General features: G+C 62.0%; 95 protein-coding genes and 4 pseudogenes (2 of these 99 cut by a window edge). 56 read left to right on the top strand and 43 right to left on the bottom strand.

The genetic code is table 11. The features are described 5' to 3' along the window. On the bottom strand, positions 1-1,151 hold the 5' end (the start) of the coding sequence (hpnN, locus tag DXT59_RS30360) for a hopanoid transporter HpnN (RefSeq protein WP_116142208.1). It extends 1,486 nt beyond the left edge of the window; the window shows 1,151 of its 2,637 coding nt (coding positions 1-1,151); its start codon is at positions 1,149-1,151; the stop codon falls past the left edge of the window. Between the two features lie 175 nt (positions 1,152-1,326). Between hpnN and DXT59_RS30355 the strand changes: the two genes are divergently transcribed. Beyond that, positions 1,327-1,923: an MlaC/ttg2D family ABC transporter substrate-binding protein gene (locus DXT59_RS30355; protein WP_116142206.1), complete on the top strand. Its 597-nt coding sequence runs from the start codon at positions 1,327-1,329 to the stop codon at positions 1,921-1,923. Positions 1,924-1,937: 14 nt separating this feature from the next. On the opposite strand, the gene DXT59_RS30350 is transcribed toward DXT59_RS30355, so the two are convergent. Then, entirely contained in the window at positions 1,938-2,579 is a 642-nt protein-coding gene (locus DXT59_RS30350; RefSeq protein ID WP_116142204.1) for a response regulator, read from the bottom strand. Further along, positions 2,576-4,015 (bottom strand): cache domain-containing protein, encoded by a 1,440-nt coding sequence (locus DXT59_RS30345; protein WP_116142202.1) that lies wholly within the window; start codon positions 4,013-4,015, stop codon positions 2,576-2,578. The genes DXT59_RS30350 and DXT59_RS30345 overlap by 4 nt, the downstream gene beginning before the upstream one ends. Positions 4,016-4,250: 235 nt before the next feature. On the opposite strand from DXT59_RS30345, the gene DXT59_RS30340 reads away from it, so the two are divergent. Together DXT59_RS30340 and DXT59_RS30335 are read left to right on the top strand one after the other, a co-directional pair. Further along, positions 4,251-6,329 carry a carbon starvation CstA family protein gene (locus DXT59_RS30340; RefSeq protein ID WP_116142324.1) on the top strand — a complete coding sequence of 693 codons (2,079 nt, stop codon included), beginning with the start codon at positions 4,251-4,253 and terminating at the stop codon, positions 6,327-6,329. A gap of 14 nt (positions 6,330-6,343) precedes the next feature. Then, on the top strand, positions 6,344-6,547 hold the full coding sequence (locus DXT59_RS30335) for a YbdD/YjiX family protein (protein WP_116142200.1): 204 nt from the start codon (positions 6,344-6,346) through the stop codon (positions 6,545-6,547). A gap of 145 nt (positions 6,548-6,692) precedes the next feature. On the opposite strand, the gene hpnH is transcribed toward DXT59_RS30335, so the two are convergent. Together hpnH and ispH are read right to left on the bottom strand one after the other, a co-directional pair. Then, positions 6,693-7,844, bottom strand: coding sequence for an adenosyl-hopene transferase HpnH (gene hpnH / locus DXT59_RS30330; protein ID WP_116142198.1), 1,152 nt, complete (start codon positions 7,842-7,844; stop codon positions 6,693-6,695). 10 nt (positions 7,845-7,854) lie between these two features. Beyond that, positions 7,855-8,799 (bottom strand): 4-hydroxy-3-methylbut-2-enyl diphosphate reductase, encoded by a 945-nt coding sequence (gene ispH / locus DXT59_RS30325; protein WP_116142196.1) that lies wholly within the window; start codon positions 8,797-8,799, stop codon positions 7,855-7,857. Between the two features lie 427 nt (positions 8,800-9,226). Here ispH and DXT59_RS30320 point away from each other — a divergent pair, with 427 nt between their 5' ends. Further along, the gene (locus DXT59_RS30320) at positions 9,227-10,408 is read left to right on the top strand and encodes a glycosyltransferase (RefSeq protein ID WP_162878313.1); all 1,182 of its coding nucleotides are present in this window, start codon (positions 9,227-9,229) and stop codon (positions 10,406-10,408) included. A gap of 10 nt (positions 10,409-10,418) precedes the next feature. On the opposite strand, the gene DXT59_RS30315 is transcribed toward DXT59_RS30320, so the two are convergent. From DXT59_RS30315 to DXT59_RS30305, 3 genes are all read right to left on the bottom strand, one after another. After that, positions 10,419-10,928, bottom strand: a complete 510-nt coding sequence (locus DXT59_RS30315; protein WP_116142194.1) for a hypothetical protein — start codon at positions 10,926-10,928, stop codon at positions 10,419-10,421. A gap of 113 nt (positions 10,929-11,041) precedes the next feature. Next, on the bottom strand, positions 11,042-12,052 hold the full coding sequence (hpnA, locus tag DXT59_RS30310; RefSeq protein ID WP_116142192.1) for a hopanoid-associated sugar epimerase: 1,011 nt from the start codon (positions 12,050-12,052) through the stop codon (positions 11,042-11,044). A gap of 64 nt (positions 12,053-12,116) precedes the next feature. Then, positions 12,117-15,110 carry a sensor domain-containing protein gene (locus tag DXT59_RS30305; protein ID WP_162878312.1) on the bottom strand — a complete coding sequence of 998 codons (2,994 nt, stop codon included), beginning with the start codon at positions 15,108-15,110 and terminating at the stop codon, positions 12,117-12,119. A gap of 335 nt (positions 15,111-15,445) precedes the next feature. Here DXT59_RS30305 and DXT59_RS30300 point away from each other — a divergent pair, with 335 nt between their 5' ends. Continuing rightward, the gene (locus DXT59_RS30300; protein ID WP_116142187.1) at positions 15,446-15,742 is read left to right on the top strand and encodes an acylphosphatase; all 297 of its coding nucleotides are present in this window, start codon (positions 15,446-15,448) and stop codon (positions 15,740-15,742) included. Between the two features lie 73 nt (positions 15,743-15,815). Further along, the gene (gene rarD / locus DXT59_RS30295) at positions 15,816-16,715 is read left to right on the top strand and encodes an EamA family transporter RarD (RefSeq protein ID WP_116142185.1); all 900 of its coding nucleotides are present in this window, start codon (positions 15,816-15,818) and stop codon (positions 16,713-16,715) included. Between the two features lie 9 nt (positions 16,716-16,724). On the opposite strand, the gene DXT59_RS30290 is transcribed toward rarD, so the two are convergent. Beyond that, on the bottom strand, positions 16,725-17,264 hold the full coding sequence (locus tag DXT59_RS30290; RefSeq protein WP_116142183.1) for an Mpo1 family 2-hydroxy fatty acid dioxygenase: 540 nt from the start codon (positions 17,262-17,264) through the stop codon (positions 16,725-16,727). Positions 17,265-17,605: 341 nt separating this feature from the next. Here DXT59_RS30290 and DXT59_RS30280 point away from each other — a divergent pair, with 341 nt between their 5' ends. The 4 genes from DXT59_RS30280 to DXT59_RS30265 are packed head-to-tail and all read left to right on the top strand — an operon-like array spanning position 17,606 to position 23,687. Continuing rightward, on the top strand, positions 17,606-18,817 hold the full coding sequence (locus tag DXT59_RS30280; protein WP_116142179.1) for an aminotransferase class I/II-fold pyridoxal phosphate-dependent enzyme: 1,212 nt from the start codon (positions 17,606-17,608) through the stop codon (positions 18,815-18,817). After that, positions 18,810-20,054, top strand: coding sequence for an MFS transporter (locus tag DXT59_RS30275; RefSeq protein ID WP_240324744.1), 1,245 nt, complete (start codon positions 18,810-18,812; stop codon positions 20,052-20,054). The genes DXT59_RS30280 and DXT59_RS30275 overlap by 8 nt, the downstream gene beginning before the upstream one ends. Positions 20,055-20,113: 59 nt before the next feature. Then, positions 20,114-21,718, top strand: a complete 1,605-nt coding sequence (locus tag DXT59_RS30270; RefSeq protein WP_116142177.1) for a carboxyl transferase domain-containing protein — start codon at positions 20,114-20,116, stop codon at positions 21,716-21,718. A 4-nt stretch (positions 21,719-21,722) separates the two neighbouring features. Then, a complete protein-coding gene (locus tag DXT59_RS30265) occupies positions 21,723-23,687 on the top strand; it encodes an acetyl/propionyl/methylcrotonyl-CoA carboxylase subunit alpha (RefSeq protein ID WP_116142175.1) in 1,965 nt (654 codons plus the stop codon). A 6-nt stretch (positions 23,688-23,693) separates the two neighbouring features. On the opposite strand, the gene DXT59_RS30260 is transcribed toward DXT59_RS30265, so the two are convergent. The 4 genes from DXT59_RS30260 to DXT59_RS30245 all read right to left on the bottom strand — a co-directional run bounded on the left by DXT59_RS30260 (position 23,694) and on the right by DXT59_RS30245 (position 29,427). Next, on the bottom strand, positions 23,694-25,274 hold the full coding sequence (locus DXT59_RS30260; protein WP_240324756.1) for an ABC transporter substrate-binding protein: 1,581 nt from the start codon (positions 25,272-25,274) through the stop codon (positions 23,694-23,696). An 84-nt stretch (positions 25,275-25,358) separates the two neighbouring features. Continuing rightward, complete coding sequence (locus DXT59_RS30255; RefSeq protein WP_162878311.1) at positions 25,359-28,037, bottom strand: TonB-dependent receptor; 2,679 nt, start codon at positions 28,035-28,037, stop codon at positions 25,359-25,361. Positions 28,038-28,418: 381 nt separating this feature from the next. Then, positions 28,419-28,625: a hypothetical protein gene (locus tag DXT59_RS30250; RefSeq protein WP_116142319.1), complete on the bottom strand. Its 207-nt coding sequence runs from the start codon at positions 28,623-28,625 to the stop codon at positions 28,419-28,421. A gap of 52 nt (positions 28,626-28,677) precedes the next feature. Further along, entirely contained in the window at positions 28,678-29,427 is a 750-nt protein-coding gene (locus DXT59_RS30245) for a DNA/RNA non-specific endonuclease (RefSeq protein ID WP_116142168.1), read from the bottom strand. Positions 29,428-30,018: 591 nt separating this feature from the next. On the opposite strand from DXT59_RS30245, the gene DXT59_RS30240 reads away from it, so the two are divergent. The 15 genes from DXT59_RS30240 to DXT59_RS30170 all read left to right on the top strand — a co-directional run bounded on the left by DXT59_RS30240 (position 30,019) and on the right by DXT59_RS30170 (position 50,164). After that, on the top strand, positions 30,019-30,594 hold the full coding sequence (locus DXT59_RS30240; RefSeq protein WP_116142166.1) for a helix-turn-helix domain-containing protein: 576 nt from the start codon (positions 30,019-30,021) through the stop codon (positions 30,592-30,594). Between the two features lie 364 nt (positions 30,595-30,958). Further along, positions 30,959-33,685: a TonB-dependent receptor gene (locus DXT59_RS30235; protein WP_116142164.1), complete on the top strand. Its 2,727-nt coding sequence runs from the start codon at positions 30,959-30,961 to the stop codon at positions 33,683-33,685. A gap of 220 nt (positions 33,686-33,905) precedes the next feature. Continuing rightward, complete coding sequence (locus DXT59_RS30230) at positions 33,906-34,604, top strand: energy transducer TonB (protein WP_116142162.1); 699 nt, start codon at positions 33,906-33,908, stop codon at positions 34,602-34,604. Between the two features lie 93 nt (positions 34,605-34,697). Further along, complete coding sequence (locus DXT59_RS30225; RefSeq protein ID WP_116142160.1) at positions 34,698-35,603, top strand: MotA/TolQ/ExbB proton channel family protein; 906 nt, start codon at positions 34,698-34,700, stop codon at positions 35,601-35,603. A 28-nt stretch (positions 35,604-35,631) separates the two neighbouring features. Next, positions 35,632-36,054 carry an ExbD/TolR family protein gene (locus tag DXT59_RS30220; RefSeq protein WP_116142157.1) on the top strand — a complete coding sequence of 141 codons (423 nt, stop codon included), beginning with the start codon at positions 35,632-35,634 and terminating at the stop codon, positions 36,052-36,054. A gap of 62 nt (positions 36,055-36,116) precedes the next feature. Continuing rightward, positions 36,117-36,548, top strand: coding sequence for an ExbD/TolR family protein (locus DXT59_RS30215; protein WP_116142154.1), 432 nt, complete (start codon positions 36,117-36,119; stop codon positions 36,546-36,548). A gap of 10 nt (positions 36,549-36,558) precedes the next feature. Beyond that, on the top strand, positions 36,559-37,761 hold the full coding sequence (locus DXT59_RS30210; protein WP_116142152.1) for a tetratricopeptide repeat protein: 1,203 nt from the start codon (positions 36,559-36,561) through the stop codon (positions 37,759-37,761). A gap of 135 nt (positions 37,762-37,896) precedes the next feature. Beyond that, a complete protein-coding gene (locus DXT59_RS30205; protein WP_240324743.1) occupies positions 37,897-39,744 on the top strand; it encodes an extracellular solute-binding protein in 1,848 nt (615 codons plus the stop codon). A 24-nt stretch (positions 39,745-39,768) separates the two neighbouring features. Beyond that, entirely contained in the window at positions 39,769-40,824 is a 1,056-nt protein-coding gene (locus DXT59_RS30200; protein ID WP_116142148.1) for a microcin C ABC transporter permease YejB, read from the top strand. Next, complete coding sequence (locus DXT59_RS30195; RefSeq protein WP_116142146.1) at positions 40,778-41,887, top strand: ABC transporter permease; 1,110 nt, start codon at positions 40,778-40,780, stop codon at positions 41,885-41,887. Before DXT59_RS30200 ends, DXT59_RS30195 begins: the two co-directional genes overlap by 47 nt. Next, a complete protein-coding gene (locus DXT59_RS30190) occupies positions 41,887-43,524 on the top strand; it encodes an ABC transporter ATP-binding protein (protein WP_116142144.1) in 1,638 nt (545 codons plus the stop codon). The genes DXT59_RS30195 and DXT59_RS30190 overlap by 1 nt, the downstream gene beginning before the upstream one ends. Continuing rightward, on the top strand, positions 43,521-44,957 hold the full coding sequence (locus DXT59_RS30185; protein ID WP_116142142.1) for a TldD/PmbA family protein: 1,437 nt from the start codon (positions 43,521-43,523) through the stop codon (positions 44,955-44,957). The genes DXT59_RS30190 and DXT59_RS30185 overlap by 4 nt, the downstream gene beginning before the upstream one ends. Then, complete coding sequence (locus DXT59_RS30180) at positions 44,954-46,291, top strand: TldD/PmbA family protein (protein ID WP_116142139.1); 1,338 nt, start codon at positions 44,954-44,956, stop codon at positions 46,289-46,291. Before DXT59_RS30185 ends, DXT59_RS30180 begins: the two co-directional genes overlap by 4 nt. Positions 46,292-46,388: 97 nt before the next feature. Next, positions 46,389-49,553, top strand: coding sequence for a multidrug efflux RND transporter permease subunit (locus DXT59_RS30175; protein ID WP_116142136.1), 3,165 nt, complete (start codon positions 46,389-46,391; stop codon positions 49,551-49,553). Positions 49,554-49,561: 8 nt separating this feature from the next. Further along, a complete protein-coding gene (locus tag DXT59_RS30170; RefSeq protein WP_116142317.1) occupies positions 49,562-50,164 on the top strand; it encodes a helix-turn-helix domain-containing protein in 603 nt (200 codons plus the stop codon). A 43-nt stretch (positions 50,165-50,207) separates the two neighbouring features. Here DXT59_RS30170 and DXT59_RS30165 read toward each other — a convergent pair whose 3' ends face one another. From DXT59_RS30165 to DXT59_RS30155, 3 genes are all read right to left on the bottom strand, one after another. Beyond that, a complete protein-coding gene (locus tag DXT59_RS30165; protein ID WP_116142134.1) occupies positions 50,208-53,927 on the bottom strand; it encodes a CheR family methyltransferase in 3,720 nt (1,239 codons plus the stop codon). A 199-nt stretch (positions 53,928-54,126) separates the two neighbouring features. Beyond that, positions 54,127-54,336 carry a hypothetical protein gene (locus tag DXT59_RS30160; RefSeq protein ID WP_116142132.1) on the bottom strand — a complete coding sequence of 70 codons (210 nt, stop codon included), beginning with the start codon at positions 54,334-54,336 and terminating at the stop codon, positions 54,127-54,129. A 20-nt stretch (positions 54,337-54,356) separates the two neighbouring features. Then, positions 54,357-54,587, bottom strand: a complete 231-nt coding sequence (locus DXT59_RS30155) for a hypothetical protein (protein ID WP_162878310.1) — start codon at positions 54,585-54,587, stop codon at positions 54,357-54,359. A gap of 276 nt (positions 54,588-54,863) precedes the next feature. Between DXT59_RS30155 and DXT59_RS30150 the strand changes: the two genes are divergently transcribed. The 7 genes from DXT59_RS30150 (at position 54,864) to DXT59_RS30120 (ending at position 62,749) form a co-directional block, all read left to right on the top strand. Beyond that, the gene (locus tag DXT59_RS30150) at positions 54,864-56,327 is read left to right on the top strand and encodes an efflux transporter outer membrane subunit (RefSeq protein WP_116142128.1); all 1,464 of its coding nucleotides are present in this window, start codon (positions 54,864-54,866) and stop codon (positions 56,325-56,327) included. 57 nt (positions 56,328-56,384) lie between these two features. Continuing rightward, positions 56,385-57,641 carry an efflux RND transporter periplasmic adaptor subunit gene (locus DXT59_RS30145; protein ID WP_116142127.1) on the top strand — a complete coding sequence of 419 codons (1,257 nt, stop codon included), beginning with the start codon at positions 56,385-56,387 and terminating at the stop codon, positions 57,639-57,641. Between the two features lie 66 nt (positions 57,642-57,707). Next, on the top strand, positions 57,708-58,403 hold the full coding sequence (locus tag DXT59_RS30140) for an ABC transporter ATP-binding protein (protein WP_116142125.1): 696 nt from the start codon (positions 57,708-57,710) through the stop codon (positions 58,401-58,403). Between the two features lie 4 nt (positions 58,404-58,407). After that, entirely contained in the window at positions 58,408-59,553 is a 1,146-nt protein-coding gene (locus DXT59_RS30135; RefSeq protein WP_116142123.1) for an ABC transporter permease, read from the top strand. After that, positions 59,550-60,728, top strand: coding sequence for an ABC transporter permease (locus tag DXT59_RS30130; protein ID WP_116142121.1), 1,179 nt, complete (start codon positions 59,550-59,552; stop codon positions 60,726-60,728). Before DXT59_RS30135 ends, DXT59_RS30130 begins: the two co-directional genes overlap by 4 nt. Before the next feature lie 175 nt (positions 60,729-60,903). Continuing rightward, entirely contained in the window at positions 60,904-62,010 is a 1,107-nt protein-coding gene (locus DXT59_RS30125) for a sensor histidine kinase (protein ID WP_116142119.1), read from the top strand. A gap of 7 nt (positions 62,011-62,017) precedes the next feature. After that, entirely contained in the window at positions 62,018-62,749 is a 732-nt protein-coding gene (locus DXT59_RS30120; RefSeq protein WP_116142117.1) for a LytR/AlgR family response regulator transcription factor, read from the top strand. Between the two features lie 15 nt (positions 62,750-62,764). On the opposite strand, the gene DXT59_RS30115 is transcribed toward DXT59_RS30120, so the two are convergent. The 13 genes and pseudogenes from DXT59_RS30115 to DXT59_RS30050 form a co-directional block, all read right to left on the bottom strand. Next, positions 62,765-64,402, bottom strand: a complete 1,638-nt coding sequence (locus DXT59_RS30115) for an AMP-binding protein (protein ID WP_116142115.1) — start codon at positions 64,400-64,402, stop codon at positions 62,765-62,767. Between the two features lie 13 nt (positions 64,403-64,415). Then, positions 64,416-64,811, bottom strand: coding sequence for a RidA family protein (locus tag DXT59_RS30110; RefSeq protein WP_116142113.1), 396 nt, complete (start codon positions 64,809-64,811; stop codon positions 64,416-64,418). Next, complete coding sequence (locus tag DXT59_RS30105; RefSeq protein WP_116142111.1) at positions 64,808-65,281, bottom strand: acyl-CoA thioesterase; 474 nt, start codon at positions 65,279-65,281, stop codon at positions 64,808-64,810. Before DXT59_RS30105 ends, DXT59_RS30110 begins: the two co-directional genes overlap by 4 nt. Further along, positions 65,278-66,510, bottom strand: coding sequence for an acyl-CoA dehydrogenase family protein (locus DXT59_RS30100; RefSeq protein ID WP_116142109.1), 1,233 nt, complete (start codon positions 66,508-66,510; stop codon positions 65,278-65,280). The genes DXT59_RS30105 and DXT59_RS30100 overlap by 4 nt, the downstream gene beginning before the upstream one ends. 2 nt (positions 66,511-66,512) lie before the next feature. Further along, entirely contained in the window at positions 66,513-67,370 is an 858-nt protein-coding gene (locus DXT59_RS30095; RefSeq protein ID WP_116142107.1) for an enoyl-CoA hydratase family protein, read from the bottom strand. A gap of 68 nt (positions 67,371-67,438) precedes the next feature. Further along, complete coding sequence (locus DXT59_RS30090; RefSeq protein ID WP_240324742.1) at positions 67,439-67,972, bottom strand: MarR family winged helix-turn-helix transcriptional regulator; 534 nt, start codon at positions 67,970-67,972, stop codon at positions 67,439-67,441. Next, entirely contained in the window at positions 67,969-68,754 is a 786-nt protein-coding gene (locus DXT59_RS30085; protein WP_116142105.1) for an SDR family NAD(P)-dependent oxidoreductase, read from the bottom strand. Before DXT59_RS30085 ends, DXT59_RS30090 begins: the two co-directional genes overlap by 4 nt. Then, positions 68,751-71,087 carry a bifunctional salicylyl-CoA 5-hydroxylase/oxidoreductase gene (locus DXT59_RS30080; protein WP_116142103.1) on the bottom strand — a complete coding sequence of 779 codons (2,337 nt, stop codon included), beginning with the start codon at positions 71,085-71,087 and terminating at the stop codon, positions 68,751-68,753. The genes DXT59_RS30085 and DXT59_RS30080 overlap by 4 nt, the downstream gene beginning before the upstream one ends. 148 nt (positions 71,088-71,235) lie before the next feature. Beyond that, positions 71,236-71,679 (bottom strand): annotated as a pseudogene (locus DXT59_RS30075) (PDDEXK nuclease domain-containing protein); the annotation flags it as partial. Positions 71,680-71,964: 285 nt separating this feature from the next. Further along, positions 71,965-72,732 carry an OmpW/AlkL family protein gene (locus tag DXT59_RS30065; RefSeq protein WP_240324741.1) on the bottom strand — a complete coding sequence of 256 codons (768 nt, stop codon included), beginning with the start codon at positions 72,730-72,732 and terminating at the stop codon, positions 71,965-71,967. A 209-nt stretch (positions 72,733-72,941) separates the two neighbouring features. Further along, positions 72,942-73,799: an SDR family NAD(P)-dependent oxidoreductase gene (locus tag DXT59_RS30060; RefSeq protein ID WP_116142312.1), complete on the bottom strand. Its 858-nt coding sequence runs from the start codon at positions 73,797-73,799 to the stop codon at positions 72,942-72,944. A gap of 123 nt (positions 73,800-73,922) precedes the next feature. Continuing rightward, positions 73,923-74,792 carry an SDR family NAD(P)-dependent oxidoreductase gene (locus DXT59_RS30055; protein ID WP_116142101.1) on the bottom strand — a complete coding sequence of 290 codons (870 nt, stop codon included), beginning with the start codon at positions 74,790-74,792 and terminating at the stop codon, positions 73,923-73,925. Beyond that, positions 74,779-75,699 carry an alpha/beta hydrolase gene (locus DXT59_RS30050; RefSeq protein WP_116142099.1) on the bottom strand — a complete coding sequence of 307 codons (921 nt, stop codon included), beginning with the start codon at positions 75,697-75,699 and terminating at the stop codon, positions 74,779-74,781. The genes DXT59_RS30055 and DXT59_RS30050 overlap by 14 nt, the downstream gene beginning before the upstream one ends. A gap of 93 nt (positions 75,700-75,792) precedes the next feature. Between DXT59_RS30050 and DXT59_RS30045 the strand changes: the two genes are divergently transcribed. Next, positions 75,793-76,404, top strand: coding sequence for a TetR/AcrR family transcriptional regulator (locus DXT59_RS30045; RefSeq protein WP_116142097.1), 612 nt, complete (start codon positions 75,793-75,795; stop codon positions 76,402-76,404). Positions 76,405-76,515: 111 nt separating this feature from the next. On the opposite strand, the gene DXT59_RS30040 is transcribed toward DXT59_RS30045, so the two are convergent. Then, positions 76,516-76,677, bottom strand: a complete 162-nt coding sequence (locus DXT59_RS30040) for a DUF1328 domain-containing protein (RefSeq protein WP_116142095.1) — start codon at positions 76,675-76,677, stop codon at positions 76,516-76,518. Positions 76,678-76,891: 214 nt separating this feature from the next. Between DXT59_RS30040 and DXT59_RS30035 the strand changes: the two genes are divergently transcribed. After that, positions 76,892-78,796, top strand: coding sequence for an AAA family ATPase (locus DXT59_RS30035; protein WP_116142093.1), 1,905 nt, complete (start codon positions 76,892-76,894; stop codon positions 78,794-78,796). 85 nt (positions 78,797-78,881) lie between these two features. Here DXT59_RS30035 and DXT59_RS30030 read toward each other — a convergent pair whose 3' ends face one another. From DXT59_RS30030 to DXT59_RS31655, 3 genes are read right to left on the bottom strand one after another with little or no spacing between them, the layout of a single operon-like run. Beyond that, the gene (locus DXT59_RS30030) at positions 78,882-79,367 is read right to left on the bottom strand and encodes a hypothetical protein (protein WP_205417498.1); all 486 of its coding nucleotides are present in this window, start codon (positions 79,365-79,367) and stop codon (positions 78,882-78,884) included. 49 nt (positions 79,368-79,416) lie between these two features. Continuing rightward, entirely contained in the window at positions 79,417-79,791 is a 375-nt protein-coding gene (locus DXT59_RS30025) for a GNAT family N-acetyltransferase (protein ID WP_116142089.1), read from the bottom strand. After that, positions 79,788-80,180, bottom strand: a complete 393-nt coding sequence (locus DXT59_RS31655; RefSeq protein WP_420823444.1) for a DUF3592 domain-containing protein — start codon at positions 80,178-80,180, stop codon at positions 79,788-79,790. The genes DXT59_RS30025 and DXT59_RS31655 overlap by 4 nt, the downstream gene beginning before the upstream one ends. Before the next feature lie 159 nt (positions 80,181-80,339). On the opposite strand from DXT59_RS31655, the gene DXT59_RS30015 reads away from it, so the two are divergent. Next, entirely contained in the window at positions 80,340-81,854 is a 1,515-nt protein-coding gene (locus DXT59_RS30015) for an ATPase domain-containing protein (RefSeq protein ID WP_338065209.1), read from the top strand. A gap of 64 nt (positions 81,855-81,918) precedes the next feature. Here DXT59_RS30015 and DXT59_RS31415 read toward each other — a convergent pair whose 3' ends face one another. Further along, the gene (locus DXT59_RS31415) at positions 81,919-82,245 is read right to left on the bottom strand and encodes a hypothetical protein (RefSeq protein ID WP_240324757.1); all 327 of its coding nucleotides are present in this window, start codon (positions 82,243-82,245) and stop codon (positions 81,919-81,921) included. Between DXT59_RS31415 and DXT59_RS31410 the strand changes: the two are divergent. After that, positions 82,201-82,650: pseudogene (locus DXT59_RS31410) on the top strand (PAS domain-containing protein); the annotation flags it as partial. The gene DXT59_RS31415 and the pseudogene DXT59_RS31410 overlap by 45 nt on opposite strands. A gap of 84 nt (positions 82,651-82,734) precedes the next feature. Then, positions 82,735-83,895, top strand: a complete 1,161-nt coding sequence (locus DXT59_RS31405; RefSeq protein WP_240324755.1) for an ATP-binding protein — start codon at positions 82,735-82,737, stop codon at positions 83,893-83,895. Positions 83,896-83,927: 32 nt separating this feature from the next. Here DXT59_RS31405 and DXT59_RS30005 read toward each other — a convergent pair whose 3' ends face one another. Together DXT59_RS30005 and DXT59_RS30000 are read right to left on the bottom strand one after the other, a co-directional pair. Next, positions 83,928-84,491, bottom strand: coding sequence for a hypothetical protein (locus tag DXT59_RS30005; RefSeq protein ID WP_116142085.1), 564 nt, complete (start codon positions 84,489-84,491; stop codon positions 83,928-83,930). Between the two features lie 230 nt (positions 84,492-84,721). Beyond that, positions 84,722-85,639 carry a LysR family transcriptional regulator gene (locus DXT59_RS30000; RefSeq protein WP_116142083.1) on the bottom strand — a complete coding sequence of 306 codons (918 nt, stop codon included), beginning with the start codon at positions 85,637-85,639 and terminating at the stop codon, positions 84,722-84,724. A gap of 141 nt (positions 85,640-85,780) precedes the next feature. Between DXT59_RS30000 and DXT59_RS29995 the strand changes: the two genes are divergently transcribed. Continuing rightward, positions 85,781-86,179 carry a RidA family protein gene (locus DXT59_RS29995; RefSeq protein ID WP_116142308.1) on the top strand — a complete coding sequence of 133 codons (399 nt, stop codon included), beginning with the start codon at positions 85,781-85,783 and terminating at the stop codon, positions 86,177-86,179. Between the two features lie 102 nt (positions 86,180-86,281). Here the strand turns inward: DXT59_RS29995 and DXT59_RS31400 are convergent. Continuing rightward, positions 86,282-86,443, bottom strand: a pseudogene (locus DXT59_RS31400) (gfo/Idh/MocA family oxidoreductase); the annotation flags it as partial. A 176-nt stretch (positions 86,444-86,619) separates the two neighbouring features. On the opposite strand from DXT59_RS31400, the gene DXT59_RS29990 reads away from it, so the two are divergent. From DXT59_RS29990 to DXT59_RS29975, 4 genes are read left to right on the top strand one after another with little or no spacing between them, the layout of a single operon-like run. Next, complete coding sequence (locus DXT59_RS29990) at positions 86,620-87,483, top strand: fumarylacetoacetate hydrolase family protein (protein ID WP_116142081.1); 864 nt, start codon at positions 86,620-86,622, stop codon at positions 87,481-87,483. Next, positions 87,480-88,232 carry an SDR family NAD(P)-dependent oxidoreductase gene (locus tag DXT59_RS29985; protein WP_116142079.1) on the top strand — a complete coding sequence of 251 codons (753 nt, stop codon included), beginning with the start codon at positions 87,480-87,482 and terminating at the stop codon, positions 88,230-88,232. The genes DXT59_RS29990 and DXT59_RS29985 overlap by 4 nt, the downstream gene beginning before the upstream one ends. A gap of 23 nt (positions 88,233-88,255) precedes the next feature. Continuing rightward, positions 88,256-89,434, top strand: a complete 1,179-nt coding sequence (gene rhmD, locus DXT59_RS29980) for an L-rhamnonate dehydratase (RefSeq protein ID WP_116142077.1) — start codon at positions 88,256-88,258, stop codon at positions 89,432-89,434. Between the two features lie 23 nt (positions 89,435-89,457). Further along, a complete protein-coding gene (locus DXT59_RS29975; RefSeq protein ID WP_116142075.1) occupies positions 89,458-90,240 on the top strand; it encodes an L-rhamnose 1-dehydrogenase Lra1 in 783 nt (260 codons plus the stop codon). Here the strand turns inward: DXT59_RS29975 and DXT59_RS29970 are convergent. Then, a complete protein-coding gene (locus DXT59_RS29970) occupies positions 90,234-91,199 on the bottom strand; it encodes a LysR family transcriptional regulator (protein WP_116142307.1) in 966 nt (321 codons plus the stop codon). The two genes, DXT59_RS29975 and DXT59_RS29970, sit on opposite strands and share 7 nt — an antisense overlap. Positions 91,200-91,369: 170 nt before the next feature. Here DXT59_RS29970 and DXT59_RS29965 point away from each other — a divergent pair, with 170 nt between their 5' ends. The 6 genes from DXT59_RS29965 (at position 91,370) to DXT59_RS29940 (ending at position 99,671) form a co-directional block, all read left to right on the top strand. Then, positions 91,370-92,278, top strand: a complete 909-nt coding sequence (locus tag DXT59_RS29965; RefSeq protein ID WP_116142305.1) for an amidohydrolase family protein — start codon at positions 91,370-91,372, stop codon at positions 92,276-92,278. Between the two features lie 74 nt (positions 92,279-92,352). Further along, a complete protein-coding gene (locus tag DXT59_RS29960) occupies positions 92,353-93,861 on the top strand; it encodes a sugar ABC transporter ATP-binding protein (RefSeq protein WP_116142073.1) in 1,509 nt (502 codons plus the stop codon). 17 nt (positions 93,862-93,878) lie between these two features. Beyond that, positions 93,879-94,901, top strand: a complete 1,023-nt coding sequence (locus DXT59_RS29955) for an ABC transporter permease (RefSeq protein ID WP_240324740.1) — start codon at positions 93,879-93,881, stop codon at positions 94,899-94,901. Next, a complete protein-coding gene (locus tag DXT59_RS29950) occupies positions 94,894-95,901 on the top strand; it encodes an ABC transporter permease (protein WP_116142069.1) in 1,008 nt (335 codons plus the stop codon). Before DXT59_RS29955 ends, DXT59_RS29950 begins: the two co-directional genes overlap by 8 nt. Before the next feature lie 88 nt (positions 95,902-95,989). Beyond that, positions 95,990-96,997 (top strand): rhamnose ABC transporter substrate-binding protein, encoded by a 1,008-nt coding sequence (gene rhaS, locus DXT59_RS29945; protein WP_116142067.1) that lies wholly within the window; start codon positions 95,990-95,992, stop codon positions 96,995-96,997. A 94-nt stretch (positions 96,998-97,091) separates the two neighbouring features. Further along, the gene (locus tag DXT59_RS29940; RefSeq protein ID WP_116142065.1) at positions 97,092-99,671 is read left to right on the top strand and encodes an alpha-L-rhamnosidase-related protein; all 2,580 of its coding nucleotides are present in this window, start codon (positions 97,092-97,094) and stop codon (positions 99,669-99,671) included. Positions 99,672-99,889: 218 nt separating this feature from the next. On the opposite strand, the gene DXT59_RS29935 is transcribed toward DXT59_RS29940, so the two are convergent. Then, positions 99,890-100,876: a helix-turn-helix domain-containing protein gene (locus DXT59_RS29935; protein WP_116142063.1), complete on the bottom strand. Its 987-nt coding sequence runs from the start codon at positions 100,874-100,876 to the stop codon at positions 99,890-99,892. Positions 100,877-101,203: 327 nt separating this feature from the next. Here DXT59_RS29935 and DXT59_RS29930 point away from each other — a divergent pair, with 327 nt between their 5' ends. Both DXT59_RS29930 and DXT59_RS29925 read left to right on the top strand, forming a co-directional pair. Then, a complete protein-coding gene (locus DXT59_RS29930; RefSeq protein ID WP_116142061.1) occupies positions 101,204-102,013 on the top strand; it encodes an SDR family NAD(P)-dependent oxidoreductase in 810 nt (269 codons plus the stop codon). A 112-nt stretch (positions 102,014-102,125) separates the two neighbouring features. Continuing rightward, positions 102,126-103,664: an amino acid permease gene (locus DXT59_RS29925; protein WP_116142059.1), complete on the top strand. Its 1,539-nt coding sequence runs from the start codon at positions 102,126-102,128 to the stop codon at positions 103,662-103,664. A gap of 101 nt (positions 103,665-103,765) precedes the next feature. Here the strand turns inward: DXT59_RS29925 and DXT59_RS31490 are convergent, their stop codons facing one another. After that, positions 103,766-105,343, bottom strand: coding sequence for a methyl-accepting chemotaxis protein (locus DXT59_RS31490; RefSeq protein WP_116142057.1), 1,578 nt, complete (start codon positions 105,341-105,343; stop codon positions 103,766-103,768). Between the two features lie 252 nt (positions 105,344-105,595). On the opposite strand from DXT59_RS31490, the pseudogene DXT59_RS29915 reads away from it, so the two are divergent. Both DXT59_RS29915 and DXT59_RS29910 read left to right on the top strand, forming a co-directional pair. Then, positions 105,596-105,868: pseudogene (locus DXT59_RS29915) on the top strand (GNAT family N-acetyltransferase); the annotation flags it as partial. A gap of 144 nt (positions 105,869-106,012) precedes the next feature. Further along, the gene (locus tag DXT59_RS29910) at positions 106,013-107,554 is read left to right on the top strand and encodes a Fic family protein (RefSeq protein ID WP_116142053.1); all 1,542 of its coding nucleotides are present in this window, start codon (positions 106,013-106,015) and stop codon (positions 107,552-107,554) included. 920 nt (positions 107,555-108,474) lie between these two features. Here the strand turns inward: DXT59_RS29910 and DXT59_RS29905 are convergent. Then, positions 108,475-109,854 (bottom strand): FAD-containing oxidoreductase, encoded by a 1,380-nt coding sequence (locus DXT59_RS29905; RefSeq protein WP_116142303.1) that lies wholly within the window; start codon positions 109,852-109,854, stop codon positions 108,475-108,477. 287 nt (positions 109,855-110,141) lie between these two features. Between DXT59_RS29905 and DXT59_RS31650 the strand changes: the two genes are divergently transcribed. Both DXT59_RS31650 and DXT59_RS29900 read left to right on the top strand, forming a co-directional pair. Next, entirely contained in the window at positions 110,142-110,336 is a 195-nt protein-coding gene (locus DXT59_RS31650) for a hypothetical protein (protein WP_420823440.1), read from the top strand. Then, on the top strand, positions 110,336-111,325 hold the full coding sequence (locus tag DXT59_RS29900; RefSeq protein WP_420823439.1) for a PDDEXK nuclease domain-containing protein: 990 nt from the start codon (positions 110,336-110,338) through the stop codon (positions 111,323-111,325). The genes DXT59_RS31650 and DXT59_RS29900 overlap by 1 nt, the downstream gene beginning before the upstream one ends. A gap of 113 nt (positions 111,326-111,438) precedes the next feature. On the opposite strand, the gene DXT59_RS29895 is transcribed toward DXT59_RS29900, so the two are convergent. Then, entirely contained in the window at positions 111,439-112,755 is a 1,317-nt protein-coding gene (locus tag DXT59_RS29895; RefSeq protein WP_240324739.1) for a DEAD/DEAH box helicase, read from the bottom strand. 252 nt (positions 112,756-113,007) lie between these two features. Here DXT59_RS29895 and DXT59_RS29890 point away from each other — a divergent pair, with 252 nt between their 5' ends. Both DXT59_RS29890 and DXT59_RS29885 read left to right on the top strand, forming a co-directional pair. Further along, positions 113,008-113,298 (top strand): helix-turn-helix domain-containing protein, encoded by a 291-nt coding sequence (locus DXT59_RS29890; protein ID WP_116142051.1) that lies wholly within the window; start codon positions 113,008-113,010, stop codon positions 113,296-113,298. After that, positions 113,295-114,596, top strand: a complete 1,302-nt coding sequence (locus tag DXT59_RS29885) for a type II toxin-antitoxin system HipA family toxin (RefSeq protein ID WP_116142049.1) — start codon at positions 113,295-113,297, stop codon at positions 114,594-114,596. Before DXT59_RS29890 ends, DXT59_RS29885 begins: the two co-directional genes overlap by 4 nt. An 18-nt stretch (positions 114,597-114,614) precedes the next feature. On the opposite strand, the gene DXT59_RS29880 is transcribed toward DXT59_RS29885, so the two are convergent. Next, positions 114,615-115,343 carry the 3' portion of a LysR family transcriptional regulator gene (locus tag DXT59_RS29880; protein WP_116142047.1) on the bottom strand. 123 nt of this gene lie beyond the right edge of the window, so the window shows 729 of its 852 coding nt (coding positions 124-852); the start codon falls outside the window, past its right edge — the gene reads right to left on this strand; the stop codon is at positions 114,615-114,617.

Genomic DNA, 115,343 nt, shown 5'->3' with positions numbered 1-115,343 from the left:
GCGGCGGCGGCGAGCGTCAACGGCATCCCCATCGAATGGGCGGCGCCCACCAGGGCGTGGTCGAGCCGCGGGTCGCGATGGCGCTCTTCCCGGTATTTGACGCCGTATTGGATCGCGAAATCGGCGCCGAGCCCGATGAACAGCACCATGAACGCGACCGAAATCATGTTCAGCGAGCCGACGATCAGGAGCCCCAGCGCAGCGGTGATCGGCAGGCCGACGGCCAGCGTGACGAGCACCGCGAGGATCATGCGTTTCGAGCGCAGCGCCAGCCAGAGGATCGCCAGCACGACGATCAGCGTGGCGATTCCGTTCACGACGGCGCCGTCTTGGACCGAGGCGAATTCCTCATCGGCGAGCGGCTGCTCGCCGGTCAAGCGCACGACGGCGCCGAAGCGCTTTTGCAGGTCGAGCTCGCGGGCCACTGCGCGGATCGTGTCGGACGCCTGCGCGCCGGCTTGCAGCGCGGCGTAGTTGACGACGGGCTGGACGGTGACGAAAGCGTGCGCCGGTTGGCGCGCAGCGTCGGTATCGACGAGCGCCCGCCAAGAAAACGCCGCCGGCTTGCCGGCCAGCACCGCATCGACCGTATCGGCCGCGTGCGTCAGCAGGTTCGCCATCGCGGGCAATTTCACTTGGCCGGACTGCAACGGCAGGCCTAGCATCGTCGAGAGCGTGGTGGCGAGCCCGGTGACACTCGGATCGTGAGCGAGCGTATTGATGAGCGGACGCGCTTGGGTGAGCTGCGCGGTCGTGCTGCCGACGTTTTCCGTCGACAAGAAGAGCATGCCGTCGTGCTCGAACAGCGGCCCGCCGGCGGGCTGCGAAACGGCGCCTATTCGCCCGCGGTGCGCGGGGCTCGATAGCGCGGCGGCCAGGGCATCGGCGGCGGCATCGGCCATTTCGGGGGCGCCCGCTTCGACGACGGCCAGGATCGTTTCATCGCGTTGTGGAAAGGAGCGATCCATCGCATCGCCGAGTGCCGACCACTGCGGATCGCTCTCGATGAGCTTGCTGACGTCGGTATTGATCTTGAAATGCCGTACCGTGTAGACGCCGCTCGCCGCGGCCAGCACGAGGGCCAGCGCGACGATGAGGACCGGTCTGCGCACGGACCAGGCGACGAGTCGGACGATAAGGGGCGTCAGCATGTATTGGGCGGCAGCGGGGCTAGAAAGGCAAAACGCCTAAGTATACCGGCGGACGGGGGCGAGCCGCCGTTCGGCGCGCAACCGCCGCGGAACCGTGGGCCCGCGGTTTGCGTCGAAACGGGAGCCGGCCGGCATCGGTATACTTCCGGCAGTTCTCAACTGACCTCGAGATTCCATGAAACGTCATTTCTTCGCATTTTTTACCGCGGCGCTGATGAGCGCCGCCGCCTGGGCCCAAACGGCGCCCGTCGACGTCGTGAAAGAAGCGGTCGTCGGCACCGTCGATGCGATGAAGCAGGACAGCGCTGCGCGCGGCGGCGACATGGCGAAGATTGCGCAAATCGTGCAGACGCACTTTTTGCCGGCTACGAATTTCGACCGCACGGCCCGCATCGCCGTGGGCGACGCCTGGAAGCAAGCGACTCCCGCACAGCAGCAAGAGTTGACTAAGCAATTTAAAGTCCTGATGACGCGCACCTACGCGGCGTCGCTCGCGCAATTGGGCACGCAGGACGCGCGCTTCGCGTTCAAGCCGGAGCAAGCGTCGGCCAACGACGCGCTCGTGATGTCGACCGTCACGACGCCGGGCGATAGCCAGCAGGTGGGCTATCGGCTAGGCAAGGTCGGCAACGACTGGAAAATCTACGACATCGACATGTCGGGCGCTTGGCTCATCCAGGTCTATCAAAATCAGTTCAAGGCCCAACTGAGCCAGGGCGGTATCGACGGACTCATCAAATTCCTGGCGGCCCATAACGCGCGTGCGGAGTGACGCCGAGGCGCCGGTCAGCGCCGGCGCCGCTCCACGGCGAACTTGATCAGTTCGGCCTGACCTTCTATCTCGAGTTTGCGTTTGACGTTCAGACGGTGCGTCTCCACGGTTCGCACCGAGAGCCCGTAGCGCTCGGCGATCTGCTTGCTCGACAGCCCTTCCGCGAGCGCGTCGAGGATTTCGCTTTCACGCGGCGTCAAACGTTCCGCCGGCGTTTGCAGGGCGCTCGCACGAATCATGCGGCTGGCGATACCGGCGCTGAAGTAGGTGCGGTTGCCGAGCACCGCCGCGATCGCGTGAACGATTTCGGTCGCCGGAGAATCCTTCAGCACGTAACCGCTCGCGCCCGCTCGTACCGCCTGCATGACGTATTCGATATTGTCGTGCATCGATAACATGAGCACACGCACGGCCGGAAAGCGTTCGTGAAACACCCCGGCCAGTGCGATGCCGTTCATGCCGGTCATCCCTACGTCCATCAACGCGAGGTCGGGCGAAAGCCGCTCGGCCAATGCGAGCGCTTCCTCGGCGTTGCCGGCTTCTCCCGCTACCACTAGGCCGGGGACACCCTCCAAGCGCAAGCGCAAACCGTCGCGCACGAGCGGATGGTCGTCGACGAGGATGATGTTGGCGGAGCGGGGCGGCAAGGCGTTCATAGCGGACGATCGGGTTGTGCGAGTGGCGCGGCTTCGGCCAAGCGCGGCGAAACGGGATGCGGCAGCGGCACCGTCGCCTTGACGGTGGTCCGGCCGGGCTGTGAGACGATCTCTAGGGTACCGGCGAGCGCATCGAGCCGTTCGCGCATGTTACGCAAGCCGATGCCGTTGCGCGCGTCGGCTTGCGTGCGTTCGACGTCGAAACCTTGCCCGTCGTCGACGATCGCAAGCGTCACCGCCGTTGCGCTGACGGCGAAAGCGAGTGTCGCATGCGAGGCTTGCGCGTGCCGCACGATGTTCGTCAACGCTTCCTGCGCGATTCTGAACAACGCGGTGTTGACCGTGGCGGGCAGTGCGGCCTGCCGCGAAGCGGCATCGGTCTCGACTCGCAGCTCGATGCCGGTCTCCTCGCCCAGTTCTCGCGTCAGTTGCTCCAGGGCGGCGGCCAGGCCCAAATCGTCGAGCATCGACGGGCGCAAGGCGTGCGAGATGCGCCTCACTTCGCGTAGGGCGTGCGATAGACGCGCCAAGGCGGTACCGAGGGCCGCCTCGGCGCTCGGCACGCGTGCTTGTCCATCACCCGCGCGCTCGAGCCGAGCGAGCGCCGATTCGAGCAGCAGTTTCACCGATACCATCATCTGACTGATGCCGTCGTGCAATTCGCGTGAGAGCCGCGCGCGTTCGTGCTCCTGCGATTCGACCACCTGCTGCGCGAGCCGCTTGAGTTTTGCATCGGCGCTGCGATGTTCGGATACGTTCAGGAACAGGGCGCACGCGGTAATGACGCCGAAGGCCATGAGCGCGATGGCGCCGATCCACGTCATCGTGCGCGCGATATTGGCCGACGCGCTGGCGTCGATGCCGGCCAGCGTTTCCTTGACGCCGTCGAGATAAATACCCGTGCCGATCATCCAGCCCCAGCGCGGGAGCGGCACGACGTAGCCGAGCTTCGCCTCCAGCCGGTTCGTCGACGGCCGGTGCCAAACGTAGCGCACATAGCCGCCGCCTTTACGGGCTTCGGCGATCAACTGCTGAATCGTGAGCGAGCCGTTAGGGTCTCTAAGCGACCACCAATTGTGTCCGACTAAATCGGGCTCGCGCGGATGCATCAGCGAGTTGCCCTGCAGGTCGTAGACGAAGAAATAGCCGTCGGGACCGAAATCCATGCGCTGCAAGACGGCCAGCGCGGCTTGCCGATGCGCGGCCTCCTCGCGCGCGCTGCCGCCGGCCTCGTAGAGCGGCGCGATGGCGCTCGTCGCCAGTTCGACGTAATGCTTCAGTTCCGCTTGTTTGCTCGACAGATAGGCGCTTTCGACCGTTTGGCGCTGCGCGCCGGCCAGCGCGGCCGCCTGCAAGCGCACGCCGATGCCGATGCCCGCGATCGCCACGAGAAATGGGACGATCGCCAGCAAGAAGATCTTGGTCCTGATTTTCATCGCCGGTAAGGATGAGCGAAACACCTGATGGCGGGCAACCAGGCACCGTCGTTACGGACTCCTACGTAGTCCTACGTAGCGGCGGTACGTAGTTGTTCGCTTGTGAGGGGATAGGCGAGGCTCAATACTACACGGCCATGAGCGGGCGGCGTCTAGAGACGTTCGACATTTCGCTCGGCGCCGGCCGCCCGGCCGGAATTTCTCAGAACAATGATTAGGAGACTCCATGAATCCGATGAATCGGCTCGCCCGGTTTTCGCTCTGGATCGTGCTCGCGCTAGCGGGCGCGTACTCGTTCGGCACCATCGCCCTCGCACACGGAGAACGCGTCAGCGCGTTATGGATCGTCATCGCCGCGGTCTGCGTCTATTTGATCGCCTACCGGTTCTATAGCCGATTCGTGGCCGAGCGGGTGCTGCAACTCGATCCCAATCGGATGACGCCCGCCGTGCGGCACAACGACGGGCTCGACTACGTCCCCACGAACCGGTTCGTGCTGTTCGGCCATCACTTCGCCGCGATTGCCGGGGCGGGGCCGCTCGTCGGCCCGGTGCTCGCCGCGCAAATGGGCTACATGCCGGGCATGCTGTGGATTCTCGCGGGCGTCGTCTTTGCCGGCGCCGTCCAGGACTTCGTCGTCTTGTTTCTTTCGACACGGCGCGACGGCCGCTCGCTCGGCGATCTCGTGAAGATGGAACTCGGGCCCGTGCCCGGCATGATCGCGCTGTTCGGCGCATTTTTGATCATGGTCATCATCCTGGCCGTGCTTGCGCTCATCGTCGTCAAAGCGCTGACGAATTCGCCGTGGGGCACCTTCACCGTCGCGGCGACGATTCCGATCGCGCTGCTGATGGGTATCTATACGCGTTTCATTCGCCCGGGACGCATCGGCGAAGTGTCGATCATCGGCTTCGTGCTGCTGATGGCATCGATCGCCGCGGGTCAATACGTGCACGACACGCCGGCGCTTGCCGCCTGCTTCACCTTCAGCGGCGTGCAACTGACGTGGATTTTGATCGGCTACGGCTTTGTCGCTTCCGTGCTCCCGGTTTGGCTGCTGCTCGCGCCGCGCGACTACTTGTCGACGTTCTTGAAGGTCGGCACCATCGTCGGTCTTGCGCTCGGCATTCTGATCGTCGCGCCCGAATTGAAGATGCCCGCGCTGACCAAGTTCGTCGACGGAACAGGCCCGGTGTGGTCGGGCAATCTGTTCCCGTTCTTGTTCATCACGATCGCGTGCGGTTCCGTATCGGGTTTCCATGCGCTGATCGCTTCCGGTACCACGCCGAAGCTGCTCGCCAATGAAGGCGACGCGCGCTTCATCGGCTACGGCGCGATGCTCATGGAGTCGTTCGTGGCCATCATGGCGCTCGTCGCGGCCTGTGTCATCGAGCCCGGCATCTACTTCGCGATGAACGCGCCCGCGGCGCTGCTCGGCACGACGCCCGATGCCGTCGCCCACACGATCTCGCAATGGGGCTTCGTGCTCACGCCCGACATGCTGACCGAGACGGCGAGAGCCGTCGGCGAAAGCACGATCGTCGGACGCGCGGGCGGCGCGCCGACGCTGGCCGTCGGCATGGCGCAGATCCTGCATCGCGTGATCGGCGGACCCGCGATGATGGCGTTCTGGTATCACTTCGCGATCTTGTTCGAGGCGCTGTTCATCTTGACCGCCGTCGATGCCGGCACGCGTGCGGGACGCTTCATGCTGCAAGACTTGCTCGGGGCGTTCCATCCCGCGCTCAAGCGCACGGAGTCGTTGGCCGCCAACCTCATCGCGACGGCGCTATGCGTGGCCGCATGGGGCTACTTCCTGTACCAAGGCGTGGTCGATCCGCTCGGCGGCGTCAATACGTTGTGGCCGCTGTTCGGCGTGTCCAATCAGATGCTCGCGGCGATCGCCCTCGTGCTAGCCACCGTCGTCTTGTTCAAGATGAAGCGCGAACGCTATGCGTGGGTCACGATCGTCCCGACGCTGTGGCTGCTCGTCTGCACGCTGACGGCCGGCTGGCAAAAGATTTTCTCGGCCAACCCGAAAGTCGGCTTTCTCGCGCACGCGGCGAAACTCGGCGATGCGGCCGATGCGGGCAAAGTCTTGGCGCCGGCAAAATCGATCGCGCAGATGCATCGCGTCATGTTCAACGACTACGTCGACGCGGTCTTGACGGGACTGTTCGTGGCGGTCGTGGTGAGCATGGTGGTCTATGGCATCGCGGCGATCGTGCGTGCGCGCGCCGCGGCTAAGCCCAGTTCGTCGGAGACGCCGTTCGAGGCGGTCCCGGCCGCGCGCGCGGGTGTCGCCGCGCGCTGAAACGGGGCATCGCGATGTTCTCGAATCTAAGCGAACTGCGCAGCGCGGGCCGCTACCTCGGGCAGGCCTTGCGGCTCATGGTCGGCTTGCCCGATTACGATGCCTATGTCGCGCATATGCGCGAGACGCATCCCGACCGGGCCCCGATGAGCTACGAGGCGTTTTTCAGGGAACGGCAAAACGCTCGGTATGGCTCCGGCGCGGGCAAGTGTTGTTGACGAGTTGAGTCATCGAGTCGCCGCACGGTGCGTGTGGCGAAGCGCAAAAGCAAAGCGGCGCGGTCCTTTTGGGGACCGCGCCGCTTTTAGTGGGCGACGCGCAAAACGCCGCGCCCGTTAGCCGTTAGCGTTGCCGTTCGTGCCGTCAGTGCGCCGCAGCCGTGCGCGAGGACTTCGAATTGGCCGCGACCTTGATTTCCTCGAGCTTGATTTCGACGTGGCGCGAGAAGACGTATTCGGCCGGACGTTGCTTGTCGAGCGGAATGTCCTTCGCGAACGCGCCTTCGAGCTTCGGACCGCGCAAGCTCACGCCGAGCGCCTTGAGCGGGTGCGCGACGGTATCCATCACGGCCGTCGCCTCGAAGCCGCTGTGGACCATGCAGTCGGCGCACTTTTCGTAGTTGCCGGTACCGTACTTGTCCCAGTCGGTCTCTTCCATCAGTTCCTTGAACGTCTTGGCATAACCTTCGCCGACGAGGTAGCACGGACGCTGCCAGCCGAACACGGTACGTGCCGGGTTGCCCCACGGCGTGCAGTGATAGGTCTGGTTGCCGGCGAGGAAGTCGAGGAACATCGCCGATTGGCTGAACGACCAGTTCTTGCCGCGATTGCCGCGCTTGAAGATTTCGCGGAACAACTGCTTGGTCTTGTCGCGGTTCAGGAAGTGCTGCTGATCGGGGGCGCGCTCATAGGCGTAGCCGGGCGAGACGGTGATGCCGTCCACGCCCATCGGGCCGAGCGTGTCGAAGAACGCGGCGACGCGTTCGGGCTGAGCGTCGTTGAACAGCGTGCAGTTGATGTTCACGCGGAAACCGCGGCGCTTGGCTTCGCGGATCGCGGCCACGGCCTTCTCGTAGACGCCTTCTTGCGACACCGAGTGATCGTGCATCGCTTGGTCGCCGTCGAGGTGAACCGACCAGACGAAGTACGGGCTCGGCTCGTAGTCGTCCATTTTCTTTTCCATCAGCAGCGCGTTCGTGCACAGATAGACGAACTTTTTGCGCGCGATGATGCCCTTCACGATCGTGGGCATTTCCTTGTGCAGCAGCGGCTCGCCGCCCGCGATCGAGACGACGGGCGCGCCGCACTCGTCCACGGCGCCGAGGCACTCTTCGACCGATAGCCGCTGGTTCAGGATGGGATCCGGATAATCGATCTTCCCGCAGCCGTTGCAAGCGAGGTTGCAGCGGAACAGCGGCTCGAGCATCAGCGCGAGCGGGTAGCGTTTGTTACCGCTGAAATGCTGGCGCGCAATGTAAGCACCAACGCGAACTTTTTGCAAAAGCGGGATCGACACAGCAACCTCCTTAAACTTGGCGCGCGGCGACGGGCTCGGTGAGCTTCGCCGGCAGCTTGAATTCGACTTTCTCTTCGCGGCCGGTCATGGTCGTGACTTCGACTGGACCGAGCGCGCGCAGCGCGTCAATGACGTGTTCGACCATTTCCTCGGGGGCCGATGCGCCGGCCGTGATGCCGACCGCTTTGGCATCGGCGAACCATTCCGGCTTGATTTCCGAGCCGTCCGCCACGAGGTAGCTCGGCACGCCCGTTTCCGCGCCGATTTCACGCAGACGGTTCGAGTTCGAGCTGTTCGTCGCGCCGACGACGAGCAATACGTCCACTTGCTCGCTCAATTCGCGCACCGCGGCTTGCCGGTTTTGCGTGGCATAGCAAATGTCGCGCGTATCGGGCCCGACGATGTTGCTGAAGCGCCGCATTAGCGCTTCGATAATGCCGCGCGTGTCGTCCACGGACAGCGTGGTTTGCGTGACGTACGCGAGCGGCGTGTCCAACGGCAAGTCGAGCGTGGCCACTTCGGCCTCGCTCTGCACCAGCAGGACCTTGCCCGGGATCTGACCGATCGTGCCTTCCACCTCGGGATGCCCGGCATGACCGATCAAAATCAACGTGCGGCCGGCCGCCACGTATTGGCGGCCCTGCACGTGCACTTTCGTCACGAGCGGACACGTGGCGTCCAGCACGTCGAGGCCGCGCGCCTCGGCATCGCGTTCGACGCTTTGCGCAACCCCATGCGCGCTGAAGATGGCGACCGCGCCGTGCGGCACCTCATCGAGTTCTTCGACGAAACGCGCACCCTTGCTGCGCAGGTTTTCGACGACGTGCCGGTTGTGCACGATTTCGTGACGCACGTACACGGGCGCACCGTGCCGTTGCAGTGCGCGATCGACAATCTCGATCGCGCGGACGACGCCCGCACAAAAGCCGCGGGGTTGAGCAAGGATGACTCGCATGTTATGGCGAACTCCGACCGAATCGGGGTATCGAACCGCCGGCGATTAGCGGCGTGATCGCCCAGACTCCAACTATTTTTAGAAAGCGGGCGTAATAGCCGGCAAACCAACCCAAACGCGCATTCTAACGCTATCGGGCCGGGAACGCTCCCAAGCGGGTAATCGGGCGTTGCAAGAATGTCAGGGCGCCCTCGCAATGCGTGTGCCGCATGATGCCCGGCGTCCCGCTAAACTAACGGACTTCGCGAGATCGGTTGCGGTTTTATCGCATCCAATCTTTCAAATTCTTTTCATTTTTGGCCGGCTCGATGCCTTTCGCTCATCGTTCGTACCGTTTTCCGGGTTGCGCGGCGCCAGACGCCGCCGCCGTCCCGCTCTTGCCTTCGCACGCACCCCGTTGCGTGGCCGCCACGCTTCGGGGGCGCGTATGACCGCCATCCTGTTTGGTTTGTCGTTGCTCTCGCTCGTCATCTGGTGCGTCCTGCTCTTCGCCCGCGGCGGATTCTGGCGCACGCGCTGCGCTCCGCCGGTACCGAAAGAGCGCACCGATGCGATCGATCCATGGCCGGCCGTAGTGGCCGTGGTACCGGCGCGCAACGAGGCGGACGTCATCGGTCCGGCCGTGACGTCTTTGCTGGAGCAAGACTACGCGGGCGCATTCCATGTGATCGTCGTGGACGACCATAGCACCGACGGCACCGCCGATCGCGCCCGTGCCGCCGCGGCCGCGGCGGGCCGCGCCGAGCGCTTGACGGTGATTCAGGCCGAACCCCTGCCCTCGGGTTGGTCGGGCAAGGTCTGGGCGCAGTCGCAAGGCGTGGCGGCGGTAGCCGCGCGCGGATTGCCCGCCGATTATCTGCTGTTGACCGATGCCGATATCGGTCATCCCGCCGACGCCCTCACGCAACTGGTGGCCCAGGCCTCGAGCGAGCGCCGCGATCTCGTCTCGCTGATGGTGCGCCTGCGCTGCGATTCAATTTGGGAAAAGGCGCTGATTCCGGCGTTCGTCTTCTTCTTCGCCAAGCTCTATCCGTTCGCGTGGGTCAACGACCCGCGCAACAAGACGGCGGCCGCGGCCGGCGGCTGCATGCTCGTCAAGCGCGGTGCGCTCGAAGAGGCGGGCGGCATGGAGTCGATTCGCGCGGCACTGATCGACGATTGCTCGCTGGCGGCGCGCATCAAGCATCGCGGCCAGGGCGGCCATCCGATCCGGCTCGACGTGGCGGCCCGCAGCCGTTCGCTGCGCCCGTACGACGGTCCGGGCGAGATCTGGAACATGATTGCGCGCACGGCCTTCACGCAACTGCGCTATTCGCCGTGGCTGCTGGTCGGCACGCTGATCGGCATGACCGTGATTTACCTCGCGCCGCCCGTCGTCGCGCTCGCACTCGGCGCGAAGGGCTGGCCGGCTTGGCTCGCCTGGGGCGCGATGTGCTGCGCGTATGCGCCGATGCTGCGTTATTACGGCCGCTCGCCGCTCTGGGCACCCGCGTTGCCGCTCGTCGCGCTGTTTTATGTCGGCGCGACGCTCGCGTCGGCGGTGCGCTATTGGCGCGGCAAGGGCGGCCAGTGGAAAGCGCGCGTGCAAGCCCCCGCGCAAGGCGGGTAAGGCCCGCGTCTTAGCGCTGTGTCAACATCATGTAGAGCTGGACGGCGGCTTCGGGCGAAAACGTGAACGGCACCCAGCCGTGGCCCGTATGCCGCGCGATCAGCAAACGATCGCCGTTCGCTTGCTTTTGCATGCCGATGACGGGGTTTTTCGTGGCGGCGAAACGCCAGCCGGCGGGTACTTCCATCGGCGGCTCGGGCGTCATCGAGGCGCGCGCGTTGGCGAGCTCCTCGATCAATTGACCGATCTGCTCGGGGTGCAGCGTCACGGTTTGGGTACCGATGCTCAGCGTCACCTCGTTGTGCGACGGACGCGCGACGCGCAGCGTCGGTTTGACCTCGCTTGCTTGGGCTTCGGCTCGGGGCGCCTGTGCCGCGGCCGTGCTCGCCGCGCGGGCGGCGTCTTGCGCTTCGGCGCGCTCGGCATGGGCGCGCTCGGCGGCGGCCTGCGCGAGCCGGACGAGTTCGCTGAGCCGATCGACTTGCGCGTCGATCGCACCGATCTGTTCTTCCAGGTTCATGCCCGACTATCTCTACCAAAGAGACGCGATTCTACCGGCTGCGCGCCGAGCACATCGGGGCGCGGCGCCGTCCAGTTGTAACAAAATGCACGCAACGCGCCTCGGGCTTTCACTCAGGCGTTCAAATAACCGGCTTCGCGAAACCATTGCAGCGCGTCGCGCAGGCCTTCGAGATACGGCCGCGCCCGATAGCCGATTTCGCGCTCGGCTTTAGCTGACGTGAAATACATCTTGTTCTTCGACATCTTGAGGCCGTCGACGGTCACGAACGGTTCGCGCTTCGTCAGCTTAGCCACGTATTCGGCGCCGACGGCGAGCGGATAAAGCGGCCAGCGGGGCAAGCTGATCGTCGGCGGTTTGCGTCCCGTTTCGTGCGCGATATCGGCGAGCATGCGCTGCAAGGGCAAGTTCTCGCCGCCCAGGATATAGCGCTCGCCGATCCGGCCGCGCTCGAGCGCCAGCAGATGGCCTTGCGCCACGTCGTCGACGTGCACGAGATTCAGACCCGTGTCGACGAAGGCCGGAATCTTGCCGAGCGCGGCTTCGACGATGATACGGCCCGTGGGCGTGGGGCGAACGTCGCGCGGCCCGATCGGCGTGGAGGGGTTGACGATGACGGCGGGCAGTCCGTCTTGATCGATCATCCGTTCGACGGCGCGCTCGGCCAGCACCTTGCTGCGCTTATAGACGCCGATCGCCTGCTGAGCCGTTAGCGGGACCGTTTCATCGGCCACGCGGCCTTCGCTCGTGACTTTCAGCGTCGCCACGCTGCTCGTGTAGACGATGCGTTCGACACCTTCGGCGAGGGCGGCGCGCATCGTCGCCTCGGTGCCTTCCAGGTTCGCGCGCTCGATCGCGGAGGGGTCCGGGGCCCAGAGACGATAGTCGGCCGCCACATGGAAGAGATATCGCACGCCGCGCAGCGCGGCGCGCATCGACGTCTCGTCGCGCATGTCGCCGACGACGATTTCGGCGTCGAGCGATTCGACGTTCTTACGTGGACTGGTTGCGCGCACGAGTACGCGCACGCGCATGCCGCGCGCGAGGGCGGCCCGGGCGACGGCCGAGCCGACGAAACCCGATGCGCCCGTGACGAGCACGAGATCGCCTGATGATTCGGTCATGGTGTAACGCGGATGCGTTCGTTACGTAGATGCGGCGAGATTGTACTTGCTATGCCGCCGATGCTCAGCCGTAGACGATCGCCCCTTCGTTGAAATCGCGGATGAACGCGTGCGCATCGGCGGCGGGCATGGGGCGGGCGAAGCGATAGCCTTGCACGACGCTGCAGCCGTGGCGGCGCAAGAACGCGAGCTGCGTTTCGGTCTCGACGCCTTCGGCGACGACCTTGAAGCCGAGCGCGCGGCCCAGCGAGAGAATCGCGCGCGTGATGACTTCGTCTTCGCGATGGCGGCCGATGCCGGAGACGAAGGACATATCGAGTTTCAGGCGCTCCGCGCGGAAATTGCGGATATACGACAAGCTCGAATAGCCGGTACCGAAATCGTCGATGGCCAGGTCGATGTCCATTGCACGCAGCGCGCGCAAAACATCTAGCGCGCCGAGCGTCATCAAAGCCCCTTCGGTAATCTCGATCTCGAGCAGGCGAGGCGAGAGGCGGGCGCGGGCCAACGCGCGCTGCACCACGCGCAATATGTCGCCGCGTGCGAATTGCCGCGGCGAGAGGTTGACCGACATCCGCAGCCCGGGCAGCGTCTCCTGCCAAACACGCGCTTGGAAGCAAGCCTGCTGCATGACCCATTCGCCGATCGGCACGATCAAGCCGTTTTCCTCGGCGATGGGGATGAAGGTCGCCGGGCTGACGGGGCCCAGTTCCGTGTCGGTCCAGCGCAGCAGCGCCTCGACGCCCGTCACGCGATTCGTTTGCAAATCGACCTGCGGTTGATAGTCGAGGCGGAATTCCCCGTTGGCCAGCGCGGCGCGCATCCGGCGCGAGAGCGCGAGGCGCTCGTCGGCTCGCCGTCCCAGCTCCGGGGTAAACCGCTGCAGCGCGTTGCGCCCGTTCGACTTGGCGCGGTACATCGCGAGATCCGCGCGACGCAGCAACGTCTCGGGATCGGGACCGTCGGCCGGGTAACAGGCCACGCCGATGCTGGTCTCGACGTAGAACTCCGTATCGTCGATCCAAACGGGGCGCGCGAACGCCTGCGAGACGCGGGCGAGTACCTCCGTGAGCCGGTCTTCGTGCGCGCCTTCGCAAAGCACGATGACGAACTCGTCGCCGCCATAGCGCGCGACCGTATCGGCGTTACCGACGCATGAGGCGAGCCGCGCGCCGATTTCCTGGAGCAAGCGATCGCCGATGCCGTGCCCAAGGCTGTCGTTGACGTCCTTGAAGTGGTCGATGTCCATGAACACGACGGCGACGCGCGTGCCGTCGCGCTCGGCGTCGCGGATGGCCGCGGTGAGGCGTTCGCCGAGGCGATAGCGGTTCGGCAAAGCCGTCAGCGAATCGAAATTGGCTTGCTGGGCGAGTAAATCGCGCGATTGCACGAGTTCGGTGACGTCGTTCACGACGCTGATATGGTGCGTCACTTTGCCGTGGTCGTCACGCACGGGCGCAATATAAACCTGGTTCCAGACGAGCGTTCCGTCGCGGCGGTAATTGCGCAACAGCGTGGTGACTTCGTTTTCTTCTGCAAGCGCGCGGCGGATCGTTTCAATGCCCTCCTGATTGCGATCCTCGCCGTGCAAGATTCGGAAATCCAGTCCTTTGACGTCGTTCACGGAATAACCGGTGATGCGTTCGAAGGCCGGGTTCGTGTACTCGATCAAATCGCCGTCTTCGGTGACGCGCGTGATCAATACGGCATTGACGATCGCATCGAGCGCGCGGCTGCGCAAACGCAGCGCGAGGTCCACGCCCTTTCGCTCGGTGATGTCTTCGTACGTGGCGAGCAAGCCGATGACTTCGCCATGCGTATTGCGCAGCGGCACTTTCGTTTTGCGCAGCCATCGCCACGCGCCGCTTGCCGCCGGAGCAAACTCTTCGTAATTCGTCACCGGCTCCGCGCTTTGAATCACTTCGCTGTCGCGTAGGCGCGCCTGCTCCGCGCCCGCGCGCCATGGCAGATCGTAGTCGGTCAGCCCGATGATGTCCGAGGCGTCGTTCAATCCCACGTCCTGCGCGAACGCGCGGTTGCACCCGAGATAGCGCGATTCCGTGTCTTTCCAGAAGATACGCTGCGGCACGCTGTCGATGACCGCTTCGAGCATTTGCTTGGACTGCTGCAGCGCCTCCTTTGCGGTTTCTTTCTCGGTCACGTCGATCGCGACGACGAAGCAAGCGCGCCGGTTGTCATAAGTGAGGAAGTGATACGACGGTTCGACGCACAAACGCGAGCCGTCTTTGCGTACATGCGTGCGGACAGAGGTCGAGCCGCTCGTCGAACCGCCCGTATCGCCCATGGCGGCGGCCAACTCGATGAAACGCGCGATGAACTCGGCTCTATCCTCGGGCGGGCGCAACGCGGCGATCGACATGCCCTCCAATTCCTCGCGCTCGTATCCGTATTGCCGCATCGCGGCGCGGTTCATCGCGGCGATCGTCAGCGTTTCGATGTCGTAGATGAGCATCGGCAGCGGATGCTCTTCGAAGTATTCGCGGAAGCGCGCCTCGCCTTCCTCGGCGGAAATGCGTGCCCGGGCGCGTTCGAGCCCGATGCGATGGTTGGCAAGGAAACCGTAAACGAGAAAAACGAAGGCGGCCGCGGCGGCGGCGGCGAATGCGATACGCTCCGACGCATAGCGGCGCGCCACCTCGCTGGCTCGCGCGCCCGTCGCGAGGGCCTGCGCGGCGCCGAGACTCGTCAAGCCGACGGCGACCCGATGACGGCTATCCTCGACGGATAGTAGGGTATCGCGCGAAAGCAGCACATAGGAGCCTTCGGACTGCTCCCCGAGGGCCGTTTGCGCAATGCCGCGCTGCCATTCATGTGTCGCCTCGCGCAGCGCTTCGATATCGCGCGCACGCGCGGACGCGGGCCCGAACGCTTGGCTCAGGGCGTCGAGCGTTCGTTCCACGCGTTCGATGCGGGCAACGGGCCACGGTACCGCGTGCGAATCCGGATCGGCAACGAGGTGCAGGAAGTCCGCGTCGGCTTCGGCATACAGCCCCTCCAATTGCTCGACGTTGTCACGAACGTGTAACGCTCGTGTCATTTGAGCATCGTCGAGCTGGCGGGCCGCAAAGATTTCGCTCGCGCCGAACGCGACGATACCGACCGCGATCGCGCAAACGATAAGGGTCAGGATGGTGGTGCTGTGCTCGTCCAGCCAGTTTTTCAGGAGGCGGTTCCGAGCGCTTCGTGCCGCTCGATTCTGTAGCGCCACTATAGGTCCCCTCTCGCCAATTGAGCCGTCGCGCATACGCAATCAGAACATTTAACGACAACCGGCCGGATTTTCTTTAGCGCGGAATGCAAGAACTGGACAAAAACGATTTCGGGCGGGCGACTACAATGCGGTGGTTGAAGCGTTCGCTGTGGAGAATGGCAATGGAAGGCCCGGATTTGGACAAGAAGATGGAGACATATTACGTTCGCGTGCGCGGCGTGGTGCAGGGCGTCGGGTTTAGGCATGCGACGCTGCGGCAAGCGCATGCGCTCGGAATTACGGGGTGGGTCGCCAACGTCGCGGACGGCTCCGTGGAAGCGATGCTGCAAGGCCCGGCCAACCAAATCGACCGGATGTTGGAATGGATGCGGCGCGGGCCGCCGTCCGCCCGAGTAACCGATTGCGTGAGCGAAGAACGCCACGTCGACAAGCGTTTTGTGCGCTTCGAACAACATTGAACGCCGGATACCCCGCGGCTTTCTCACCGGCGGCGCCGCGCGCCGCAAAAACACTGGCGCGCCGCGCACACAGATGAATCGAAAACCCATGGGGCGTGGCATCGCGCTTTCCGTCGGCGCGACGACGTTGTTCGCGCTGTTATCGGTGTATACCCGGATCTTGCGACCGCTAGACGGGCTCGACATTTTTGCCTGGCGTATCGTCTGGACCGTGCCCGGAGCGTTGCTGCTGGTTTGGTTGCGAGGCCGGTGGGGCGAGCTCAGAGCGCTGGCATGGGCTTCGGTGCGCGAGCCGTTACGAGCGGCCATGCTCGTCGCTGCGAGCGCTTTGCTCGGCTTACAGCTTTGGCTCTTCATGTGGGCGCCGTTGCATGGCCGGCTGCTCGAGGTGTCGCTCGGGTATTTCTTGCTGCCGCTCTCGATGGTGCTCGTCGGCCGTATCTACTATCGCGAACGACTGGTGCCGCTGCAATGGCTGGCGGTGGGGTTCGCCGCGCTTGGGGTGGCGCACGAACTGTGGGTGACGCATGCGTTCTCGTGGCCGACGCTCGTCGTCGCCGTGGGCTATCCGCCTTATTTCATGTTGCGGCGCAAGCTCGGCGGCGATTCGCTCGCGACGTTCGCACTGGAGATGCTGCTTCTGCTGCCGGTTGCCGTCGCCTTGGTCGCGCTGCGTCCCGGGGCCCAGGCGGCGCTGCACCAGCCGCTGCTGTGGGCGGCGTATTTGCCCGGTCTCGGTGCGTTGAGTACCGTCGCGCTCGCGAGCTATCTTGCCGCGAGCCGCCTCTTGCCGATGGCGCTGTTCGGAATTCTCGGCTATGTCGAGCCGGTGCTGCTCGTCTTGTTCTCGGTCACTCTGCTCGGCGAGACGTTATCGGCGACCCAGATCGGCACGTACGCACCGATCTGGGTCGCTGTCGCCATGACTGCCGTGCATAGCGTGTTGCTATTGCGCGAGCAGCAACGCGATTAGACAAACAGGTCAGGCCGCGTGCCGCCGGCTTTGTTGGCGCTCGCGCAGCACGCCGGCCTCGCGCTCCACGGCATCGCGCAGAGCGCGACGCCAGCCGAAACCGAAGAGCGCTTCTGCCAGCACGAAAAGCGGGCCGATGACGAGACCGATCAAGTCATCGGCAAACGCGGGTTTGCGATGCTCGTAAGCGGCATGTCCCACGAATTGGAAGATCCACCCGACGACGAAGAGAGCCGCGCCGCTAACGGCCCAAACAGTCGTAGGTTCAGACGCAAGCCATGCGCCGGCCGCAAGACACGCCGCGGAAAAAACCGCCATCGCCAACCCCAGCACGACATCGAGCGCGACGTAGTAGACAGTGGCGCAGCCGAACACGATGAGCGCTGGGGAAAGCGCGATCGGCAATGATTCGAACTGCCAGTGCGGGCGGCTTAGCAAAACGCCCAACGCGAGCACGATCATGGGGATGCCGACGAAATGCGTGGCAATGTTGCGCCGGTCGCGGTGATAGGACGCATATTGTGCGAGTTGGTCGGTCAAGGTCTTCATGGACGCCGTCCGGTTAGTAGGCCGCTACGAATCTTCGAACCATCGCATGAGCGTCTCGCTTCTTCAAGCGATTGAATGTGTCATTCGCATAAAAGTTGTGTTCGCACTGAATGCCGCTTCCGCGGGGCAGTTCGGGACGCACTGGGATCCCAATCAGACCCGGCAGTCGTACAGATCAATAGAACAACTCTTCGATTTTCTCAGCATAACGGCGAGCACCTTGCCGCAAGCGGGAAAAGCCTAGACAAACTCCGATCCGGATATCCTTATTACAAAAAATCGGTTCCCGGCGTCTTACTCATTCCGCAATCTGCCCGCACGTTTATCAGCCTGGAACTGCCATGCACCAATATACCAACACCAAAAAAGCCATTGAATTGAGCAACCGTTTCTGGGACGTCACAACGGAAGCGGGACTCGCGAATATCGTTTCGCGTAATCTGAATGACGGCTTCCATCAAGTCATATCGAGCGAGAAATCGTTTTTGAACATGTCGTCCTATTCGTACCTCGGATTGGACTCTCACCCGGACATTTTGCGTGCCGCCGCCGACGCCGTAATAAACACAGGGTCGCTCAATACGTCGATTTCGCGGATCCGCGTTCAGTTCGATATTCTGCAGCGCGCCGAGGCCGCGCTGGCCGATCTCGTCGATGCGCAAGTGCTGACCACGCCTTCGTGCGCGGCGGCGGCAGCGGCGAGTCTGCCTCTGTTGGCCAGCGGCGCATTGACCGATGGGATCGCGCCCGTCATGGTCTTCGACAAGAACGCGCATTTCTGCTTGAACATGATGAAGCCGATATGCGCCGACGAGGCCGAGGTGCAGACAATCAGCCACAACGATTTGAACGCGCTGGAGGACTTGTGCAAAAGCGGGCGCCGAATCGCCTATGTGGCGGATGGCGTGTATAGCACCGGAGGCCAGGCGCCGGTCAGGGAGCTATTGCAGTTGCAGCACAAGTACGGGCTGTTTTTGTTCTTCGACGAGGCGCACGGTTTCTCGACGCTCGGACGGCACGGGCGAGGCTTGGTGCTCGAGACGATGGGCGAGATCAACGACCGCACGTTGATCGTCACTTCGCTGAACAAGGGCTTCGGCGCCTCGGGCGGGGCGATCTTTCTCGGGCGGCGCGAGGATCGGTTGCGTCATGACTTGGCGACCCGGTTCGGTGGGCCGATTACCTGGTCTCAGCGGATCAACACCGCGGGCCTTGGCGCGATTATCGCGTCGGCCGGCATTCATCGCTCCGCGTTGCTGGGCCAATTGCAGGCACAGTTGCAGGACAAGGTGCGCCTGTTCGATGAACTCATCGACTCGGAAAGCCGAGGCGATGGTTTGCCGATACGCTTTATTTCGATCGGCTCCGAGGAAAATACGGTGCTCTATGCCAAAAGCTTGTTCGAGCAAGGCTTTTACACATCGCCAATCTTTTTCCCTGTGATCGCGAAAGGCCGCGCGGGGCTGCGTATCATGGTTCGCGCCAATATGCAGGACGATGACATCCGGCGCTTCGCGTCCGCCCTGAACCAACTCAAGAACGACCATGAATAACGAACCAGCGGCAGCCCTCGGTGCAAGCGCGGCTAGTGCGACGCGCCGCTCGCGCACGATGCTGACCGCCTGTCTGATCGTATTCATGGCGCAGATGGCCACCACGGTCTATCTGCCCTCATTGACGATCGTCGCGCGCGATTTGCGCATGAGCCAAAGTCTGGCCGAACTGTCGATTTCGATTTTCGTGATCGGCGCGGCCGTGCCGGTGCCGTTTTGGGGGCAGGCCGCGCAACGGTGGGGGCGCCGCCGGCCGCTGCTGATTTCGCTTGCCCTGTTCGCGGTCACCAGCGGGTTATTGATGCTTTCTCGCACCGCGCCCGAATTGCTGACGCTGCGCGCGTTGCAAGGGATCGGCGGGGGCGGCGCGGCGATCATCGCTCGGATCGTGGTTCGGGACAATTGGTCGGGCGACGAACTGGCGCGTCGTTTGTCGGTGTTGTCGATCGCTTTTATCACGGCGTTGGGAGGCGGGCAGTTCCTCGGCGGATTGATCGGCCAGTACAGCCGCTGGCAGACCGGTTTCGCGCTGATGGCGCTGACCGCCGCGGGCGCCGCGGCGCTCGTCCTGACGGTGCCGCTGCAGCCGGGTGTGGCGGCGGCCGACAGCGGGATGTGGCGTGCTTATCGCGCGATGCTGCGGCGGCCGGGCTTCATCGGGCCCGCGTGCGCGGGCGGGCTCGGGTTTGCGACGACCGTGACGTTGCAGGAAGTGAGCCCGTTCGTTTTCCGCGAGCACTTCCACTTAGCGGTCATGGATTTCGGCGGGTTCGGGTTGCTGATCGGGCTCGCCTATTTCAGCGGCGCCATGGTGGTCAATCGGCTCGTCGGACGCTTAGGCGGGCGCGCGTTGATGCGCAAGGGCGCGGGCATTATCGGCATCGCCACGCTGGCCATGCCCGCGATCTGGTTCGTGCACGTGCTTCCCGCGAACGGCGCGTGGCTCGATACGCTCGCGCTGTGGCTGTTCATGGGGTTGTACTGCGCCACGATCTTCGGCCAGGCCGTTTTATTCCCGAACACGATGGCGCTCGCCGTCAGCGATGCTCGCGAGTACGGGGCTCATGCAATGGCGCTCTGCGGATTTTTACAGCAAGGCCTCGCTGGTATCGCCGCGGCTGCGTCGGTGTTGTTTCGCCACGGGGCGAGTTGGACCGTCGCCGTGGTCGCGCTCGGTTTAGCGACGGCCCTGCAGGTCGGATTCAAGGCCGCCAAACCCCCGAGAGCCGGCAACTAATCCGACCCGCTGCGCATATCCAAATCTTCTTTTCAACTATTTATTTAGGACTGCTAATCATGGCTAGAATCGATACGCATATCCGGCCATCCTCCGAAACGTTCGCCCGCAATTTCTCCGCTTACGCGGCGCTGCGCGAAAAGCTCGCGCAGGCACGCGATACGGCGTTGCACGGCGGCGGCTCGGAAGCCCAGGCTCGGCAACTCGCCAAAGGTAAGCTATTCGCGAGGCAAAGAGTCGGGCTCTTGCTCGATCCGGGCACGCCGTTCTTCGAAATAGGTCAGCTCGCGGCGCACGAAGTGTACGACCACCCGGTGCCCTGCGCCGGTATCGTCACGGGCATCGGGGTCGTCGCCGGGCATGCGGTGGCGGTGTTCGCGAACGACGCGACGGTCAAGGGCGGCACCTACTATCCGTTGACGCTGCGCAAGCATTTGCGCACGCAGCAGATTGCGCGCGAACAAGGACTGCCTTGCGTCTACTTGGTCGATTCCGGCGGTGTTTATTTGCCGCTACAGGAAGAGATCTTTCCCGACGAACACCACTTCGGAAAAATCTTTAGAAACATCGCCGAGATGTCGGCGATGGGTTTGCCGCAGATTTCCGCGGTCATGGGATCGTGTACGGCGGGCGGCGCCTATATTCCCGCCATGAGCGACGAGACCGTGATCGTACGCGGCAACGGCTCGATTTTCCTCGGCGGGCCGCAACTCGTGCGCGCCGCGACGGGCGTCATCGTCGACGCGGAGACGTTGGGCGGCGCCGATGTCCATACGCGCGAGAGCGGCGTGGCGGACCACTATGCGATCAGCGAGGAGCACGCGATCTCGCTCGTGCGCGATATCGTCGCGCGCCGCGGCAAGGGCCGGCTGAGCGAACCGCCGCAAGCGCCGGTGCCGCCGCGCAGCGATCCGGCCGAATTGCCGGGCATCATCAGCGCGAACCCGCGCGAGCCCATCGTCGCGCGCGAGGTCCTCGCCCGTTTGCTCGACGATAGCCGCCTGGTCGAATATCGAGCGCGCTTCGGAACCACGATCATTTGCGGTACCGGTCATATCGGCGGCTACCCGGTGGGCGTGCTTATCAACGACGGGGTCCTGTTTTCCGAGAGCGCGCAAAAGGCAACCAACTTTATCGAGCTATGCGCGCAGCGCAATATCCCGCTGCTCTTTTTGCACAACATCAGCGGCTTCATGGTCGGCGCCTCGTATGAAGCCGGCGGCATCGCGAAGCATGGCGCCAAGATGGTGAACGCGGCCTCCTGCGTGAGCGTCCCGAAGTTCAGCATTTTGATCGGCGGCAGCTACGGCGCCGGCAATCTGGCGATGTGCGGCCGCGCGATCGGCCCGCAATTGATGGCGATGTGGCCCAACGCCAAGACGTCCGTCGTCGGCGGCGAGCAGGCCGCGACGGTGCTGGCCCTGATCCGTGCCGAGCAGATGGCGAAAGAGGGGCGTAGTTTCAGCCCGGACGAGGAGGAGGCCTTCAAGCGGCCGATTCGCGAAGCCTACGAACGCCAAGGTCAAGCGCTTTATGTGGCGGCCCGGATGTGGGTCGACGCGATCGTCGATCCGGTTCATACGCGCGAGTGGCTCACGCTGTCTTTGGCGCTTGCGGCCGGCGCGCCGTCGCGCGAAACACGCTTCGGCGTCTTCAGGATGTAATGCCATGTTTAAACGGATATTGATTGCGAATCGCGGCGAAATTGCGCGCCGCATTGCCCGCACCTGCCAACGGCTGACCATCGAATATGTGGCCGTGTATTCCGACGCGGATCGTCATGCCGCCCATTTGGACGGCGCCGTGCAGCGCGAATGGATCGGCGGCGCAAGCGCGGCCGAGAGTTATCTGAACGGCGCGGCGATCATCGCGGCGGCGTTGCGAACCGGCTGCGATGCGATCCATCCGGGGTACGGCTTCTTGTCGGAGAACGCGCAGTTCGCGGCAGCCGTCGAAGAGGCGGGGCTCGTCTTTATCGGGCCGGCGCCTGATACGATCGCGCAAATGGGCGATAAAGCCGTGGCCAAACGCTTGCTCGCGAGCGCGAACGTACCGGTGGTGCCCGGCTCGCGCGTGGCAACCGAATCATTGGGCCTGATCCGCGAGACTTGCGACGAAATCGGCTATCCGGTGATTCTCAAACCGGTCGCGGGCGGCGGCGGCAAGGGGATGCGGGTCGTGACGGACAAGGCCGACTTGGAGGATGCCGTCGCCGGGGCGATAAGAATCGGCAAGGCGAATTTCGGCGACGGCCGATTGTTGGTCGAGCGCTACGTACCGAGTCCGCGCCATTTGGAAGTACAGATTTTCGGCGACCGGCACGGCAATATCGTGCATTTGTTCGAGCGCGAATGCTCGTTGCAAAGGCGTCACCAAAAAATCGTCGAGGAGGCGCCGGCCTGCAATCTGCCCGGCGAAGTTCGCGCGGATTTGCTCGCGGCCGCGGTGCGCGGCGCGCAGGCGATCGGCTACGTCAACGCGGGCACGTTCGAATTCATCGTGGCGCCCGACGGCGCGTTCTATTTCCTCGAAGTCAATACGCGTTTGCAGGTGGAGCACCCGGTAACCGAAGCCATCACGGGCTTGGACCTGGTCGAATGGCAATTGCGCGTGGCGGCCGGCGAGCCGCTGCCGCTGAGGCAAGAGGCCATCGCGGCCGTGGGTCATGCAATCGAGTGCCGCGTCTACGCCGAGGACCCGCAGCGCGATTTCGCACCGATGCCGGGGGCGGCGCTCTACACGCGCTGGCCGCAGCGGTGCCGTGTCGATGCCGCGTTCGATACCCGCGGCGACGTGCCCTCGTTCTACGACCCGATGGTGGCGAAGTTGATCGCGCATGGGCGCGATCGTGCCGAGAGTTTGCGGCATCTGCTCGCAGCGCTGCACGATACCGTCGTCTTGGGCTTGACCACCAATCTTGGGTTCGCGATCGAACTGCTCAACGATCGGCGCGTGCAGGCAGGGCGGCTCGATACGCATTTGGTCGACGACTTGATCGAGCACGGTGCGCACTCACCACCCATCGGGCTCGCCGCCGCTTGCGCCGCATGGATCGGAATGAGCGAGAACGCCGCATATCGCGCGGGCTCCCCGTGGGCAGGCGCGATCGGTGCGTTCGATCGGGCCTTATTGGATCCCGGCGCCCCCCTCGGACGGCTCGCGTACCGGCACGATACGCAAGCGCTGCAGGTGAAGTTGACTGATCGTGACGCCGATAGCCTCGAGGTCGCAATCGAGGACCGGCGGATACGTGTGACCGGCACCCGGGCCGACGGCCTATGGCATGGCCGCGTCGATGGTTCAGTGTGGCATGCGCTCGAGATCGACGATCATCTCGAGACGACGATTGCCGGTACGCGCGTGCGCCTGCTTCTGCGCTGGGATATCGAACAGCAAGCGAACGGCAGCGCAAGCGGCGACGTGGTCACGCCGATGCCCGGCGCCGTGGTCGCACTGCCGATCGAGCCGGGGAGCCCGGTTGCGCAAGGCGACGTGATCGCGATCGTCGAGGCGATGAAGATGGAAAACCCGATCCATGCGCCGATATCGGGTACGTTGAGCGAGATTCATTGCCGCCTGGGCGACATCGTCGGGGCGGGACAGTCGTTGGCGAGCATTACGCCGGAAGCATGAAACGGCTCAGTCGAGCCAGACACCTTCGAAGTGGTGTCCACCGAGCGGCGAGAATACGAGGCCGTGCACGCGTTTGGACATCGGAATCGAAATGACGGCATGGGCGATGGGCGTATACGGTATTTCGCGCTTGAAAATCACTTGCGCCTCGCGATAGAGCGTCACACGGGCGGCGTGGTCGCCGTTCGTGCGCGCTTTATCGAGCAGCGCATCGAATGCGGGATCGCACCACTTCGATAAATTGCTGCCGTGGACTGCGGCGCAGCCGAGCAAGGTCCCGAGCCAATTATCGGGATCGCCGTTGTCGCCGCCCCAGCCATACAAAATCGCGTCGTGCTCGCCTTGCAGTTTGGCGCGTCGATTGAATTCGCCCCATTCATAGCTGACGATCGTCGCTCTTACACCGACTTTGGCCCAATCGGCTTGGATCAGCTCGGCCATCAAACGCGCATTTGGGTTATAGGGGCGCTGTATCGGCATGGCCCACAAAGTGAGGCTGAATCCGTCCGGAAAACCGGCTTGCCGCAGGCGGCGCTTCGCTTGTTGCGGATCGTAAGGGGCATCGCGCAACGTATCGTCGTACGACCATTGCGCGGGCGGCATCGGATTGGTCGCAAGCCGCGCATGCCCGCCATATACCTGTTCGATCAACGCGCGCTTGTCTATCGCCATATCGAGCGCGCGCCGCACATCGACTCGATCCAACGGCGGGTGCCGCGTGTTGTACGCGACGAAGCCGAGATTGAAACCCACCGTGGAAAGCAGCCTCAGTTTCGGATCTCGCCGGACCGTATCGAGATCGGCTGGGCGCGGGGCGGCTGTCACTTCGCATTCGCCGCCGATGAGTTTTTCGATGCGCGTCGACGCGTCCGGCGTAATCGCAAACACGAGGTGTGCAAGCTTCACGCGGCCGGCGCGCCAATAGTCCGGATTCGCATCGTAGCGTATGGTTTCGTCTTTCGTGTACGAGCGAAAGACGAAGGGGCCGGTGCCTATCGGGCGTTGATTGATGTCGGCTTCCCGATGCTCGCGCGCGAGTTGGCTCGCGTACTCGGCGGAGAGGATCGAGGCGAAGTCGATCGCGAGATTGCGCGCAAAGATCACATCGGGCGTGCGCAACACGAACCGTACGGTTCGGTCGTCCAATTTCTCGATACGGGCAATGTTCCGATCGAAGCCTAGATCGCTGAAATACGGGAAACTAACCGGATAGGCTCGCCGAAACGGATCGTCGGGATCGAGCATGCGGCGAAACGTGAACACGACGTCGTCGGCGTTGAACTCGCGCGTCGGTTTGAAATACGGTGTCGTATGGAACTTCACGCCACCGCGCAGATGGAACGTATAGATGCGTTGATCTGCCGATACGTCCCAGCGCGTCGCGAGCGCGGGCTCCAGATCGAGCGTTCCGGGCTTGAACTCAACCAGTTGGTTATAGAGCGTCAGCGAACTGGCGTCGAAATCCGTGCCGGTCGTGTGCTGCCCCGGATCGAAGCCGCTCGGGCTCGCTTCCGAGCAGTAGACCAGCGTCTTGCCGCCCGGGGCGCGACCGCCGCCGCGTGCCGGCGCCGCCTCGTGCGCGTTCATCGCGATGTGCGTCAGGAGCACGGCTGCCGTCATCGCGGCAGCCGTGGCCAGCAAAAGTCTGTGCATGGCTCGAATGAACGGCGATCAGAAGCGATAGGTCGCGCCGACTTCGGCAAAGCGCCCTTGATTGCCGTACAACGTCGGGTCGTAGGTGAGGTTCGGTCCGTACTGCCAGATCGGATCGAACGGCGGCCTGCGATTGAACAGATTGTTGACGCTTGCGTAGATCGTCCAATGTTTGAAGCCGGTATACGTCGTGACCAAGTTGAATTGGCTGTACGAAGGCACGCTATCGGGCGCGAATTCCGTTTCCGTGTAGGGGCTGTCGTAGAGATAGGTCAACGTCGTGCTGAATTCGCGGTAGCGCCAGTTCAGATTCAGATTTCCTTTCCACCGCGGAAAGCTCGCACCGAACGGCTGCGTGATACAGGCATTGTTGCCCGCGCAATTCTGCGTGACGCCCGACGCGCTTTCGACGTTGAAGTGCCAGACGTACGCCCAGTCGCCGCTGAGGGTGAACGTGCCCAGCGACGTGGGCAGTGCTTTCCTGAACGTGAACTCGAAGCCGTCGGTCCTCAACGAGCCCAGGTTGGAGTACGTCATGTCGACATAGGCGATCGATCCATCCGGGTTGCGATGGACGACGCTCGGGTCGTTGGTGTTGACGATGTTTTGGATCTTCGAGGTGCCGATGACGTTGTCGATGACGATCTTGTACCAGTCGATTCCGATATCGGTTTTGGCATCGGGCGATAGCTGAAAGCCCGCGTTGTAGTTCTTGGTGCGCTCTGGCCGCAAGTTCCGATTGCCTTTGATCAACTCCGCGACGTTGGCTTGCTGCGTGCTGTTGATCGGGCTATATGGATCGACCGCGTCCTGGAGGGAATACGCGGCCGATTGCGAGTTCTCGACGAGCGTCGGGGCACGGAAGCCTCGGCCATACGAAGCATAGGTCGTCAGCGCCGATATCGGCTGCCAGCGCAGCGCGAATCGCGGCGAGAAGGCATCGCCGAAATCGCTGTAGTGGTCGAAGCGTCCCGAATGGCTAAACGAAAGCCCGCGGATCAGAGGGATATCCAATTGATAGTACGCCGCCGCCACGTTGCGCTCGCCGTCGGCCGATTGCAGCGTGAACGGCACCGCCAAGCCTTGCGCTTCGGCCGCGAAGTTGCCGATGTAGGCGCGCTCATGCAGGAATTGGGCGCCCAAGCCGAGGCCGACGTTACCCGCGGGCAGCGAGAACAAGTTCGCCGTCGATAACGTGACATCGACCGTATCGAGCGCGGAAATCGCTTGGTTCGAGCTGCTGGTATAGAGCCCCGCCAAGCCGTTCGGCGTGGTTTGCGGCGCGGAGAAGTTGAATCGGCCGTTCGGCCCCAAGATGGCGGCCAACCCGGGGACGCTGAGCAAACCCGAGGTGGTCGTATCGACCGTGCTCTGCGAGTGGCTGATCGATGCTGTCCAATCCCAATTGCTTTCATTGGACGCCGTGAACGATCCTCGCAGGCCCGTTGCGGCCCGATAGAAATTCGACGTCGTTTTCACGACCTCGGGCTCCCCGAGAAAGGTATAGGTCAACGGCGTGGCGACGCCGAACGCATTGTAGGGATTGCTCGCCGACACGAGGTTCGGCACTTGCGTCGTGCCTCCCGTGACGGGGTTGTAGGCGAGCGTGCCGTCGCCGATGCTTTGATAGCCCTGCGCGAACCTAGTCGTGTTGCGACTTTCCCAAAGATCGACGAAGGCCTGCGTCGTATCGCTGAGTTTGAACGTCGCGTGTGCTTTGACGTTGAAGCGCTTTTGGTCCGGCTGCCCGTCCTGGCCGCTTGCGCTATTGGCGACGCACGTCGTACCCGAACTGGGACCGCCCACGACTTGCGCGCCTTGTCGAATCGCGCCCCCGGACGGGCATGGGCTCAGCGCCACGCCGCCGTTGCCGGCGCCATTGGGTTCCCAAAACGACGGTGCGCCGGTCAGCATGCCGAACTCGTTCACGCCGGTGTTGTCCTGCCCGCTCGTGTTGGACCGGTCCGCCTGAGTGAACGCATCTTGCTTGTAGAAGCTCGCGGCCACGGTGAAGTTGAAGCGGTCGGCGTTCAAATCGCCGAAGCCGGCGGTGATGCCGAGCTTGGACGTCGCGGAACCACCGCGCGTCGCACCGCCGAAGCTGCCGTCGAGTTGCACGCCGCGGAAATTCTTTTTGGTGATGACGTTGACGACGCCCGCGACGGCATCGGATCCGTATTGAGCGACTGCACCGGTTTTGACGACCTCGATGCGTTCCACCATGTTGAGCGGAAGGGTGTTCAGATCGAAGAAGCTATCGGTGTTGTTCGCATTGAGTCCATAGGGCGCGACACGCTGACCGTCGACGAGCACCAGCGTGTATTTCTCGCTCAGACCACGCAGCGCAATCCCGGCGCCGCCAGGCGCCGACCCGGTCGGCATGGCTTCGGACCAGCTACTGGCCGAATTGCTCGAGAGCGTGCGCAGAAAGTCGGCCACCGTATTGGCGCCGCTATCTCGGATTTGATCGGGCGTGACGACTTGCACTTGGTTGTAACCGACTTTGTCGGCGGTTTTAATCAACGAGCCCGTGATTTCCACGCGTTTAAGCGTCGTTGTGGCCGGGGGCGATGCCGGTGTGGCCGAATCGGCGTTGCTTGCGTCCTCGGCATGCGCCGTCGATGCCAGGGCAATCAGTAATACGAGTCCCGGAATCAACGTTGTATTGCCTGCGCGGGCAAATAGTTTTAGTCGCACTTGGTGTCCTTTATGTCGTGCGGATCGGTAGCTGAAATTTCGGACGAACGGGGGCGTGCTGCGGCCGGTAGGCGCAGCCCAAGCGCATCGCTGGATAGGCGATGCTTGAGGTCTTGTCGATGGATTGCGAAATGCTAGCGAGTGCGATGCGCGACGAATAAGCAACGAATTCTGGATTGCTTTACATTCGCCGAATCGAGAGCAATTGAAGCGGCCCGTTATAACCTAATGAATAACGATCGGCAGCTTGGCGGGATGCGGCTCGCAGAGTGAAACAAGCCTCGTTCCCGATCAGTGGGGCAATAGGGATCTCAGTACGACCGATCCGAACCGAGCGGCGCTTCTAAAGCGCATATCTCGAAATCGGACCGGTCGCGACGTTCAATTGAACGGATTGTCGACGCTGCCCGTGGGGGCCGGCGGTTCTTCGTGCGCGTGCTCCGGCAAATCGCGCTGACGCTGCAACTGCGCAACGATGCTGTCGAGCGCCTGTTTCAGCGCGAGCGCCGCCGCGAGGCCACGCTTGTCCTTGGTGATTTCGAGCGTGCCCGACACGGTGACGCAGGCCTGCCCATTGGCCACGGTCATTGCGTCGCCGGCGATATTCAGTACGTCGTCGTCGTTCGCAAAGGCATTGAATTCAGACACCTTTCAGTCCTCCGATCCGTTGATCTTTGATTGCTTCGGGAATCCCGGGAAAACGAATGCCGCTGATCGCTTCTAGTTCGTGCACGGTCTTTATTTCATACGTATCGGTCGCGACGTTATCGACCACGATCGCAAACGCCTGGTTGGCGCCGGGCACGTAGACGACCTTGAAGAGCCGCGTCGGCACGAACACGCGTGTGGCGCCGATCGTGCGAAGCGTTTGGCCCGCGAACAGCGGCCCTGTCACAACATAGGCCTCGCCATAGCGATTCGCAATCTTGCGGACCGACGATTCGATACGCGCCCACAAGTGCTCGTTGTTGTCGCGGTCTTGCGGGACAACGTTCGCGAGCGTGAACGATTGCGCCATCGCTTCGGCGGTCCAACGGTCGCCCGCGGGACTCATGTGCCCGCGGTCGTAGCCGCTGCGTTTGTAGTCGGCCAACGTGGCGCCTTCGTTCGGCGGCAACGCGGGTTCTTCGAAAAACTTGTTCGTCCGCGTCTGCCGCTTGGCTTCGCTGAGGTGGGCGCGCGTGAGATGCTCGGCCGACCATAGCGGTCCATGCGTCAGGCCTGAGTGCAAGACGGCGAAGTCCGAGTAGCACAGCAGGCGCGTCTTCGGCGCCAGCTTCGCATTGGCGAGAACGGGTAACTGGGCGCCCGGGACGAATTCGGAACAAGCGGGGGCCGCGAGTGCGTGGGTACTGGCGGCAAACAGCAAAACGGCGAACAGCTTCTTCATCGGCGCAACGATCGAATGCGTGAGGGGGCGCCGAGTATAGCCGGGCGACGCGCGGGACGAGCGAGGAACGTTGCACTGCAAGAAAGCGGCGCGCTTCCTCTCGCATCGGCGACCCTCATGCGACTGCCTATTCGAAGGAAATCAGAAATTGCAATGAAAGCAAAATGAAATAATTGAGGTTAACAAAGTTAGATTGATTCCTCTAAAGAACATGGCTTCGGTTGCGGATTTCATCCTGTTATCGTCATGAGGCGCACCGCGATGGGCGAAACGTTTAGGGTTGCGACGTATTGGTGCAGGTTGCAACGCAGTTGCAATACGGACTAGTTCGAGGGGGTTACCGGAGCGCGATTGATATTGAAAAGGCTATATGCCTAAAGCATTTTGAACTGTTCGAATAATTGCCTCAAAGGTTGCACCACGGGTTATCCCGCATCGACGCCCATGGCGGCTCTCGCGGTAGCGTATGCGTCGCGCGCCGTCGCGGGCACCGTAACGGTGCATTGAACCAAGAATCGGCTTCGGGTTTACCTTGGGTAAATGTAATTTGCTTCTATCAAACAATTTTTGACGGCCGGTTTGTGTCCTGCTATGGTTCCGCACACTGAAGATAAGACAGGCGCTGCCCTTGTGCTAGGCAGCAAAATTAGAGCGCTTCGCAAGAGGCTCCAACGCACACTCGACGAAACGGCAACGGCGGCGGGTATATCCAAACCGTTCCTTTCGCAAGTTGAGCGAGGGCTGGCCACGCCGTCCATCACGTCGTTGGCCGGGATTGCGAGAGCGCTAGGGGTAACGGTGCAGTACTTCGTCGATACGCCGACGGAAGGTAAATCGGTTCGGCGCGCAGACGAATTGCAGTTCTTTAGCTTTGCCGACTCGGCGAACCTTTTCGCTCGGCTGACGAACGTGTCGGGCGATAGGCAACTCGACGCCATTCTCGTCAAGTTGCCGGCGGGGCAGCCGCCGTCGGAAGTGACGACGCATGCGGGAGAAGAGTTTTTGTATGTATTGCGCGGTGAAATATCGCTGAACCTAGAAGGTACGACCTTCGTATTGCACGCGGGTGACAGCGCGCACTACGAGTCGACGGTTCCGCATGCTTGGGCCAATACGGCCCGCGATGAAACCGTGCTGGTTTGGGTCGGAACGCCGAAGTTGTTTTAATTAGCCGCTGTTGATCTTTTTACGGATGCCGGTCCTCGCATAACAGTTAGTAATCCTAACTGTTAACAAATGTGAAGCGACGGCCGGTTGCCGAGCGAGTCTCGCCGCCATGCCGCGGGCGAGATTGCGCGCTTGCACGCCCATGATCGGTTCGCAAGCGGCATGCGAAAGCTAGAAGTTAGGACTACTAACGGAAACGCCAGGTCGGCTCAAAGGCCGGTGCGTGCGTGATTGCGGTTTTTTTTTGGCGCAGTGCAAGAACGGGGCTGTCAACAGGGGGCGGTGCAGGGGTGCCGCAAGCGGGAAGGCGCGCCAGGTCTTCGCGCAAAACAATCTTGGCGTTACTGAGATGAGAAGGGGAAAAATGAAACAAACGGCTTTGGGATCGGCCATACGAAAGATTTTTTGGGCTGAGTTGGCGCTGAGCGCAGCGCTGGGGACGCCGGCTTTCGCACAATCGCAGCCGGCGGCGGCGGACGCGGCCAAGACGCCGGCGGCACAACCGGCACCGGCTGGCGGGGCCACGACTACCACGGACTCCAACGGCGGCAAGGTCGCGCAGTTGAAGAAGTTCGAGGTGACGGGCTCGCTTATCCGCAGCGCGGATAAGCAAAGTCAAATCGAAGTTCAAACGATCACCGCGAAGGACATCGAGCAAAGCGGCTATACGACGGTTGCCGACTTCTTGCGCGGCACGGCGGTGAACTCGGGCAGCAGTTGGTCCCAGTCCACTGCGTCGAGCTCCGCCCCCGGCGGTGCGGGTGTCGCACTGCGCGGCCTGAGCGAAAAGTACACCTTGGTGCTCGTCGACGGTCAGCGCGTGGCGAACTATGCGCAGGCAGTGAACTTCACCGACACGTTCTTCGATGTCAATACGATTCCGTTGAACATGATCGATCGGATCGAGATCGTGAAGACGGGCGCCGTGTCCGTCTACGGTTCGGACGCGATCGCGGGTGTCGTCAACATCATCACGAAGAAGAATTTCCGCGGGCTCGAGATCGACGGCCAACTCGGCAAGGCTCAGCATCCGGGCGACGGCCAAGGCAGCTTCAGCGTGTTGGGCGGCTTCGGCGACCTCAATTCCGATCGCTTCAACGTTACGGCGGCCGCGAGCTACTATCGCGACAGCGGTTCGACGCTTGCCGATCGCGACATGACGAAGCACCAGGACTTCACGGGCTATTCCGGCGGTAACGCCGCCCCGCTCGGTCCGAACCAGCAATCGTATTGGCAGACGGGTCCAGGCGCGACGCAAGCGTTGTCGCCTTGCCCCCCGGGCAGCACCCCGTTGGCTAACGGCGGTGCATCGTGTACGTATAACGTCGCGAGCGGCACGTCCTTGATTCCGTCGACGACGCGCTTGAACGCGAAGGTGCGTGGTACGTTCAAAATCAACGACAACACCGAAGCCTATGCCGGCTTCTGGGTGAGCCGCGACGAGACCGTGCAGTTGAACGGCCCGATCGCGCTGTCGAGCACCTCGAACTTCTTCAATCCCGCGACGGGCTCGGTTGCACCCGTGCCGCGCGTGGTCAGCGCGAGCAATCCGTACAACCCGTTCGGCGTCCCGACGCAGATCAACCTGACGTTCCCGAACAACGTCGGCGCAACGGATACGGTCTCGACGTTCTGGATGGCCAACACCGGTATCAAGGGTTCGTTCGATACGCCGAAGCTGGGCAACTGGGATTGGTCGGTCGACTACGCTCACTCGCAAAGCACGGTTGATAGCACGATCTCGAACCGCCTGAATGTGGCGGGCCTCGAGAACATGCTGGCCAACGGCACATACAATTTCTCGAACCCGGCGTCTACGCCGAACGGTCTGAACGGCGTCTTCAGCGACGACAACACGCAAGCGATCAACAAGGTCGACAGCGTGCAGGCCAAGGCTTCGACGCAGAACCTGTTCACGTTGCCCACGGGCGGCGTCGGCTTCGGTATCGGTACGGAATTCCGGCACGAATCGATGACGATCAACCCGCAGACGCTCGCTGAGCAAGGCATCATCGCGCCGGCGAACGTGCAGACCGTGGCCTCGTCGCGCAACATCGCGGCCGCGTTCTATCAGTTCGACATTCCTATCCTGCAAAACCTGAAGTTCACGACGGCAGGCCGTTACGACCACTACAGCGACTTCGGCGGCGCGTTCTCGCCTAGCTTCGCGTTGCGCTTCCAGCCGATCCGCATGTTGACGGCCTACGCGTCGTACAGCCGCGGTTTCCGCGCGCCGACGCCGGTTGAAAACGCGCAATCGGTCTACCTGGGCCACCAAAACCTGGTCGACCCGAACGATCCGAGCGGCACGCCGACGAAGCACTTCACGACCGAGCAGACCACGGGTAATAAGGATCTGCAACCCGAGCATACGAAGAACTACAACATCGGCTTCGAGCTCTCGCCCGATCCGCTGACGGACTTCGGTGCGGCGTTCTACAAGGTGCATATCGACGGCGTGATCGGCACGGCAGATCCGAACGCGGTGCTCCAAGCTAACGATCCGGCGACGGTCGTGCGTAACCCCGACGGCACGATTCGCTACATCGTGCAGCCGTTCGTCAACTTGGGTTCGCTCGATACCGACGGCTTCGACATGAACTTCCGCAAGGGCGTGCGTACGCCGTACGGTCTGTTCACGTTGTCGGGCGACTGGGCTTACGTCTGGCACTTCAAGCTGCGCAGCCCGGGTGCCGCTCCGCAAGACTTCGCCGGCAACAACCTGGCGCTGCTGCAACCGTTCGGCGCGAGCAACCCGCGTTGGAAGGGCAACACCAGTTTGACCTGGGACTACCGCAAGCTGACGACGACGCTGACGTGGCGCTACACGGGCCCGTACACGAACGCGGTGGCAGCGGAGTTCGGCGACGGCGGCACGGGTTCGGTTGCGTCGTATAGCCAGTTCGACTTGATGGCCTCGTATCGCGGCTTCAAGCACTGGACGATCTACGGCGGTATTACCAACCTGTTCGACAAAAAGCCGCCGTTCGACGTCGAGTGGCAATCGTCGCCTGACATCACGGGCTACGACCAATCGCTGTACACGAACCTGGGCCGCTTCTTCCAGGTTGGTGCGACGTATCGATTCTAAAAAACAAGGCATCTCGAGCTAGCCAGTCGGTCCGCCGCCCTCACGCGAAGCGCAACGCTTCGCTCAAGAAGGGCAACGCGTCGAGCGTGAGGGCGGTGGACCTGTTTTAAAGCTGTCGCAAGAAGTCCCTTGTGATCGGCCTCATCTCCGCGGTTCGTTGCACGACGAGCGCCGCAATCACGGAACAAGGCGATTCACGCCGGGAGGATCGAAGGTGGGTATGAAAGTGGAAGGACAATCGCCCGGTGCAGCATCCGGGTTGGCATGGTCAGGTCGCCCACGAGAGTTCGGGCGAAAGCAGCAAAATCCCGTCCGCCGGTTCGGCGGGATCGCAGTCGTCATCGCGCTGCACATCGTACTCGTGTACGCGCTGCTGAACGGCCTCGCAACGAAGGTCGTGCACGTCATTCAACGTCCGATCGAGACGAAAATCATCGAGCCGGTGAAACCGCCTCCGCCGCCGCCGTTGCCGCCCGTGCAACTGCCGCCGCCGAAGTTCGCGCCGCCGCCTCCGCCGTTCGTGCCGCCGCCCGAAGTGCCGGTGCAAGCGCCGCCCCAGGCAACCATTGCGCATCAAGCGACACCCGTGCAATCCGCGCCCGTCGTGGCGCCGCCGGCTCCGGTCGCACAGCCCAAACCCGTTGTGCATACGGAAGTGGGTGTCGTGTGTCCGAATTCGGATCAAGTTCGCGGATCGATCGCTTATCCGCAGGAAGCGCAGGAAAACGGCGATACGGGCGAAGTGCTCATCGAATTCACCGTGGACCCGCAGGGCCATATCACGAACGAACGCGTGGCGAAGTCGTCGGATCACGACAGCCTCGATAACGCGGCGTTCAAAGCGGTCAAGCGATTCAACTGCATCGCACAAGGTCAAGCCGTTCGAGTGCAAGTGCCGTTTTCGTTCAACCTCAACTAAATTGAGTGTTGAGCCCCGACGGATCTAGCAAACGAGCGACACAAGTACAACAGGTTTCACAAGTTCAACGATTGGACTGAACTGGAGCAGATTATGAACAAGCGTTCCCTCGCCGCATTGGCTACCACCACGCTGATCGCCCTGGCCGCGACCGGCACCGCCGTTCCGCAATTCGCCTATGCGCAAGCAAGCGACGCAGCCGCCACGACGGCAACCGCTAGCGCCACCGCGGCGCCGCAAGCCGCCGCGCCCGCCGCCGATCAACCGGCGCCGCCGCCGGCACCGGCCGCGACCGAAACGGTCAACAACCCGTACGGTCTCGGCGCATTGTGGAAAAACGGCGACTTCGTCGCGCGTTTCGTGCTGATCCTGCTCGTGATCATGTCGATGGGTAGCTGGTACATCATGATCACGAAGTTCTTCGAGCAATTCCGTGCCAACCGCCGCGCGAAGGCCGCCGACGAGCAACTGTGGACGGCGCCGTCGCTGGCCGACGGCGCGAAGCAGCTCGACGAATCGTCGCCGTTCCGTTTCATCGCCGAAACGGCGATCGAAGCCGGCGAGCACCATGACGAAGCGCTGCTCGAAGCTGTCGACCGCAACACCTGGATCGACGTCTCGGTCGAGCGCGCGATCACGAACGTGTCGAACCGCCTGCAAGACGGCCTCGCCTTTCTGGCGACGGTCGGCTCGACGGCGCCGTTCGTCGGTCTGTTCGGTACGGTATGGGGTATCTATCACGCATTGACGGCCATCGGCATCGCGGGCCAAGCCTCGATCGACAAGGTCGCGGGCCCCGTGGGCGAAGCCCTGATCATGACGGCGATCGGTCTGGCGGTGGCGGTTCCGGCCGTGCTCGGCTACAACTTCCTCGTTCGCCGCAACAAGTCGGTGATGGAGCGCGTGCGTGCCTTCGGCGCCCAACTCCACACGGTCCTGCTGGCCGGCGGCAAGCGTCAAGCGCGCACGGCGAATCGTGCCGCATCGCTCGTTCAGTAATCTCCGTTCCCGTTAAGCGAGGTCCACCATGGCCATGAGCGTTGGGGGCGAGGACGACGACGAAGTCATCGCCGCCATTAACACCACGCCGCTCGTCGACGTGATGCTCGTGTTGTTGATCATCTTCTTGATCACCATCCCGGTCGTCACGCACACGGTGCCGCTGCAGTTGCCCAAGGAAACGGTGCATCCGCTGCAAACGACGCCGAAGAGCATCGAAATCGCGGTCAACAAGGATGGCGATTTCTTCTGGAACGAATCGCACGTCGACGGTCCGACGCTGCTTACGAAGTTGAAGGCGGTATCGGCGATGTCGCCGCAGCCCGAGATACACGTGCGCGGCGATCAGAACACGCGTTACGAGTTCATCGGACGCGTGATCACGGACTGCGAACGCGCCGGCATCGCGAAGGTGTCGTTTATCACCGAACCGCCCGCGCGCGGCGGTTAGAGCTTTGCATCGGACCGGAGCGGGCGCTCACGCCCCCGCTCCAGTCGAAAGGGGAACGAATTATGGGAATGAATGTACCCTCGGGTGGCGGCGGCGGCGAACCGGAAGTGATGGTCGACATCAACACGACGCCGCTGATCGACGTGATGCTCGTGCTGCTCATCATGCTGATCATCACGATTCCGATTCAGATGCACGCCGTGAAGATGGACTTGCCGGTCGGCAATCCGCCGCCTCCGGCGGTTCAGCCGACTGTCGTGCAAATCGATATCGATTTCGACGGGACGATGACCTGGAACGGCACGCCGATTCCGGATCGGGCCACGCTCGAATCGAAGCTTGCCCAGGTCGCGGCCGAGCCCGTGCAAGACGAAATTCACGTCCGGCCGAACAAGCTCGTGCCGTACAAGGATGTGGCGGAAGTGATGGCCGCGGCGCAGCGCGTGGGCGCGACGAAGATCGGTTTGATCGGCAATGAGCAGTACATGCAATAAGGAAGTGGCAATGCGAACGATCCATCGACGGTTCAAGCACGCCGCGCTCGCGGCGGCCGGCTGCGCGCTGTTCATGCTGGCGGCTTCTCACGCGGCCTTCGCGGCGGACACGCTGCGCCCTGACGTGGCTAAGCCTTTGAACGACGCGCAAACGCTCTATCACGCGCACAAGTACAAGGACGCGCTCGGCAAAATCGCGCAAGCGGCGGCCGTGCCGAACAAGACGCCGTACGAAACGTACATGGTCGAGGAAATGCGCGGCGCCGCGGCGATGGCGGCCGGCGACACCGGTACGGCGGCCCAAGCCTACGAGGGCTTGCTCGCGGGTGGGCAATTGAAGGGCGGCGAGGAGCAGAGCGTCACCGCTACGCTGGCCGGCGTGTATTTTCAGCAGCGAAACTACGGCCGGGCCATTACGGTGGCCCAGCGCTATTTGAAGGCGGGTGGCAACGATCCGCAGATGCGTACGCTGCTCGTGCAGTCGTACTACCTCTCGAACGACTGCGGCAGCGTGGTCAAGCTTCTGAAGCCGTCGGTCGAAGGCGAGGTGCGCGCGGGCCGCACGCCGGACGAATCGCAATTGCAACTGCTCGGCACTTGCGCGCAACGCGTGAAGGACGACGCCTCGTATCGCGGCGCGCTCGAAAAGCTCGTGGCCTATCACCCGAAGCAGTCGTATTGGGACGATCTGTTTACGGCGATTCGCAACAAGCCCGGCTATTCGTCGCGTCTGGACATCGACACGTATCGCCTGCGCCGTGCGACCGGGTCGCTCGCGAGCGTGGACGATTACATGGAGATGACGCAGCTTGCGCTCGTAGCGGGTACGCCCGCGGAGGCCAAGCAGGTCATCGACCAAGGCTTCTCCTCGGGCGTGCTCGGCCGCGACGCGCAAGCCGAACGCGAGAAGCGCCTGCAAGCGCTTGCCGCCAAGCGCGCGGCGGCCGGCGTCGATAAGGACAATCCGCCGGCGCCCGTGGACCAGGGTTTCAATCTCGTCTTCGCGGGCAAGGCCAAGGATGGCATTTCGATGATGGAAGCGGCGATTGCGAAAGGTGGGCTCGAGCACGCCGATCAAGCGCAATTGCATTTGGGTATCGCTTATTACATAGCGGGACAGAAAGCGCGTGCGGTACAAGCATTACGCGCGGTAAAGGGCACCGACGGGTCGAGCGATTTGGCTCAACTCTGGTTGCTGGTAGCGTCGAAGTGAGGCGGCGCTAGGGGGCGGCCGTCGCGCGGCGCGAATGCCCGCGACGGCCCGCGTTTGCCGCCCTACCGCTCCGATGAATGGCGTGCCGGTGCGTTCCGGCGCGCGTCCACCCGTACTGGGAAGATGAGACCTTCAATGTTTCGCCTGGCGTTCGCGACGGCGTTCGGGCTGGCGTTCGCGATCGGCGCGCAAGCCCAGCCGGCTATCGCACAATTCGGCAATTTGAAATATCCGCCGAATTTCACGCATTTCGATTATGCGGATCCCGATCAACCGAATACGGGAACGCTCAAATTTCAGAATTACGATCAGTCGCAAAGTTACGATTCGCTTAATCCGTTCGTTGTCCGCGGACAGCCGGCGCCCGACGTCAGAAATCTGATGTTCGATACGCTGATGCAGCGTAGCTGGGACGAACTGGCATCGGAATATCCGCTGATCGCGGACGACGTGGAAGTGGCGCCCGACGGGATGTCGGCCGCGTTCCATATCAATCCGAAGGCGCGTTTCTCGAACGGCGATCCGATCACGGCGGCCGACGTCAAGTACTCGTTCGATACGCTCAAAAGCCCGCTGGCCTCGCCCACGGTCTCTTCGCAATTCTCGGAACTGAAGCGTGCGACGGTAATCGATCGCTTGACCGTGCGCTTCGACTTCGTCGACAACTCGCGCGCCGCGCCGTTGATCGCGGGCGATCTACCGGTTTTCTCGCCTAAATGGGGCGTGCAGCCGAACGGCAAGCGCTTGCCGTTCGATCAGATCGCCGTCGATCCGCCGATCGCCAGCGGCGCTTATCTCGTCGAGCAACGCAAGAACAACAAAGAGATCGTCTATCGGCGCAATCCTAACTATTGGGCAGCGAATTTGCCCTCGCGCCGCGGCATGTTCCACTTCGATCGCATCGTCTTCAAGCTGTACCTCGATCAGTACACGAAGCTCGAAGCCTTCAAGGCGGGCAACGACGACATCGATCGCGAATACAGCTCGACGCAATGGGCGCGCAAGTACGTCGGCAAGAACTTCGAGAACGGGTTGCTCAAACAAGAGACGTTCCCCTACGGCCCGGCGCAGATGCAAAGCTTCATGATCAATACGCGCAAGCCCCAATTCCAGGACCGGCGCGTACGGCACGCGCTGGCGCTCGCGTTCGACTACGACTGGATGAACCGGATGATGTTCTACGGCATCTACACGCGCCTGAACAGCTACTGGGATGCGAGCCCCTTCGGCGCGACCGGCATGCCGAGCGAGAAAGAGCTGAAGCTGCTCGAGCCGTTCCGCGCGCAATTGCCGCCCGAAGTGTTCGGGCCGATGGTGAAGCAACCGGGCACGAAGCCGCCGGGTTCCTTGCGCGCCAATTTGGTCAAAGCGCGCGAGTTGCTGGCTGAAGCAGGGTGGCACTACCGCGACGGCGCATTGCGCAACGCGGCCGGCGAGCCGATGAAGATCGAAATCATGGACGACGAGCCGGGCATGGACCGCTTGATCATCCCTTATACGCAGGCCCTGCAAACACTCGGTATCGATGCGCATATTCGCGAGATCGACAGCGCGCTCTATCAAAAGCGGCTCGATAACTTCCAGTTCGACATGACGACGTACATCTACCCGCTCGTGACGATCCCGGGCATCGAACTCGAGCGCCGCTTCACGAGTAAGGCGGCATCGGAAGTGGGCTCGGAGAACTACCCGGGTGTCCGTTCGAAAGCTGTCGACGCGCTCGTGCATGCGGCGATCTCCGCGACGAATCTCGACGATCTCGAGACGGCCACGCACGCGCTCGACCGGGTTTTGATCAACGAGTATTACGAAGTCCCGATGTACTACGAGCGCAACGCCCGCATCGCCCACAAGACGACGATCGGGCATCCGCGCATCAACCCGGATACGTTCCAATCCGAGGATCTGGTCATCGATTACTGGTTTGTGAAGCCGCAGAGCGCGGCGGCCGTCAAGACCTCGGCTCCGGCCGCGGTGCACTGAGACATCGAGGTATCAAGGAGTCCTATGTTTGCCTACATCCTCAGACGTCTGCTGTTGATGATTCCGACGCTGATCGGTGTCGTCACGGTGACGTTCGTCGTTACTCAGTTCGTCCCCGGCGGGCCGGTCGAGCAGATGGTCACGCAGTTGCGTCACGGCGCCGCGAATCGCGGCGGCGACGGCGGTGGCGGTAGCGGCGGTTACCACGCGAGCCAAGGCGTCGATCCGCAACAGATCGAGCAAATCAAGAAGCAGTTCGGCTTCGACAAGCCGCCGCTCACGCGCTACTTGATGATGCTCAAGAGCTATGCCACGTTCGATCTCGGCCAATCGTACTTCCAGCACGAGAGCGTCTGGGGCGTGATCAAGGAGAAGCTGCCCGTCTCGATCTCGCTCGGTCTGTGGACCATCATCCTGACTTACGCCGTCTCCGTGCCGCTCGGGATCGCGAAGGCGGTCCGCAACGGGTCGCGGTTCGACGCCGTGACGAGCGTGCTGGTCCTCATCGGCTACGCCATTCCGGGCTTCGTATTGGGCGTGCTGCTGCTGATGCTGTTCGGCGGCGGGACGTTCTGGGACGTATTCCCGATGCGCGGCCTGACGTCCGATAACTTCGACGACCTGAGCACGATCGGTAAGGTCCTCGATTATCTTTGGCACATGGTGCTGCCCGTCACGGCGTCGGTGGTCGGCAATTTCGCGATCGTCACGATCCTCACGAAGAACACGTTCCTCGAGGAGATCGGCCGGCAATACGTGCTGACGGCGCGCGCGAAAGGCGCTCCGGAGCGCGACGTGCTGTGGAAGCACGTGCTGCGCAATGCTGCGATTCCCCTGCTGACCGGCCTGCCGGCCGCTTTCGTCGGCGCGTTTTTGAACGGCAACTTGCTGATCGAGACGTTGTTCTCGCTCGACGGCATGGGCCAGCTTTCGTACGACTCGGTGATACGCCGCGACTACCCCGTAGTGCTCGGCTCGCTGTTCCTGTTCACCTTGATCGGCCTCGTAACCAAACTGATTGCTGACGTCTGCTATGTCCTCGTCGACCCCCGCATCCAATTCGACCGCATGGACCGCTAAGCCGGCCCTCGCGCCGGTAGCGTCGATCTCGCCATGGCGGCGCACGTGGCTGCGCTTCAAAAGCCAGCGGCTCGGCTATTGGAGCCTCTTGATCTTCGTCGCGCTGTTCGTCATCAGTGTGCTCGGCGAAGCGCTGTGCAACGACAAGCCGCTCGTCGTGCGCTACCAAGGTCATTATTACTTCCCGATCGTGAAGACGTATCCGGAGACGCAGTTCGGCGGCGATTTCCCGGCCAAGACGAACTATCTCGATCCGTATATCCGTTCGCGCATCCAATCGAACGGCAACTTCGCGATCTATCCGCCGAACCATAACTACTACGATACGATCGACTATTTCGCCGAGCGGCCGTTTCCGGCGCGGCCGTCGTCGTCGAACTGGCTCGGCACCGATCAGTTCGGCCGCGACGTGCTCTCGCGTCTGCTGTACGGCTTCCGCGTATCGGTGTTGATGGCGCTGGCGCTGACGATATCGGGCGTGTTTTTCGGCGTGCTGACCGGTGCGTTGCAAGGCTTCTACGGCGGCCGTACCGACTTGATCGGCCAGCGGCTCATCGAGATCTGGAGTTCGATGCCCGATCTGTATTTGCTGATCATCTTCGCGTCGATTTTCGAGCCTACGCTGTGGCTGCTGTTCATCTTGCTGTCGATGTTCGGCTGGCTCGTGCTGTCCGATTACGTGCGCGCCGAATTCTTGCGCAACCGGTCGCTCGACTATGTGAAGGCGGCGCGCACGATGGGGCTCTCGAACTGGCAGATCATTTGGCGCCATGTCTTACCGAACAGTCTGACGCCGGTGATCACGTTCCTGCCGTTCCGCATGAGCGCGGCGATCTTGTCGCTGACGAGTCTGGACTTCCTCGGTCTCGGGGTGCCGCCTCCGACGCCGAGCCTCGGCGAATTGCTGCAGGAGGGCAAGAACAACCTGGACGCGTGGTGGATTTCGGTGTCGGCGTTCGCGGCGCTCGTCGTGACGCTGCTCTTGCTGACCTTCATGGGCGACGCGCTGCGTAACGCGCTCGATACGCGCAATCGCGGCTCGGCATTCGGAGGGGCGAAGTGATGAACGGCAGTCCTTTGCTCAGCATCGAGAATCTCTCGATCAGCTTCGGCGCAAAAAAATGCGTTCACGAATTGAATTTGGCGATCGCGCGCGGCGAACGCGTGGCGCTCGTCGGCGAATCGGGTTCCGGTAAAAGCCTGACGGCGCTGTCGATCTTGCGTCTCGTGCAACATGCGACGCTCTCGGGCCGCATCGTGTTCGAAGGCGAGGATCTGCTCGCCAAGACCGAACAGCAGATGCGCGGCATTCGCGGCGCCGATATCGCGATGGTGTTTCAAGAGCCGATGACGGCGCTGAACCCGCTTTATACGATCGGCAAGCAGATTTCCGAAAGCTTGCGGCTGCATGAGGGCTTGCGGCCCAACGCGGCGCGTGCGCGCGGGATCGAACTGCTGCGCCGCACGGGCATTCCCGAGCCGGAGCGGCGTATCGACAGCTTCCCGCACCAGCTTTCGGGCGGACAGCGTCAGCGCGCGATGATCGCGATGGCGCTTGCTTGCCGGCCGCGCTTGCTGTTGGCGGACGAGCCTACGACGGCGCTCGACGTGACTGTGCGTCAGCAGATCGTGGACCTGCTGATCGAACTGCAGGAGCAGGAGGCCGCCGATCGCGGGATGGCCGTGCTCTTGATCACGCACGATCTGAATCTCGTGCGGCGTTTCGCGCAGCGCGTGGCGGTGATGGAGAAGGGCATTCTGGTCGAGACGAACACGACCGAGGCGCTGTTCTCGAACCCGCAGCACCCTTACACGAAGCGCTTGCTCAATAGCGAGCCTGTCCGTTGCGTCGATGAGGTGCCCGCCGAGTCGAACAACGTCCTCGAAATCAAGGGGCTCGCCGTCGACTACAGGACGAGTGCGAAGGGGTTGCGCTCGCTCTTCGCCAGCGCGAAGTTCCGTGCATTGCAGGACGTCGATTTGACGTTGCGGCGCGGCGAGACGGTCGGGATTGTCGGCGAATCGGGTTCGGGCAAATCGACGCTCGCCTCGACCGTGCTGGGTCTGCAGCGCGCGGCGGCGGGCGAGATCAACGTGGGCGGCCGCTCGCTCGCGAGCTACCGTTCGTCGAGCGCGGAGTGGTGCGCGCTGTGCGCGCGGATGCAGGTCGTGTTTCAAGATCCGTTCGGTTCGCTCTCGCCGCGCATGACGATCGAGCAGATCATCGGCGAGGGCCTGCGTGTGCACAAACCGGCCATGACCGGGCAGGCGCGCTGCGAGCGCGTACGCGAACTGCTCGAGGAAGTCGGGCTGCCGGCCGATGCGGCCTTGCGCTATCCCCACGAATTCTCGGGGGGACAGCGGCAACGTATTGCCATCGCGCGGGCACTTGCGGTAGAACCTGAACTTCTCGTACTCGACGAACCGACGAGCGCGCTCGATGTCTCAGTACAGCAGCAGGTGTTGGCGCTGCTCACGCGGCTGCAAAAGAAGTATGGGCTCAGCTACCTGTTCATCACGCACGATTTGGCGGTGATGCGGGCGATGGCGCATCGCGTCGTCGTGATGAAGTCGGGACGCATCGTCGAATCGGGCGATACGCTCGACGTGCTGCGGGCCCCTACGCATCCTTATACCCAATCGCTGCTCGCGGCATCCATGCAGGTGCCCGAAGCGGATCCGAACGAGGCAATTGCATGATCGATGAACGCTGGTCGCGCGCGGCTGCCGCCTTGAAAAGCAACGCCGAATTTTGGTCGCTGCGGATCGCGGACGACCGCGCCGAGAACCACACGGTGCGCAACGACGTGGCGCAACCGTTTTCGACGGTCCGCGACCGCGGCGCGTTGCTCACGGCGTGGTGCGGCGCCGGCGCCGGCTATGCGGCGACGGCCGATTTGTCCGAGGCAGGCTTGCAAGCCGCCCTCGACCTCGCGAGCGAGCGGGCGCGCGCGGCGGCGGCCGTGACGTTGATCGACCACCGCAGCGCGCCGCGGCCCGGCGTGAGCGGGAATTACGTTTCGCCCAATGCCGATACGGCGCTGCCCTCGCGCGGCGAATGGATCGATCGTCTCGCCGCCGAATGCGCGGCGGCGGCGCTCGACGCGCGTATCGTCGAGCGTACCGCGGCGATTCGAATCACCCATAGCGATCAGCTTTACGTGACGAGCGACGGCGTGCGGATCGAACAGCGCTTTCGCTATTTGCTGCCGCAAATGACGGTCGTGGCACATGCCGATGGCGACACGCAAGTGCGAAGGCTCGGTGGCTACGAATCGCTGCTCGCGCAAGGCGGCATGGAAATCTTGGCGCGCTACGGCTACGACGGTTCCGGCGTGCGATTGGCCGACGAAGCCTTGCAATTGCTCGCCGCGCCCAATTGTCCGTCGGGCGTGCGCGATTTGCTGCTGTTGCCCGATCAGATGATGCTGCAGATCCACGAATCGATCGGTCATCCGCTGGAGCTCGACCGGATTTTGGGCGACGAACGCAACTTCGCCGGCTCGAGCTTCGTCACGCCCGATATGTTCGGCAGCTACCGCTATGGATCCGAGCTGCTCAATGTGACGTTCGATCCTTCGGTGCGCGAAGAGGCGGCCTCCTACGGCTTCGACGACGAAGGCGCGCAGGCGCGCAAGCAGTATTTGATTAGGAACGGCGTGCTCGAACGCCCGCTCGGCGGCACGCTTTCGCAACAGCGCGCGCAGCTTCCCGGCGTCGCGAACTCCCGCGCATCGAACTGGAATCGCGCACCGATCGACCGCATGGCGAATTTGAACATCGAAGCGGGCGAGAGCACGTTCGAAGACCTCGTCGCAGGGATCGAGCGAGGCATCCTGATGCGCACGAACACGTCATGGTCGATCGACGATCGACGCAATAAATTCCAATTCGGCTGCGAGTTCGGCCAATTGATCGAAAACGGCAAGCTGACGCAAGTGGTCAAGCGGCCGAATTACCGTGGCATCTCGGCGAACTTTTGGCGCAGCCTGAAAGCGGTCGGCAACGAGTCGACGCGCGAGACGTACGGCACGCCGCTCTGCGGCAAGGGCGAGCCGATGCAAATCATTCACGTTGGGCACGCGTCGCCGGCCTGCGTGTTCGCCGACATCGACGTATTCGGAGGTGCATGATGGCGAACTTCGATTGGAAGCGCCACTTCGGTGCGCTAGCGGAAGGGATCGAACGGTTGCGCGTGGGCGGCGAAGTGACGCTGCTCTCGCTGACCGCCGAGCATTCCGATTTCATTCGCTTCAACCAGGGCAAGGTGCGCCAGATCGGCACCGTGTCGCAGGGCAAACTCACGCTTCGTTTGATCGACGGCGCGCGGCAAGCGTATTCGACGATGACGGTGGGCGGCCAATTGGAAGCCGATCTCGACGATGCGGCGCAGGCGCTGGGCATGCTGCGAGCGAGCTTGCGCGACGCTCCCGAAGATCCTCACCTCTTGTTCGGTCAGACGCAGTGGACGCAGACCACCGAGCGGTCGGGACGTCTGCCCGAACCGGCGGTGCTCGTGCGGACTGTCGCCGAATGCGCGCACGGGCTGGACTTCGTCGGGTTCTATGCGGGCGGGACGATGGCGCGGGGTTTTGCGTCGTCGCTCGGCAGCCGCGGCTGGTACGAGGTCGATAACTTCAACTTCAGTTGGTCGCTGTTCGATCGCAGCGGGCGCGCGATCAAGAGCGAATACGCGGGCGACGCCTGGGACGACGCCGTCTTCGCGCACAGGCTCGAGCAGGCCGCATCGAGGTTGCCGATCTTGGCCGGCACGCCTCGGGTGCTGACGCCGGGACGCTACCGCACGTATTTCGCGCCGTCGGCCTTGGGATCGCTCGTGGAAATGATGGCGTATCAAGGGTTCTCCGCGCGGCAGCAAGCGACTTCGCGTAGCCCTTTGTACAAGCTGCATACGGGCGAACTGCGGTTCGATCCGCGCGTGACGCTGACCGAGGAAATCGGGCTTGCGATCACCCCGGGATTCAACGACGACGGGTACCTCCGCGAGAGCGTGTCGCTGCTCGCGAACGGCCGCGGGGTCGATCGCTTGACCGATGCGCGCAGTGCGCGCGAGTACGGGTTGACGCCGAACGGCGCGACAGCCGACGAATCGCCCTCGTCGCTGGCGATGGGGGGCGGCGATCTGCGCGCCGACGAGGTGCTGTCCGCGCTCGATACGGGTCTTTATGTCGGCAATCTTTGGTATGTGAATTTTTCCGATCGCATGGCTTGCCGCTTGACGGGCATGACGCGTTTCGCGACGTTCTGGGTCGAGAACGGGCGAATCGTGGCACCGGTCGAAGCGATGCGTTTCGACGACAGTCTTTACAGCCTGCTCGGCGATCAGCTCGAAAGACTGGACGCCGAGCCGGAGTTGCTGCTGAACGATTCCACATGGGGCGAGCGTGCCACCGGCGGAATGAAATTGCCGGGGGCGCTAGCGAAAACGTTCCAACTGACGCTCTGACCGCTTAACCAACGCATGCATAGAACGAAAACAATAACAATCGAGAAAGAGACGGCACGATGCGCGGCGTCAACCGGCGCGCCGCGGGAGTAACCACGTGCCTTCATTTTTTATCGACCGCCCGGTATTCGCTTGGATCGTCGCACTGGCGATCACCCTTGCGGGCGTGCTCGCGTTGCCGTTGCTGCCGGTGTCGCAGTATCCGCGGCTCGCGCCGCCGCGCATCGTCATATCCGCCCAGTACCCCGGCGCCTCGGCCGAGGACGTGGATAGCAACGTCGCCAGTCTGATCGAGCAGAGCCTCGACGGCGCCGACGGCCTGCAGTACTACGAGACGACGAGCGATGCGCTCGGCGAACTCGAAATCGACGTGACGTTCGAGCCGGGCACGAACCCCGATCTCGCGATGGTCGACGTGCAGAACCGCATGAAGCAGATCGAATCGCGCTTGCCCCAGCCGGTCGTCCAGCAGGGCATCAGCGTCTTCAAGGCGGCGAATACGTTCTTGATGCTCGTGACGCTCGTTTCGACCGACGGCATGCGTGATTCGACCGCGCTGAGCGACTATCTGAACCGGTTCTTGCTGCGCGAATTGAAGCGCACGCCCGGCGTGGGATCGGCCCAGCTTTGGGATGCCGATCGCGCCATGCGTATTTGGCTCGATCCGATGAAGCTGCGCGAGTACGATTTGTCGCCGGCGCAAGTGACGGCGGCTATTCAAGCGCAGAACGCCACCGTGACGGCGGGAGCGATCGGCGATGCGCCCGCGCGGAACGGCCAAGCGATCACGGCGTCGGTTAGCGTGCGGGGGCAGTTGCACACGCCGGAAGAGTTCGCCGCAATCGTGCTGAAAGCGCGTCCCGACGGCTCCGTCGTGCGCATCGGCGACGTCGCGCGCGTCGAGCTGGGCGCCGATAGCTATACGTTCTGGTCGCGGTTGAACGGAAGAACGGCGGCCACGGTCGGGATCCAACTCGGGCCGCTCGGCAATGCGCTCCAAACGTCGAACGAGATTCATAAGCGGGTGGCCGAGTTGTCGAAGACGCTGCCGCCCGGTATTGCGATCGAAATCCCGTATGACGGCGCGCATTTCGTGAAAATCGCCATCAGCGAAGTGTTGCTGACGCTCGTGGAAGCGATCGTGCTCGTCTTCTGCGTGATGTGGCTGTTCCTGCGCGATCTGCGTTATACGCTCGTGCCGACCGTGGTGATTCCCGTCGCGTTGATGGGCTCGTTCGCGGCGATGCATGTCTTTGGTCTGTCGATCAACGTGTTCACGCTGTTCGGGCTCGTGCTCGCGATCGGGATTCTCGTCGACGATGCGATCGTCGTCGTGGAAAACATCGAACGAATCATGCGCGACGAAGGACTGCCGCCGCGTGAGGCGACGCGCAAGGCGATGGCCCAGATCGGCGGTGCGATCGTCGGCGTCACGGCCGTCTTGACCGCCGTGTTCGTACCGATGGCGTTCTTCTCGGGCGGCGTGGGCGGGATCTATCGGCAATTCTCGATCGCGATGATCGCGGCGATCTTGGTATCGGCGTTCATGGCGCTGTCCTTGGCGCCCGCGCTGTGCGCGAACTTGCTAAAAGCGCCCGGACCCGATGAGCACCACGGATCGGGATTCGCCGGGAAATTCCTGGAGAAGTTCGAGCGCGCGTCGGACGGCTACCGCGGTTTCATCGTGAAGATCTTGCGTGCGCCTAAGCGCTTGTTCGCGATCCATCTCGCGTTGATCGGCGCCGGCGCGGTGATGTACGCGTCGCTGCCCAGCGGCTTCCTGCCGACCGAAGACCAAGGGCAATTGCAAGTCATGGTGCAATTGCCGCCGGGCGCTTCGCAGCAGCGTACCTACGCGGTGATCAAGCAGGTCGAGGACGTGTTGCAGCGGCAGAAATCGATTGCGAACGTCACGACCGTCATCGGATGGAGCTTTTCCGGCAGTGGGCAGAACGTGGGGATGGCGTTCGTCGATTTGAAGGATTGGTCGCATCGCGATGTCGGCGCATTGGCGCTGCGCGATAGGTTGAACGAATCGTTCGCGAAGATTCGCGAAGGCGACGTGATCGCGCAATTGCCGCCCTCTGTGCCCGGGATGGGCCATGCCGAGGGGTTTACCTTCCACCTCGAAAACCGCGGCGGCATGACGCGCACGGAGTTCCATGCGGCGCGCGAACGGTTGCTCGAGCTAGCCAAAAAGAGTTCGGTATTGGCGGATGTGCACTCGGAGACGCTGCCCGATGCGCCGCGCGTGGTGCTCGATATCGACCGGGCGAAAGCGTATGCGATGGACGTCTCGTTCGATGCGATCCAAGCGACGCTCGGCAGTACCTTCGGTACGCTCTATGTGAACGACTATCCGGCCTCGGGACGGATGCTGCGCGTGCTGGTAGGCGGGGATTCGTCTTCGCGCATGACCGATGCGGATTTGTTGAATCTATCGGTGCCCAACGCGGCCGGCAAGATGGTGCCGTTTTCGGCGTTTTCCGCACTGAAATGGTCGCGCGGGCCCATCATGCTCTCGCGCTATAACGGCTATCCGTCGCTCGACGTCACCGGGCGTGCCGCCGACGGCTATAGCTCGGGCGCGGCCATGGCCGAGATGGAGCGGCTCGCCGCGCAATTGCCGCCGGGAACGTCGTTCGACTGGGCCGATGCGGCGCTGGCGGAAACGCAAGCGGCCAAGCAAACGCCGTTACTGATCGGGCTCTCGCTGCTGGCCGTGTTCATGGCGCTCGCGGCGCTTTACGAGAGCTGGACGATTCCGATGTCGGTGCTGATCGTGGTGCCGCTCGGGATGATCGGTGCGGTGGCGGCGATGCTTTTGCGCGGCATGCCGAACGACATTTACTTCAAGATCGGGCTCGTGACCGTGATCGGTCTCGCGGGCAAGAACGCGATTCTGATCGTGCAGTTCGCGCGCGATGCGCAGGCGCGCGGCGTGGCACTGTTCGATGCCGTCGTGCAGGCGTGCGCGATGCGCTTTCGGCCGATCGTCATGACGTCCGCGGCGTTTTTGCTCGGCGTCGTGCCGCTCGTGTTTTCGAGCGGCGGCGGTGCGGAGAGCCGCCATTCGATCGGCACCGGCGTATTCGGCGGTGTCATTGCGGCAACGGTGCTGGGGCTCGTTTTCACGCCGATCGCGTTCTATCTCGTCATGAATACGTTGCGCAAGCGTGACTTGTCGGGCGTCAAGCCGAAAGGCGGTGCTAACGATAAGTCTGGTGCGCGCGTGCCCGATCCCGAAACGGAGCCCTCATGAAGGCGGCCATGGGACGGCATCGGAAGACCTACGAGCGCGGCGAGTGGCTTGAAGAGGAGCGCCCCAGTTCGACGGTGCTCGGCCCGAAGATTCGGTCGCTGCGGCAGCACTTGTCGTTGACGCTCGATGAGGTGGCCACTAGCGCGGGGATTTCCGCGCCGTTTCTCTCGCAAGTGGAACGCGGGCTTGCTCGGCCATCGGTGTCGACGTTGATGGCGATCGCGCGTGTGCTGGGTGTGAAGATTCAGTACTTGCTCGATGCGCCGCGCGACGAGCGTTATGTCGCGCGCGGCGACCGGCTGACCTTTTTCGGGTTTGCCGATGCGGACAACCGGTTCGCGAGATTGACGCAAGTGACTGAAGGCGGGCAGATGGAAGCGCTGCTCGTGCGCATTCCCGCCGGGCAAAAGCTCGATAAGATCACGGCGCGCGCTGGGGAGCAGTTTTGGTACGTGCTGTCGGGCAATCTGACGCTGACGTTGGAAGACAAGACTTATGAGTTCCGCGAAGGGGACTCGGCGCACTACGATTCGACGGATGCCCACCATTGGCATAACACCGGCGAGCAGGATGCGCTGTTGATGTGGGTGGGGACGCCGAGTTTGTTGTAGCGCGTTCGTTGGCCCTGGTATGACCCAGGGCCAGGCACCGCTCCTACTTCGCCCGTACCCGCGCAATAGCGCTAAGCAGCGCATCGAGCATGACGGGTTTCGTCAAATGGGCATCGAACCCTGCCCGAGTGGCCTCCTCGACGTCCGAAGGCCTGCCGAAGCCGCTCAGCGCGATCGCTTTGACGGATTCCATCTCCGGCCGCTTGCGCACCGCCTCGATGAACGCTAGCCCGCTCATGCCGGGCATGCCGAGATCGGAAAGAATCAACGACGGCGATTCCTTGCCGATCACATCGAGCGCTTCTTCCCCGCTCGTCGCGACAGTCACCGCGGCGCCTTCCATCTCCAGCAACAGCCGGAACGTCTCCACCGTGTCATGATCGTCGTCGACGAGCAGCACGTGCTCGCCCTTCAGAAACGTCGTGGGTGACGTGCCGCTCCCATCGTGCGTGACCGTATCCACCACGCGCGGCAGCTTCACGGTGAACGTCGCACCGCGACCGATCCCATCGGAGTGCGCGCGTACTTCGCCGCCATGCACCGCCACGAGATCCTTCACGAGCGAAAGCCCGATGCCGAGCCCGCCGCGAACAGCCGATGCATTGCTGCGGCTTTGCTCGAACATGTCGAAGATCGTCGGCAACGCGGCGCCGTCAATACCGATTCCGTTGTCGCTCACGCTCAAGACCGCATGGTGGTCGTCGACTGAAAGCTGGACGGAAATCTTGCCGTCGCCTTCCGTGAACTTCAACGCGTTGCTGACCAGGTTCCAAACGACCTGTTCGATGCGCGTGAGATCCGCATGAATGGAGACGGGACCGTCGGGCACGGATACCCGGAAATCGATGTCCTTGCGCTGCGCCTCGTCTTGCATCGTATGGCTGATGCGCTGCACGACTTCCTTGAAGTCAACGGGCCGCCGGGTAATCGACAGCTTGCCCGTGCGCATGCGCGACATATCGAGCAAGTCGTCGATGATCTGCGCTTGTCCTAAGACAGTGCGGCGGATCGTGTCGGCGGCGCGCGCGATCGTGCCATTCGAGCGGGCCTCGCTGGAACGTCCGATCAACTCGGTGCTGGCGCTGATCAAGTTCAGCGGATGTTTGAGTTCATGCGAGACGACGGCCAGGAATTCGTCGCGCCGCCGCTCGATCTCATCGACACCGGCTTGTCCGACGTTGCGCAGCCGCTCTTCGGCGGCGCGGCGGGAGGTGATATCGATGAACGACAACACCGCGCCGTCGATCCGGTTTTCCGTTGTTCGATACGGCAGGATCCTCGCGAGATACCACCGCCCGTCCGTGCTCTTCAACTCGCGTTCGATCAGGCGCAGCGAGCCGAAGGCCTCGGCGGCGTCGTCGGCCAGTTTGTCGTATTCGAGCCGGTGCGTGATGTCGAGCAGCGAGCGGCCGATATCGGTCGCGATGATGCTGAATACATCGGCGGCGCGCGGCGTGTAGCGCTTGATGGACAAATTGCGGTCGACGAAGATCGTGCCGATGTCGTTGGCCATGACGAGGTTTTGCAAGTCGTCGTTGATCTTGCTCGTCTCTTCCACCTTCGCCTTCAATTCGGCGTTGACGGTCGTCAGTTCCTCGTTGATCGCCTGCAACTCTTCCTTGCTCGTTTCGAGCTCTTCGGTCGCGGAACGCAATTCCTCGTTGATGGCCTGCAGTTCCTCGTTCGACGCCTTCAGTTCTTCCGTCGAAGTTTCCGAATGCTCGATCGTCGCCTGCAACTGCTCGCGCGTGCGCTGCAACTCGCGCTCGAGTTGGGCGATGATCGGGTCGCGCTGGTTCTCCGGCACGGCCTCGTCCACGTCTCCCACGCTGTCTTCCACTTCGTCGAACAAGATGAGGACGAAGTCGGCGTTGGCATCGGAATCGTGCACGGGGCGCGCCGTCATCTTCACGAAGAACGAGCGGCCGTCCCGATCGATCCGCACGCGGCGCGATTCCACGCTGACGTCGGCTTGCAGCGCCTGGTAAATCGCCGAGCGCAATTCGAGCCGAAGCTCGCGCCGCACCACCGTCAAAATGTTGTGCGACGGTTCGCCGCCCACGTATTGCAAAAAGCGGCCGGCACGATCCGAAAGATGAACGATGTCGGAATCGCGGTTGACGAGCACGCTGGGCGGGGCGTGTTGTTCGACCACGCGCTGGTGCAACTCGCCGAACGAGAATTTGCGCTTGCCGCTGGGCTGCAGCGTCATCACGGCGGGACGCGCGTTCAGTGCGCCGGGCTGCGTAATCGGAACCGGCGTGTCGGCGCGCACGGCGATGCTCGCGCGATACAGGCGTGCCTTTTTATCGACGACTGAGAACAAGCCGCCCGCGCTATCCGCCGTCTCCGAGCTGCCGAGGAACAGATGCGCGTTCGGCCGTAGCGCGAAATGGAAGGTGCGAAGCGTGTCGATCTGCGCTTCGCGATCGAGGTAGATCAGCAAATTGCGGCAGCAGACGAGATCGAGCCGCGAAAACGGCGGATCGCTCAGGACGTTATGCAGCGCGAACAGGACGCGCTCGCGCAATTCCTTCTTGACGCGGTAGTGCTCCCCGTCCTTCGTAAAGAATTGGCGCAAATGATTCGGGTCGACGTCGGCCGCGATCGATGCGGGATAGAGGCCCTCCCGGGCCGAGGCGATCGCCCGCTCGCTGATGTCCGTCGCGAACACTTGGAACGGCACGGGGTCGCGCGCGGCTGCCGATGCTTCTTGCAACAACATCGCAACCGTATAAGCCTCTTCTCCCGTTGCGCAGCCCACGACCCACACGCGCACCGGCTCCTCCTGCCGCCGATTCTCGAAGATCGCCGGCATCACTTGGTCTCTGAGGACGTCGTAGGCGTCTTTGTCGCGGAAGAAGTTCGTCACGCTGATCAGCATGTCTTGCAACAGCGTCGTGGTTTCCTCAGGGTGCGTTTGCAGATAGTCGCGATATTGCTGAAGCTCGGACAGGCCGTTCACCTGCAGGCGCCGCTCTATGCGGCGCAGGACGGTGGCCCGCTTGTAGTGGCGGAAATCGTGCCCAGTCCGGTTGCGCAAGATCATCATGATCTCGCGCAAGGTGCGCTCGATATTGCTCATGCCCGCGCCGGGCTCACCGACTTCCGCGTCATCGTCGTCTTTGCCCACGGGTACGCGCGCAAGCCGAATCTTTTTGGCGTTCGACCACAACTCGAGCATGCGCTGCGGCATTTCGCTCGCCTCGAGTTGGAAGTCGATCGCATTGACGACGCTCGGCGGCCATTGTGCGTTATCGCTTCGAGCGGATCCCCTGGCTTGGGCGAACGTCACGCCGCCGAACTCCTTCAGGCGCGTAAAGCCGAACGCGCTATCGGTGCTTACGCTCGCGAACAGGACGCCGACCGCACGCTCGCCGTAAGCGGTGGCGAGCGAATCGAAGAACAGATCAATGTGTTCGCGCCGTTCCTCGATGCCGTGCGGGGCCCCAGTACGCAATTCCTGCTCGACGATCGTGCAAACCAACGGCGGTTCGACGACGTAAATGTGATTCGGCTCCATGCGCATGGCTTGGCGCACCGGAACCACGGGCATGACGGTGGCCGGCTGAAGGGCCGTCACGAGCGACTGCGCGGGCTCGGTTGGCGCACGCAGCGTGATCACGAAGGCGGCGCCGGACTGCGCCGGCATCGCGTCGAAAAACTGTTTCAGCGCTTCGATGTCGTCAGCCGATGCGTCGATCCCCACGGCGGGGAAAGCGAATCGGGTCTGTGCCGAACGTGCTGGGTTTTGATCGGACATAAAGATCTGTCGGATGGAGGCTCTAGCGCGCGGCGCCGGCTCGATCGCGATAGACCATGGGACTCGCGATTGCCTAGCCACCCCTCCGGCATGGGCGATGCCACGCGCGGCCTTCTCGGGTTTCGAGGAATAGGTTCAGTCGCATATCATACGCGGCCTCGCATAGTTGCCGTGGAGTTTTGCTCAAGACTAGCAATTTTCACTCCCAGCTTGCCGTTGCCCCGCCGCTTTCTTTCGCATGCGCGGCGCGCACGAGCACGTTTAGCGAGCGTCCGAGCGCCATGCCGGCGAGGACTCCCCATGCGGCGAAGGAAAGCGTTTCGAAAGCGTCGGTCGTGCTCGATGGCGCGTGCCCGGCGAACGCGTAATGTTGTGCGAACTTAACGAAGAACGACAGCGGCAGCGTCACGCGCAGCGTCGCACGCCGAGTTATGCAAGGGCGCGGAACGAGAAATAGACATAGGCCGGAAAGTGAAACGTGACGAGTCGCTCCATCCATAAATTGTCATGCACCGGTGCAAAGGCGGGTGAAACGGCGAGCAGTGTATTTTTCCAGCCGACCCATCCGCGCCGCATGCGACCAATTGTATAGCGTGGCGACGAACCGCGTTTAAGGGCGATGAGCGGACCCGCGAAATCAATGGCGCCGAGCGCGACCACCGAAGCTCGTAGCATGGTCCGCGGGAAACGAAAAAATGCGATGCGAAGCTTAAATGTGTTGGATGGTGACGATTATCGAATGCGACTATCGTTACCCGAACTCGGGCGTTATACTCTGTCGCGCATTTGATTGCCCGATAGCCAGCTTCATCTTTCCTCCGCTGACGAATCGGGGGAATTGTGTAGAACAGCCCCCATTCGGATATGAAAAAAAACGAGCGTGGCCAACTGCTCCGATCGATGCCTGGGTGCGGACTTCATCGCCCGCCCTGCGGCATGGCGGCAGCGATTTTTTCGCTTGCGGCTTTGCTGGCCTGCGGCGGCTGTGCCGTGGGTCCCGATTTCAAGGCGCCGGCCGCGCCCGCCGCAACCGCCATCACCACGCCTGCGTTGCCGGTGCAAACGGAAGCGACACCCGTGGCGGGTGGCGCGGCTCAGCGCTTCGACCCCGCCGCGCAGTTGCCGTCGCGTTGGTGGACGGCCTATGGATCCGATCAGCTCGATCGCCTCGTGTCGGATGCGTTCGCCAATAGTCCGACGATCGCATCGGCGCAAGCGGCATTGCGAGTCGCACAGGAGCAGGTCAATGTGCAACGCGGTGCATTGTTTCCGACCATCGGCGGCACCGCCGGCGTCACGCGCGAGAAACTGAACGGCGCGGAGCAAGGCTTTCCGCAGGCCGGCAGTTTTCTTTTTACGCTGTATAACGCGTCGGTGAGTTTGTCATACGACTTCGACGTTTTTGGTGGCGTGCGACGCGGGCTAGAGGCGCAAGAAGCGGGACGCGAGGCACAAGCCGAGGAATTGCAGGCGACCTATCAAACGCTCGCGGCCAATGTCGTGACGGCTGCCGTGCTCGAAGCGTCGCTGCGCGCGCAAATCGATGCGACGCGCGAGCTCATTGCGTCGGCGCAGCACGAGGTCGATCTGAGCCGGCAAGAGTTCGAACTGGGCGGTGCGGCCCGCTCCGACGTATCGTCGGCCGAATCGAATTTGGCCTCGGTCCAAGCCACGCTGCCGCCGCTCATGCAGCAGCTTTCGGCCGCGCGCAGTCAGCTTGCCGTCTATTTGGGCAAGGCGCCGAGCGAGTATGACGAGCAGCAATTCGACCTCGCCTCGTTGCAATTGCCGCTCGACATACCTTTGAAGATGCCGTCCGAAGTCGTGCGTCAGCGGCCCGACGTCAGGCGTGCTCAGGCGCTGTTGCATCAGGCGAGCGCGCAGATCGGCGTGGCGACCGCGAACATGCTGCCGCATATCGGCCTGAGCGGAAATTTCGGCGATGCGTCGACATCGTTCAGGTCGCTGTTCACGAGCAACGTATTCTCGTTGGCCGGCAACGTCACGCAGCCGCTATTTCAAGGCGGGGCTTTGAACGCGAAGCGCCGTGCCGCGATCGCCGCTTACGACCAATCGCTGGCGCAGTACCGGCAAACCGTTTTGCTCGCGTTCAAGAACGTCTCCGATACGTTGCGCGCGCTCGATACCGATGCGCAAACGCTCGCCGCGCAATACCGCGCGCAAACGGCGGCGGCGGACAGCTTGCATCTGATCGAGCAGCGCTATGGCCTCGGCGGAGCGAATCACCTCGAATTGCTGGTCGCACAGCAGCAGTATCAGCGCTCGCGTATTGCCTATGTACAAGCGCTGGCGGCTCGCTATCAGGATACGGCGGCGCTGTTTCTCGCATTGGGCGGCGATTGGAAGCAAGCGGGGCAGAGCGCCTCGACGACGCCTTGAGGATCGCCCCCGAACGTTGACCGAATTTCATCCATTCATACCGCGGAAGTCGATTACATGACGGACAAATCGGAGTTGTTGCGGCAGTTGCGGATCGAGCGGGATCAACGGCCCGCGCAAACGGACGCTTCGCATCGCTGGTGGTGGATCGGCGGCTTGCTGGGGCTGTTGATCGCGCTCGCGGCAGGCGGTTTTTTTTGGCTGCATGCCGCCTTGCCGGCCGTGCGAGCGGCCGTGGCCAAGCCGGTGGCAAGCGGTTCGGGTGCCGACGCCGGCACGTCGATCCTCGACGCGTCGGGCTATGTCGTGGCGCGCCGCCAGGCGACCGTTTCGGCGAAGATCACCGGCAAGCTCGAGCAATTGTTCATCGAGGAAGGCGTGCATGTGAAGGAGGGCGACGTCATCGCCACGCTCGACAACACGAACGCGTCGGCGGCATTGCTGCAAGCGAAAGCGGCGGTGACGCAGGCCGAAAGCACCTTGACCCAGGCCAAGCAGGCCGCGAGCGACATCACGCCGATTTACGAACGCGATCGCAAATTGGCCGCTGCCGCCGTGATCAGCACGACCGCGCTCGAACAAAGCAAGGCCAATTACGACCAGAAGCAAACGGATGTGGCCGTGGCGCAAGGCAATTTAGCGGTGCGGCGCGCGGCGCTCGAAATCGCGAAGCGCGACCTCGACGATACGATCGTGCGCGCGCCGTTCACGGGCGTCGTGACGACCAAGAACGCCCAGCCGGGCGAAATCGTCTCGCCGCTGTCGGCCGGCGGCGGGTTCACGCGCACCGGTATCTGTACCCTCGTGGATATGGATTCGCTCGAGGTCGAGGTGGATGTCAGCGAGAACTTCATCAGCCGGGTTCAGTCGGGCGGCCCCGCCACGTTGAAACTGAACGCCTATCCTGATTGGGCGATCCCCGCGTACGTCATCGCGGTCGTGCCGACGGCCGATCGCAGCAAGGCCACGGTCAAAGTGCGCGTGGGCTTCAAATCGCGCGACCCTCGCATCCTTCCCGAGATGGGCGCACGCGTGTCGTTCCTGAGCCGTTCGCAAAGCGGTTCGAACGGATCGTCCGCCGGCGCGGGCGGCGTCACGCTACCGAACGATGCCGTGCAAGGCGCCGCCGGTGCGGCGACGGGCACCGTCTACGTGCTGCACGACGATACGGTCGAGCGGCGCGAAGTGAAGCTCGGCGCGCGCAGCGCCGAGATGCAAACGGTCATCGCGGGCGTGGCACCCGGGGAGCGGGTGGCCGCGGGCGATCTGACGAAGCTTTCCGACGGCGCACACGTCAAGGTCGTCGATCGCTGATCGACCGGTGAACGATTCACTAAGCACTCGCCCCGTTTGAGCGGGTGCGAACGAGGAGCGAAGCAAATGACTGCCATGGTTTCCCTCAAGGACATCGTGAAGACGTATACGCGCGGCAAGCAGACGGTCGAGGTGCTTCACCATCTCGACTTGCAAGTGGCCGACGGCGATTTCGTCGCACTCATGGGGCCGTCCGGTTCGGGTAAGACGACCGTGCTGAATCTGATCGGCGGCATCGATCATCCGACCAGCGGTGAGCTCATTGTCGCGGGCGAGCGCATCGATCAACTGAAAGGCGGCGCCCTGGCGCGTTGGCGCTCGAACAACGTCGGTTTCGTCTTTCAGTTCTATAACCTGATGCCGATGCTGACGGCGGAGCGCAACGTCGAGTTGCCGCTGCTTTTGACGTCGCTTGGCAAAGGCGAGCGGATGAAGCGCGTGCACGCGGCGCTGAGTATCGTCGGTCTCGAGGAACGCGCGAAGCATAAGCCGTCGGAGCTGTCCGGCGGCCAGGCGCAGCGCGTAGCGATTGCGCGCGCGCTCGTATCCGATCCGAAATTGCTCGTCTGCGACGAGCCCACGGGCGACCTAGACCGCGCCACGGCGGACGAGATCCTGCACTTGTTGCAGTTGCTCAACCGCGAATACGGCAAAACGATCGTCATGGTGACGCACGATCAGAAGGCCGCTGACTACGCGACGCATACGCTGCACCTCGACAAGGGCCGCTTTGTCGAAGAGCGGCAAAGGACCGAGGCGTGATGCGATGAAATTCATTCCGCTGATATGGGCGATGCTTTGGCGCAAGAAGGTGCGCACGTCGCTGACGCTGCTCTCCATCATGATCGCGTTCTTGCTGTTCGGCATGCTGCAGGGCGTGAATTCGGCCTTCAAGCAGACGATCGAGCGTTCGAACGTCAACCGTCTCGTGGTGACGAACCGGATCTCGATCACGGAAAGCATGCCCTACGCCTACATGCAACAGATCGAAGCGTTGCCCGGTGTGGAGCGCGTCTCGCACGAATCGTGGTTCGGGCCGTATTACCAGGATCCGAAGAACTTCATCGCGGCGTTTCCCGTCGAGCCGGAGCGGGAGTTCCCCGCGCATCCCGAGTATGTGTTGCCGAAGGATCAACTGGCGGCGCTCGAACATACGCGCGACGGCGCCGTCGTAGGGGCGAATCTCGCGAAGAAATACGGCTGGAAGATCGGCGATCGCATTCCGCTGCATTCGACGATCTGGGTGAAGGCGGCCGACGGCAATTCCGACTGGGACTTCACGATCGTCGGCATTTACCAAGACCCGGCCGATAGCTCGCGCGAAGACGGCATGTTCTTCAACTACAAGTATTTCGACGAAGCGCGCAGTTTCGCGAAGGGCACGGTGGGCTGGTACATCGTGGTGGTGAAAGACCCGTCGCAATCGGCGCTGGTGGCCAAGGAAATCGACGATCATTTCGCCAACTCATCCGACGAGACCAAAACTCAGACGGAAAAGGAATTCCAGCAGTCGTTCATGAAGCAGATCGGCGATATCAACCTCATCGTCACGTATATCTTGTTCGCCGTTTTCTTTGCCTTGCTGTTCGCTGTCGGCAGTACGGTCATGCAAGCCGTGCGCGAGCAGGTGCCGGAGCTGGCCGTGCTCAAGACGCTGGGTTTCAGCGATACGCGGATGCTCGTGCTCGTCCTCGTCCAGTCGTTGACGCTGTGCATCGCGGCGGCGCTGCTCGGGCTCGGTATTGCCGATCTGCTCTTTCCGGCGCTGCGCAACACGCTCGGCGTGGTCAAACTGCCGGCGACCGTGATTGCCGAAGGCGTGTTGATGTCGGCCCTGCTGGCCGTTGCAACGGGCATCGTTCCCGCTTGGCGTGCCAAGCGGCTCGTCATCGTGGAGGCGCTGCGCTCATGATCAAGCAAATCGTTGCAGTCACGTCGATGAACCTGCGCAGCTTGCCGCAGCGGCTCAGCACGGCGTGGGTCATCGTGATCGGTATTGCCGTGACGGTGGCCGTGATGGTGTCCGTGCTGGCGATGGCGGCCGGTTTTCAGCGGACGCTCAAGGGCACGGCGCGGGCCGATCGCGCGATCGTGCTGCGGGCCGGCTCGCAAGCGGAACTCGAAAGCACGATCGATCGCCAGGATGCACAGAAGATTATGGATGCACCCGGCGTTCGTAAAGACGAGGCGGGGCGCCCGATCGCCACGGCCGATGCCGTCGTGATCGTGGCGTTGCCGCAAAAGAAGGACAACGCCGATGCGAACGTTACGCTGCGCGGCGTGGGTCCCAATGCCATGAAGCTTCGGCCGGAAATGCATTTGATCGCGGGCCGGATGTTTCGGCCGGCGGTGCGCGAGTTGATCGTCGGCAAGTCGGCCCTCGCGCAGTTCAAGGGGCTAGAGCTTGGCAGCCGGATCGCGTTCCGCAACTCGGAGTGGACGGTCGTCGGCATTTTCGAAAGCGGCGGCGACGCGCACGAATCGGAATTGCAGGGCGATGCGGAAACCGTGTTGTCCGCTTATCGCCGCAACGGCTTTCAATCGGTGACGGCGCTGCTCGATTCCGCCGCCGCGTTCGATCGCTTCAAGGGGGCGTTGACGACCGACCCGTCGCTGAAGGTCGGGGTGCAGCGCGAAGCCGATTATTATGCGGCGCAGTCTCGCAATCTATCGAAACTTTTGAACTTGCTCGCGTATTTCGTTGGCGGAATCATGGCGCTAGGAGCGTGCTTCGGGGCGCTCAATACGATGTATACGGCGGTGTCGACGCGCATCCGCGAAATCGCCACGCTGCGTGCGATCGGCTTTAGCGGTGGTCCGATCGTGATCTCCGTGCTGATCGAATCGTTGCTGCTCGCCATCTTGGGCAGCGCGATCGGTTCGGCGGCGGCTTGGGCGTTCTTCGACGGCAACACCGTCAATACGCTCGGCGCGGGGTTTTCGCAAGTCGTCTTTCACTTGACGGTTACGGCTTCGTTGCTGGTTTCGGGCATCGTCGTCGCGTGCACGATCGGCATGCTCGGCGGCTTGCTGCCCGCCATCCGCGCCGCGCGTCAGCCCATTGCGGCGGCGTTGCGGGCGAATTGAGGATCAGCGCGGGGTAGCGCGGTAGAGGCAAGCGAACTTCGTTTTTCGACCGTTCGTCGCCTCCAGCCGCCGTTCGTCGTACGCTTTGCCCGAGGCGGGGGAGACGGTATACATTGCGCTGACAATCGACCAGAAGAGCGGCTCGGAATAGTCCAAGCCGCGGTTAGGCCACGTTATGCACAGCGAGCATCATCCCTCGATCCCGTCGAATACCGCCGATCCCGGCCCGCGCCGCAGCTCCCTCCCGCGCCCCGACGCATGGGTTGCCGGCGGCTTCGCATCGATCGGTTGGGTGGTGCTGTTCAGTTGCATCGTGGGCCTGGCGTTTTGGGCCGCGCATCGTACCCAACTGCTGTTGCCGAATCTGGTCGTGAGCGTGGCGATCGGTCTAAGCGCGCTGATGCTCAGCACGCTGCTGAACCGCCTCGCCCCGCCTCGGGTGGGGCCGGTCGTGAAAGTGCTGCTGATCGCGCCGCTCAGTGTCGTCATCGGCGTGGAGTTCACGGCGGCCACGGTCGGCGGATTGCCGCATCTGATCGGGCATACCGGCATCGGCGCCTGGTTGAACTTCGGCACGTCGTTCGTCGTGACCGGCGTCGCCAGCGCCTTCTTCATCGTCTCGGAACAAGCGATGCGTATGCGGGCGTCCCTCGAGACGCAGCGCCGCGAGGCCGCCGAATTGCGGCAATCGGAAACGGCGGCGCGTCTCGCGCTGCTACAGGCGCAAATCGAGCCGCACTTCCTGTTTAACACCCTCGCCAACGTGCAAAGCCTGATCGAGCGCGACCCAAAGCGCGCGGTGTCGATGCTCGACAGCCTGAATCGCTATCTGCGCGCGAGCCTGACGCGCACGCGCGGCACGGCGTCGACGGTCGCCGACGAGCTCGAACTCATCGAAGCGCTGCTCAATATCGCCGCGATTCGTCTGGGCGAGCGGTTGCGGTTTTCGATCGACGTGCCCGAGCCGCTGCGTCAATTGGCCCTTGCCCCGTTGCTGCTGCAACCGCTCGTCGAAAATGCCTTGTTGCACGGCATCGAACCGTCCATCGACGGCGGAGAGATCCGCATCGTCGCGCGCCGCGAAGACGATATGCTCAAGATCGATTCGATCGACACGGGCGTGGGTCTAGGCCAAAGTACGAAACTGCATGGGGGCGTGGGGCTTGCGAACGTCCGCTCGCGGCTCGCTTCGATGTACGGCGGCAGCGCATCCGTAACGGTGGAAGCGAACGTCAGTGCGGCGCGAGGCGTCATTGCTCGCTTGTCCATTCCCATTTGTTGAAGCCGATATGCCTTCCGTCCTGATCGCCGACGACGAACCGAACCTTTCCGCCGAACTGGCCGCGCGCGTGACGCGCTTTTGGCCCGAGCTCGAGATCGTCGGCATGGCGCGAGACGGCGTCGATGCCCTCGCACAACTGAACGAGAAGCGTCCGGATTTCGCCTTTCTCGACATCCGCATGCCCGGCATCGACGGGCTCAAGGTGGCGCAACTGGCAAGCGATGTCCGTATCGTGTTCGTCACCGCTTACGATGCGCACGCGGTGGAGGCATTCGAAACGTCGGCCATCGATTACTTGCTCAAACCGGTGACCGACGACCGCTTGATGCGATGTATCGCGCGCTTGCAGCGGCACGGCCCGCCGACCCCCGAGGACGCGGCGGCAGTGGCCGCCTGCATCCGCCGAGACACGGCGCCGATCCGCTGGTTGACCGTCGGCGTAAAAGACGCCACCAAACTCGTTTCGATCGACGACGTGCTGTTTTTCCAAGCCACCGATAAATACACCGAAGCCGTGACGGCCGATCAACGCCATTTGATCCGCACGCCGCTCAAGGAACTGCTGCCGCGCTTGGATGGCGATCGATTCGCGCAGGTGCATCGAGGCGTCATCGTCTCCTATGCGGCGATCGATCGCGTCGAACGCGACTTGCTGGGGCGCCTCAAAATTCATCTGCTCGGCCACGACGCGGTGCTGCCGGTGAGCCGAGCTTACGCGGGGCTTTTCAAGCAGATGTGACCGATCGATGCGGCTTCACATGCCGCGCAGCGCGAACCGTTTGAGTTTGCCGGTCTCCGTGCGGGGCAACGCATCGATGAACTGTACGATACGCGGGTACTTGTAGGGCGCGACGGTTTGCTTGACGAACGTTTGCAATTGCCCGGCCAATGCATCGTCCGCTAGATACCCCGGCTTAACGACGACGAACGCTTTCACCACCTGCCCGCGTTCTTCGTCGGGCACGCCGATCACGCCGCATTCGGCGACAGCCTCATGCTGCATCAGCGCGCTTTCCACTTCGGGGCCGGAGATGTTGTAGCCCGCCGATACGATCATGTCGTCGGCTCGCGCTTGATAAAAGACGTAACCATCGGCGTCGATATAGACGGCATCCCCCGGCAGATTCCATCCCTCGCGCACGAACTTCTTCTGGCGCTCGTCGGCCAAGTACCGGCAACCGGTCGGTCCCCGGACCGCGAGCTTGCCGACGGTGCCGGTCGGCACGGGATACATCTCGTCGTCCACGACTTCGACGACATAGCCCGGCACGGCCTTGCCGATCGCATGCGGCCGAACGTTCTCCCCGGCCGACGAGATAAAGATATGGATCATTTCCGTGCCGCCGATTCCGTCGATCATCTCAAGGCCCGTCGTCTTGCGCCATAGCTCACGCGTCGAGTCGGGCAACGCCTCGCCGGCCGAGACCGTTTTGCGCAGACTCGCGATGTCGTAGCGCGCCGCTAGCGGGGCCATTTGACGATAAAAGGTCGGCGCGGTGAACATCGTCGTCGCGCGAAACCGCTCGACGGTGCGCAGCAGCGTTTCGGGCGTCAGCTTTTCGATCAGCACGGTGGACGCACCGACGCGCATCGGAAAACAGAGCAGCCCGCCGAGGCCGAACGTGAACGCCAGCGGCGGCGTGCCGCAAAAAATATCGGCGTGCGACGGCTTGAGAATATGGCGCGGGAAGAGATCGCACATCGCCAGCACGTCGCGATGAAAGTGCATGCACCCTTTGGGCGCGCCGGTCGTGCCGCTCGTGAACGCGATCAGGCAGACGTCGTCGGCGGCCGTATCGCAGGCGTCGAACCGGGACGGCTTCGCCGCGGCGAGCGCCTCGATCGAATCGGGCGCATCGCTATGAAACGCGCGCACGTCGGCAAGATCGGCGCAGTACGCTATATCGTTCTCGTCTCGACACCGGTTCAATTCATCGAGCAGCCGTGCATCGCAGAGCGCCGCGCCGATTTTTGCCTTGTCGATGATCTGCTTGAGCTCCTTGGCGCGCAGCAGCGGCATCGTGGGCACGACTACAAGACCCGCTTTCAAGCTGGCGAGGAAAGCGGCCGCCATTTGCAACGTATTGGGCCCGCGCAGCAAGATTCGATTGCCGGGCACGAGACACATGTCTTGCGTCAGCACGTGCGCCCATCGATCGACCATTTCACGCAGTTCGTCGTAGGTCGTGGCGTGCGGCCGGTCATCGACCTCCGACCAAATCGCTACGCGTTGCCCGTGTCCGGCGGCGATCGTTTCGTCGAGCAGCGCCGTCGCGCAGTTCAGCCGCGCGGGATAGGCGACATCCGGGCAATCGAGCAGCAAGACGGGCCATTGATCTTGCGGCGGCAGATTGTCTCGCGCAAACGTATCGACATGGGCAGACGGTTGCATGACTCCCTCCGAGTCAATCGGGTATCACCGCGGTGGCTTCGATCTCTACTTTGGCTTGGTCTTCGATGAGCGCCGCGACTTGAACGGCGCTCATGGCGATGTCGTAATCGCCGATGAGTTCGCGGAAGGCCTGGCCGATGTCTTTCGATGCCGCGAGGTATTCGCGTTTGTCGGTGACATACCAGGTCATACGCACGATATGCTCGGGACGGGCGCCGGCTTCCTTCAAGATCGCGACGATGTTCGCGAGCGCCTGGCGGGCTTGGTCGGCGAACGCTTCCGATGCGAACCGTCCTGTTTCGTCCCAGCCGATTTGTCCGGCGATGAAGACTTGGGTGCCATGAGCGCATACGCCATTGGCGTAGCCGCGCGGCTTGGGCCAACCGGCTGGCAAAAGTGGTCGTTTCATGATGGGATGCCCTCGTTTGCAATCGTGGTTGGAGACGCCGTCGCGGCGGCCGCCGCTTTCAACAGCGCCGTGCGGACGTCCTCGGGAATATCGATCGATTCGCCTGTCGCGAGCGAAGTGGTGACGAGCACCTGGTTCGCGGAAAAGCGAACGCCATCTCGGCCTTCGCCGACGATGCGGATCCGCATGGAGCGACCGCCGACGTGCGTAAGCGAGAGCGAAAACGACAGCGTCTCGCCCATCCGGCTCGGCCGCGAGAACTCGCATTCGAGTTTGACGATGGGCAGACCGATGCGCCGCCCACCGATCATCTCGGCGTAGTCGATGCCGAGCGCATCGGTGAACCAGTCTTCGACGAGCCCGTTCGTGAGCGTCAGGTATTGCGGAAAGAAGACGATGCCCGCCGGATCGCAATGGGCAAACCGAATGCGCACGGGGCGTTCGAAGACGGTCGGGGCGTGATCCGTCATCGGATGCCTCTCGATTCCTCGCCGTCTGCATGCTCTTTGAGCAAATCGCGGCCGACGATCAGTTGCTGCACTTCTGTCGCGCCTTCATAGATGCGCAGTGCGCGGATCTCGCGGTAAAGCGTTTCGACGGGCGTGCCGCTCGCGACGCCTTGGCCGCCCCAAAGCTGCACGGCGGCATCGATGACACGTTGCGCGCCTTCGCTTGCGTGCCACTTGGCCATCGCCGCTTCGCGCGTCACGCGCTTGCCTTGGTCGCGCATCCATGCGGCGCGGTAGACGAGCAGGGCGGCCGAATCGATCGTAAGCGCCATTTCGCCTAGCTTCGCTTGCGTCAATTGGAAGTCGCCGAGGGTCTGCCCGAACATGCGCCGCGACGACGCGCGCGCGAGCGCCTCCTGCATGGCATGGCGCGCGAATCCGAGCGATGCGGCGGCGACCGACGTCCGGAAAATATCGAGCGTGCGCATCGCGAGTTTGAATCCTTCGCCCGCCGCGCCGAGCCGCTGCGACTTGGATACGCGGGCGCCGGCGAAACGCAGACGGGCGAGCGGATGCGGCGCGATAACGTCGATGCGCTCGGCGATCGACAACCCGGGCGTATCGGCATCGACGATGAACGCGCTGATGCCGCGCGCGCCCGGCGCCTCTCCGGTGCGGGCGAAGACGACGTAGAAGTCGGCGATACCGCCGTTCGAGATCCAGGTTTTCTCGCCGTCGAGCACGTAAGCATCGCCGTCTTCGCGGGCTGCCAGCGAGAGCGCGGCGACGTCCGAGCCCGCATCGGGTTCCGAGAGGGCGAATGCCGCGATGGCGTCCCCGTTTGCGACGCGCGGCAAGTAGCGCTGTTTTTGTGCCTCGGTCCCGGCCAACGAGATCGCACCTGATCCAAGCCCCTGCATGGCGAGGACGAAATCAGCCAAGCCGGAATGCTCGGCCAGCGTCTCGCGCAATAGACAAACGGCGCGCGTATCGATCGAATCGCCGTGGCCGCCGTACGCCGTGCCGCCCACGCCGTAGCGGAGCCAACCCCCCGCGCCGAGCAGACGGACGAGGCGGCGGCAATGTGCATCGAGACTCGCGCGGCCCTGCGGGCCCGATGCGATGAGGTCGGCGGGTTCGAGCGTGGTTCGATTTGTATCGCACCAGGCGTGGAGTTCGCGTGCGAGCGCGCGATGCCGATCCTCGAAGAACGGCCAGTCGAGCATGTCGTGTCGTTGAGTGCCGGTCATCTTCAATTCCCCTCGAACGTGGGGCGCGTTTTAGCGGCGAAAGCGTGATAGGCGCGTTCGAAGTCGCGCGTGGCCATGCATATCGCCTGAGCTTGCGCTTCCGATTCAATGGCTTCGTCTACGCTCATGCTCCACTCTTGATGCAGCATCGTTTTCGTCACGCCGTGCGCGAACGTGGGGCCCGAGGCGATCGTCCGCGCGAGTTCGTCCGCATCGGCAAGCAAGTTTTCCGGCGTGCAGAGGCGATTATAAAAACCCCAGGCATAGCCTTCGTCGCCGCTGGCGGCGCGGCCCGTGAACAGCAACTCGGAGGCGCGGCCTTGACCGATGATGCGCGGCAAAATCGAGCAGGCGCCCATATCGCAGCCCGCGAGGCCCACGCGCGTGAACAGGAAGGCGAGCTTGCTGCGCGAGGTGGCGAGCCGCATGTCGGAGGCCATGGCGATGATGGCCCCCGCGCCGGCGCACACGCCATCGACGGCCGCGACGATCGGCTGCGGACAGTGACGCATCGCTTTGACCAGATCGCCCGTCATCCGCGTGAACATCAACAATTGAGGCATCGGCAGGCCAATGAGCGGCCCGATGATTTCGTGCACGTCGCCGCCCGAGCAGAAGTTTTCTCCGGCGCCATGGACCACGATCGCTTTGACGTCTGTGGCGTACGCGAGTTGCCGAAAGAGGTCCCGCAGTTCCGCATAGGATTCGAAGGTGAGCGGGTTTTTGCGCTCGGGACGATTCAATACGATCGTGCCGACGCCTTCCTCCAGCCGCCATCCGAAGTGCCGCGCGCGATACCCGGCGAGCGTCGTGCGATTGCCGGCTAGCAGTGCGTCGGCGGTGAATGCGGCGTCCGTCATCGTTCGTCTCCTATTCGTTTGCATGGCGTGCCGAGCCGGCCGTGTCGGCCTGGGCGCCGGCGCTGGCATTAGGTGCTCTGGATGCTGTCGAGCAGATGCGCCTTGAGTTTGCCGAGGCGTTGATGCATTTTCGATTTGTCGTCGATGGACAACCCGCCGAGCAATTCGACGACCCAACCTTCGTGTGCCTTGGCCATCTTGTCGAACAGCGTGCGGCCGGTTGGGGTGAGTTTGACCGTGAACGCGCGGCGATCGTTCGGATCGGCATCGCGGGCGACGAGCCCTTCTTTTTCGAGTTGGTCGGTCAGCCCTGTCACGTTGCCACCGGTGACCATGAGCCGCCGCGAGATCTCACTCATCTTGAGCCCTTCGGGGTGGCGCTCGAGTTGCGCCATGAAATCGAAGCGCGGCAGCGTCGTGTCGAATTCGGCCCGTAGCCTGCGGCGCAATTCCGTCTGCACGAGGTTGGTCGTGGTCAAGAGACGCAGCCATAGACGCAAGCTCGTATGGCTATCGGCGCCCGTGCTCATTTCGAGGTCGACGGCGCTTTCGGCGCGCGCGGCGGCGCGCTTCTTCGTCGATGCATGAACCGTGTCGCTCACGTCACTTCTCCACCGGAAATCGATATCGATTGGCCCGTGACCGAGCCGGATTCAGGCATCACGAGCCATAGAACCGCATGCGCGACTTCGCCGGGTTCGATGAAGCGGCGCTGCGGGTTGGCGCGTTGCAGGGCGGCGCGCGCATCATCGTTCGAGCGGCCGGTTTTGGCGACGACTTGCTCGAGCGACGTTTGCAACAACGGCGTTTCCGTATAGCCGGGGCATACGGCGTTGACCGTCACGCCCGTCGTCGCCGTTTCGAGGGCCAGCGCGCGGGTCAAACCGATGACGCCATGTTTGGCCGCGCAATAGGCAGTGACGTACGGGTAGCCGATTTGGCCGGCCGTGCTGGCGACGTTGACGATGCGGCCGAAACCGCGCTCGATCATCGCGGGAAGCGCCGCTTGCGTGCAGAGGAACGTCCCGGTCAGGTTGACGTCGATCATGCGTTGCCAGAGGCCGAGATCGGTTTTGCCGAACGGGGCGGCTTGGGCTTGGCCTGCGTTGTTGATGAGGATGTCGATGTCGCCCAGCGCCTTACGTGCCGAGGCGAACGCCCCTTGCACGTCCTCGGGATGGGTAACGTCGGCTGGGGCGCAGTGGATTGCGTGCGATGCGCCTAGCTCTAGGCGTTGCGCTTCGAGCTTGGCGCTATCGCGTCCAATCAGCGTGACGCGGGCTCCTGCATCGACGAGGGTGCGCGCGATCGCCGCGCCAATGCCGCTGCCGCCGCCCGTGACGACGGCATGCTTATCTTTCAGTGGATTCGTTTGTGTGGTCATCGTGCTGCCCCCGGAGCGGACGCCGAACGTTCGCGCTCGAAATTGCGTTCAAGTTGGCTCTTGGCGGCTTTATATTGCCGCGGCCATGCGACGTCGAAGTAACCGATCTTGGCGGCTTCGGTTAGCGTCCATGCCGGGTTCGCCAAGTGGGGTCTTGCGATCGCGCATAGATCGGCCCGGCCGGCCGCGATGATGCTATTGACGTGGTCGGCCTCGGAAATCGCGCCGACGGCGATGGTCGCAATGCCGGCCTCGTTGCGCACGCGATCGGCGAACGGCGTTTGGAACATGCGGCCGTAGACGGGCTTTTCGGCTTTGCTGACTTGGCCGGAGGACACGTCGATCATATCGGCGCCGGCCGTCTTGAAGGCGCGGGCGATTCGTACGGCATCGTCGGGCGTCGTACCGCCTTCAACCCAGTCGTGCGCGGAGATGCGCACCGAAATCGGCTTGCCTTGCGGCCACACTTTGCGAATCGCCTCGAACACTTCGAGCGGATAGCGCAGGCGGTTGTCGAGGCTGCCACCGTACTCGTCCGTGCGGTGGTTCGTCAGCGGCGAAATGAAGCCCGATAGCAGATAGCCGTGCGCGCAGTGCAATTCCAGCCAATCGAAACCGGCCTCGTTCGCCATTTCGGTCGCGCGGACGAATTGCGCTTCGATCTCGCGTAGCTCGTCATGCGTGGCCGCGCTCGACCATTGGCTGATGCCGGGTAAGTACTGTTGCGGCGAGGCCGAGACGATGGGCCAGTTGCCGTCCGGCAGCGGTTGGTCGATACCTTCCCAGGCGACGCGCGTCGATGCTTTCGCGCCGGCATGACCGAGTTGCATCCCGATCTTGGCGTCGCTCATATGGTGGACGAATTCGACGATGCGCCGCCATGCGTGCAGATGCTCGGGGGCGTACATACCTGGGCAGCCCGGGGTGATTCGCGCCTGTGGCGACACGCACGTCATCTCGGTCATGACGAGACCGGCGCCGCCCATCGCGCGCGCGCCGAGGTGCGTCAAATGATAGTCGCCGACGGTGCCGTCGATCGCCGAGTATTGCGCCATCGGCGAAACCACGACGCGATTCTTTAACGTGACGTCACGGACCGAAAAGGGCGTGAACATCGGGGGAATCGAATGGGCGTCGTCGGGCACTGCCTTGGCGCCGGCCTTACTCGCAAGCCATTGCTCGAAGGACCGCACGTAGCGTGGGTCGCGTTCGCGTAGGTTCTCATGCGAGATGCGCTGCGAGCGTGTCAACAGCGAGTAAGCGAATTGCTCCGGTTCAAACGAGGCATACCGGTCGACATGTTCGAACCATTCCGTCGAATTGCGCGCCGCGTTTTGAATGCGGAGCACATCGATGCTGCGCGTTTGCGTGTAGTGCGTCAATGCGGCGCGCAGATCGTTCGGATGCGCGTCGATACTGTCCGCGAGCGCGATGGCGTCTTCGAGTGCGAGCTTCGTGCCGGAGCCGATCGAGAAGTGCGCCGTATGCGCGGCGTCGCCCATCAAGACGACGGGAGTAGTGGCGTCTTTCCCGCGCGGCTTGTAGTGAACCCATTCCTGATTGACTACGCGCGGGAAGCGAATCCATTGCGCCGACCCGCGCAAATGAGCTGCGTTCGACATCAAAGCATGGCCGTCGAGGTACTTCGCGAAGAGTCGCTCGCAAAAGGCGATGCTGTCTTCCTTGCTCATTTCGTCGAGGCCGGCGGCACGCCATACCCGTTCGGGGGCCTCGACGATGAACGTGGACGTGTCCTGATCGAAGCGATAGGCGTGCGCTTGGAACCAGCCCCACTCGGTCTTTTCGAAGGCGAATGTGAAGGCATCGAATAGCTTGTGCGTGCCGAGCCAGACGAAGCGGCAATCGCGCGTGTCGATGTCGGGGCGGTACGTCTCGGCATACTTCTGACGGATGGGGCTGTTGGCCCCGTCGCACGCGATGATGAGGTCGGCGTCGTAATCATCGTCGTTCGTGACGTTCGTTTCGAAGACGAGTTCGACGCCGAGTGCCTCGCAGCGTGCTTGCAGGATATTGAGCAGACGTTTGCGCCCGATGCCGCAAAAGCCGTGACCGGAGGAGCGGATTGTGCGGCCACCGAAGTGGACGTCGATATCGTCCCAGTGGTTGAACGCATCGAGGATCATCTCGGCGCTGGGTGCATCGGCGGCGCGTAGGTTTTCCAGCGTTTGATCGGAGAACACGACACCCCAGCCGAAGGTGTCGTAGGGGCGATTTCGTTCGATGATGGAGACTTCGTGCGCCGGGTTGCGCAGTTTCATCAATAAGCCGAAGTAAAGGCCCGCCGGCCCGCCCCCGATACAGACGATGCGCATGATCGCTCCTCGCGTGTCGATGGGGGAAATTTAGTTGTGAATAGTTTATGTGTCAAGTAAATGCGGGGGTGCTGTGTCTTGGATGCGAGGGGAGGACGTCTCGGGTGCATTCCCGCCCTGGGAACCGGTGACGGCGGTGCGCATTCATTCAGTCGGTGCGTGCCACGGCCGCATTGGTGCGGGCGCAGAGGATCAGGCCCACTGGTGGATTCTCACCGGGCAGCGTCCAGTGTTCGCGAGCATAGTTGCAGTACATGCGCATTTGCCCGACGTCGGCGTGACTCAGTTCAGTGAGCTTCAGGTCGATAATGATCAAGCAGCGAAGACGCCGGTGGAAAAACAGCGGATCGACGCGGAACCAGGTCTCGCCGATGCGAAGGCGACGCTGACGCTCAACGAAAGTGAAGTCGCCACCGAGTTCCAGAAGAAAATCCTCGAGCCGGTGAATCAGCGCGTCTTCCAGGTGTGATTCGGAGTACTCGTCTTTAAGGTTGAGGAATTCGAGAAAGTAGGGGTCCTTGATCGCCTCGTCCGGCGTGACCAGATCGCTGGCTTGCGGTCGGCCGCCTTTTTCCAGCATCGCGCGCTTCTCCACTTCTCGGAAGGTGCTTGGGCACCGTTCGACTTTCAGACCAACTGTCTGCTGCACCTGCTCGGTTTCATCGGCCTAACCGACGGTGAAGGGGCGCGTGTCGAAGGCACGGTTTTCGGCCCCGATGCAGCGAAGGCCGCAATCGCTAACACCGAAACGGCCATCAAAGCGTTGTTAGCGAAGGCGGCGTGACCTCATGGCCGGGAAAAAACATCGCGCTGTTCGGTGCGACCGGGCCGACCGGAAGGCACATCATCGAGGGAGCCTTGAAGCAGGGCGATGCCCTCAGAACTTGTACCCAACGCCGAGGAATACAATGATCGGGTCCGATGTGATGCGCGTCTTGTTAGAGAGAACGACGTTCCCGTTCTGACTGACCACATTGATGTGCGCTGTTGTCCTTAGAGGGAGGTACGTTGCAGACGCTGTCAGATACCACCGCCTCGCAAATTCATATGAAGCGCCGACAGTGAAGACAGGATTCCACGATGTTCCCAACGAGGTTTGAACGCTCCCACCGGATCCTCCAAATTGCGCGAGTGCGCCGGAAAACGCCGGATTCAGATGGGTGGACGAGTACCACGTATAGTTCATCCCTGCCCCGACATAGGGTCTAAGCTTGCTTTGTGGTGAGCCGAAGTAGTATTTAGCCAGCAACATAGGCCCCCACGCACGCGTTTTGGCCAAAGGATGTAAGCCGCCGAGCGGTAAACCGGGCCCGCCGGGCCCCAGCGGCGCGGCGTCGCCTTGTGCAAACAAACGAAGTTCAGGCGGGACGCCCAGCGTTCCTTCTACCGCAATATTGTCGGTCACAAAGTAGGAGAGAAGGAATTGTGCAGTAAAAGTGTTGTGTACCTCGGCCCTCGTGCCACTTGAAGCGAATGACCCAAACGTTGATTGACTCTGAAATTCCTGCGATTCCGATCGTCCAAAATTTAGCCAGGCTGACCCGACGGATACCACAAAGCTTCCGGCGCTCTGCGCGAAAGCAAAGGTTGGCATGCATCCTACAATGGCGAACTCAAGCAATCGCTTCTTGATACGACGCTTCACTTCTGTCTCCTATTTCGGTATTTGATTTCCAGCGCAATCGGGGGGGACGGCGATAGACGAAAAGAGCTCACGTCGACCGTTTCGTTTATTTAGCAGTCCTATGTATTAATGTTGTGATTGACTTATAGAGTTAGTCGCACTTCTACGTTGCTCGCGCCGGTGGTCCTGATCGGGTGAGGCTTACTCACTCAGGCGTCACCGTTGATCCGCTAGCTTTGTCGGTCTTGACAGCGCTCAAGCTCGCGCATCAGCTTATGCATTTCATGTTGTCGCCCGAGATGCCAGTCGGTCATGATGTTGAATAACCCTCGCGTCCACGAAAACGGTGCCCACCGCAATGGCACGACGATGCGCGGTTGGCGGACTCGCAGCCCTTTTATGACGGCCTTGGCGACGTCATCGGGTTGTATGGGTCGCCGCAACGGTGCGGGAAACCCTTTTTCGATTAGTTGCGTCGCTAGCGCATTTCCGCCGAAGGCGACCTTGGCAATTGCTGTAGCCACCCATCCCGGATAGAGCACGCTCGCCGTGGACCCGGTGCCGCCTAGTTCGGCGCGCAGTGAACGCGCGAGCATCTCGACTGCGGCTTTGGACGCTGCGTAAGGCGCGTTGACCATACCGTTCACGAACGCATAGACCGAAGCGGTGACCAGGATCTGGCCTCGATTGCGCACGATCTCCGGCAACGCAGCCTTGATGGTGCGCCAAACGCCGAGCAGGTCGACCTCGACGATTCGCTCGAACTCCTGTTCATCGCAACTGTAGACGGTGGCTGGCAAATCGTGCCATGAGATGCCGGCATTAGCGAAGGTAATGTCAAGGCGACCGAACCTATCGACGGCCTGTTGCACGACCGCCCTCGTGGCCGCAGCATCAGTGACATCGAGCGCCAGGGCAAGCGTGCGCTCGGGGTCAAACTCCGCGGCGAGGCGGTCCACTGAAGCCTGCGTCACATCGGTTAGAACGAGTCGCGCTCCGCATGCATGCAACTCGCGTGCGGTCGCAGCGCCGATGCCGCCAGCAGCACCCGTGATCAGCGCCACTTTTCCCTGAAGATCGTAAGCCACTTTGTACTGCTCCTCTGTGTATGAGATTTCCATTGCCGTGCAAATGAGGGATGAGGGATGCCGGGCCACCGGCTCCGCTGGTCACGCGAAGCCGATCGGTTCCCGCGGCCACCGGATCGCCATTCATTTCGCTGTAGCGTGCGGACCCGAGTCGTTCCAGCCAGTTGCGGACGCGAGACTGATCGCGCGTTCAATGTCCTCGCCACAAAAGCCAGCGCGTTCGATGAAGCGCCTGAAGAAGCCGGGCGCCTTGGCCACGATCGTATTGATCTTTGGTACGACGATCATGTCCGCGCGGCGCTCGATGCCTGCCACGATGTCCCGCACGACCTGCTCGCGCGGGATCATCTTCCAGAAGCCTCGATCGTTGCCTCCCCACAATGCCCGGCCGGCCGGATCGGCAATAACATCGTCCATCAGGGGCGTTGGAAAGAATGTCGGATGCGCGCTGCCAATCCCGATACCTAGATGACGAAGCTCCAGACGGATGCTGTCGCACATCGCCCAGACCGCCGCCTTGCTGGCCGTATAGGACGCCTGTAGCGGCGAATGCACAAACGCGGCCATTGACGAGATCGCCAGCATGTACCCTCGCTGCTGCTGGACGAATGGCAAGCCGGCACGGAACGTACGCCACACGCCGTTGAGGTTGATGTCGGTAACGCGATCAAACGCGGCTGGGTCGATGGTGGCCATCGGCGCCATAGTGTCAATGCCCGCGTTTGCGATGACGACATCGATCCGACCGAAGTGAGACGCCGCATTGGCCATTGCGGCTTCGAGGCTTTCGAAATCGCGGACGTCGGCAGTCCAGCCAAGAACATCAGAACGGCAGCCGAAGCTGCGAGTTTGCGCCGCGAGCCTGTCTGCCTCCAGGTCGAAAAGTGCAAGACGCGCGCCGCGTGCGTGCAGCGCTTCGGCCAAGGCCGATCCTAGGCCTCCGGTGGAACCGGTAATGGCCACCACCTTGTTCGCCAGCTTATAAGTCGACATGCGCGCCTCCTTGCTTCGTTGGAACATGACGGTGGAGAAACTCCAACTGGTCGGCGACCACCTGTTCGAAGTCCTTGCCCACATAGATGTCGAAGTGCCCGGCCCGATACACGCGCACTTCGCCTTTGGGCGCGTGCCTGGCGTACCGCTTCGTCGGCCCAGCCGGAGCGACGGAGTCGGCTTCGCAAACGCAAAACAGAATCGGACAGGAAATGTCGCGTGCTTTGCGACCGGGTCGGTGCCGGACGATGTTCAGGCCGAAGCGTGCTGCGACCTGATTGCGAAATGCAGTACCGTCGGGTACGAGCGCCAGATAGCCATCCAGTGCATCCGGTGCGGTCATCAACGCGGCAGAACCGGGCGGGCCCGCCGTCGGCACCATCACCGGCGCCCGGCCGACGAGGGATAGCACTGCATCGCATAGAGCCAGCGCGGTAACCTTGAGCGTGCTACGCCAGTTCAGCGCGAACAACGACGCGACCCCGTCCGTGAACGGGCATTGCGCGATGGCACCGGCAATCGTCCGGTCGCGTGCCGCAGAGAGAATCACATGACCGCCGCCGAATGACGTTCCCCACAAGACCACCTGATCCGGCTGGAGATTGCTGTTCCCGCGTGCAAAAGCGATCGCACCCGACCAGTCTTCCAGTTGACGATCGATATCGAGCAATTGGCGAGGGGAGCCGTCGCTCGCGCCGAAATGTCGATAGTCAAACACCAGGCACGCGTAGCCGTCCGTGCAAAAGCGTTGCGCATGGGCGTCGAGCCGCATTTCCTTGATTCCGCCCAGCCCATGCGCCATCACGATGACGGGAAACGGGCCCGTCCCGCGAGGCTCATAGAGCCAGCCGCGGCAATGTTCTCCGCGGTCGCCTGCTACAAACTCGACACTTTTTCGCCCGGCCATGTGTCCCCCAAGGTATGCGAGAATAGATTTCGATACAATGTTGTAATGCATTCTAACTTTGTAATGAGATCCATCTAGTGAGGTAAACCCCGTATGGAATCCAGAGCTCAGCGCCGGGCAGCCTCGACCCGATTGGCGATCGTGCAAGCCGCCGAGACTTTGCTGATGGAGGGCGGACTAGACGCGGTCACGCCTGAAGCCGTCGCGACCCGGGCGGACGTCGCAGTGCAGACGCTCTATAACCGTGTAGGTGGCCGTTCCGCGTTGCTCATTGCGGTGGCGGAGCGCGCGTTGGAAGAAAACCGCGAGTACATGGACGCGGCCTATGCATCCGATGGCGATGTCGAGACGAAACTACGTTGCGTGGCAGATGCCTACGCGCGGTTCGCCAAGGAGCGCCCGCACCAGTTCCGTATCCTTGTGGAACCACCCAATGAGCCGGAGGCGCTCACGCGTATTGCTGCTCTAATCAGACAGCAAAACGCCAAATTGGCCGCATTGATCAGCCGAGGTATCGAGGAAGGATGGGTACATGCAGGCGTCGAGCCTGAACACGCCTCCACGGCCCTATGGGCAATGATGAATGGCGTTATCAGCCTGATGTGGCGCCCCGATAGCCTTCGACTGGATGTTGATGGCATCGACGATCTACTGGACACCGCGATCTCATTGTTGATCGGTGGCATTAAGAGGCGGGGGGATTGACGCGTTGGACGCACGCAACGCGCAGCAGGCCGCAGGGGGTATCGATCTACCGGTCTTGGTGTCGCGAATGCCGCAAGACGGACTTTATCCTCCCCGATCAGTTACAAGGCCTCAGCGTCTCATCAATCCCATGACGAGCATGACGAGGAAGACGACCAGGAAGATGAAAAATAGGATCTTGGCGATGCTTGCCGCGCCGGCGGCGATTCCGCCGAAGCCGAACGCTGCGGCAACGATGGCGATGATGAAAAATATCAAAGCATAGTACAGCATGATGTTTCCTCCGTTCCGGTCCCATTTGATTGGGTGTACTTGATCGCGAGCAAGCCCTGTTCCCCCCGTCTATTCGGCCGTTTCAAACCAGTGAGGCGCTGGCATACTGCCATGAGTGCAGCGCTCCAAATCAGGGTCGCAGCAATACGATTTTTCCCCGTTTTATCAGACCTGAATCGCTGTTCGAAGGTCTCAAGTTCTGGAAGTCCTGGTAATGAAACCGGCAAGTAACTCATGGTGGTCACGAATCGGCAGATACGTGACGTTGGGCTTGATCGCGTCGCTGCTTGCCGCAGCGTTGGTGTGGTTCCACTGGCAACAGCGCGAGCGCTACATCCAAGGCCGTCCTTCCTTGACGGGAATAACGAATGAGATGCGAAAGGATTCGTCGGCGTGGACGCGCGACGAAAAAGACGCGTCGATCGTGTTGCGCGATATCGAGCAGCACCACGTCGTTGCAATCGGCGCGGGGCGGAACGCCATTCTCGTTTCGACGACGGACGGCCGAAAGTATTTCGTCGCGGACCAAGACGCCGCCTTCGCGAGCGCCTTGATGCCCACGATCATGAAAGCGGCGAGTGAATCGTCGTTTCAACTGATCATGCTGCCGGATGTCGACGTCAATATCGGCGCGATGCGCTGGTCCGATGTCGTGGACAGAACACGTGATGCATTGACGCTTCTATTCTCGGTTCTCACGATGGGCGGTCTTCTGTGGTTCGTGCGCCGCGAGATGAAAGGCGGTGCGAGCCTGCTTCAGCAATCGCCCGAATTGAGCTTTGAGGACGTGATCGGCGCCGGCGAAGCCAAAGCCGCCCTCACCGACGTCAAGGCTTGGCTGACCGATCCAATGCAGTTCACCCGCATGGGGGTGCGCGCACCCGGCGGCGTGCTGATGACGGGTGGTCCCGGTGTCGGCAAGACGCGCCTCGCACAAGCGCTCGCCGGGGAATGCGGGGCGAACTTCATCGCCATTACCGGAAGCTACTTTAGTGCGAAGTACTACGGCGTGGGTATCCAGAAAGTCAAGCACCTGTTCGAGCTCGCCCGCAAGAACGCGCCGACCGTCATCTTCATCGACGAAGCCGATGGTCTCGGCAAGCGCACGGATGCCGGCGCGGGTCCCGTCGAAGCAGAGAGCAATCGCATCATCAATCAATTGCTTGCGGAGATGGACGGCTTCGAATCGAACGCGGGGGTGATCGTGGTCGCAGCGACGAACCACCCGGACAATCTCGATGAAGCGCTGCGCCGGCCGGGCCGTTTCGATCGCACGGTGCAGGTTCGCCTGCCCGACCTCCAAGATCGCGTGCATATCCTGCGCTTTTACGTCGCCAAGCTGAAATCGAAAGCGGACGATTTGGATTTCGAGCAGCTCGCGCGGCTGACGACGGGTTTGTCGCCGGCGGCGCTCTCGACGATCGTCAATCAGGCGGGCCTGATTGCGCGAAAACGTGGCGACGACAAAGTTGGATCGACGCATTTGATCGAGGCGATCAAAATTGCGCGTATCGGCGACGTGAACGGTGCTGAACGCGCGCTGTCGGACGACGAGCGCACGCGTATCGCGGTCCATGAAGCGGGCCATGGGCTCGTGGCCGCATTGCTCGGCACGGGCGTGCTCGAGGAGGTTACGATCATGCCGAGAGGCGGCGCACTCGGCGTGGCGCTGGTGACCAAGCGCCAGGACAAGCATCTCTACCGCGAGACGGAAATGCGCAACGAGATCCAGGTGCTTCTCGGTGGGCGTAACGCGGAATTGCTAGTGCTCTCCGAGGCGTCGAGCGGTGCCGCGCAGGATCTGCAGGAAGCATCGCGGATCAGCCTCGATATGGTTTCAAAGTTCGGATTCAATGTGGACGGCAATCTGTTCAGCTTTGCCGCGCTCCCGCAGCAATATGCCGGTTTGCAACTGAAGAGTGCGATCGAGCACGCGAATACCCTGCTGAAGGATTTGAACGACGAGTGCTACTCCCTGCTTCGCGCGAACGAACCGGTGCTCCGTGCGATTGCGGACCAGTTGCTCGAACGGGAGACTGTGGCGGGGGAAACCGTCTATCGCCTGATCGAAGATCACGCGGCAGCGGTAAAGAGAACGCAGCGGGTATTGGCGGCGTAGCGCCGGGTCGTGGTCAATGGGGGGCTTATATTCAAAGACTTAATGCGGCACACATTAAGCGTGCCGCCCCCATTGCTAACTCGAATTACTGGCCGTTAGTGCCGGTTGCCCATACGGGTACTGTCGGTTCGTAAATAACAACGTTTCCATCGTTTTGGGCAATCAACGTCGAATTCGGCTTTCCGTTGGTGTCCGATGCCCAAACCGGACCCGGGTAGCCGTATATGACGAAGTTTCCGTCCTGTTGCATGATGGCTTTCGATACGGCCTTGCCATTGGTGTTGGATGCCCATAGCGCCTTGTGGTCGCTCAGGCGGTACAGCACCAAATTTCCATCGTCCTGCAAAATAAACTGATGCTTACCGTCAGGCGATAAGAGATAATCTTCCTTGAGTAAGAACTCATTTGTTAGTAGCGTTGAGCCTTTGTATCCCATGATAATCCCCATTAAAAAGAGCGTAGCATGCCTACTGTGAGAATTCACAGAAAAGAAAATGCGGAGATGTTTTTCGTGCTGCAGGCGGGAATTTTTATATTTTGCGCCTGCAACGAAATCATAGGATAAATTCACCACGCGGTCGGCAAATGATGGATATCGTTTACCCTACTAATCGAACTCGCTATTGGATTAAGCGCTGCATAACGATGAGGTCGCCGTTAAACCGCGGACTGGTTGCGCGTCGAATTTCTTCGAAGCCCTCGCGCTGCCAGAATGCGTATGCGCGAGGATTCGTTGAAACGACCGCAAGTTGCGCGGTGCGATAGCTCCACTCTATCGCCATCTCGATCAACAGGTTTAAAGCGGCCTTTCCATAGCCTCGGCCCTGATTCGCTTCGGTGACGAGCATCAGGCCAATCCATATGCAGTCGTCAATTGGATATGAGCGGATCACGTCCGCGCAGCCGATCATATCCCGTCCGGCAAAGAATCCGAAGGCTGATTTCTGCGCGGCATCCGTGCCCACTGGCTTGCCGAAGAAGTCGGAAGATCTCATGAAGACCCGTTCGCAGCCCGACGTCGTCCGCTGTGTATAAAGTCCACGGTCTTCGCCAACACTAGAACAAACGGCGTTAGGTGTATGGCGTCTCCCAAGCCAAATGTTGCCCGATCCAGGACGGAGCGTGACGGGTTGTTCGGGTCGTAGAACGCATGGACTGCGGAACCGACCGGCCGCGATAAGCCATCGCGTTCCGCGACTCGCTCGTATTGATACCAATTTACGTCGAAGCCGTAAGCGATGTGGGTGCTTTGGGCACTGTACGACTTGCCGTCTACGATGTAGGTATAGGTCCATGACGGTGCCCATAAGCGGTTTCCATCCTTAAGAGGTTTCGAGATCGTATTTATGGACGTTATGGTTGCTTCCGTTTGAGAGAGGCACAAAACCTGCTTAAGCAAGCAGCCTTCCTGTGAGGCAGCAATTCGAACACTGCTCGCCCACCACGACAGCTAAACCGAGCGATTGACCTTGCGTGCGTGCAACGAACGTTTTGCAAAAATTTCAGCTTACGACTTCCGGAACCCCCTCGAGCAATCGGAGCGATGGATGGATACAGAGACGGGAGCTACACCGACGGCCAGAACCGGCGTGCCAGGCCTCGACGAGGTCTTGATGGGGGGCTCGCCGAAGGCAACATCTTCCTCCTAGAAGGAGCCCCCGGAACGGGAAAAACGACGATTGCCTTGCGCTTTTTGATCACGGGCGCGGAAGCGGGCGAGCGGGGACTTTACGTTACCTTGTCGGAAACGGAGAGAGAACTGCGCAGCGGCGCACGCTCGCACGGTTGGCGTCTTGACGATGCAATCGACGTGTTCGAGGTAGTCCCCCCCGAAAGCCTGGTCGATGTAGAGCACCAACAGAGTCTTCTGTACTCGTCCGACCTCGAACTGGGGGAAACCACGCGGACCATTCTCGGGGCGTTTGAACGTGTGCGGCCCAAGCGTATCGTTCTCGACAGCTTGTCCGAGATTCGATTGCTTGCCCAAAGCTCCCTGCGTTACCGCCGCCAAATCCTTGCCTTCAAACACTACTTCTCCCGATCCGGCGCAACGGTCCTCCTGCTCGACGATTTGAGCTCGGAGGCGAACGACAAAACGGTCCACAGCATTGCTCACGCCGTAATCAAGCTGGAAGAACTCGCCCCCGCTTATGGGGCGGAGCGGCGCAGGCTCAGAGTGTCCAAATATCGAGGACGGCAGTTTCGCGGTGGCTATCATGATTTCGCGATTAGAACCGGTGGTGTTTTCGTCTTCCCTCGTCTAGTCGCGGCAGAGCACCGCTCGCGGCTCGACCGCGGAAGCATCAGCAGTGGCGTGGCCGAGCTCGACACGTTGCTAGGCGGCGGCATCGAGCGAGGCTCGAGCACGCTCGTTCTCGGTCCCGCCGGTACCGGAAAGTCGACTTTCGGGTTGCAATTCATCTGGGCGGCGCTTCAGCGCGGGGAAAAAGCAGCCTTATTCGTGTTCGACGAAGAACTCGGCCTGCTGTTCGATCGCACGCGTCAGATGGGTTTCGATCTTGAACCGATGCGCGATTCCGGCAGGCTGCATGTCGAACAGCTCGACGCCGCGGAGTTGTCTCCCGGCGAATTTGCCCATCGCGTTCGTGCCAGTGTCGACGACGCCCAGGCAAAAACGGTGGTGATCGACAGCCTGAACGGCTATCAGGCCGCCATGCCGGCGGAAAACGCGCTGGTGCTTCATATTCACGAGCTTCTGCAGTACCTGAACCGGCAGGGTGCGAGCACGTTCCTGACAGTCGCTCAGCATGGCTTGGTCGGAGACATGAAAGCGCCCGTGGACGTCACCTATCTCGCGGATACGGTGATCTTGCTGCGTTATTTCGAAGCGCGTGGCCACGTCCGGCGTGCGGTATCCGTTATCAAGAAGCGCACGGGCCGCCACGAGAAAACAATCCGGGAATTCCGGATCGGCGCTAACGGGTTGACCGTGGGAACAGCGCTCAACGATTTCCAAGGCGTGCTGCGCGGTGTGCCGAGTTTCGTTGGGCAAGATAGGTTGCCGGACATCGATAGTGCGTCGAATGACGATGATTGACCGCAATGCGTGTCCGGCGCTGATTCTCGCGCCTCTGGGACGAGATGCCCCGGTTGCCGCCGCGTTATTGCGCGAGGCAGGGACCGACGCGGTCATATGCGCCAACCTTGAACATTTTTCGAAATTGTTGAACGATGAGATCGGCTGTGCCGTGGTGACCGAAGAAGCGCTGCGCGACGCGGATCTCACGCAAGTCGCCGCTTGGGTGACGGGGCAACCGGAATGGTCGGACTTTCCCTTTATTGTCCTCACGCGCAGAGGTCATGCCGCCGATCACAGCTCCGGTGCGCGGACTCTGATCAGAGCGCTCGGGAATGTTGTCTTTCTCGAGCGTCCGTTTCATCCGATGACGTTCGTCAGCGTAGTCGCGACGGCGCAGCGCGGGCGTCATCGGCAGTACGAAGCCCGCTCGCGTATGGAAGCACTCCGCGAGAGCGAAGCGCGGCTGCGAACCGCGCTGACCGCCGGTCAACTAGGTCAGTGGGAACTCGACCTGCCGCCCACCTATTTCACGGCTTCACCAGCGACGAGAGCGGTGCTTGGTCACACGGCGAGCGGCACGTTGAGCTACGCGGATTTCGAGACGTGCCTGCATCGGGACGATCGGGGGTGCATACGCGATGCAATCCAACTCAGTATCGAAACACACGCCGATGTCGCCATCGAATTCCGATGCATCTGGGCCGATAACACCGTGCATTGGGTGGATTTTCGTGCGAGACATGTTTTCGATGAGGAACGCAAGATTGCCCGGCTCGTCGGTGTGTCATCGGACATCACGGCACGAAAAACGGCTGAAGCGAATTTGCAACGTATGAATGAGACGCTCGAGGCAAAGGTGTCCGAGCGTACCGCGCAACTCGAGCGTGCGCATAAGACCGTGCTCGACGAGATCCGGCAGCGTGAGCACGCGGAGGAGGTGTTACGCCAGGTCCAGAAAATGGAAATGATTGGGCAATTGACGGGGGGCGTCGCGCATGATTTCAACAATCTTCTCATGGCCGTCATGGCCAATCTCGAACTGCTGCGCGAACAAGTTCGCGACGAGAAGCTCGTGCGGCTGGCCGATGGGGCACTTCAGGGCGCCCGGCGCGGCGCATCCCTGACACAGCGTCTTTTAGCGTTTGCCCGGCAACAGGACCTCAGAATCGAAGCGATTCACTTATCGAGGCTGATAAGGGGGATGACTGACCTGCTGGAGCGTTCCGTCGGGGCCAGCATCGAGCTGGAGCTGGCATTGCCGGATGAACTGCCGCTCACCCTGGCAGACGCTAATCAAACAGAACTTGCACTGTTGAACCTGGTGGTGAACGCACGCGATGCGATGCCGGACGGCGGGACGATTTCGATCGCCGTGGAGGCAGTGCATGCTACCGGATACGTTGATCTCGCGGACGGCGACTACATACGCGTCAGTGTGGCCGATACAGGGTACGGCATGAATGCGGTGACGCTTTCCAAGGCGATGGAGCCGTTTTTCACGACCAAAGGATTCGGTAAAGGCACGGGTCTTGGGCTATCGATGGTTCACGGCCTGGCACTCCAACTCAACGGCGCGCTAAGGCTCGAAAGCGTGGTTGGCCGCGGTACGCGGGCGGAGCTATGGCTGCCCGTGGCGCCGGAAGCGGCCGAGGCACCCACACCGGTCGAGGCGACGTGCGAAGAACGCGCCGTTGTTGCTCGGGGCGTGACGATCTTGCTGGTCGACGACGACGCGTTGATTTCCGACAGCACGGCGTATTTACTCGAAGACCTCGGGCACGAGGTGATCGAAGCCGATTCGGGCGCGAATGCGCTCGAGGTGCTTAGAAGCGGAAAGAAAGTGGATTTGCTCTTTACCGACTACTCGATGCCGAAGATGACGGGTATGCAGTTGGCGCAGGCCGCGCGCGAGTTGAGGCCCGACCTTCCGATTGTCATGGCGACGGGGTACGCGGAGCTGCCGGCGGCAAGCACGATGGATATCGTGCGGCTGCGCAAACCGTATCAACAGCATCAGCTCGTGGCGGAGATTGCGAAGGCACTGCGCATCGTTCGCTGACCGGCGATGGGAACGTGGCCCTCGCTCGGTTATCACGCGAACTCCAATCTCGTATGTGTTTTTCCCGCGTTCCCTCTTACCGTAACGACGACTGCGCGCCCTTGTGTAATGAGGGAATTGAACTTGGCTAACAACTTCGTCAGCGGCTCTGCCGCTTGCCGACGGAGCATCTTTTGGGCAGCTAACGAGGTCGCCGGAGTATTGATTCTAATGGATTCCATGAAATCGCCGTAGAGCGGGTTATCTGGCGCGGTTCCCTCATAGGACCACGCTAACGCGTTTGTGCCATTGGTTTGAACGAGGTTGTAAAACCAGTATGCGCAAGCGTTCTTTGCCACTCCTTCATCTCTTGCACAAAAGTGACCAGAATGAGCCCACTCGCCGCTGTCATCGAGTTTGAAGCTGAGATGGAAATCGAATCTGTAGCCATACAACTGCGCTAGGTTAAATACGCGCATCGTACCTTTGTAGGTATTGCGCACACCGAGTACGCTGATTGCGGCTTCTTCGAGGAGCGCTTTCTGAATTTGTATCGTGGTCCCTGTTACTTTCGTCGTTGCGAATGTGCCGAAGATGGTTGTAGTAGGTGTAGGCATTGGTCTCCCCCATTTGGTTCAGTTCGGTCGGTCATGGTTAGCTGCGTTGAGCAGCCATTGTCACCGATCGCCAGCGTCGTGTCGAACGGCTGAAACTGGAGGTCCACCGTCCCGTTTGCCGGTGCGTGATATCCAGTTCGACCCGTTTCGCAATGGACGGCCCCTGAACCGCGAACACCGGGAACATGCCGCCGCGATAGATACCGTGACGAAGCGCCGTACTCGCAAGCTCACGGCATGTATACGGAAACACGTTCGTTCATCAGTTCGACGACCCAGTCGATGAACGCGCGCAGCTTCGCGCTGACGTGCCGGTTCGGCGGATACGTGATGTAAAGCGGCATGGGATCGAGCTCCCAGTCCTCGAACAGCGCGACTAGCTCGCCCCGTTTCAGATGAGCTTTCGACATATAACGTGGGAGCCACATGATGCCAAGGTCGGCCACTCCGGCTGCGAGATAGGCGTTGCCGTCATCCACGGCGAGCGCATAACGGCCTTGCACCTTTACGGTCTCGCCTTGGCGATGCATGACGAGCGGATAGAGATTGCCCGCGCGTCCCCACGAGAATCCGATGATGCGGTGATGGGAGTTTTCGAGCTCCCCGGGATGCAAAGGCTTACCTGCCAACGCGAGATATCCCGGCGACGCGAAGATGCCGAGCGGAAGCTCCGCCACGCGCCGGGCGACCATGGATTGATCGTTCGGCTCGCCTCCACGCACGACGCAATCCACATTCTCGCCGATGATATCGACGGTGCGGTCACTCACGCCCATGTCGAGTTGAATGTCGGGATAGCGTGCGAGGAATGCCGGCAGCGCAGGGATGAGGATCAAGCGGGCGAGCGGACTTGGCACGTCCACGCGAAGGCGGCCTCGCGGCACTGCCGATGCGCTCGACAGGCTCGTCTCGGCGTCATCCATGTCGGCGAGCAGCCGGGTCACACGCTCGTAGTACGCGATGCCATCCGGCGTGACGTTGATCCTGCGCGTCGTCCGGTTCAACAGCCGAACACGCAAACGCGCTTCGAGTTGCTGGACCAAATGCGTCACCGTGGTCTTGCTCATATGAAGCGTCTCGGCCGCCTTCGTGAAGCTGCCTGCCTCGACTACCCGGACGAAAGCGCGCATCGCGTCGAAGCGGTCCATGAGGTCTGCCTCGTATTTACCTCGCATTTGAATTGTTTGCATTATACAAACAGTCATGGACAGGGTTGGACGTTTATTGCGCGGGCGCCGATGGGTAAATTGGGCGGATCGAACCCAATGATTTGTTTAAAGGAGGTGAACGTGGACAAGCGCGATGTGGTATTTCCGCCGGGGCGTCGAGCGCTGTACGAACGCAACCGGTATTCTCCGGCCGTGCGTGCGGGCGGTTTGCTGTTCGTATCGGGGCAAGTGGGCAGCCGCGAGGACGGAACGCCTGAGCCGAATCTGCAGGAACAGGTGCGGCTTGCATTTCGAAACCTGAATGCGATCCTCCACGCGGCCGGATGCACCTTCGACGATGTGGTGGACGTCACGGTATTCATGGTCGACCCGCAATCGACATTCGAGCGCGTCTGGCAGGTCGTGCCCGAGTTTTGGGGCGACGCGCCGCATCCGACGCTCACAGCAGTCGGCGTGACATGGCTTTACGGCTTCGACTTTGAGATCAAGGTCGTCGCCAAGCTTCCGCTCGATGATTGACGCGTCGGTCGGTTTGAACCAGAGGTCTGAATTGGAGTACGTGGGCTTGTTGCACGTCGATTGTCGGCATAAGAATTTCTCCGGCGTCGAAGTTGCAGTAATTCACGTCGCTTCGAAGGGGTAAACGAGCCCCAGTTCGGCGCGGGCGGCATCCATAATGGCGATCATTTTGAGCGAAGCATCGTGAGTGATGACTGCGCTTTCGATGCCGCCCGAGCGCATGACCTCACAGAAATGAGCCGTCTCGTAGTTCAGTCCGCCGCCAATGCCACGGATGCCCGATACGAACGGAAAAACTTGAAGTCACGCTGCGCATCGCTACCCCCCCGATCCGCTTTCCGCATCGCCCCATGCGAATTTCGGATTGTCCCGCTATCGCCTTGCCTTCAACATCCACTGCGTAAACCAATTCCAATCCTACGATCCTGAAGGAGACGTGCATGAAGTTGGTGCGCTTTGGTGTGCCGGGCGAGGAGCGGCCCGGCATCGTGGACCCGCGCGGCCATATCCGCGATCTTTCCGGCCATATCGCGGACGTCGCGCGGAACACCCTATCAGAGGCAACCCTGCGCCGCCTCGCCGAACTCGACATCGAAGCGTTGCCGGTCGTGCCGCACGGGACACGACTTGGGGCATGCGTCGGCCAGGTCGGCAAAATGATTTGCGTCGGCCTCAACTATTCCGACCATGCCGCGGAATCGAATATGGCCGTACCGACAGAGCCCGTCCTCTTCATGAAGGCGACGAGCGCGATCGTCGGACCTTACGACGATGTCCAGATTCCACCCCACGCCGAAAAGGTCGACTGGGAGGTGGAGCTTGGTGTCGTCATCGGCCGCGAGGCCCGCTACGTGACGCGCGAGCGGGCGTTGGAATACGTGGCCGGCTACTGCGTCGTCAACGACATCTCCGAACGCGCCTATCAGCTTGAACGCGGCGGCCAGTGGGACAAAGGCAAGGGATGCGACACGTTCGGTCCGCTCGGGCCGTGGCTCGTCACGCGCGACGAAATCCCCGACCCCCAAGCACTGCGCCTTTGGCTCGAAGTGGACGGCAAGCGGTATCAGGACGGCAACACGCGAACGATGATTTTCGATGTCGCCACGCTCGTTTCATATATCAGCCAATTCATGAGCCTGCAGCCGGGCGACGTGATTTCCACGGGGACACCGCCGGGTGTCGGCATGGGCCAAAAGCCGGCTCCGATCTACCTGCGCGCAGGCCAGACCATGCGGCTCGGGATAGAGGGGCTCGGACAACAGCAGCAGCGGGTAGTGGCGGCCATCGTGCCGGAGGGACGATGAACAAGATCGACTTGAACGGACGCGTCGTAGTGGTCACGGGCGGCGCGCGCGGAATCGGATACGCGGTCGCTCAGCGCGCGCTGCGTTCCGGCGCCGCGGTTGCACTGTGGGATGTCGACGCTCAGCGGCTTGCGCGCAGCGAGCGTGAATTGAGCGAATTCGGTACGGTTTCCAGCGTCGTCGTCGAGTTGACCGACGAAGCATCGGTCGACGCGGCAACCGCATCGACGGTGCAGCGGCACGGTGCGATCGACGTATTGATCAACAGCGCCGGTATCACGGGCGGCAACGGCGCGACATGGGAGTTGAGCCCCGAGATCTGGCGCCACGTGATCGAGGTCAACCTGATCGGCTCGTATCTGACGTGCCGCGCCGTCGTGCCGCGAATGCTCGAAAAGGGCTACGGACGCATCGTCAATATCGCGTCGGTCGCCGGCAAGGAAGGCAATCCCAACGCATCGCACTACAGCGCGTCGAAAGCCGGCTTGATCGGGCTTACCAAGTCGCTCGGCAAGGAGCTCGCCACACGGGGCATTCTCGTGAACGCAGTGACGCCGGCCGCGGCGAAGACCGAAATCTTCGATTCGATGTCGCAGCAGCATATCGACTACATGTTGTCGAAGATTCCGATGAATCGCTTCTTGCTGCCCGAGGAGGCCGCCTCGATGATCTTATGGCTGGGTTCCGAGGATTGCGCGTTCAGCACCGGCGCGGTGTTCGATCTGTCGGGTGGCCGCGCGACGTACTGACCTCGTTACGGAGCAACCAATTCATGGCCATGCCAACCATCAAACAGGTACGCGCATTCACCGTCCGCGGTGGCGGCGCCGATTATCACGATCAAGGGGACGGGCACTGGATCGACGATCACATTGCCACGCCCATGGCCCGCTATCCGGAGTATCGCCGCAGCCGGCAGTCGTTCGGCATCAACGTGCTCGGTACGCTCGTCGTCGAAATCGAGGCGAGCGACGGCACGGTCGGCTTCGCGGTGACGACGGGCGGTGAAATCGGCGCATTTATCGTCGAAAAGCATCTCGCGCGCTTTTTGGAAGGGCAGCGCGTCACCGACATCGAAAAGATGTGGGATCAGATGTACTACGCGACGCTCTACTACGGGCGAAAAGGTATCGTGCTCAATACGATCTCCGGCGTCGATCTCGCCCTGTGGGACCTGCTCGCGAAAATTCGGCAGGAGCCCGTTTATCAGTTGCTGGGCGGCCCGGTGCGTGACGAGTTGCAGTTCTATGCAACGGGAGCACGCCCCGATCTCGCGAAAGAGATGGGTTTCATCGGCGGCAAGCTGCCGTTGCTGCACAGTCCCGCCGAAGGCGAGGAGGGGCTGAAGCAGAACCTCGCGAAGCTCGCCGATATGCGCTCGAAAGTGGGCGATGACTTCTGGCTGATGTACGACTGTTGGATGAGCCTCGATGCGACCTATGCGAAGCGCCTCGCGAACGGTGCCGCGGCTTTCGGTCTCAAGTGGATCGAGGAAGCGCTCTCGCCCGACGATTATTGGGGCTATGCGGACCTGCGCCGCAACGTGCCGCCGGGCATGATGGTATCGACGGGCGAGCACGAGGCGACGCGTTGGGGCTTTCGGATGCTGCTCGAGATGGGCTGCTGCGATCTAATTCAGCCGGACGTGGGCTGGTGCGGCGGCATCACCGAGCTGATCAAGATTTCGGCGCTCGCCGATGCACATAACGTCATGGTCGTGCCGCACGGCTCGTCCGTATACAGCTATCACTTCGTTGTCACGCGTCACAACTCGCCGTTCGCCGAGTTTCTGATGATGGCGCCGAAGGCCGATGAAGTCGTACCGATGTTCACGCCGCTCTTGCTGGACGAGCCGGTACCCGTCAATGGCCGCATGAAAGTCCCCGATCGCCCGGGCTTCGGCGTACGCTTGAATCCCGAGTGCGCGCTGATTCGTCCTCACACGCACTGAACGCTCGACGAGGAGAGGCCTAATTGCTGCTCAAAGACAAGGTGGTAATCGTGACCGGCGGCTCGCGTGGCATCGGCCGCGCCATCGCCGTGGCCAGCGCGCGTGAAGGCGCCGATGTGGTGATCAACTACTGGGGCGACAACGATGCGTCGTACGGCCGGCGTTCCGCGATCGACGAGGTCGTCGCCGAAGTCGAACGGCACGGACGTCATGCGATCGCGGTCGAAGGCAATGTCGCGCTGCCGCAGACGGGAATCGACCTCGTGCGTCATGCCGTCGATGCTTTCGGGAGGGTCGATGTGCTGGCGAGCAATGCCGGGATCTGTCCGTTTCACGCGTTTCTCGACATGCCGCCCGCCGTGCTGGAGCGCACGGTCGGCGTCAACTTGAACGGCGCGTTCTATGTGACTCAGGCGGTGGCTAAGCAGATGAAGGCGCAGGGGACGGGCGGCGCAATCGTCGCAACCAGTTCGATCAGCGCGCTCGTCGGCGGGGGCATGCAGACGCATTACACGCCGACGAAAGCGGGAGTGCATTCCCTGATGCAGTCTTGCGCGATCGCGCTCGGCCCGTTCGGGATTCGCTGCAATTCGGTCATGCCCGGCACGATCGCGACCGATCTGAACGCGGACGATCTGGCCGATGCCGAGAAGCGTGCTTATTTCGAGCGGCGTATTCCTCTCGGACGCTTGGGTGCGCCGGACGAAGTGGCCGATTGTGTGGTGTTCCTGGCGTCGGATCTCGCCCGCTATGTTACAGGTGCCGCACTGCTCGTGGACGGCGGCCTGTTCGTCAACCTTCAGTGACGGCCGCGAGCAGGCGTATCGGCGATCGGTTGCGAGAAGCGGCGCAGCAGGCCGACGAAGTGATGCGCTGCCTCGGGGAGCGGTTCTTCCTTGCGCGTCACGATGCCGTAGCCCGGCAGGCTTTTGCCGATTTCTAGCGGGAGCGGAACGAGGAGTTTTCCGCGGACATGATCGCGCACGACCGATTCCGGCAGCATCGCGATGGCATCGTAGGTTTCGATGAGTTGCAAGGTCGCGAAGATCGAACCGCACTCGATCATGTTGGCGGGCGTATTGAGGCCCGCGTGTGCGAGTTCTTCTTCGAACAGGACTCGGGCCGGACTCGTGACGGGCTGCGCGACCCAAGGCCATTCAACGAGTTCCGCCAGCGATACCGTGCTGCGCCGGGCAAGGGGATGATGGGCTCGCACCACGAGGACGAGCGTTTCGCGGGCGAGGGGTTCGAAGTGGAAGTCGTTGTGCTGCAGCGAGGTAGTGAGCCGCGCCAAGGCTAGGTCGATTTCGCGGCGATAGAGCAGTTGCACGATCTGGTCGCTCGTCTCGCCGAGAATGCGCACGTTGAGCAGGGGGCGTTCCGTCTTCAGGGCGGCGACGGCAAGCGCCAGCACGTCCGGCGCAGCACCCATGATCGCCCCGACGGTCAATTGACCATGGCCGCCTTTACGTTTGACGTCGAGATCCTCGGCGAAACGCGTCAGTTCGGAAAGCGATCGGCGAGCGTACGCAAGCACGACGGCGCCCAGCGTGGTGGGAATGATCCCGCGGGCGTTGCGTTCGAAAAGCTGGAAGCCGAACGCTTCCTCGACGTCTCCCAGCATGCGGCTGGCGCTGGGTTGCGCGACGTTGATCTGATCGGCGGCCTGGTGCACGTTGCGCACGTCGTCGAGCGCGACGAGCAGCGCGAGATGCTTGAACTTCAGCCGATTGACGAGGGAGAGGGCGGAGGCTTGCGCAACCACGGAGCGATTCACTTTTTGGATCACCCAATGATGATATCGGATTGGTTTGTTATCGCTAGCCGAATTATAGTCGTTGCACGACGCGAAGCAGCGTAAAGAAACAGGCACGTAGTAGGCCATCAAAGAACGGAGACGCGAAGATGGAGACGATCGCCTTTCGGGGCGCCGCCATGCAAGTGGTCGATCCGCATGTGCATTTCTGGAATTTGCGCACGCACCGTTATCCATGGCTCGAGCAGCCCGGCACGTCTTTCGTCGGAGATGCCAGCGCGCTGAAGCACGACTACCTGCCGGAAACCTTATTGCACGAAGCCGGCACCGTCGAAGTATTGAAGGTCGTTCACGTCGAGGCCAACCATGATCCAGCTAACCCCGTCGAAGAGACGCGCTGGCTTCAATCGCTCGCCGATGCGGCGCATCGTGAGGACGGTTCATGCGGCACACTTCCGAACGCGATCGTTGCTTGGGCCGATCTCAGCGCGCCCGATGTGGAGGCCACGCTTGCAGCGCACGCGCAGTACCCAAACACGCGCGGCATCAGACAAATTCTGAACGTGCATTCCGATCCGTTGTATGGCTATGTCGATCGCCACTTCATGCGTGACCCGGTTTGGCTCGACAACTTCGGCTTGCTCGCCCGTTACGGTTTGTCGTTCGATCTGCAACTCTATCCGTCGCAGATACCCGAAGCGGCGCAACTTGTGCGTCGATATCCGGATATCCAGTTCGTGCTGAATCACGCAGGCATGTTCGTCGATCGTGATAGTCCTACCGGATATCGCGCTTGGCGCAACGGGTTGCGTCTGTTGTCGTCATACCCGAACGTCGCGGTCAAGATCAGCGGCCTTGCGATGTTCGATCATCTGTGGACCGTCGAAAGCTTACGGCCATACGTCTTGGAGACGATCGACGCGTTCGGTACCGAGCGCGCGATGTTCGCCTCGAATTTTCCGGTCGATCGATTGTTCGGTACCTATGAAGCGCTATGGCATGCGTATGCCCGGATCGTCGCCGGGGTGAGCGAGGCGGAGCGCACAGCGCTGTTCCGCGGCAACGCCGAACGCATCTATCGCATCTAGGCGCCTCATCTCGCTACGGTCGAAGAGTCAATACCAGGGAGACGACTTTGAGTGTGGAGAACGAAGCCTCGTGCATGCCCCGTCTTGCGCTGCGCGACGCGAGCAAGTCATTCGGGCAGGTGCGCGCGCTAATCGAAGGCAATCTCGTGCTGATGCCCGGCGAAGTTCATGCACTGCTCGGCGAGAACGGCGCCGGCAAGTCGACACTGGTCAAGATTCTCGCCGGCGTACATATGCCCGATTCCGGAGAGCTGCAAGTCGACGGCATCGCGCGGCGCTTTTCCTCGCCGGCCGACGCACGCGATGCGGGCATTGCGGTGATCTATCAAGAGCCGACGCTGTTCTTCGATCTGTCGATCGCGGAGAACATTTTCATGGCCCGCCAGCCGGTGGATCGAATCGGCCGCATCGATTACGACGCAATGCATCGCGAGGTGGCTAGCCTGCTCGCTTCGCTCGGCGTCGATTTGAAACCGGACCAACTCGTGCGCGGCCTCTCGATCGCCGATCAGCAAGTGATCGAGATTGCGAAGGCGCTCTCGCTGAATGCGAATGTATTGATCATGGACGAACCCACGGCGGCGCTGTCGCTGCCGGAAGTGGAACGATTGTTCGCGATCGTGCGCGCGTTGCGTGAACGGGGCGCGGCCATTCTTTTCATTACGCATCGGCTCGAGGAAGTCTTCGCGCTGACGCAGCACGTGACGATCATGCGCGACGGCGCGAAAGTGTGGGACGCGCCGACGGCCGCGATGACGACGGCGGACATCGTAGCCAAGATGGTGGGACGAGACTTGGAAACGTTCTACCCGAAAGCCGACGTGGCACCGGGCGAAGTCAAGCTCTCGGTCCGTGGCCTTACGCGCACGGGGGTGTTCAAGGACGTGTCGTTCGACGTGCGTGCGGGAGAAATCGTCGCGCTCGCCGGGCTCGTCGGCGCAGGCCGCAGCGAAGTGGCTCGCGCGATCTTCGGCATTGATCGATTCGACGCGGGCGAGGTTCGGGTGGCGGGCCGCCTCCTCACGCCGGGCAGGCCGGCGTGCGCGGTCAAGGCCGGCCTCGCGATGGTGCCGGAGGATCGTCGCCAGCAGGGGCTTGCGCTGGAGCTGAGCATTGCACGCAATGCATCGATGACCGTGCTCGGCCGTCTGACCCGCTTCGGGCTCATTTCGAGCGGACGCGAGATGTCGCTGGCCCAAGATTGGGGAAGGCGCCTTCGGCTCAAGGCAAGCGATCTCGATGCCCCAGCCGGCACGTTATCGGGCGGCAACCAGCAGAAGATCGTGCTCGGAAAATGGCTGGCGACAGGGCCACAAGTGCTGATCATCGACGAGCCGACGCGTGGAATCGACGTCGGCGCGAAGGCCGAGGTGTACGCCGCACTTTCCGATCTGGTGCGCAGCGGGATGGCGGTCCTGATGATATCGAGCGAGTTGCCCGAAGTCCTTGGTATGGCGGATCGCGTGCTCGTCATGCACGAGGGGCGTATTAGCGCGCAAATCGATCGCGCACAGGCGAACGAGGAGCGAATCATGAGCGCGGCGCTCGGACAGGCAGATGTTCAGTTGGGGTATGCGGCATGACCATTCGAGCAGACACGATGGATCAAGATACTCCGGTTCGGGCGCCTGCCATACCGGCCTGGCTAGCGAAGTTGGGAAAGCGCCGCGAAACGGCCCTCTTCGTCGTGCTGATTGCGCTCGTGGCGTGTACGGGGCTTGCTCGTCCGCAATTTCTCAACTTGCAGAATCTGCGTGACGTATTGCTCAACGTAGCGATCGTCGGCTTGCTGACGGCCGGGATGACCGTCGTCATGCTGATGCGGCACATCGATCTTTCGATTGGCTCGGTGGTCGGCGTGAGCGCTTATGGGGTGGGTTGCCTGTATGTCGCATTTCCCCATTTGCCGGTGCTGATCGCATTGATGGCGGGCGTGGCGATCGGGCTCGTCGCGGGCTCGGTGAATGCTGGGCTCGTCGCATTGGGACGCGTTCCTTCACTCGTCGCAACGCTCTCGACGCTCTATATCTTCCGCGGCGCGGACTACGCGTGGGTTAGCGGCGGCCAAATCAACGCGAGCAGTTTGCCCGATGCATTCTCGAGACTCGCGACCGGTGCCGCGTTCGGGATACCGACGCTCGTCCTCATCGCCGTGATCGTCCTGGCCGCTCTCGGCGTGTACCTGAAATCGTTCCGCGGCGGCCGCGAGCATTACGCGATCGGCTCCAATCCGGAGGCTGCACGTTTGGCCGGCATTCAAGTCGAGCGCAGGGTGATGGTCGGCTTTGTGATCTCGGGCGCCATAGCCGGGCTCGCCGGCGCGTTGTGGCTCGCGCGCTTCGGCACGGTGGATGCAAGCACGGCGAAAGGCATCGAACTCCAGGTCGTGGCCGCCGCGGTCGTCGGCAGCGTTGCGATCAACGGCGGTGCCGGGACGATCCTCGGTGCGACGCTTGGCGCGCTCGTGTTAGGCGTGATCAACAGCGCGCTGGTGGTGTTGCGCATTTCCCCGTTCTGGCAGCAGGCCATTCAAGGCGCGCTGATCGTGGCCGCCGTGGCGACCGACACGCTCCTTGCCCGTTCCCTCGCAAAACGCATGATGAGAAAGCGCGATCATGGTTGATATCGTTTCCCCCGCAACGGCTCGCAAGCATACCGCCCACTTGTCCTGGGAGGTCCTGCTCACGGTGATTCTCGCCGGTTCGCTCGCGCTTGGGCGTCTGCTGTCGTCCGTGTTCCTGCAAACGGACAACCTCGGCAATATCTTGCTGGACGTCACGGAAATTTCGCTGATGGCGTTGCCGATGACGTTCATCATCGTGACGGGCGAGATCGATCTCTCCGTGGCGTCCGTGCTCGGTGCGTCGAGTGCATTGATGGGTGTGCTGTGGCATATGGGCTTGCCGATGCCGCTCGTCATGGCGCTCGTCGTTACGGGCGGCGCCGCGGCCGGCGCGTTGAACGGTTGGCTCGTGGTGGGGCTCGAGCTGCCGTCGCTCGCCGTCACGATCGGCACGCTGGCGCTGTTTCGTGGTCTCGCTTACGTCTTGCTCGGCGATCAGGCAGTAGCGGATTTTCCCGCGTCGTATACAGCGTTCGGGATGAACCCGCTCGGCGCCACGTTTATCCCGCAGCCGTTCGCGATCGTCATCGTGGGCGCGGTTCTGTTCGGCATCGTCCTGCACGCGACGCCGTTTGGACGCAGCCTGTATGCCATCGGCGCGAACCCCTCGGCCGCGCGATTTTCCGGCATCGATGTGAGCAGGGCCAAGCTTCGGTTGTTCGTGCTGTCGGGGTTGGTCAGTGCCATCGCGGGCGTCATTTTTACGTTGCGCTTCACGAGTGCGCGGGGCGACAACGGCGAAGGCTTCGAGCTCGCCGTGATCGCCGCGGTGCTGTTTGGCGGCGTCACCATCTTCGGCGGACGCGGATCTCTTTATGGCGTGCTGCTATCGCTGCTGATCGTCGGAGTGCTCAGGAACGCGTTGACGCTTGTCGACGTATCGAGCGAAACGCTGACGATCGTGACCGGATTGCTGTTGCTGTCGTCCGTCCTGATTCCGAACCTCGTGGCCGGCTGGCGTGCGCGCCGGGACAAGCGGCTCGTCGCGGCGAGGCGTTGACGAACGGGCGGCTGGAGAGCCGCGATATCAAAGCGGCCGGATGTGCCGTCCGGCCATTCAAGTGAAAGCAGTCATGAGGAGACGAACGATGCGTAAAGCTTTACGCGCCGCCGCCGCGGCGACCTGTATCGGCATGTTGTTTGGACTTGCGTCAACGGCCGGTGCGGCGGGTATCAAGGATGGGCTGAAAGTCGCCTTCGTGCCCAAGCAGATCAACAACCCCTACGAAGTGACGGCGGATAACGGGGGGCTGGCCGCGATCAAGGAATTCAAGGGCGACGGCAAGGTGGTGGGCCCATCGGATGCGGGCGCGTCGTCGCAAGTTCAATATATCAACACGCTGACGACGCAGCATGTCGACGCGATCGTCATCGCCGCGAACGATCCCAACGCGGTTGTTCCCTATCTGAAGCGTGCGATGGAGCGCGGTATCAAGGTCGTCACGTTCGATTCGGATACGGCACCGGCGGGCCGCCAGGTCTTCGTCAATCAAACGAATGCCGAGAACATCGGCCGTGCGCAGATTCAGTTGACCGCCGGCATGATCGGCAACGAAGGAGAATTCGCGATTCTTTCTGCTACGCCCAATGCGACGAATCAGAACACGTGGATTGGATGGATGAAGGAAGAACTCAAAAAGCCCGAGTACGCGAAGATGAAACTCGTCAAGATCGCGTACGGCAACGACGACGATCAACAATCGTTCGTCGAGACGCAGGGCTTGTTGCAGGCCTATCCGAACTTGAAAGCGATCATCGCCCCGACGTCGGTTGGACTCGCCGCCGCGGCACGGTATATCTCGTCGTCGCCGAGCAAGGGCAAGGTCGTGGTGACGGGCCTCGGTACGCCTAATCAGATGCGCGAGTTCGTGAAGAACGGCACCGTCAAGGCGTTCCAATTGTGGGATCCGGGTCAACTCGGGTACTTGGCCGCTTATGCCGCCGCGAACCTCGCATCAGGCGCGATCAGCGGCAAGCCCGGCGAAACGTTCTCCGCCGGCAAACTCGGTACGCGGACTATCGGTAAGGACGGAGAAGTCATTCTCGGGCCGCCGCAGACGTTTAACGCCGGCAATATCGACAAATTCAATTTTTGATCTACCCGCGCCGCTGCACAGGCGGTCACCCGCCGGATCGTTCTTGTCGTTCGGACGATAAGCCGGCGTCCGTTTGTTCCTTCGATGGTGCCTCATGGATAGACAAACTTTATCGATCGGCAGCCGCTTCGTGTGTGCCGTCGTCGCGGCATATCTCGCTGCAAGCGGCGTGGCACATGCGCAGACGAGTGATGATCTGTTGCAGCGGCCGGTGCGCGTCGTCAGTACGACTGGCGCGGTCGATAACGCAAACGCGCTCACGACCCATGCGGGGCAGGCGGTTTTGACGATGCGCCCCGGCGGGCCGATCGCGTCCGTCACGCTGGACTACGGGCGGGTTGTCGGCGGGTTGCCTTTGTTCAACATCGCTTCGTTGTCGGGCAGTCCCACGATGCGGGTGGTATATAGCGAAGCGCAGCAATATCTTGGGGCAACGGGAGATGCGTCGTATCCTGATGGCAACGAGGTGAACGTTTCGTTCCTCGGCAATCCGGGTGCGGCAAGCCTTTCGCGGGTCAACACGTATCGTCCAGCGGCGCCCGGCGTGATCGTGAATCGCCTCGTGCAGGGCGGAGAGCGCTTGGAGGTCATTCAATTGACCACGCCGGGCAGTATCGCCTTATCCGATGTTGGGATTCGTCATCTCGATCAGTCGCCGCAATCTAGAGTCGGCTATTTCGAGTCGAGCGACGCGGCGCTCAACGAGATTTGGAAGCTCGGCGCACGAACGTTGGATTTGGATACGGTGCCGGCACGTTCGCTGCCGCCTACCTGGTCGGTCACGCCTCAGGGCCTCGTGGTTCAGGACAGCGCGTTTTCCGTGTACCAGGCGGGGACGAAATGGAGCGGGTATACCGCGAGCTTCGACATGCAGGTCGTCCGCAATGAAGCGGGCTGGATGGTCGGGGCAAACCCGACCGGTGGATTTCGGCTGGTGCTTGCAGCGGACGATGATGTGCTCGGCAGGCCCAATACCCTGCGTCTGACTCATCCGTTCGTTGCCGGCGTGCTGGCGCAGGTTCCTCTGCCCTTCGATTTGAAACCTAATACATGGCATCGGATTCGGACGATAACGGGCAGCACCCTTCAGGTATACGTGGACGACAAGCTGCTGTTCAGTGCGCCGATTCCAACGTCGGGGTCGTTCGGATTCGCCGGTTATGACGGAGGCATCGGCTGTTTCCGAAATCTACAGATCGATGCGGGAAGCGGGGCTTCAATGAGTGCGACGTTGACCGATCCTGCCGTGCTCGATCGGTTTGCCGCGGGAACGAATGCAGTGGCTTCGATCGTGGATGGCGCGAAACGCGATCGATACGTTTGGAGCGGCGATCTCGCCGTTGCCGCACCGACGCTTTACTACTCGAGTTGGCAAACCGATGCGGTCAAGGGTGCGCTTGAACTGTATGCGTCTTACCAGCGGTCCGACGGCCAGTTTCCAGGGGACCTGCCGCCACAGCTCGCGCTAGGGATCGCGCCGGGCGATTCGATGCCGGACGTCTACTATTACTCGCTTTCCTACTCGATCTATTTCTTGACGACGCTCTACGATTACTACCTGTACACGGGCGATTTGAAATTCGTGCAGTCGCACTGGAGTGCGGTTCGCCGCTCTCTTCGGTATTTGCAAGGACTCGCGAACACGAACCATTTGATCGTGACCGATGCATCCAACGACGCGGATTGGCATCCGCACGACGCATCCAAGCTGACGGGCACCGTGACGGAGTTCAATGTGCTGTACTACCGTGCGTTGCGTGATTCAGCCAGGTTGGCGGCGGCGATAGGCGACGCGGGTGCCAGCCTCGATTACGGCAGGCAGGCGGCACAGGTAAAGGCCGCGATCAATGCCTCGCTGTTCAACCCGGGAGCGGGCTTGTACGACATCAGCGATCAAATACGTGGACCCGTTGCTCAGGATGCGAACTCGATGGCTGTGTTGTTCGGCGTTGCTCCGGCGGGGCAGCATGCGTCGATCCTTTCGAGGATGGACGCCGCGCTGGCGACGAGCAACGGGCCACTCGCGTTTTCGCCGGACAGTTCCGCAAATCCTGTGCTAGGCCAGCTCGTCAGTCCCTTCGTCTCGAGCTTCGATGTCTGGGCGCACTTCGAAGCCGGCGATGCCAAAGGCGCATTGTCAATCCTCCGTACTGTCTGGGGACGTATGCGTGCCGGAAATCCGTACTACAGCGGTGCGACTTGGGAAGCGATGGCGCCCGATGGCACGCCGGTTCCTCCGGCAAATGCCGGTGGGACCTATGCGAGTCTGGCCCATGGCTGGGCGTCGGGACCGACTTCCGCGCTATCGAAATACGTACTCGGGGTGAGGCCCGTCACGGCGGGATATAGAACCTGGCTCATGGAGCCGCAACCGGGTGATTTGAGCTGGGCGAAAGGCAGGATACCCACCCCATACGGCGCGATCGACGCTCAATGGCACGTGCAGGCCACAGGCATCGATCTGACCGTTACGGTGCCGACTGGTACACACGCGACGATTGGTGTTCCAGTGCCAGAGGGGCGGCATGCTGTCAGCGTCAACGGACGCATTCTGCCAACGGACACGCCGGCTTCCGGCCTGGAGGGCATGGACCGTCGCAGCGGCTATGTTTATCTTCGCGATTTACCTGCCGGACGGTATCGGATATTGACGGATGCATCGAGGTCGCGCTGATGAGTCGTGCGAATTACGGACATCGTCACACGCTTCATCGCTGTCGAACGCAAGCCGCGAACACAGCCCGATTTCACCAATACCGCGCGTACCGAGTGCTCCACGCGGCCTCCAGCAAGGCGGGGAGCGAAATTTTTTCGAGTATTCGTCGCTGAGAAGAGCTGTTTGCGGCAATATTTCGAGACTTCCGCACCTCGTACACGCCAACGGCATTCCTGTCAGCACCGGTTTTCTCGCCTGAACGTCTCCGACGGCAATTCGCCGAACTGTTCCCGATACTCGCCCGAGAAATTCCCGAAGTGCCAGAAGCCCCAGCGCGTCGCGACCTCGGTCACCGATCGGGCGCCGCGTAACTCACGCCGCACGCGTCCCAGACGCACCGCGCGAATGTAGGCGGAGGGATTGACGCCCAGCGTTTCCTCGAAAGCGTATTGCAGCGTGCGGCGGCTCGCGTGGAAGCGCGCGCAGAGTTCCGCGACGGACAACGGGCAGTCCGGCGATTCCTCCACGACGTCGCGCACCGTGCGCACCAGTTGCCAGTGCCGGGAAATTCGCGCCGTGGCGGGAGAAGCGCTTCGCGCGGGGGCGTCGTCCGCTGTTGCCGCGAGCGCCTCGGCGAGCCCGAAGATGGCGTGCCGCTCGAACGAATCCATCGCGCCCGCGTCGCTCAGCAGCGCGGGCTGCGAGGTAACCGCATCGAGCATCGTCTTCAGTGTGGTGCGATACGTCTGCAAGTGCGGAGGATCGATGTTCAGCACCGTGGCACGCGTGCCGAGTCGCGCATTGAATGCCCCGATCTGTTCGCGTGCGAGAAGGCTCGCCATCGCGTTCGGTTCGATCTCCAGATTCACGACCACATGCCGGTCCGGCGAGAGGAACTCGAAGCCGCCCTCGCCTGAGAACACGTGCAGACCGTCGCGGTGACTGGGCCGGCCGCACAACAGCGCGTGCCCTTCCAGTTGGAACGGCACGCCGATCGCGATGCGCCCTGGTGCGACGGCCCCGCGCTGATACACCGTGCGGTTCAGGCGCTCAACGAGCACGCGGATGCCGCCCGCGACGAACGAACTCACGGAGCCGTCGAATGGGCCGCGGGAAATCTGACAGTAGGTCTGATTCCACGCGTCGAGCAGCAGCGCCTGTTCGTCGACGTTGCGGCAGCGGCGGATGTCGACGGCGGCGCGGGGCGAGGCGCACGTCTGCATGGCATTCTCCGGCGCGGGTAGGGTCACTGCGGGGAACTGCGAGGGCCACCGGGGAACTGGCGCCGATTTTGGAAGCGAGCGGCATCAGGCATCCGGGCTGGTCCAGTGTAAGTGAAAAAAAAAGGCGCGCTGTATGGGTGAAACGCCGGACGCGCGTCGTCCCGCGGCCGGGTAGCACCGCACGGCAGCGGTTTGTAGTGCCCCAGGCGGCGGGCCCGGGACGCAATTTTTTTTTGCCAATTTTGGATAGTGGCTACGATTTGGGGTGCTTATCGTGATCCCAGCGTTGTGCCCAACGGAACCCAATGGAGCAACAGGAGGCATTGCATGAGCGTAGCGGCAGGCGAACACACCGAGGGCGCCGGAATGCGCCCGGGGAGGCTGGCGGGCAAGATCGCCATCGTTTCGGGCGGGGCGACGGGCGCGGGTGGCGCCGCGTCGCGGCTCTTTGCCCGCGAGGGCGCCCAGGTCGCGCTTGTCGACATCAACGCCGATGCGGGGGAAGAAGTAATCGCACAGATTCGGGCCGCGGGCGGCGTGGCCGAACTGTTCGCGGCGGACGTCTCGAAGCGCGCTGCCGTGGACACGGCGGTGGCCGGCATCGCGCGGCGCTTCGGCCGCATCGACGTGCTGTTCAACCACGCGGGCAGCATCGTGGTGAAGCCTTTCCTCGACACGACCGACGACGACTACGACTGGCTCATGGACGTCAACGTGAAGAGCATGTTCATGATGACGCGCGCGGTGCTGCCGCACATGCTCGTGAACGGCGGTGGTTCGATCGTCTGCACAGCGTCGATTTCGTCGGTCGCGGCCACGCCGCTCGAAGTACTTTACTGCGCGACGAAGGGCGCCTGCGCGATGTTCGCGCGGGCCATTGCGGTCGAGTATCGGGACCGCGGCATACGCTGCAACGCGGTCAACCCGGGTTTTATCGACACGCCGCACGGCCGCCGCGAAATGAGCGCGCTCACGAAGTACGGCTTCGACGCGAGCGAGGCCGCGCTTTCGGTGCAGCAGGGGCGCCTCTGCGCGCCGGAGGAGGTCGCGCGGGCGGCGCTGTTCCTAGCGAGCGACGACGCCTCGTTCATCAACGGCGCGCACCTGTACGTCGACAACTGTTTTACCGCGGCCTGAACGGCCCCCACTGTTCCCGCGGCGACGAAGCATCAGCGGCACCGAGGAAGCATCAATTCAGGGCTGTTCCCATTGCAGTTGCACTGCCCCAAATCTGGACAAAGGATCGATCATGGATATCAACCCGGCCGTGCAACCGGCTGAGCCGGTCGACAACGACGTCAGGCTCCTGCACAAGATGGGCTACGCGCAGGAGCTTTCGCGCCGCATGGGCGCGTTCTCCAATTTCGCCGTTTCGTTTTCGCTGATCTGCATTCTGTCGGGCGGCATTACGTCATTCCAGATGGGGTTGTCGGCCGCGGGCGGCGCATCGATCGGGCTCGGCTGGCCGCTCGGCTCGGTGTTCGCCCTCGTTGTGGCCGCGGCCATGGCGCAGATCGCGTCGTCGTTCCCCACGGCGGGCGGCCTTTACCATTGGAGTTCGATTCTCGGCGGCAAGACGTGGGGCTGGCTCACCGCGTGGCTCAATCTGCTCGGCCTCGTGTTCGTGGTCGCTGCGATCAACTACGGCACCTACGATCCGTTCTTCCGCACGCTGATCGCCCCCATGTTCGGCGTGAATCCGGATTCGCTCGGCTGGTGGACGCAGACGATCTTTCTTACAGTCATTACGGCGTCGCAGGCGTTTCTCAATCATCGCGGCATCCGCATTACGAGCCGTATCACCGATTTGTCGGGATACCTGATCTTCGTCGTAACGGTGGTGCTCGTGATTTCGCTGCTGGCGTTTTCGCCGGTGAAGATCGACCTATCGCGTCTTTACACCTTCACCAACCTCACGGGTGTGGACGGCGGCGCCTGGCCGAAGCAGACGATGGCGCTCGCGTTCCTCTCGGGGCTGTTGCTCACGGCGTACACGATCACGGGTTTCGACGCATCCGCGCACACTTCCGAAGAAACGCACGAAGCCGCGCGCAATGTGCCGCGCGGCATCATCGGGTCGGTGTTCTGGTCCACGACCTTCGGCTACGTGATGGTGTGCGCGTTCGTCCTCGTGATGCCCGACATCGGCGCCGCGGTGAAGCAGGGCACCGGCTTCTTCCAGGCCATCCTCGCGCCGATTCCGGCGCCGCTGCGTATCGTGATCGAACTGCTGATGTTCTTCATCAACTACGTCTGCGGCCTTGCCGCGGTGACCTCGACTTCGCGGATGATGTTCGCGTTTGCCCGCGACGGCGGCTTGCCCGGCTCGAAGTGGTTGCGCAAGGTGAACGCCGCGCATCGTACGCCGGGCACGGCGATCTGGGTCTCCGCCGCGCTCGCGATTCTCGTTACGCTGTACGGCGATGCGTTCACGGTGCTAAGCGCGGGCAGTGCGGTGTTCCTGTTCGTCTCGTACGCGATGCCGACGGCGGCCGGCATCTGGGCCGAAGGCCGTACGTGGACCGAAAAGGGACCATTCCAGTTGGGCTGGCTCTCGAAACCGTTCGCCGTGGCCGCCGTGTTCGGTGCGCTCGTGCTCGCATATGTCGGCATCCAGCCGCCCAACGAGAAAGTAATCTACGTAATGGTGGCGCTGCTCGTCGTGCTGCTCGCCATCTGGTACGTGGGCGGTGTGCGCAAGAGCTTCAGCGGACCACCCATCGGCGGCCTCACGAAAGAGCGCGAACGGGCGCTCGAAGGCATCGAGGGGCAACTCGACGAGGCTTGAGCGAAGCTCGGTGGGGGTGGGCTAGCTGCCCTTCGCACTGAAACCGGGGGCAGGCCAGTGCGCCCGGAACTGCGCGCGACCGGCAGTGCGGTTTGAGGCGGCTACACCATCCTCGTAGCGGGACCCTCGACGTTGAACACCGCCACCGCCCCGCGCAGTTCCTGCGCCTGCTGCGCCAGCGCTTGCGCCGCTGCGGATGCCTGCTCCACGAGCGCCGCGTTCTGCTGCGTGACCGCGTCCATCTGCGTGATCGCAGTATTGACCTGTCCGATGCCGGTGCTCTGCTGTTCAGAAGCCGCTGCGATTTCATTCATGATGTCGGTCGTGCGGCGCGAGGCTGCCACGATTTCGTCCATCGTCTGGCCTGCCCCTTCGACCAGCTTCGAGCCGCTCTCGATACGTGTCACCGACTCCGTAATCAGTTCTTTGATTTCCTTCGCGGCGCTCGCGCTGCGCTGCGCCAGCGTGCGCACCTCGCCGGCCACGACGGCAAAACCGCGGCCCTGTTCGCCGGCGCGCGCCGCCTCGACAGCCGCGTTCAGCGCGAGGATATTGGTCTGGAAAGCGATCCCTTCGATGACGCTGATGATGTCGGCGACCCGCGCCGAACTCTCCGCAATTTCATGCATGGTCGAGACGACACGGCCGATCTCCGAGCCGCCGCGTTGCGCCACGCTGGAGCCGGTTTCAGCTAACTGGCTCGCCTGTTTGGCGTTGTCCGCGTTCTGACGCACGACGCTGGTCAATTCCTCCATGCTCGACGCGGTCTCTTGCAGCGATGCAGCCTGTTGCTCGGTGCGCTGCGATAGATCGGTGTTGCCTTGCGCAATCTCGGCGGCGGCGATCGTAATCGATTCGCTTGAACGCTTAATGCCACGCACGATATCGGTCAGTTGCTCTTTCATCTGGACCAGCGAATGCATCAGGCTGCTGGTGTCGCCGGTTTTCAGGGGCACGGCGATGCACAGATTGCCTGCGGCGATCGCAGTGGCCATCGCCACAGCTTCCCGCGGCTCGCCGCCGAGCTGTCCGACCACCCGGCGAGCAATCAGCAGCGCCACGCCCAATGCAATCACAGCGGCGGCAGCGCTGAACCCGATCGTCAACGCAATCGCGGTGTGATACGCATCGTTGGCGGCCTTTCCTTCGCGCGCGGCGCCTTCCTGATTGATGGCGACGATCTTGTCGATATTCTTTGCGAGCGCGTCGCGAACCGTACCCGCCTGTCCCGTGAGGATGCTCATCGCTTGCGACCGGTTGCCGGCTTTTGCCTGCTCCCGCACCTGGCGATCGAGATCGAGATACTGGGGCGCGAGCGTCTGCACTTCCGCATAAGCCGTCTTCTCATCGGGCTCCGAGATAAGCTTTTCGTAGGCCGCGCTGGCGCGCTGGAAGTTCTCGACACGCGGCGCCATCCTCGATTCCACCGCCTGGACTTCGTCGATCTTGTCGGTGGAAGCCATCCGGAATTCCGCGAGACGGATCTGATTCAGCGCGTTCTGCATTTGCAGACTGCTGCTGACGCTGGCGGACCATTTATCACGAAGCGCCGCCACGTGGTCGTTTTCCGCACTGACCACGCTGAGCGAAAACACGCCCAGACCGATCAGCAGGAGGATGACCACCGCAAAAGCTAAAATCAGTTGCGTCACCACTTTCATGTTCTTCAGATACGCCACGATATTTTCCTGTCCGCTGCGACCGACTGGTGGCTTTCGAAGCGGTGGCCCGCGTCTATGCCCGTTTCAACGTCGTCGTCGAATTTGGTAAGACTATCTAGGTATTTACGACGAGTTTCTATGAAACTTTAGATACGCCGACATAGCCAAGAGCGTTCTGGACACTGATGTGGCTCAGGATGTCAGGGTGTGAAATATCTCAAGATCGCGTGAGGAGAAAGGAATGGAAATCCGCAGAGCAACACCGGAAGAGCCGAAATCCAGGCGATGTATGTTGATCCGGTACGCACGCGACAGGGTGCGGGTTACCAGTTACTCGGGCATGTGCTCCCCGTTTTAGCGGCGGGAGGCACATCGAGAATCTCGGTGTGGGTTCTCGAGCGCAACGAGACGGCAGTGCGCTTCTATCACAAGAACGGCTTCCATCCCGTACCGGGAAAGACCATCGTGATAGAACGCGGAGGCGTTGAGCTGGTTGAATTGAAGCTGGAGATGCGGGTGACGGGGATCCCGCCGGCATTCTGAGCCCAGCGATCGCCGCCACCTCGTAACGGCGCAGCGGTATAACGCCCGTCAGCAGGACGGGGAGCGAGAATTTTTCGAGTATTCGTGCTCGAAAAGAGCTGTTTGCGATAATATTTCGAGACTTCTGAACGTTTTTCGAGTCTCATGGCCGAACTGGAACCCGTTGGTTACCAACACCTTATCGAGCACCTGAACCTGGAATCACGGGTTCGGCCACTCGAAGCGCCTGCTTATCTCAACGGTTCCGTGAACCAAAAAGTACGCGGTCACAATGGGTTCTGGTATCCGCGCAAGACAGCCGTGGAGCAGACGCTGATCGGGCACGTCGAATTCGCACTTCGCAATGAGGGGGTGAATCTTGAGGTGCTTGAGGCCGTATTCGAGCATCTGCCCGAGGCAGAGCTGCTGCGCAGGTGGTCCGAGTCGCCAAACAGCACGTTCGTACGTAGGGCGTGCTTCTTTTGGGAATGGCTAACCGGCGGCAATCTGGTCGTGGAGAAGAGCCCTTCGGGCGCCTACGTCGATGCACTGCCGGACGCTGATTATTTCACTGCGGATTCGGCGCACGCAACCCGGCATCAGAAGTTCCGGGTGCGAGACAACCTGCCCGGCACCCGCGATTTCTGCCCGCTCGTACGGCGCGATGCGCTGGCGGCTGGACCGTCTCTGGACGAATTGCTCGATGAGGCAAGTCTGACACTGGAGCAGGTCTCCGATGCAGCGCTTTATGAGCGCGCGGTCCGCTACCTGTTCCTTTCCGAGACGCGCAGTAGCTACAGCATTGAGCGCGAAACGCCCAGTGGCAACAAGGGCGAGCGCTTTGTTCAGCTTCTTGCCCGAGCGGGCGAGGAGGAGCGCGTTACCGAGGAGTGGCTCGTCGACTTGCAGAACGTCATCGTTAGGGATAGCTACGCCCAGGAGGCATCGTATCGGACGAAACAGAACTGGCTCGAGGACGGAACGGGGCGTGTCACGTTTTTCCCGCCCCCGCCCGAAGATCTCACGCGCGCCATGAGAGGGTGGGAGGCGTTCATCAACGAGCAGTCCAGCGCTGGCGGGCACCGTTGCTCCAACGTGCTCGTGCGGTCTGCTTGCGCGGCCTTTGGATTTGTCTACCTGCACCCTTTTCTCGACGGTAACGGGCGTATTCACCGCTTCCTGATCCACCACGTGATCAACGGTGCTCGTCGCCTGAAGGGTGGGGCGATCGTCCCGGTGTCAGCGGTCTTCAAACGCCACGAAGACTCGTATCTTGACGTGCTAAATGGGTTTTCCCGCCCGACCACGCGATTGTGGCAATACGCGCCCGGCGAGGACGCGCCGCACGTAATGTCGTCACCGGGCGGACGACCGTACCGGTTCTTCGACGCAACGCGCGAAGTCCGCTTCCTGCACCGCATGCTCATCGAGGCCGTGCGGACAGAGTTGCCACGTGAGCTGCATTGGCTAAGCGGATTCGACACCGCGTTCGAGCAACTGAACGGCGAACTCAATCTTCCCCGCTCGGACCTTTCGGCGCTTATCCGCATGGTGCAATCGAACAACGGAAAGCTGTCGTCCAACAAACGCAAAAGGTACCCGCATCTGCCCGACGAGGTCATTTTACGGATCGAGGAAGTGGTGCGCGAGACTTTCGAGTCGGCATCCGCACAAACCAGCGATGACGGCGAATCCTCGCCGAATTAGGCGTGCGGGCACCATGAGGTGTCGCTGCACGCGACTGTTTTTCGAGGATAGGGCGCCAATAATAAGGCCGACTGAACAAATTTCGAGCGGAACGACGGAATTTCGTGTGGCAAGAGCGGTTTCGACGTGAACAGGGTTTCGAATTCCCGGGGGCGCTCGCACATTAATCCTAGTGGCGGCTTCCGAGGTACAAAGCGACCGTTCGCATAGCGGCGTAGGTCGACGGGTGCACGGCCAATGTTGAAAGTCGAGGCAACGCATCGGCGCGGCGAGGGAGCTGGTAGACTGCCGAACGCGCTAGAGCAAGCGGGCAGGTTCGGCGGGCCAAATCTAGATTGACCATACCTTGATAGATCGAATTGACGGGGCTTTAAGTGAGCGAGATCAACTGGGCAAAATTTAGGCCTTACATATTGTCATCGCTTATAGCGACAGTCGGTATATCTTCGTCGATTGTCACGAATTGGGTAGACACATCTGAAAAAATATCAATAAGATGGCTAATCGGCTTGGCGGTCATTGCCATATGGTCATGGTTGATTACAGCAAGACTGGCTATTTTGTTTTTTTCGTCTGATGAAATAAGCGAGAATGACGAGGGGTTTTCAATAATATCGTACAGCCCTACGGCTGACGCAATAATTCTTCGTAAGCACAAGAAATTGCATCGGGACGTACTCGTCACAGTGTGTAAACTTGAATCCGAAGTGGAGGTGCCGATTTTTCTCGGTTACGTAAGCCACCTCTCGAAAACGTAAAGATTGGGGACGTGGTAAAAGCCTTGTCAAGGCAATAGGCAAATTGTCTTTTGCCCGGTTCGGTTGGCTACCGTGGGGAGGCTGCCGACCGACGGAAGGCGACTGGGAGCGTAAGTAGCTGATTCGAGTCCTGCTGATGTAAAGCGGTACAAACTCCAAGCGCTACACCACAGGCTTCAAATCCTGAAGCATCGTCGGCACCAATTCGCTAACGGTCGGATGGATATGCACCGCACGGCTGATCGTGGTGTACGGTGCTTTCGCGTACATCGCGTCGAGCAGCGAATGCACCACTTCATCGCCGGTCACACCGAGGATCGAAGCGCCGAGAATGGCCCCGGTATCCGCATCGACGATCGCCTTCATGAACCCTTGCGTCTCGCCTTTTTCCACGGCGCGCCCGACGCGCGTCATCGGCCGGGTGCCCACCAGCAGTTTGCGGCCCGACCGTTTCGCCTCATTGAGCGTCATGCCGACGCGGCCAAGCGGCGGGTCGGTGAACAACGCGTACGCCGGAATACGGTCAGACACCTTGCGCGGGTCATTATCGAGCAAGTTGGCCGCAACGATCTCGTAGTCGTTGTACGACGTGTGGGTGAACGCGCCTCGGCCGTTGCAGTCGCCCAGCGCCCAGATGCCGGGAACGTTGGTGCGCAACTGATCATCCACGCCGATGTAGCCGCGCGCATCGGTCGTGATCCCGGCTTTCTCCAACCCAAGATCGTCCGTATTCGGCACGCGCCCGACCGCGAGCAGAAGATGCGAACCCGTCACTTCTCGGGCCCCGCCGGAGCAATCGAGTCCAACGACGATCTGCTCTCCATCGCGTCGCGCCCTCAGGCAGTTCGAATCGAGTTGAACATCGATCCCCTCGGCCTCTAGGATTTCCCGCACCGCCTGCGATACGTCCTCGTCCTCGCGCGCGATGAGGCGCGGTCCTTTCTCCACGATCGTCACTCGCGACCCGAAGCGACGATACATCTGGCCGAACTCGAGCCCAATGTAGCTGCCGCCGACCACGATCAAGTGCTCCGGCAGAAAGTCGACGTCCATCATCGTCGAATTCGTCAAGTAGGGCACCTGATCGATGCCTGGCATCGGCGGAATCAGCGCCCGTCCGCCGACGTTGATAAAGATCCGTTCCGCTTCCAGCAATTCACTGCCCACGCGCACGGTGTTCGCGCTTTCAAAGCGGGCGTGACCCTGGTAAACCGTGCAGTGTTCCAAGCCGCGAACCCAATTTTCCACGTTGTGGCTGGAGCGATCCGAAATCTCGTCTTTGCGCGCCTTGACGCGCTTCATGTCGACTGTGACCGGGCCGCCGGCGATGACGCCGTACTCGGCTGCCCGCCGCGCGAGATGAGCCGCATAAGCGCTGGCTACCAGCGTCTTCGTGGGGATGCATCCGGTGTTCACGCACGTGCCGCCGAACCGCCCGCGTTCGACGATGGCCACTTTCATGCCCGCGCTGGAGAGCTTTGCGGCGAGTGCGGGGCCGGCTTGGCCGGTGCCGATGACGACTGCGTCGAAACGTTCACTCATCGTGCTCTCCTTTGGCTGCTTGGGCGCCATTGAACCGATTATAGGAACTTCGCCTCAACCAACGACCTGCGAGCAGAGTTTATAAACCAGTTGCAGTATCGCTATGAGCAGAAGTCGGCGAGTCTGATCAAAAGACCGCCGTGGGGTGATTGAGTCTAAAAACAAAGCATGTGCGCAGATGGTTTCTAGAGCGCGGAGACAATCTCCGACCATCGCGACGGGAAATCTTCGGAAGTATTTCTTGATGCGAGACGTTCAGTCCTATCACCAACACCCCAGACTATACTGTGACGAATCGCGACATCACGCCGAGTGCCTATGCGGGGCTGCATAGTGAAATCGCCGAAGTCGTGGCCTCGACACGCGCTGCCGCTGCGCGCAGCGTCAATGCGATCATGACTGCAAGCTACTGGGAGATAGGTCGGCGGATCGTCGAGTTCGAGCAGGGGGAGAAGGGCGTGCGGCGTACGGCGATGCGCTGATGCGGCGACTGGGCACTGATTTGTCGCAGCGGTTTGGCCGCGGTTTTGGCTGGCGTAACCTTGCGCAGATGCGTGCGTTCTACCTCGCGTGGCCGATTGATCAGATATTGCAGACGCTGTCTGCAATATCTCCCGCATCACAGCTTGTGCCCACACCGTCAACATGTTCTGATGGACCATGGGCCTCTTGGGTGAATGGGGGCGACGTACCCGAATTGGGCGCCGTCGCTAAGGCCTTCCCGCTCCCGTGGTCAGCGTATGTACGGCTGCTTTCAGTAAAGTCGACGGCGGCGCGCGCCTTCTACGAAGCCGAGGCTTCTCGCCAAGGTTGGTCAGTTCGCCAACTCGATCGCCAGATCGGCAGCCAGCTCTATGAGCGGTTGGCGCTTTCTCGCAATAAGGCCGTGCTGCTCAACAAAGCAGCCGCCGATGTGCAGCCCGGTGATGCCGTGACGCCTAACGAGGCGATTCGTGACCCTTTTATCCTTGAATTTCTCGACATCCGCGATGAGTACTCCGAATCCGACCTCGAGGCGGCACTGATCAAGCACCTCGCAGATTTCCTCTTGGAACTCGGTGATGACTTCGCGTTCATCGGCAGACAACGGCGTCTGAGAATTGACGACTCTTGGTTTCGTGTCGACCTGGTGTTTTTTCACCGGCGATTGAAGTGCATTCTCGTCATCGACCTAAAGGTCGGCCGCTTCAGCTATGCAGATGCTGGGCAGATGCACCTTTACCTGAACTATGCTCGGGAGCACTGGATGAAGCGGGGTGAGAATCCGCCGGTGGGGTTGATTTTATGTGCGGAGAAAGGTGCGGCGGAGGCACATTATGCACTTGATAATCTTCCGAACAAGATCGTGGCGGCCGAGTATCGGACCGTGCTACCGAACGAGGCCTTGATCGCGAAGGAACTCGAACGAACCCGCAGCGCCCTGGACCGGCGCAGACAATCCACCGATCCTGGCGATCTGAATGCGGAATGACAATTCCGACGTTGAGGGGCGCACGTAGCCCGTTCGCGGTAAGCAGTGGGATGGACGCCCCCGCCTATAACCGCATCGATAGGTCACAGGGGAAGTGTCATCGACCCCCTTCCTTATCGGCCTCTCGCTTTGCTCGGCTGCGCCGCGGGCTTGCGTTTATTTCCGCTTCTCTGCGCGTGCGGTTTATCGCGGAGCGCCGGCAGCGCGCCGATAGAAGCTTGCGGAACCTTAGGCTTCTTCGGCTTCTTGGGTTTCTTGACGATCTCGCCTGTCGCGCTGGTTTGCGGCACGCGGTGTTGGGCTTCAAAACCCGGCTCCTCGTTACGGGGAAGCGTTTGCCGGATCAGCGCTTCGATCGCGGCGAGTTGCGGCGCTTCATCGGCACACACGAGGGACACCGCCACACCCTTCGCGCCCGCGCGGCCGGTACGGCCGATACGGTGGACATAGTCCTGTGCCACGATCGGCAGGTCGACGTTGATCACCAGGGGCAAATCGTCGATATCGAGCCCGCGCGCGGCGACATCGGTGGCTACCAGCATATTGACTTCGCCGCTCTTGAAGCGTTCCAGCGCGCGCAGGCGCGCGGGCTGCGGCTTGTCGCCATGGATGGTGTCGACCGAATAACCCGCTTCATCCAACACGGTTGCCAAATAATCCACGCCATTGCGGGTTTTGACGAACACCAGCGCGTGCTCCCAGTGGTTCTGAGCGACGAGGTGCATGAACAGATCGGGCTTGTTCCTTTTATCCACCGGCACGACCCACTGCTCGATCTTGCTGGCGGTCGCATTGGGCGGGCTGACGCTGATGTGGACCGGACCGCGCAGAATGTTCGCCGCCATGGCGCGGATATCGTCGGAGAACGTGGCGGAAAAGAGCAAGGTCTGGCGCTGAGCGGGCAGGGCGGCAAAGACGGCGTTGAGTTCGCGCGCAAAGCCCAGATCGAGCATGCGGTCGGCTTCATCCAGCACCAGCGTTTGTACTTGATCGAACTGCACTGCGTTTTGGCGGTTGAGATCCAGCAAACGGCCCGGGGTGGCAACGAGCACATCGACGCCTTTGCGCAACTTCATCATCTGCGGGTTGATGCTGACACCGCCATAGGTGGCCAGAAATCGTAGATCGAGGCCCTTGCCGTAAGCGACAAAGCTTTGCAGCACTTGTTCGGCCAGTTCACGGGTTGGTACCAATACTAGAACACGCGCCCGGTTGCTGGAGACCGCCGGGCCGTGTTGCACCAATCGCTGCAACAGGGGCAGCGCAAAACCCGCCGTTTTGCCGGTGCCGGTTTGCGCTCCAGCCATGACGTCCTTGCCGCTGAGCACAGCGGGAATCGCCTTGGCCTGCACCGGCGTAGGGGTCCGGTAATTGAGGTCCCGCACATTACGCACCAAGGGGTCGATCAGGCCAAGCGAGGCAAAAGACATGGGTGGTATTCCGGGCTAAAGCTGCGATTCTAGCGGTGACCACCTGGGGTGAAACGCTGGCGCCGCATTTTGTAGGTGGTGGTGATGACCAAACGGATGGGGGCACTCACGCAGCGGGGGCTAATACGTCACTAGCCTGTGTATGTTATTTAATACTAATCGCCATGAAAATATGATATTCCATACAAGTCGAGGCAGCCTCGGACGGCTTGCCGTATAATTTTTCATAACTCCAGCGACCTGAAGTATGAAATGTCATTCATAGAACAAGTTAAGACGCTTCTTTCGCGCCGCGGCATGTCCGTCACTGAGCTGAGTGGTCTGACGGGTATCGCTCGCCCCAACTTGTCCGCAACCTTGGCGGCCAGGCACGACGCTCGAAGCCACACACTGGATGCGCTTGCAGCGGGTTTGGACGCGCAATGGGTACTCGTGCCGAAGGAACACCTCGCCGCCGTCCGCCAGGTCCTAGCAGGAAAGGGTACCGGGCCCGACGTCCAGGCGCCGAGCGCGGCTGAGATGTTTCTGAAAGGGCGCCAATGACCGACGCAATCCATCCACGCTACCTGGAGGTACGGCTTTACGGTGCGGTCTGCGGTTACCTTTGCGAATTTGGCGGGAACTGCCGCTTCGTGCCATCCGAATCGTTCAAGGCGGCCAATGGCGTGCCGACGCTCACCTTGTCGATGGCGATCCCAGGCACTCCGGCGATTGCGGCTGACATCTTTTCGAACGCTTTCCACCCCGCGCTCTACAACACGGGCGGTAAGCTTCCGCCGTTCTTTGCGGGGCTCCTCCCAGAGAGCGATTTGCGCAAGCGGCTAGAAGCGACTCGTCACAATCCGGAAGATCGAGACGACTTCGGTGTCCTCGCTGCCGCCGGTTACGACCTGCCCGGCGCCGTTGTCGTTCAGCCACCCTCCGACACGCATAGCGTTCCAGACTACGCGAGAAGGTTCGGTGCCACCGGCGCCGCCGCCAATCTCGAAATGAGCGTAACGGAGGGGCCTGCCGAGGGCGCCGCCTCCATCTCCGGCGTGCAGAACAAGCTGGCGCTTTCGACGGTGGACAAAGGCAAGCGATACACGATGCCGGGACACGGCAAGCTTTCCGATGTCATCGCGAAACTTCCCGCTAAAAACGACGACTCGCAGATTTTCAATGAGTACGTTGCCATGCAACTGGCCAAAGCCGCCGGGGTCAACGTCGCATCCTGCGAGCCGATGAATCTTTCGGCCATCGACATCGACGGCCTTCAGGCCATTGCCGGCACGGCAACGTCGTTTCTCGCCGTCGAGCGCTACGATCGACACGGCAATGAGCGCATCCATGCGGAAGACGCTTGCCAAATGCTGGGGCGCATGCCGGCTGCGAAGTATGGGAAGGAGGAGCAGTTCCGCATGCTGCTGAGTTTGCTCGACGCGCTGAGTCCGCGCGGCGTGAGGGACGTCCGCGAATTCTTTGTACGGCAAGCGGTCAACACACTCATCGGCAACAGCGACGCGCATCTGAAGAATTTTTCCGTGCTCTACGCGGACAAGGTTCACCCGCGGTTGGGCCCTGCATACGACATTGTTTGCGTCGCCGTGTTGCCGGGGTTTTCCACATACGGGATGAACGTTGCCATCGATCGCATGCAGCGCGCTCAGACGCTCGATACCTACACGGAACTGGCTAAGTCCGCTGGCATCGCTCAGCGTATCGCGATCGCCGCGGTCAAATCAGCGGTATCCGCGGCTCAGGATACGTGGCCGAAGATGCTCGACGATCTGCCGGCGCCGCCGGGCATGAAGGAGGTGATCCTTGATCGGCTCAAAACGTTGCCCCTGGCGTCGATCTAGATCGTCGCGAGCCGCCGACTAATCTCCCACGTGTTTAACCGCTAGATCAACGAAGGCGCGCAATCGATGTAGCCGCCTGAGATCGCGATGGTAGCCCATCCAGATGTCCCGCGAGGGGGGCTCATCGCGCAAATCGAGTCTGCGAATAGCAGTGACCTGGTCGCCGACAGGCCGAGGCAAGATGGCGATGCCCAAACCTCTCGCGCACATTTGCGCCTGGACGTTGCGGTTGTTCGACTGCAAGGCGACGCTCGCGTTGGGGAAGCGATTTTTCAGCCAGGCGATATCGGGAAAGCTGCCGGTCGACGTGTCCATCGCGATGAGGCGGTGCCCCGTGCCATCGTCTTCCACCGGGTCGGCACTCGTCGCTGCGACGTAGACCCCGTATCGCATTCGGGTCAGGCGTCGTTGCACGATATCTTGTCCGTCGAACGGAACGATCCGAAAAGCGATGTCCGCCTCTCGCTGTGCGAGATTGAACAGGCGTGTTCCTGTGAGGACCTCGATTTCCACAAGCGGATACTCGCGCGAATAGGCGGCGATCACGGGCGGTAAGACGTAGGCGCCAAACCAATCGGCCGATGACACCTTGAGCGTTCCTTCGAGCTTGTGCTGCTCGCCGGTCAGCCGCCGCTCCATGGTCAGCGCACTCTCCTCCATCTGCTCGGCGAGCGGCAGGATAGCGGTGCCTTCCTCGGTCAGAACCAACCCGTCCGCGGTGCGCTGGAACAGCGCTTGTCCCACGGA

The sequence above is a fragment of the Trinickia diaoshuihuensis genome (assembly GCF_003390925.1).
GTDB lineage: Bacteria > Pseudomonadota > Gammaproteobacteria > Burkholderiales > Burkholderiaceae > Trinickia > Trinickia diaoshuihuensis.
The sequence above is the reverse complement of the archived record's forward strand: the minus strand, read 5'-3'. Positions and strand labels throughout refer to the sequence as shown.

Coding starts and splice junctions, on each gene's coding strand:
- DXT59_RS30355 (WP_116142206.1), top strand. CDS start 1,327: ATGAAACGTCATTTCTTCGCATTTTTTACCGCGGCGCTGATGAGCGCC.
- DXT59_RS30350 (WP_116142204.1), bottom strand. CDS start 2,579: ATGAACGCCTTGCCGCCCCGCTCCGCCAACATCATCCTCGTCGACGAC.
- DXT59_RS30345 (WP_116142202.1), bottom strand. CDS start 4,015: ATGAAAATCAGGACCAAGATCTTCTTGCTGGCGATCGTCCCATTTCTC.
- DXT59_RS30340 (WP_116142324.1), top strand. CDS start 4,251: ATGAATCGGCTCGCCCGGTTTTCGCTCTGGATCGTGCTCGCGCTAGCG.
- DXT59_RS30335 (WP_116142200.1), top strand. CDS start 6,344: ATGTTCTCGAATCTAAGCGAACTGCGCAGCGCGGGCCGCTACCTCGGG.
- ispH (WP_116142196.1), bottom strand. CDS start 8,799: ATGCGAGTCATCCTTGCTCAACCCCGCGGCTTTTGTGCGGGCGTCGTC.
- DXT59_RS30320 (WP_162878313.1), top strand. CDS start 9,227: ATGACCGCCATCCTGTTTGGTTTGTCGTTGCTCTCGCTCGTCATCTGG.
- DXT59_RS30315 (WP_116142194.1), bottom strand. CDS start 10,928: ATGAACCTGGAAGAACAGATCGGTGCGATCGACGCGCAAGTCGATCGG.
- hpnA (WP_116142192.1), bottom strand. CDS start 12,052: ATGACCGAATCATCAGGCGATCTCGTGCTCGTCACGGGCGCATCGGGT.
- DXT59_RS30305 (WP_162878312.1), bottom strand. CDS start 15,110: ATGACACGAGCGTTACACGTTCGTGACAACGTCGAGCAATTGGAGGGG.
- DXT59_RS30300 (WP_116142187.1), top strand. CDS start 15,446: ATGGAAGGCCCGGATTTGGACAAGAAGATGGAGACATATTACGTTCGC.
- rarD (WP_116142185.1), top strand. CDS start 15,816: ATGAATCGAAAACCCATGGGGCGTGGCATCGCGCTTTCCGTCGGCGCG.
- DXT59_RS30290 (WP_116142183.1), bottom strand. CDS start 17,264: ATGAAGACCTTGACCGACCAACTCGCACAATATGCGTCCTATCACCGC.
- DXT59_RS30280 (WP_116142179.1), top strand. CDS start 17,606: ATGCACCAATATACCAACACCAAAAAAGCCATTGAATTGAGCAACCGT.
- DXT59_RS30275 (WP_240324744.1), top strand. CDS start 18,810: ATGAATAACGAACCAGCGGCAGCCCTCGGTGCAAGCGCGGCTAGTGCG.
- DXT59_RS30270 (WP_116142177.1), top strand. CDS start 20,114: ATGGCTAGAATCGATACGCATATCCGGCCATCCTCCGAAACGTTCGCC.
- DXT59_RS30265 (WP_116142175.1), top strand. CDS start 21,723: ATGTTTAAACGGATATTGATTGCGAATCGCGGCGAAATTGCGCGCCGC.
- DXT59_RS30260 (WP_240324756.1), bottom strand. CDS start 25,274: ATGAACGCGCACGAGGCGGCGCCGGCACGCGGCGGCGGTCGCGCCCCG.
- DXT59_RS30250 (WP_116142319.1), bottom strand. CDS start 28,625: ATGACCGTGGCCAATGGGCAGGCCTGCGTCACCGTGTCGGGCACGCTC.
- DXT59_RS30245 (WP_116142168.1), bottom strand. CDS start 29,427: ATGAAGAAGCTGTTCGCCGTTTTGCTGTTTGCCGCCAGTACCCACGCA.
- DXT59_RS30240 (WP_116142166.1), top strand. CDS start 30,019: ATGGTTCCGCACACTGAAGATAAGACAGGCGCTGCCCTTGTGCTAGGC.
- DXT59_RS30235 (WP_116142164.1), top strand. CDS start 30,959: ATGAAACAAACGGCTTTGGGATCGGCCATACGAAAGATTTTTTGGGCT.
- DXT59_RS30230 (WP_116142162.1), top strand. CDS start 33,906: ATGAAAGTGGAAGGACAATCGCCCGGTGCAGCATCCGGGTTGGCATGG.
- DXT59_RS30225 (WP_116142160.1), top strand. CDS start 34,698: ATGAACAAGCGTTCCCTCGCCGCATTGGCTACCACCACGCTGATCGCC.
- DXT59_RS30220 (WP_116142157.1), top strand. CDS start 35,632: ATGGCCATGAGCGTTGGGGGCGAGGACGACGACGAAGTCATCGCCGCC.
- DXT59_RS30215 (WP_116142154.1), top strand. CDS start 36,117: ATGGGAATGAATGTACCCTCGGGTGGCGGCGGCGGCGAACCGGAAGTG.
- DXT59_RS30210 (WP_116142152.1), top strand. CDS start 36,559: ATGCGAACGATCCATCGACGGTTCAAGCACGCCGCGCTCGCGGCGGCC.
- DXT59_RS30205 (WP_240324743.1), top strand. CDS start 37,897: ATGTTTCGCCTGGCGTTCGCGACGGCGTTCGGGCTGGCGTTCGCGATC.
- DXT59_RS30200 (WP_116142148.1), top strand. CDS start 39,769: ATGTTTGCCTACATCCTCAGACGTCTGCTGTTGATGATTCCGACGCTG.
- DXT59_RS30195 (WP_116142146.1), top strand. CDS start 40,778: ATGTCCTCGTCGACCCCCGCATCCAATTCGACCGCATGGACCGCTAAG.
- DXT59_RS30190 (WP_116142144.1), top strand. CDS start 41,887: ATGAACGGCAGTCCTTTGCTCAGCATCGAGAATCTCTCGATCAGCTTC.
- DXT59_RS30185 (WP_116142142.1), top strand. CDS start 43,521: ATGATCGATGAACGCTGGTCGCGCGCGGCTGCCGCCTTGAAAAGCAAC.
- DXT59_RS30180 (WP_116142139.1), top strand. CDS start 44,954: ATGATGGCGAACTTCGATTGGAAGCGCCACTTCGGTGCGCTAGCGGAA.
- DXT59_RS30170 (WP_116142317.1), top strand. CDS start 49,562: ATGGGACGGCATCGGAAGACCTACGAGCGCGGCGAGTGGCTTGAAGAG.
- DXT59_RS30165 (WP_116142134.1), bottom strand. CDS start 53,927: ATGTCCGATCAAAACCCAGCACGTTCGGCACAGACCCGATTCGCTTTC.
- DXT59_RS30150 (WP_116142128.1), top strand. CDS start 54,864: ATGGCGGCAGCGATTTTTTCGCTTGCGGCTTTGCTGGCCTGCGGCGGC.
- DXT59_RS30145 (WP_116142127.1), top strand. CDS start 56,385: ATGACGGACAAATCGGAGTTGTTGCGGCAGTTGCGGATCGAGCGGGAT.
- DXT59_RS30140 (WP_116142125.1), top strand. CDS start 57,708: ATGACTGCCATGGTTTCCCTCAAGGACATCGTGAAGACGTATACGCGC.
- DXT59_RS30135 (WP_116142123.1), top strand. CDS start 58,408: ATGAAATTCATTCCGCTGATATGGGCGATGCTTTGGCGCAAGAAGGTG.
- DXT59_RS30130 (WP_116142121.1), top strand. CDS start 59,550: ATGATCAAGCAAATCGTTGCAGTCACGTCGATGAACCTGCGCAGCTTG.
- DXT59_RS30125 (WP_116142119.1), top strand. CDS start 60,904: ATGCACAGCGAGCATCATCCCTCGATCCCGTCGAATACCGCCGATCCC.
- DXT59_RS30120 (WP_116142117.1), top strand. CDS start 62,018: ATGCCTTCCGTCCTGATCGCCGACGACGAACCGAACCTTTCCGCCGAA.
- DXT59_RS30115 (WP_116142115.1), bottom strand. CDS start 64,402: ATGCAACCGTCTGCCCATGTCGATACGTTTGCGCGAGACAATCTGCCG.
- DXT59_RS30110 (WP_116142113.1), bottom strand. CDS start 64,811: ATGAAACGACCACTTTTGCCAGCCGGTTGGCCCAAGCCGCGCGGCTAC.
- DXT59_RS30105 (WP_116142111.1), bottom strand. CDS start 65,281: ATGACGGATCACGCCCCGACCGTCTTCGAACGCCCCGTGCGCATTCGG.
- DXT59_RS30100 (WP_116142109.1), bottom strand. CDS start 66,510: ATGACCGGCACTCAACGACACGACATGCTCGACTGGCCGTTCTTCGAG.
- DXT59_RS30095 (WP_116142107.1), bottom strand. CDS start 67,370: ATGACGGACGCCGCATTCACCGCCGACGCACTGCTAGCCGGCAATCGC.
- DXT59_RS30085 (WP_116142105.1), bottom strand. CDS start 68,754: ATGACCACACAAACGAATCCACTGAAAGATAAGCATGCCGTCGTCACG.
- DXT59_RS30080 (WP_116142103.1), bottom strand. CDS start 71,087: ATGCGCATCGTCTGTATCGGGGGCGGGCCGGCGGGCCTTTACTTCGGC.
- DXT59_RS30055 (WP_116142101.1), bottom strand. CDS start 74,792: ATGTCGACTTATAAGCTGGCGAACAAGGTGGTGGCCATTACCGGTTCC.
- DXT59_RS30050 (WP_116142099.1), bottom strand. CDS start 75,699: ATGGCCGGGCGAAAAAGTGTCGAGTTTGTAGCAGGCGACCGCGGAGAA.
- DXT59_RS30045 (WP_116142097.1), top strand. CDS start 75,793: ATGGAATCCAGAGCTCAGCGCCGGGCAGCCTCGACCCGATTGGCGATC.
- DXT59_RS30040 (WP_116142095.1), bottom strand. CDS start 76,677: ATGCTGTACTATGCTTTGATATTTTTCATCATCGCCATCGTTGCCGCA.
- DXT59_RS30035 (WP_116142093.1), top strand. CDS start 76,892: ATGAAACCGGCAAGTAACTCATGGTGGTCACGAATCGGCAGATACGTG.
- DXT59_RS30025 (WP_116142089.1), bottom strand. CDS start 79,791: ATGAGATCTTCCGACTTCTTCGGCAAGCCAGTGGGCACGGATGCCGCG.
- DXT59_RS30015 (WP_338065209.1), top strand. CDS start 80,340: ATGGATGGATACAGAGACGGGAGCTACACCGACGGCCAGAACCGGCGT.
- DXT59_RS31415 (WP_240324757.1), bottom strand. CDS start 82,245: ATGACGCCCGCGCTGCGCCGTCGCGACTACGCTGACGAACGTCATCGG.
- DXT59_RS30005 (WP_116142085.1), bottom strand. CDS start 84,491: ATGCCTACACCTACTACAACCATCTTCGGCACATTCGCAACGACGAAA.
- DXT59_RS30000 (WP_116142083.1), bottom strand. CDS start 85,639: ATGGACCGCTTCGACGCGATGCGCGCTTTCGTCCGGGTAGTCGAGGCA.
- DXT59_RS29990 (WP_116142081.1), top strand. CDS start 86,620: ATGAAGTTGGTGCGCTTTGGTGTGCCGGGCGAGGAGCGGCCCGGCATC.
- DXT59_RS29985 (WP_116142079.1), top strand. CDS start 87,480: ATGAACAAGATCGACTTGAACGGACGCGTCGTAGTGGTCACGGGCGGC.
- rhmD (WP_116142077.1), top strand. CDS start 88,256: ATGGCCATGCCAACCATCAAACAGGTACGCGCATTCACCGTCCGCGGT.
- DXT59_RS29965 (WP_116142305.1), top strand. CDS start 91,370: ATGCAAGTGGTCGATCCGCATGTGCATTTCTGGAATTTGCGCACGCAC.
- DXT59_RS29960 (WP_116142073.1), top strand. CDS start 92,353: ATGCCCCGTCTTGCGCTGCGCGACGCGAGCAAGTCATTCGGGCAGGTG.
- DXT59_RS29955 (WP_240324740.1), top strand. CDS start 93,879: ATGGATCAAGATACTCCGGTTCGGGCGCCTGCCATACCGGCCTGGCTA.
- DXT59_RS29950 (WP_116142069.1), top strand. CDS start 94,894: ATGGTTGATATCGTTTCCCCCGCAACGGCTCGCAAGCATACCGCCCAC.
- rhaS (WP_116142067.1), top strand. CDS start 95,990: ATGCGTAAAGCTTTACGCGCCGCCGCCGCGGCGACCTGTATCGGCATG.
- DXT59_RS29940 (WP_116142065.1), top strand. CDS start 97,092: ATGGATAGACAAACTTTATCGATCGGCAGCCGCTTCGTGTGTGCCGTC.
- DXT59_RS29935 (WP_116142063.1), bottom strand. CDS start 100,876: ATGCAGACGTGCGCCTCGCCCCGCGCCGCCGTCGACATCCGCCGCTGC.
- DXT59_RS29930 (WP_116142061.1), top strand. CDS start 101,204: ATGAGCGTAGCGGCAGGCGAACACACCGAGGGCGCCGGAATGCGCCCG.
- DXT59_RS29925 (WP_116142059.1), top strand. CDS start 102,126: ATGGATATCAACCCGGCCGTGCAACCGGCTGAGCCGGTCGACAACGAC.
- DXT59_RS29910 (WP_116142053.1), top strand. CDS start 106,013: ATGGCCGAACTGGAACCCGTTGGTTACCAACACCTTATCGAGCACCTG.
- DXT59_RS29905 (WP_116142303.1), bottom strand. CDS start 109,854: ATGAGTGAACGTTTCGACGCAGTCGTCATCGGCACCGGCCAAGCCGGC.
- DXT59_RS29900 (WP_420823439.1), top strand. CDS start 110,336: ATGCGGCGACTGGGCACTGATTTGTCGCAGCGGTTTGGCCGCGGTTTT.
- DXT59_RS29895 (WP_240324739.1), bottom strand. CDS start 112,755: ATGTCTTTTGCCTCGCTTGGCCTGATCGACCCCTTGGTGCGTAATGTG.
- DXT59_RS29890 (WP_116142051.1), top strand. CDS start 113,008: ATGTCATTCATAGAACAAGTTAAGACGCTTCTTTCGCGCCGCGGCATG.
- DXT59_RS29885 (WP_116142049.1), top strand. CDS start 113,295: ATGACCGACGCAATCCATCCACGCTACCTGGAGGTACGGCTTTACGGT.